Here is a 112,297-nt window from a genome sequence, read left to right as displayed (position 1 = left end):
CCCGCTCCTGACCTGGGAGCCGTTCGAGTCCTCCTGCGCCGGGGCCGTCTTCGTCGATCAGGCCCTCATCACCGCCTGCCTGCGAGGTCAGCGGCTGTGGGTGGTCGAGTTCGACTCCTCCGGCGCGGTCGCCGCCGACCCCCGACCGGCGCTCGAGGGCCAGTTCGGTCGGCTACGATCGGTCGCCATGGGTCCGGACGGCATGCTGTGGGTGACGACCTCGAATCGCGACGACCGCTGCGTGCCGGACCGCGGCTGCGTCGCCGACGACGCCGACGACCGAATCCTCCGTTTCGCCACCTCATACGCCGTCGAAGGAAGAGTTTGATGTCCGACCGCTCCGCCTCGGCACCGCAGTCCGTCGGGAACGCCCTGCGGCCGGTGGGCCGGTTCTTCAAGCGAGCCGGCCGCGTGGCACGCTCGGCGTGGAGGCGGACGCGGTCCTCGAGGGCCGCCCACCGTCTCGCCACCGCCTTGGCGGTCGTCGCGGTCGGCACCGCGACCGCCGCCGGCAGCCTCATGCTGGTCGGCGAGACCTCCGCCGACATCGGGCCGTTCAACGCGATCGTGGCGCTGCAGCCGGACGTCTACGGCGAGACCATCGTCAACATCCCGCCGCTCGGCAAGGTCGTCTTCGACAGCCACGACGGACCGCTGGGGCTCAACATGCGGCTCGACTCGGTCGACGCCGACCAGGCGCGGGCCATCCTCAACACGCCCGACGGCGTCACGACCGCCTCCCAGGGCCTGGCCGACGAGGTGTCGCAGGCGCTGGTGCGGGTGATCGTCCAGGCGCTGGCGATCGTGACCCTGTGCGGTCTGCTGGTCGGGGCGCTGATCTTCCGGAACGTGCGCCGGACGCTGTTCACCGCCCTGTCGTCGCTGGCGGTCACGTCGGCGATGATGGGCTACGCCGCCTCGACGCTGCAACCGGAGTCGATCGCGGAGCCGCGCTACGAGGGCCTGCTGTCGTACGCGCCGTCGGTGGTCGGCAACGCCGAGGACATCGCGGTGAACTACGAGGAGTACGTGGCGAACCTGCAGAAGTTCGTCACCAACATCTCCCAGTTCTACGCGCTGGCGACCGATCTGCCGCAGATCGGCGTCCAGGACGACACCATCCGGGTCCTCCACGTCTCCGACCTGCATCTCAACCCGTCGGCGTGGCATCTCATGGAGTCGGTGGTCGAACAGTTCGACATCGACGCGGTCGCCGACACCGGCGACATGAACGACTGGGGCTCGGAGCAGGAGGCGGAGATCTTCTCCCGAGGCGTGACCCAGATCGACGCGCCGTACCTGTTCGTCAAGGGCAACCACGACTCGGCCACCACCGTCGCGGCGCTGTCGTCGTACGACAACGTCATCATCCTCGACGGCGAGGTGCAGGAGGTCGCGGGCCTGGACTTCGCGGGCGTCTCGGACCCGCGCTTCACGCCGGAGAAGGGCGATCAGCCTTCCAGCGAGTACGCGCAGCAGATGCTGACGCAATCGGGCGAGCGGCTGCGCGAGGCGATCGACGAGGCCGGCGGCGCGGACGTCGCGATGGTGCACGAGCCGCCGATGGCGGAGCCGCTGACCGGTTCCGTGCCGCTGGTGCTGGCCGGTCACACCCACAAGCGCTCGGTCCAGGATCTCGGCGACGGCACGACGCTCATGGTCCAGGGCTCGACGGGAGCGGCGGGCCTGCGCACCTTCGAGAGCGACACGCCGATGAAGATGGAGATGGACGTCCTCTACTTCGACCCCGAGACGCGGGAGCTCCTGGCCTACGACTCGATCTCGGTGGGCGCGTTCGGCGAATCCGACATCACCTTGGACCGGACGGTCGTGCAGACCGTGGAGCCGGCCGGCGACGAGCCGGTCGAGAACGGCGATGTGACGCCGGTGCCGGGGCCGCCGGACGAGCCGACCACGACGCCTCCGGGCGAGGAGACCGCCACTCCCCCGGCCGGCGAACAGGACTGAGCGCCGCCCGGGGTCAGTTGAGCACCGCCGGGGTTCAGAGGAGCGGCCCGAGCACGACCGCGGCGATCGAGAAGTAGAGGACCAGGCCGGTCGCGTCGCACAGCGTCGAGACCATCGGCGCCGAGATCACCGCCGGGTCGATGCCGACTTTCTTGGCGATCAATGGCAGGGAGGCGCCGACGAACGTCGACCAGGTGCAGATCGCCAGGAGCGTCAGCGCGATGATCAGGCCGATGTCGGGTCCGTAGACCAAGCCGACGATCGGGCCGCCGACCAGCGCGAGAAGGGCCCCGAGCAGCACGCCGACGCGGCCTTCGCGCCAGATGATCCTGATCGTGTCGGAGAAGCGGACTTCGCCGACGGCCATGGCTCGGATGATGACGGCCGATGCCTGGGAGCCGGAGTTGCCGCCGACGCCGGTGAGCAGGGAGATGAACACGGCCAGGACGGTGGCCTGTTCGAGCGCGGCCTCGTAGTAGTCGAGGACCGAGACGGTGAGCGTCCCGGCGATGCCGAGCAGCAGCAGCCAGAAGGCGCGTTTGCGGGCGAGCATGAACACGCCGGCCGACAGGTAGGGCCGCTCCAGCGGTTCGGCCGCGCCGGCGCGGGCGGCGTCCTCGGTGTCCTCGGCTTCGAGGATCTCCATGGCGTCGTCGAAGGTGATGAGGCCGACGAGCCGGTCCTCGTGGTCGACGACCGGCAGCGCCGCGAGGTTGGCCTCTTGGACCAGGCGCGCGGCCTCCTCCTGGTCGGTGTCGGTGCGGACCTGGTGGTGGTCCTCGGCCATGAGGTCGGCGACGACGGTGTCGGGGTCGGCGGCGACGAGGTCGGGCAGTGCCACGGTGCCGATGACTTTGCGGCGCCCGTCGGTGACCGGCAGAATGTCGAGGTGGCGGGGGCGGGTGCGCAGATGCCGGATGCGCTCGATCGCGTCGGCGGCGATCATGGAGGCCCGCAGGGAGACGTAGTCGGGGGTCATGATGCGCCCGGCCGACTCCGGGTCGTAGCCCAGGAGCTGGGCGGTCGAGCGGCGCTCAGAAGGGCTGAGCTGCTCTTGGAGCCTGGTGGCGACCATCGCGGGCATCTCGTCGAAGAGCTTGGCGCGGTCGTCGGCCTCCATGGAGTCGAGGAGGTCGCGGACGGTCTCGGTTTTGAGGGCGTCGAGCAGTTCCTGCTGGTGGACGGTGTCGAGTTCCTCGAACACGGCCAGCGCGCGGTCCTTGGGGAGGAGGCGGAATCGGACCGCCTGATCGCCGAGGTCCATGCGGGGCAGCTCTTCGGCGAGTTCGACGACGGAGGATTCGGTCAGTTCGACTCGGAGCGCCGCCAGGGAGTCGACGGCCGCTGCGACGCTCTGGGAGCGCGGGGTCTTTCCGGTTTCCGGTTGGATGGTCTGATGCGACACCAGAGCCACCTCCTAGCACGAGAGAACGGCCGTGCTCCCGGTCCGTGGCTACGGCGGCGGACCGGCCTCGCGATGGCGCGGAGCACGGGAGAAGGAAGTTGAGAAGTGCACGCGTGTATCTCGACCAGGACTCGCGTCATCGCCCATTGCTCCCACCTCCTCCGATCCGTTCGGTTTCCGGCGGGCTCCAGCCTAGCAAGGGCGGTTGGACGCCGCCTTGATTCCGCGCACCGGGGAATCGCGGCTCACACCTTGGGAGGAGCCTCGATCCGCGCGACGGGTGATCACGGCTGTCGCCATCGGGGGAAACAGCAAGCGGCGCGGGCCCCTCGCCGGGGCCGCGCCGCTTTCCGTTCGCTCGAAGGTCAGGAGAGCTTCTCCAGGATGATCTTGCGGACCGCGCCGGCGTCGGCCTGGCCCTTGGTGGTCTTCATGACCGCGCCGATGAGCGCTCCGGCGGCGGCGTGCTTGCCGCCGCGGATCTTCTCGGCGACATCGGGGTTGGCGGCGATGGCCTCGTCGACGGCCGCTTCGAGCGCGCCGGTGTCGGAGACGACTTCGAGGCCGCGGGCGGCGGCGACGTCGGCCGGCTCGCCTTCGCCGGCGAGGACGCCGTCGATGACCTGGCGGGCGAGCTTGTCGTTGAGTCGGCCCTCGTCGACCATGGTCTGGAGCGCGGCGACCTGCTCGGGCGTGATGGCCAGCGCGCCGAGTTCGGTGCCGGTCTCGTTGGCGCGGCGGGAGAGTTCGCCGAGCCACCATTTGACGGCGCTGGAGGCGGCGGCGCCGGCGGCGATGGTGGCGGCGATGAGGTCGACGGCGTCGGCGTTGACGACCGACTGCATCTCCTTGTCGCCCAGGCCCCATTCGGCTTGGAGGCGCTCGCGCCGGCGGCGGGGCGGTTCGGGCAGGCTCGCGCGGAGCTTGTCGACCCATTCGCGGTCGGGTTCCATGACGGCCAGGTCGGGTTCGGGGAAGTACCGGTAGTCGGTGGCCTCCTCTTTGGAGCGGCCGGGGCTGGTCTCGCCGGTGGTCTCGTGGAAGTGGCGGGTCTCCTGGTGGATCTTGCCGCCTTCGTCGAGCAGGGCTGCCTGTCGGCGGATCTCGTAGCGGACGGCGCGGTCGACGCTGCGCAGCGAGTTGACGTTCTTGGTCTCGGTGCGGGTGCCCCAGGGCTCGCCGGGCTTGTTCAGCGAGAGGTTGACGTCGCAGCGCAGCGATCCCTGCTCCATGCGGACGTCGGAGACGCCGAGGGAGCGGACGATGTCGCGCAGTTCGGCGACGTAGGCGCGCGCGACCTCGGGGGCGAGCGCGCCGGCGCCGGGGACGGGCTTGGTGACGATCTCGACCAGGGGGATGCCGGCGCGGTTGTAGTCGACCAGGGACTCTGTCGCGCCGTGGATGCGGCCGGTGGCGCCGCCGACGTGGAGGGTCTTGCCGGTGTCCTCTTCGAGGTGGACGCGTTCGATCTCGACCCGGTACTCCTTGCCGTCGACGACGACGTCGACGTAGCCGTCCTCGCAGAGCGGCTCCTCGTACTGGGAGGTCTGGAAGTTCTTCGGCATGTCCGGGTAGAAGTAGTTCTTCCGGGCGAAGCGGGTCCATTCGGCGATGCGGCAGTTCAGGGCCAGGCCGATCTTCATGGTGGCTTCGACGGCGGCCCGGTTGGCGACCGGGAGCGCGCCGGGCAGGGCCAGGCAGACCGGGCAGACCTGGGTGTTCGGTTCGGCGCCGAAGGTGGTCGAGCAGCCGCAGAACATCTTGGTCTCGGTGTCGAGCTCGATGTGGGTCTCGAGGCCGAGGACGGGCTCGTAGGCCTCGACTGCCGCCTCGTAGGCGCTGAGTTTCGTCATGGTCGGCTACTTCCCCTCAATCTCGGGCGCGGTGTCGGCCAGCAGGGGCGCTTGGGTCGATTCGAGCGCCGCCGCGACGCGGTAGGTCACGTCGTCGCCCATGACCGGGCCCATGACCTGGAGTCCGACGGGCATGCCCTCGGAGAGGCCGACCGGCACCGATACGCCCGGGCCGCCGTAGAGGTTGGTCGGGATGGTGAACAGGTCGGCGAGGTACATCTGGTACGGGTCGCCGGTGCGCTCGCCGTATTTGAAGGCGATGAACGGCGTGGTGGGGCTGATGAGGGCGTCGACCTGCTCGAAGGCGGCCTCGAAGTCGCGTTTGATGAGGGTGCGGACCTTCTGGGCCTGGCCGTAGAACTGGTCGACGTAGCCGGCCGAGAGCGCGTAGGTGCCGAGGATGATGCGGCGCTTGACTTCGGGTCCGAAGCCGGCTTCGCGGGTGAGGCTCATGACTTCTTCGAGGCTCTTCTGTCCGTCGTCGCCGACGCGGAGGCCGTAGCGGACTCCGTCGTAGCGGGCGAGGTTGGAGCTGGCCTCGGAGGGCGCGATGAGGTAGTAGGTCGGCAGCGCGTAGGTGAACGACGGGCAGGAGACCTCGACGATCTCGGCGCCGAGTTTGACCAGCTGGTCGACGCCGGCCTGGTAGGCCTCGACGACGCCGGTCTCGGCGGCGCCGGCGCCTTCGGCGAACTGCTTGACGACGCCGAGCTTGACGCCGGTCAGGTCGCCGGTGGCGCCGGTGCGGGCGGCTTCGGCGACCGGTGGGACGGGCGCGTCGATGGAGGTCGAGTCGCGCGGGTCGTGGCCGGAGATGACCTCGTGCAGGAGCGCGGCGTCGAGCGCGTTGCGGGACACCGGCCCGGGGGTGTCCAGTGAGGACGAGAAGGCGATGAGGCCGTAGCGGGAGTTCGACCCGTAGGTGGGTTTGGCGCCGAAGGTGCCGGTGACGGCTCCGGGCTGCCGGATCGAGCCGCCGGTGTCGGTGCCGATGGCCAGGGGGGCCATCTTGGCGGCGACGGCCGCGGCCGAGCCGCCGCCCGAGCCGCCGGGGATGCGTCCGGTGTCCCACGGGTTCGCGGTCTGCTGGTAGGCCGAGTACTCGGTCGAGGAGCCCATGGCGAACTCGTCGAGGTTCGTCTTGCCGAGGATCGGCATCCTCGCGGCCCTGAGGCGCTCGACGATGGTGGCGTCGTAGGGCGGGATCCAGTCTTCGAGGATCTTGGAGGCGGCGGTGGTGGGCAGCCCCTTGGTGACCACGACGTCCTTGACGGCGATCGGGACGCCCGCGAGCGGTCCGAGCTCCTCGCCGGCCTCGCGGGCGGCGTCGACTTCGGCGGCGGTCGCGAGCGCGCCTTCGCGGTCGATGTGGAGGAAGGCCTTGATGCGGCCGTCGACGGCGTCGATGCGGTCGAGGAAGGCGGTCGTGACCTCGACGGCGGTGAGGTTCCCGTCGCGGATGTCGGCGGCGAGTTCGGCCGCCGTCTTGTCGATGATCGGTGCCATGCGCTAGGCCTCCTCGTCCAGGATGCGGGGGACGCGGAAGCGGCCTTCGGCGGTGTCGGGTCCGCCGGCGAGGGCGGCGTCGCGCGGCAGCGACCGCTGGGGCTGGTCTTCCCGGAACACGTTCACCAGCGGCACCGCGTGGGAGGTCGGTTCGACGCCTTCGGTGTCGACCTCGCCGAGGGCCTTCATCGATTCGAGGATGACGTCGAGCTGGCCGGCGAAGGCGTCGAGCTCGTCATCGGTGACTTCGAGGCGGGCCAGTCGCGCCAGGTGCGCGACTTCCTCGCGTGAAATCGTACTCACGACAGGTGTTTCCTAACGGTTTCTAGCTGCGGGAAGACTTATCGAGTCTAGGACGCGCAAGGCGGGGTCGGTCGGCGACCCTGTCCGAATCGCCGGTGGGGTCACTGGCGCCGAAATGACGTTGACAGCGATTCGTCGGCCCTGCGCACGGCGGCTCTAGCCACAGCCGATGTGACGTGATACTCTCTCGATACTGGTTCGGAACGGGTTTCCTGGTTTCCTTTCTGTTTCCTTGCTATGAACGAGTCGGTGGGTGTTCCGACTTGTGGTGGTGTTCCTGAGCCAGTACGGGCCCCGGGCGAAAGTCCGGGGCCCGATTTCTGTTCGAGGCCGCTTTCGGCTCACCGGCTCTCCATGCCGCACTCATTTATGGCTCGCGAGCTCGCCATGCCAGGCCCTCCACAGATCCGCGTAGTGGCCGTCGCGGGTGATGAGCTCGTCATGGCTGCCGAGCTCGGCGACCAGGCCGTCCTCGACCACCGCGATCCGGTCGGCGTCGTGGGCGGTGTGGAGCCGGTGGGCGATCGCGATCACGGTGCGGCCCTCCAAGACCGCGCCCAGAGCCCGCTCGGTGTCCCGGGCGGCCCGCGGATCGAGCATGGCGGTGGCCTCGTCGAGAATGACCACGTCCGGGTCGGCCAGGATGATGCGGGCCAGCGCGATCTGCTGCGCCGAGGCGGCGTCCAGTTCCCGCGAGGTGCCGCCCAGGCGCGTGTCGAGCCCTTCGGGGAGGTCGAAGGCCCAGTCGGCGCCGACCGACGCGAGCGCGGATTCGAGCTCGGCGTCGGCGGCTTCGGCCTTGGCGAGGATGAGGTTGTCGCGCAGGCTCGCGGTGAACACGTGGTGCTCCTGGGTGACCAGGGTGACGCGGCGGCGGCGTTCGTCCAGCGGCAGCGCGGCGACGTCGACGCCGCCGATGGTGACGGTGCCTGACCGGGGCACGTCCGCTCCCGACACGAGCCGGGCGAGGGTCGACTTGCCGGCTCCCGAGGGTCCGACGACGGCGAGGCGCTGCCCGGCCGGGACGGTCAGGCTCACTCCGTGCAGGACGTCGCCGCCGGTGGGGTAGGCGTAGCGGACCTCGCGCAGCTCCACCGTCCCGTCGACGGGCGTCTCTACGGTGGTGCGTTCCTCGGTGTCCTCGGCTTCGGCGACGCCTTCGATGCGGGCCATCGCGGCGAAGCCGCGCTGGATGCGTTCGACCCACATCAGGATGTGGTCGAGCGGGAACATGATCTGGCGGGTGAGGACTGCGCAGCTGGCGACCATGCCGAGGCTGACGGTGCCGTTGAAGTAGAGCGCGCCGCCGATGAGCAGGACCGCGGCGGTCGGCAGGGCGTAGGTGGCGTCGAGGAACGGGAAGAAGACGCTGCGCAGGAACAGGGTGTAGCGGGTGGCGCTCCAGTGTTCGGCGACGGTGTCGTCGCCGGCGCGGCGGCGCTGGTCCTGGATCCGGTAGGCCTCGGTGGTGCGGGCGCCGTCGGCCGAGGCGCCGAGCGTGTCGCCGATCTCGGATTCGGCTTCGCGTTCGCGCAGGTAGCCGGCGCGGGCGCGCTTGAGGTACCAGCGGGTGCCGACGGTGATCGGCGGGACGGCGACGAGCATGCACAGGCCCAGCAGCGGGCTGACCCACAGCATCGCGCCGAAGTACACCAGGACCTTCAGCAGCGAGATGGAGACCTGCGGGACGCCGTCGCGGAACAGGGCGCCGGCTTCGGGCACGTCGGCCGAGGAGCGGGTCATCAGGTCGCCGGAACCGGCCCGCTCGACCACCGGCATCGGCAGTCGCAGGGACCGGTCGACGAACTGCTCGCGCATGCGCGCCGACAGCAGCTCCCCCAGCCGGTGGGCGACGAAAGTGCCGGCCCAGGTGAAGACGATGACGGCGATCACGGCCGCGGCGATGCCGATGGCGAGCCGGTCGACCCCTTCGGCGGTGCCGTCGGCGGCGAGGTTGTCGATGATCTCGCCGAGCAGCAGCGGGGCGACGGCCGCGGCCAGCGCCGCGACGAAGTGGAGGGCGACGGCGAGCAGGGCGCGGCGCTTCTCGGACATCAGCAGCCGGGCGAAGGCGCGGCGCACCTGCGCGCGGTCGGCGACCGGGAGCTGGCCGCTCTCGGACGCGCCTTCGGGCCGGGCCGGGGACTGCTTCACGGTGGTCACTGTTCCTCCCGGGTGACGAGGGCGCGGTAGTCGGGCCGGTTCTCGGCCAGCTCGTGGTGCGTGCCGGTGGCGACGACCTTGCCGTCGCGCACGAAGGCGACCTGGTCGGCTCGGCCGAGCCACAGCGGCGAAGTGGTGGCCACGGCGGTGGTCTTCCCGTCGCGGGCGGCGGCGAGGCGGTCGACGATGCGGGCCTCGGTGTGCGAGTCGACCGCCGAGGTCGGTTCGCGCAGCAGCAGCGCCTCGGGGTCGGCGGCGAGCGCGCGGGCCAGGCGCAGGCGCTGGCGCTGGCCGCCGGAGAGGGTGCGGGCCTGGTTGTCGAGTCGGGAGTGGAGGCCTTCGGGGAGGGCTTCGACGACGTCGGCGGCGGAGGCGGCCTCGATGGCGGCCTGGACTCGCGGGGCGCCGTCGCGGGCGCCGATGATCTCGGCGAGCGTCCCGGCGAACAGGTAGGCGTCGTGCTCGGCGACCAGGATCCGGCCTCGCAGCTCGTCGCGGTCCATCTTGTCGACCGGGACGTGGCCGAAGCGGGCGTCGGAGTCGCCGTAGCCGCCGAGCCGGTCGAAGACGTCGGCGACCTGGTCCGAATCGGAGCAGGCCACGGCCAGCAGTCCGCCGCCTTCGACGGTGAGTCCCGAGTCGGGGTCGTGGAGCTCGGCGCCGGTCGGGGGCCCCGCCAGCGGGGACTCGACGGTTTCGCGCACCGGCACGCTCAGCAGGTCGCAGACTTTCCCGCAGGCGACGCGGCCTTCGATGATGCGGTAGGAGACGCCGATGAGCCAGTGGACCGGCAGCAGCAGGGCGCTGGTGTAGCCGAAGGCGGCGACCATCTGGCCGGGGCTGATGGCGCCGTCGGCGACCAGGCGTCCGGAGATCCAGACGACGACGCCGATGAGGATCGCCGGGGCGCCTTCGCCGAGGGCGTTGAGCCAGGCGATCGGACCGGCGACCTTGTAGCCGGACTTGCGCAGTTCGTCGGAGTCGCGGCGGTAGGAGGCGCTGAAGCGGTGCTCGCCGCCGATGCCGCGCAGGACTCGCAGTCCGGAGACGATGTCCGAGGCGCGGTCGGTGATGTCGCCGATGCGGTCGCGGTAGGTCTCCTGGCGGGCCTGGAGGCGGGTGAGGACGGGTCCGGTGATGATGCCGACGACGAAGACGCCGGCGAAGATGGTCAGGCCCAGTGAGACCGAGGTGTTGAACAGCAGGATGCCGACGGCGACCAGGCCGGTGACGCAGCCGACCAGCGGTGAGAGGGAGTCGACGGCCTCGGCGATGCGGCGCACGTCGGTGGCGCCGACGCTGACGACCTCGCCGGTGGTGACCTTGCGGCGCAGCTCGTCGCCGAGGCGGTTGACTTTGCGGCCGGCGAGCTGGAGCGCTCGATACGACGCGTCCATGCGCCAGTAGACGGTCAGCCGGTGGGAGTAGACGATCGCGGCGGCGGTGAGGAAGCCGGCGAACACCAGCGCGAGGCTCCAGGCGGTGAGGGCGCCCCAGTCGCGTTCGCGCAGACCGTGGTCGACCGCGCCGGTCAGGAAGTACGGCAGGACCGGGAGACCGCCGAGGGCGAGCGCCGAGGCGACCAGCGCGGAGGCGGCCAGCCCTTTGCGGCGGGTGGCCAGCCAGAACAGGAACGGCCACGGCTTGGTGGGCGGCGGGGTCGCGGAGGCCTCCGTCGAGCCGTCGGGTGAGACGGGGTCTTCGAGCGGGAGTTCGGGAGCATGGAGGAACCTCACTAGGCGACCGTAAAGTAGGCCTCCGACAAGAGGCAATCGATTAAGTCGCGGCAGTGGCGCCGGTCCCATTCGGTCCCGGCCGCCGTGCCCTCGGGCACGGCGGCGGGGGCGCCGGTCAGCGCAGCGCCCGGTACAGGGCGATCCACTGTTCCGGACTCACGTGGCCGACCGGGACACCGCGCGGGATGCCGGCCGCGGCGCGGGCGCGTTCGACGGTCCGGGAGGGGTAGGCCCGGCGCAGCGAAGCCGGCAGCGAGCCGCCGGCGCCGGTGAACCCGAGCTCCACCAGGCGCCGGTACTCCCCCGACTCCCGCGGCGAAAGCAGCGGCTCGGTCCGCCGGTTCAGGTGCAGGACGGCCGAATCGACCCTCGGCACCGGCCGGAACTTCTGGCGGCCGATGCGCTCGCCGAGCGCGATGTCCCAAGTCGGCCAGTGCGTTACGGCGAGTCTCGTCCACCTGCCGAAGTCGCCGCTGTGCTTCCGGGCGAATTCGAGCTGGGTGACCAGCGTCGCCGAGTGCAGCGACCGGGCGGCCAGGCACCAGCGGACGATGTCGGTGGTGATGCTGTACGGCACGTTGGACACGAGCGCGAACGGCTCCCGAGGAGGCCGGACGTCGCGGATGTCGGCGTGGAGGCAGCGCACCCGGTCGTCGCCGGCGAACCTGCGGCGGAGGCGGTCGACGTACCGGCCGTCCCTCTCGTACGCCAGGATTTCCCTGGCGGCGGTCAGGTGTCGGGTCAGCATCCCGTCTCCCGCGCCGACCTCGACCACGAGGTCGGCGCCGCCGATGCCGGAGGCCCGCACGATCCGGCGGGCCACGGCGGGATCGACGAGGAAGTTCTGGGACAGTCGTCTGCGATCCGAAGGTCGGCGGGCGTCGCGGGCATGCGAAGTGGAACGGCTGCGGGACATGGGGGTCCTCCGAGCTGGGCGGTCGAATCAGGACGGTTGATTCGCCTAGGCCCGTGACGGGACGCGGTGTGAGGAGAGGCGACGGCCGCGAGGCGCGGAGGGCCTCAGTGCGTGCTCGGCGTCTGGGGTCGAGCGGAGCGGTCGTCAGCGATCCCGGTCGGTTCCGGAGGATCGGTGCGTCGGCGGGGCCTAGGCCCGCGCGCGCAGCCGAATGTAGAAGGCGGCGGGCGCGCAGGCTCCGCCGATCATCAAAGTTCCCACGCCCCAGAGGCTAACCGGAGCCGCCGGTGGTGTCGAGCGCTTTGTCGCGCCGGGTCGGCTGCGCCGCCGGCTCGGTGCTGTAGCGGCCCGGGAGGTGGAGGCGCAGGACCGACTCGTCGGCCCATTCGGGCACCGCCGAGGGACGCGAGGCCAGGATCATCGCCGTGAACGCCAGCGGCACCGTCCAGATCGCCGGCTGCGACAGCAGGATCGTGGCCACGCCGCTCTCCGTTTCGAGGAACACCGAGGTCAGTGCCGCGCCGGTCGACGCCCCGGCGCCGACGAGCAGACCGACCGTCGCGCCGGTCGCGGTCAGGCCGCGCCACCAGATGCCCAGGGTCAGCAGCGGGCAGAACGTCGAGGCGGCGACGGCGAACGCCCACCCGACCAGGACGTTGATGTCGACGTCCGCGGCCGGCAGCGCCAGCGCCACCGCCAGCGCGGTGCCGGCGACCACGCCCGCGCGCAGGCGCGAGAGCGAGCCGCCGAACAGGTCGTGCGACAGCCCGCCGGCCAGGGCGAGCAGCAGTCCCGAGGAGGTCGACAGGAAGGCCGCGAAGGCGCCGGCGGCGACCAGGGCGGTCAGGACCGCGCCGACGGTTCCGGGGGCTATCTGGCCGGGGACCAGGACGGTGATCACGTCGGTCTCCTCGGGGTCGGGGGCCACGACGCGGCCGAGGAGCCCGTAGACGACCGGGAACAGGTAGAAGACGCCGAGCAGGACGATGACGCTCACCGCGACGCGGCGGGCGGCGCGGGCTCCGGCGACGGTGTGGAAGCGCATCACCACGTGCGGGAGCCCCATGGCGCCGAGTGTGGTGGCGACCAGGACGGAGACGGTGGCCAGGAGGGGCTGTCCGGCGCCGTCGAGGTCGAGCAGGGGGCGCATCCAGGCGGGGTCGACGTCGATGGGGTTGAGGGCGGCTTCGCGGCGTTCGGGGCCGGCCAGGGCGATGAGGAACAGGGCCGGGCCGGCGATGAAGGCGAGTTTGAGGAGGTAGTGGAAGGCCTGCACGTAGGTGGCCGAGCGCATGCCGCCGACGGCGATCGTGGAGGAGACGACCAGTCCGGCGCCGACCACGCCGATCCAGTACGGGATGCCGCTGACCAGTTCGAGGACCACGCCGGCGGCCTTGAACTGGGGAATGAGGTAGAGCAGCATGATGACCAGGACGACCAGGCCGCACATGCGACGGATGCGGGGCGAGCCGAGGCGGTATTCGGCGAAGTCGGGGACGGTGTAGGCGCCGCTGCGGCGCATGGGGCCGGCGACGAGCGCGGCGACCAGCACGTATCCGGCGGTGAAGCCGACGGCGTACCACATGGCGCCGACGCCGTTCTTGACCAGGAGTCCGGCGAGGCCGAGCACGGAGGCCGCCGAGACGTACTCGCCGGCGATGGCCATGGCGTTCCAGCCGGGGACGATGCGGCGGGAGGCCACGAGGAAGTCGGGGGTCGAACGCGCCGCGCGCACCCCCCAGACGCCGATGACGACGCTGGCGACGAGCACCAGACTGATGGCGGCCAGGCCGATCATCGGGAATCGGCCTCGATGCGTTCGGCGTGGCGAACGTGGTGGACCGCCAGGGCGAGCAGGAGCGGGTAGGGGGCGAAGAAGAGCACCGCCCAACCGAGTCGCCCCGAGAGGAGTGCGGCGGTGGTGAGGAGGACGGCGAGGACGGTGCCGAGGAGGAGGGCGGTGCGGGCGGCCAGGCGGCGCTGGCGGCGCAGGGCCCGTTCGGCGGCCTGCATGTCGATGGCCGTGGAGGCGATCGGTGGCAGGCCTTCGCGGTGGCTGCCGCGACGCATCGCGTCGGTTCGGCGGCGCAGCGCGAGGCGGGTCTGCGGGCTGATCACGCGGACTCGCTGGTTCATCGCCGGTCACTCCGTTCGGGGGTGTTCGGGGATGGCGGGCGGTGGGCGGGGCCGGTCATGGGCGGCTCCGGTCCTCGCTGCGGGCGGCTTGGAGGAGGCGTTCCCGCAGGAGCCGGGAGTGGCGGCGGCTGACGGGGACCTCGCCGGCGTCGGTGACGGCCACGAGGCCGGCGGTGGAGGTGACGCGCAGTTCGGTGACGGCGGCGAGGTTGACGAGGTAGGAGCGGTGGGCGCGCACGAAGCCGGCGCCGTCCCAGACCTGTTCGAGGTAGGTGAGGGACTGGCGCAGCAGGTGGGAGTTGTGTTCGCCCTGGCTCGGGATCGGCGGGCGCGGCGAGCCGGCGGGCGCGGGCGGGTCCTCGCCGAGGTGGAGGCGGACGTAGTCGCCGTGGGCTTCGACGTAGGCGATGTCGTCGCGGCGGATGAAGACGGTGCGTCCGGACAGTTCGACCTGCACGACGGCGAGGTCGTCGGCCTTCTCCCCCGCCGCGCCGGGGCCGCGCCGGTGGTGGTCGATGCGGGCGACCGCCTCGGCGAGGCGTTCGGGGCGGATGGGTTTGAGCAGGTAGTCGACGGCGCCGAGGCCGAAGGCCTCGACGGCGTGGTTGTCGTAGGCGGTGACGAAGGCGATCGCGGGCGGGTCGGAGAGGCGGGTGAGGATGCGGGCGACGTCCATGCCGTTGAGGCCGGGCATGGCGATGTCGAGGAAGACGGCGTCGAAGGTGCCGCTGCCGAGCAGGCGTACGGCTTCGTCGCCGCCGTCGGCGCATACGACGTCGCCGACCGCGGGCAGGTCGGCGAGTCTGCCGGCCAGTTCGGTCCGGGTGGACGGCTCGTCTTCGACGACGAGGACGCGCAGGCGCTTCATTGGGCGTGGACTCCTCGGGCGTATCGGGGTATGCGGATGGTGGCCTTTGTACCGGCTCCCGGGGCGGTGTCGAGCCAGAGGCCGTATTCGGGGCCGTAGACGGCGCGGAGGCGGCGGTCGACGTTGGCCAGGCCGATGCCGCCGGCGCCTTTGCGGCTGCCGGTGAGGACGGCTTTGGCGTGGTCGGGTTCCATGCCGGCGCCGTCGTCTTCGACTTCGATGATGCAGAGGGCGCCTTCGGAGAATCCGCGTACGGCGATGTGGCCGACGCCGGGGCGGGACTCGAAGCCGTGGCGGACGGCGTTCTCGACGATGGGCTGGACGACGAGGAACGGGATCGGCACCGGCAGTACTTCGGGCGCGAGCTGGACGGTGATGTCGAGGCGGTCGTCGAAGCGCGCCCGCTGGAGCTCGAGGTAGGTCTGGACGGCTTGGAGTTCGTCGGCGACGGTGGCGTAGTCGCCGGTGGCGGCGAAGGAGTAGCGCAGGTAGTCGGAGAAGTCCGAGAGCAGTTCGCGGGCCCGTTCGGGGTCGGTGCGGGTGCGGGCGCTGATGGCGGCCAGCGCGTTGTGCATGAAGTGGGGCGAGATCTGGGCTCGGAGGGTGCGCAGGTCGGCCTCGGCGATGCGCTCGCGGGCGCGGTCGAGCTCGGCGTGGTCGAGTGCGGTGGCGACGAGGCGGGCGGCCTCGGTGAGTTCGGCGTCGGTGACGTCGCCGGCGACGATGAGGCATCCGGCGAGGTCGCCGGAGACGACGAGCGGGGCGGCTCTGAGGGGCGGGTCGGTGACCGGCTCGAGGACTTCGAGGGTCTCGGCGAGGATCTGGGCGACGGCGGCGCTGTCGAGGCGGCCGGCGGTGGCGATGACGCGGTCGCAGTCGGCGAGGGCGACGGCGTCGGCGCCGAGGAGGCGGGCGAGGCGGCGGGCGGCGTCGGTGGTGCGTTTGCCGTCGAGCCCGTCGGCGAGGGCTTCGCCGACCTGGCGGGTGAGCCGCATGGCGGCCAGTGTCGCCGCACCGGCGGTGCGGCGACGGAGCTGCTGATGCGGGGATCGGGCGATCACCAGCCAACTGTAACCTGGCGCACATCCTCTGCTACGAGGCCGGTGCGCCAGGAGTTCGGGGGAATGCGGGGAGGGCCGAGGGTTAGGCCCTCCCCGCGGGAAGCGGCTCAGTGTCTGACGGCCCGCTCCGATCCGGCCCCGGTGAGTGCCCGCACTTGGAGAGTGGCGAACCGGTCCGGCTTCGATTCGGAGCTCATCAACGTACCGACCACGGCGCAGACGAGTCCGAGCGGGATCGACACCAAGCCGGGGTTCGACATCGGGAACCAAGCGATGTCGACCCCCTCGCCGAGCAGCGAATTGGGTGTGCTCGAGAAGACCGGCGAGGAGATCACCAGTCCGAGGGCGGCGATGAGGCCGCCGTAGATCCCCGCCAGCGCACCGGCCGTGTTGAACCGTTTCCAGAACAGGCTCAGCAGCAGGGTGGGGAAGTTCGCCGACGCCGCGACGGCGAAGGCGAGCGCCACCAGGAAGGCGACGTTGAGGTTCTGGGCGAAGATCGCCAGGATGATGGCGGCGACGCCCACGCCGATGGCCGCGAAGCGGGCGAAGACGACTTCTTGGCGGTCGGTGGCGGTGCCGCGGCGGATGACGCTGTTGTACAGGTCGTGCGCCAGCGACGAGGACGAGGCGATCACCAGGCCGGCGACGGTCGAGAGGATCGCCGCGAACGCCGCCGAGGCGATGATCGCGAGCATGATCGAGCCGACGGTGGATCCGCCGAAGTTGGATCCGGCCGCTTCGGCCAACTGGGGCGCGGCGGTGTTGCCGGCCGCGTTCTGCGCCGTGATCGCCTCCGCGCCGACCATGGCGGCCGCCCCGAAGCCGAGCACCAGGGTGAGCAGGTAGAACGAGCCGATCAGGCCGATGCCCCAGTTGACCGACTTGCGGGCCGACCTGGAGTCCGGGACGGTGTAGAACCGGATGAGGATGTGGGGCAGGCCCGCGGTGCCGAGCACCAGCGCCAGCGCGAGGCTGATGAAGTCGAGCTTGTTCCACATCGTCTGCGTCGCGTCCGCCACTTCGACGCCGAAGCGTTGTCCCGGTTCGAGGAACGAGGCCCCGACGCCTGAGGCTTCGGCGGCGTCGCCGAGGAGGCTGGAGATGTTGAAGTTGTACTCGACGAGCACCATGAGCGCCAGCAGCGCGGCGCCGCCGAGCAGTACGCACGCCTGGACGATCTGGACCCAGGTGGTGCCCTTCATGCCGCCGAGGGCGACGTAGAGGATCATCAGGAGTCCGACCAGGACGATGCCCGCGATCTTGGCGGTGTCGGCGTCCATGCCCAGGAAGGTCTGTCCTTCCTGGATTCCCAGCAGCAGCGCGATGAGCGCGCCGGCGCCGACCATCTGGGCGATCAGGTAGAACACCGAGACGCTCATCGTCGAGATGGCCGCGGCGGTGCGGACCGGGCGCTGCCTCATGCGGAAGGACAGCACGTCGGCCATGGTGAAACGGCCGGAGTTGCGCAGGAGCTCGGCGACGAGGAGCAGGGCGACGAGCCAGGCGACGAGGAATCCGATGGAGTAGAGGAATCCGTCGTAGCCGGAGAGCGCGATGGCGCCGGCGATGCCGAGGAAGGAGGCCGCCGACATGTAGTCGGAGGCGATGGCGAAGCCGTTCTGCCAGGGCTTGAAGCCGCGCCCGCCGGAGTGGAAGTCGGTCGCGTCGCGCGTGTGGCGCCGGGCCCAGACGGTGATGGCGATGGTGGCCGCCACCATCAGCAGGAACAGCGTGAACGTCAGGGTGCGGCTCTCGGAGGCGGTCTGTGCGAGGAGGTTCATCGGTTGTCGCCTCCGTAGTGGAGCTCGTCGTGGAGTTCCTGGGCTCGGGGGTCGTATTGGCGGGCGGCGTAGCGGGAGTAGGCCCAAGCGATGCCGAAGGTGGACACGAACTGCAGGAGGCCGAAGACGAGGGCGACGTTGATGTTGCCGAACAGCACGGTGCCCATGAAGTCGCGGGCGTAGGCGGACATGAGGACGTACAGGAAGTACCAGGCGAAGAAGCCGACCGTGGCGGGCACGATGAAGCGGAAGAGTCGGCGCCTCAGGTCGATGAAGCGGGGATCGTCGTGCATCGCGGCCAAGTCTTCTTCGGTCACGGCGGGCGGTGGGCCATCGCGCATGGGGGTTGTGGCCATCGGACCTTCCTCCTTGAAGGGGTTGCCGTGTCGGACTGATGTCTGGCGCGAGTCGACACGGTGACGTGCATTACCAAGGAACGTAAGGCCCTGCGTTGAGCTTGAGAAGTGTCGATCTGTTCCCGGTCGACGGGCGCGCGCTCTTTGCGCCGGGCCTTCGACGAGCGGTCGGCGAACGGTCGACGGGCGGTCGCGAGGATTTTTTCCGCCGCGAACGATGAGCCTCCGCGGGACGGGTCGTCGGTACTGGTGTAAGCGAAACCAGCAGAGAGGACGCCGATCATGGCCAGCAAGATGATCTTCGTGAATCTTCCGGTGGAGGACCTGGACCGCTCCAAGTCGTTCTACGAGTCGCTCGGGTGGTCGATCAACCCGGAGTTCACCGACGAGAACGCCTCATGTGTCGTCATCGACGACAACATCTGTCTGATGCTGCTCACCAAGGCCTACTACACGACCTTCTCGGAGCGCCCGATCGCGGACACCAAGAGCACCTCCGGCTCGGCGTACGCGCTGTCGCTGCCGAGCAGGGAGGCGGTGGACGAGCTCACCGAGAAGGCGATCAAGGCCGGCGGCTCGGAGGAGACGGCGAAGAGCGAGCGTCGCGAGCAGGAGGAGCAGGTCGGCATGCACGGCCGGACCTTCCTGGACCCGGACGGCCACCAGTGGGAGCCGTTCTGGATGGACTACCCCGGCGCGGCCTGAAGGCTCGGCACGGGCTCGACTCGGGCTTGGCTCAGGACGCCTACAGGACGAGAACGGCCGCCCCGATGCGGAGGGGCGGCCGTTTTCTCGTGCGCGTTCCGGCGGCGGTTCAGACGCCGCCTCCTCCGCCGGAGTCGGCGCTCGGCGCGGAGCCGCCGTCACCGTGGCCAGGCGCATCGCCCGCGTACGGGTGCGTGGGACCGCCGGGCGGCGGGTACACGGGAGGTTGCGTGGGACCGCCGGGCGGCGGGTACGTCTGCGGCGGATGACCGGGTGGGGCGGTACGGCGTTTCGACCGGATCGCCAGCCAGACGATCAGGCCGACGACGCCCGCGACCACCAGGAGGACGACCGGGAGCAGTATCAGCAGGTGCCAGGGTTTCAGGGCTCCCAAGGGGACACTCCGTTCAACGCTGTCGAAGGGACGAAGCTCCATGGTGGCATGGTTTCGCCCTCAGAGGGTTTCACGCCGGCTCGCGGCGGGGCCTCAGGCTTCGCGGTACTCGTTCGGCAGGCCGAAGATCGGGAACAGCCGGACGGTGTCCAGAAAGTAGTTGAGTCCGGCGATGCGGCCGTCGGCGATCTCCAGGACCGTGATCGACCAAGGGGTCCACAGGCCGGGCTCGTCGCTCGGCTTGTAGTGGCCGAAGGCCGGCAGCCCGTTGGCGGCGACCGGGACCAGGCGGGAGTCGCGGCAGGCCCGGCCGGGTCCGAGCATGAACTCGGTGACCGCTTCGGGACCGGAGAACCACATCGGGATCGGCGGCATCGACAGCGAGACCTCGTCGTGCAGGAGTGAGGTCAGGGCCTTCATGTCGTAGGCCTGGAACGCGGTGACGTAGCCGTCGACCAGGCGTTTGAGGTCGGCGTCGGTCTCGTCGTAGCGCTCGGCCGGTTCGGGCGCGACCTTCTCCATGGTGGCGCGGGCGCGCTGCAGGGCGCTGTTGACCGAGGCCGGGCTGAGCCCGAGTGCGTCGGCGGTCTCGGTGGCCGAGAAGCGCAGCACCTCGCGCATGAGCATGACCGCCCGCTGCTTGGCGGGCAGGTGCTGGACCGCGGCGACGAACGCGAGCCGGAGCGTGTCCTTGGCCGCGGCGGCCTCGGCCGGGTCCGCGCCGTAGGCCATGGCGTCGGGGATCGGCTCGATCCAGACGTAGTCCGGCTCGGGCGCGGGCAGGGGGGAGCCCCCCTCGGAGGCCGGGGCCAGGTCCATGGGGCGGGCGCGCCGCTGCGGTCCCTTGAGCATGTCGAGGCACACGTTGGTGGCGATCCGGTACAGCCAGGAGCGCAGGCTGGAGCGGCCTTCGAAGGAGTCGTAGGAGCTCCAGGCTCGGGTGAAGGTCTCCTGGACCGCGTCTTCGGCCTCGAAGGAGGAGCCCAGCATCCTGTAAGCGTGAGCGCACAGCTCGCGGCGGTGCGGCTCGAAGGACTGGAGGACGTCGTTCATATCGCCACCCTGCCACGGCGGTACGACGAAATCGATGCCACCTGACCGATCGGCACGGCTTTGAGCAGCGTCTTCACCGGTGTTTCAATGGCCCTTGCGGTGTCCGGCGAGCCAGCGGTCGAAGGCGTCGGCGCTCATCGGCTTGGCGAAGTGCCAGCCCTGCGCCGCGTGGCAGCCCCAGCTCTCCAGCTGCTTGCGGACCTTCTCGTCCTCGACCCCTTCGGCGACGACCGCCACGTCGAGCGCCCGGCCCAGGTCGATCGTCGAGGAGACGATCGCGGCGTTGTCGGCGCAGTCGCTCAGCGTGGTCACGAAGGTCTTGTCGATCTTGATCTCGGTGACCGGCAGCCTCCTGAGGTGCTGCATCGAGGAGAAGCCGGTGCCGAAGTCGTCCAGGCTGATGCCGAGGCCGAGGTCGGACAGGCGCTGGACGTTGTCGACCACGCGCCTGGGATCGGCCATCAGCGCGCTCTCGGTGATCTCCAGCTGCAGGCGGGTCGCGTCGACGCCGTAGGCCCGCATCCGCTCGGTCATGTAGTCGGTGAACTCGGGGCTCTGCAGGTCCCGGACGCTCACGTTCACCGCCATGCGCAGGTCGTAGCCGTAGTCGTTCCAGGCCCGCAGCTGCCGCAGCGCGATGTCGACGACCCGCTCGGTGAGCATCCGCATCACCGAGGAGTGCTCGGCGGTCTCGATGATCTCGGCGGGGTTCACCATGCCGCGCTCGGGATGGTTGTAGCGCAGCAGCGCCTCGGCTCCGACGACCTCACCGCTGCTCAGGCAGACCTGCGGCTGGTAGTAGAGGTTGATGCCCGGGGCGCTCGGCTGGTCCAGGGCCCGGCGCAGATCGCCGAGCAGAATCAGCCGCTCGGGTGAATGGTGGTCGAACTCCGGGGCGTAGCGGGTGAAGTTCGCTCCGCGCTTCTTCGACTCGTCCATGGCGATGTCGGCGTGACGGAAGAGGGTCTTGAAGTCGCAGCCGTCGTCGGGGAAGACCGCGATGCCGACCGATCCGTCGATCTCGATGCTGACGTCGTCGACCACGATCGCCTTGTCGAGCCGCGCGCGGATCTCGCGGGCGCATTCGAGCGGGTCGGTCATGCCGTCCAGCTCGCTCCAGACGAAGCCGAACTCGTCGCCGCCCAGGCGCGCGATGCCCTTGCCCGGGGGCTTGTCGTCCACGAAGCGGTTGGCGAGCTCGACCAGGAGCTTGTCCCCCACGTCGTGGCCCAGCGCCGAGTTGACGTCGGCGAAGCGGTCGAGGTCGAGGACCATGACGGTCACGGCGGTGCTCGTCTCGGAGGCGTCGATGACCTTGCCGGCGACGGCCTGCTCGAAGCCCTTGCGGTTGAGCAGGCCGGTCAGAGTGTCCCGGTCGGCCGCCTTCTCGCGTTCGGCGGCGGTCTGCAGGATCCGGTAGACGCTGAAGATCGGGATCGCCGAGGCGGCGACCAGCCACCAGGAGGTCGTCGCCGCGGTGGCCAGGATCGGGGCGATCGCCACCTGCGTGGTCCGCACCGCCCATTCGCTCTTCAGCCACTGGCCGGCGTAGGCCCGCCAACTGCCGCCGGTACGCACCCGCAGGGCGAGCGCGACGAGGCTGGAACTGGTGAGCGTCCAAGCCGCCCCGGCGGCGAACACGCCGACGATCTGGGCCGGCGCCGCGTTCCAGGAGCCGGCGCCGGCGATGGCGTTCCACACCAGCCAGGCCGCGCACAGGGCCAGGGACGTCTGAGAGACGTTGTAAACCGTGCGCCATGCCGAGGCCCGGATCTGCATCGACAGCAGCACCAGCGCCAAGGCCTGCGCGATCAGGGCCGGCACGAATCCCCAGGTCACCATGGTGCCCAGGACGTAGACCAGGAAGATCGAGGCGATCGGCGACATCCAGAACCCGCCCCAGCGGGTGGGGCGCAGTTCGGCGGCCAACGCGAGAGAGGCGGTCAGCCAGAACGCGAAGGGCACGTCGAGCCAGCCGCCCGGCGGCGTCTCGGCGAACGCCGAAACCGCGGTGGCGGACACGACCGCGCACACGGCGGCCGCGGCGATGAAACCGTAATACCGGCCCGGATGCTCTCTCGGCGCAGTATTGCGCATGAGCGTCGTGGCCATATTGCTCCTCCCACTGCCACTCCGTTCAAGGTGACGCGCCAGAATCACCGTTGAACAGCTGTGACCGACTCCTCTGTCATATCGCGATTTCGGCTCCCAGACAACGCTGGCGGCACATGCGGCACAGTTGTAACCGGGGGCTATATCCCCGTTACAGAAATCGCTATCCGCTCCCCGTCGCCGTCCCTCCGGGCGTTGCCCGCGCGCGACCGGAGTCCGCTCGAGGGAACCGAATTGACCTGGCTCGGCGATACGGGACGAATGCACGAGACGACTCTGCCTGGTTCTAACGAATCGACCCCCGCATCGGAATACGGATCGTTATGCATTTGTGATCATTCGGGTTCGCTCCCGACACCATATGGCCCGGGCCCGGGCGTCACTCGTCCGTCTCGATCCCTTCGGCGAGGAATCGTTCGAAATCGGCCGCATCGACGATCCGAAGGCCCAGTTCTACGGCTTTGTCGTACTTCGAGCCGGGCTTGTCGCCGGCGACCACGGCACCGGTCTTCTTCGAGACCGACGAGGTGACCTTGCCGCCGCGGGCCTTGACGGCCGCCGCGGCGCTCTCGCGCGTGTGGTCGGGGATCGCGCCGGTGATGACGACGCTGACTCCTTCGAGGGTCTTGGGGAGCGCCTCGGCGTCCGAGGGGGCCTCGTCCCTCATGCGGACGCCCGCGGAGCGCCAGCGCTCGATGATCTCGCGGTGCCAGTCGACGGCGAACCAGTCTTTGACCGCGGCGGCGATGGTCGGACCGACGCCGTCGATGTCGGCCAGCTCGGTCTCGTCGGCCTCGATGATGCGGTCGAGGTCGCCGAAGTGCTCGGCGAGGGCCTGGGCGGCGACGGGGCCGACGTGGCGGATCGACAGGGCGTTGATCACCCGCCACAGCGGCTGGGACTTGGCCTTCTCGAGGTTCTCGAGCATCTGGACGGCGGTCTTCTTCGGTTCGCCCTCCTTGTTGGCGAAGAGGGTGACGATCTTGTCCTCGCCGGTCTTCTCGTCGGTCTTGGGGAGCCCGGAGTCGGGGTCGCGGACGACGACCTTGATGGGCAGCAGCTCTTCCATGCGGAGGTCGAAGACGCCGCCTTCGTCCGTGAGGACCGGCTCGGCCGGCTCGAGCGGCTGGACCAGGGCGGTGCAGGCGATGTAGCCCATGCGGTCGACGTCGAAGCAGGACCGGCCGGAGAGGTAGGCCAGGCGCTCGCGAAGCTGCGCGGGGCAGGAGCGCGCGTTGGGGCAGCGCAGGTCGACGTCTCCTTCTGAGGCCGGCGCGAGGGTCGAACCGCATTCGGGACAGGTCTCGGGCATGACGAACTCGCGTTCGGAGCCGTCGCGGGCGGCGGCGACCGGTGCGACGATCTCGGGGATGACGTCGCCGGCCTTGCGGACGACCACGGTGTCGCCGATCCTGACGCCCTTGGCCTTGACCTGGTCGGCGTTGTGGAGGGTCGCGAACTCGACTTCCGAGCCGGCCACCCGGACGGGGTCGAGCACCGCGTACGGAGTGGCGCGGCCGGTGCGGCCGATCGAGACCTTGATGTCGAGCAGCCGCGTGTTGACCTCTTCGGGCGGGAACTTGTAGGCGACCGCCCAGCGCGGGGTGCGGGAGGTGGCGCCGAGCCGCCGCTGCGAGGCGATGTCGTCGAGCTTGACGACGACGCCGTCGATCTCGTGGACCAGTTCGTGCCGTTTGCCGCCGAACTCGTGGATGTAGTCGAAGACCTCGTCCATGGTTGCGACCACGCGCCAGTAGGGGCTGGTGGGCAGGCCCCAGGCGTCGAGCGCGGCGTAGGAGTGCGACTGGGACTCGGGCCGGAACCCGCGCAGCGCGCCCAGGCCGTGGGAGATGAAGCTCAGGGGCCGCTCGGCGGTCTTGGCGGGGTCCTTCTGGCGCAGCGACCCGGCGGCGGCGTTGCGGGGGTTGGCGAACGGCGCCTTCCCCGCGGCGACCTGGGACTCGTTGAGTTCGGTGAAGTCGGCGGTCGGGAAGTAGACCTCGCCGCGGACTTCGAGCAGCTCGGGGATGTCGAAGCCTTCGGCGTCCTTGAGGCGCCTGGGCACGGCGGCGATGGTGGCGACGTTCGCCGAGACGTCCTCGCCGGTGACGCCGTCGCCGCGGGTGGCGGCGCGGACGAGCCGACCGTTTTCGTATACCAGGTCGACGGCGAGGCCGTCGATCTTGAGCTCGCAGAGGTAACGGGCGTCGGGAGCCTCCTCGGAGACTCGCTCGGCCCAGGCCCGGACCTCCTCTTCACTGAAGACGTCCTGGAGGCTGAGCATCTTCTCCAGGTGGTTCACCGGCGTGAACGCCTCCGAGAAGGTGCCGACCTGCTGGGTCGGCGAGTCGGCGCCCTTCAGCTCCGGATACTTCGTCTCGATGTCGACCAGCTCGTGCATGAGCTCGTCGAACTGCGAGTCCGAGATCGTCGGCTCGTTGTCGGCGTAGTAGCGGCGGCGGTGCTCGGTGATCTCGGCGGCCAGTCGCTCGTGGCGCGCCCTGGCGGCGTCGAAATCGGCGTCTTCGGTGCTCACGGGACCTATTGTGGCAGCTTGATACGACATTCCGGTGCCGGTGAAGGCTTATGCAAGCGGACAACTTCCGTTCACTCGACGGCAGCCTGCTCATCCACTCCGGTCGGAAACATCTGTGCTGACAGTGACATATCAGGGCTCGAAGAAGGAGCATCAACTTGGCCAGCCAGACCAGCGGCTCGCAAGCTTCGCCGACGATCGACGCTTCCGGCTCTACCGATAACGACGGCACCAGCCGCCGCGGCTTCCTGCGCCGCGGCGCCACCGCGGCCGGCGGCGGCCTGTTCGCCGTCGCGGCCATGGAGGGCATGACCATCCGCGCGGCCTCCGCCAAGGAGGGCAACAAGGACCGGACCGCCGAGAACAACGGCGGCTACGGCGAGCTGCGCCCCCTGACCCGCACCGACCCCGAATCCGGCTTCGAGCAGACCCTCTGGCTGCCCGAGGAGTTCGACTTCAAGGTCTTCTCCACCGCCGGCAGCATGATGCCCGACGGCAACGTGGTCCCGCTCGGCCACGACGCCATGGCCTGCTTCGCCACCGGCGACCCGAACGTGTACCGGATCGTCCGCAACCACGAGGAGCGCACCGGCCCCGGCTCCGTGGCGCCCTCGGGCCGCGAGGAGCACCGCTACGACCCGATCGGCGGTGGCGGCACCACCACCATGCGGGTGCGCTGGGACCAGGACCAGCCGGTCTTCGAGCAGGCATGGATGTCGCTCTCTGGCACGATCGTCAACTGCGCCGGCGGCCCGACCCCGTGGGGCTCGTGGCTGTCGTGCGAGGAGACCGTCGCCGGGACCGGCTCCGGCTGGGGCGCCGACCACGGCTACGTGTACGAGGTCCCCGCCGACTCTCCGCACGAGGTGACCCCCGTGCCGCTGAAGGACATGGGCCGCTTCGTCCACGAGGCCGTCGCGGTCGACCCGGGCACCGGCATCGTCTACGAGACCGAGGACCAGGGCACCTCCGGGTTCTACCGCTTCCTGCCCAGTACCCCCGGCGTCCTGGCCGACGGCGGGCAGCTGCAGATGCTCAAGGTCAAGTCCGAGTGGAACTACGACACCCGCACCGGCCAGAAGCTGCGCAAGTCCATCCCGGTCGAGTGGGTCGACATCGACGACCCGGACCCGGCGGACGCCGAGGAGAACGCGCTGGCCGTGTTCAACCAGGGCTGGGAGCGCGGCGGTGCGGTCTTCGGCCGCCTCGAGGGCGCCTGGTGGGGCAACGGGGCGGTCTACATCGCCTCGACCTCCGGCGGCGACGAGGGCGAGGGCCAGATCTGGGAGTACATCCCGAGCGGACGCAGCGGGGGGCGCCTGCGGCTCGTGTTCGAATCGCCCGACCCCGAGGTGCTGTCGTTCCCGGACAACATCACCGTCTCCCCGAACGGGAACCTGGTCCTGTGCGAGGACACCAGCCGCGCGCTGCCGGCCGTGCGCGGTCTGACCCGCGAAGGCGAGATCTTCCCGTTCGTCTACCACGAGGGCAGCCGCGAATGGTGCGGTGCGACCTTCTCCCCCGACGGACGGGTCCTGTTCGTCAACATCCAGGGCTCCACCCGCGGCGAGCCGACCGACCCGGACCTCGAGCCGGGCCGCACGATCGCCATCTGGGGCCCCTGGGAGAAGGGCGTTCTCTAGACGCCTTCCCGACCGCCGGCCTCCCACAGGGCCGGCAGCGGAGAATCCGGTCGCGCGACCATCCCGCCCCGTTTCGCGCGGCCGGATTCTCGTCGTCTCAGACCTCGACCGGGAGCGCGCCGGAGGCCTCGACGCGTCCGGTGAGGACTCCGGCCAGCGCGCGCATCGCCCCGGTGGTCCCCGCGTAGGTGGCCATGGCGACCACCGCGTCGGGGAAGTGGGCGACGTCGTAGGGCTTGCCGGTCGAGACCGCGGCGGTGCGGGTGCCGGTGTCGGCGACCGAGCGGACGCGCCCCATCTGGTCGCCCCATTCGCCCGCGTCTTCGCAGAGCACCACGGCGAAGTCGGCGTCCCAGGCGCCGAGGGAGGACGAGGCGTCCGCGCCTTCGTCGGCGAGCGCCTGGACGAGTGCCTCCACCGGGCCCGAGCTGGGACCTTCGACGGCGACGGCGGCGCCGGGCGCGATCGGGAGGAGTTCGGCGCCGTCGGCGACGGTGACGGTCTGCTCGAACAGCGACGCGGCGGCGCTGCGGTGCTCTTCGGATCCCACGGTGGCTTCCGCGTGTCGGGCCGCTTCGTCGGGGCCCACCGGTTCGCCGTCGAATCCTCGGTGGTAGCGGACACGGAGCAGGCGGCGGACCGATGCGTCGATGCGGTCCTCGGTCAGGGTGCCGTCGGCGACCGCCTGGAGGACCGCGTCGTAGGCGGTCGGGAGGCTCTTGGGCATGAGCAGCAGGTCGACGCCGGCTTCGAGGGCGAGCACGGGGATCTCGGCGTCCGAGTGCTGGACGCGGACGCCTTCCATGTTGAGCGCGTCGGTGGTCACGGCGCCTTCGAAACCGAGTTCGTCGCGGAGCAGGCCGGTGAGGATCGGCTTGGAGAGGGTGGCCGGGGTGCCGGAGTCGTCGAGCGCGGGGAACCGGAGGTGGGCGGACATGATGAAGTCGGTCTCGGCCTCGATCGCCGACCGGAACGGCGGCAGGTCGATCGAGCGCCACTCGTCTTCGCTGTGGGTGATGACCGGCAGGCCCACGTGGGAGTCGACGTCGGTGTCGCCGTGGCCGGGGAAGTGCTTGGCGCAGGCGGCTATGCCGCCGCCGAGGTCTTGGAAGCCGGTCACTTGGGCGGCGACCATCTCGGCGGCCAGCGTCGGGTCCGATGAGAAGGAGCGGAGGCCGATGACGGGGTTGGCGGGGTTGACGTTGACGTCGGCCACGGGCGCGAAGTCGACGTTGACGCCCATGGCGCGCAGTTCGGCGCCGCAGACGCGGGCGGACTGCCCGGCGACGGCCGGGTCGTGGGAGGCGCCGAGGGCCATGGCGGCGGGCAGTTGGGTGGCGGGCTCGCCGATGCGGGTGATGGGCCCGTGTTCCTGGTCGACGCCGATGAGGGCCTGTACGCCGGTGTGCTCGACGGAGGCTCGGTGGATGCCGGCCGAGAGGCGGGCGATCTGCGCGGGGTCGGCGAGGTTGTCGGTCCAGTCGAAGTAGATGAGGCCGCCGACGCGGTACTGGGCGAGGAGGTCGGTGGCGTTGTCGACGCCGTGGAGGCCTTGGTTGGATCCGGCATGGGAACCGGAGTCGGCGCTGTCGCCGTAGATGTAGACCATGAACAGCTGGCCGACCTTGGTCTCCAGGTCCATGCCGGACATGGCCGCGTCGACCCAGGCTTCGCGGGCGGCGATGTCGAGCGTCGGTTCGGGGCTGGGAACGGCGGCCGTGGGTTCCTCAGTCGAGGGCCGCGGCTGCCGGGACTCTTCGGGGCCGCGCATGCGCCAGGCCGCGACGCCGGCGGCTCCGGCCGCGAGGCCCGCGGCGCCGCCGATGGAGAACAGCGCGCGCCGGGACACGGGTTCGGAACGCCCGTGCCGCCTCCGATAACGCTTGCTCACCGCGGTGTCTTCTCCCCCGAGTTCCTCAGACGACCCAAGGATCCTACACAACCTCGGCTGTCAGGGGCGCCCCAACGGCGCCATCCCGATCTCGGGCACGAGGACGGCGGCGTCGCGGGGGGCGCCCCTTTCGGCGGTGTCGCGGCTCAGGCGATGGCGAAGTAGACGTCGTCGCCCATCAGTTCGCCGATGACGACCATGGCTTCGGAGTGGTCGCCTTCCGGGATCTCGAGGGCGATGTTCCCCGAGGCGGTCTCGCCGCTCTCGATCTCGCCGACGATGGCGAGGTCCTCGGGGAGGAAGAGGCCGGGCTCATGGTCGATGACCTCGGCGCCGTCCCAGAGGCCCCACGTGAAGTCCGTGTAGGGATCGGCGGCGCCGTCGCCGTTGTAGGTGGCCCGCAACTCGATGAGGACGTACGTCTTGCCGTCGAACGGCTCGCGATTGATGTCGCTGAAGGCCACGAGCTCATCGGCGACGTCGAAGGCGACCTCGCCGATCGCGACGGTCCATTCGCCGATCTCGGCACTGCCGCCGGGTTCTACCGGGTCCTGCGGGCCCGTGCCGGGCTGCGAACCGCCGTCGGCTTCGGCCGCCGCCGCTGAGGCGGACGCGGAGGCCTCCTCCGAGCCGCCTTCCGTGCCGTCGGCTTCACCGCACGCGGTGAAGCCGAACGCGGCGAGCAATCCGATGCCTCCGGCCGCGACCCGTCGCCGGACTGAGACGGCCTTTTCCGCAAACCGCATCATTTGAGAACTCGAACCATCCGTTCTGGATTCCGTTGGGGACTGACCGGCTCAAACTACAGTGCGGCGAGGGACGGGCCGCGCACTGGTCACGCTTTCGCGGCATCGGAAGCACCGTCGCCGACCGGGCTCTCAGGAGGATCGCGCGACCGCGGCGCGGAAGGGCCCTAGAATAATTCACTGATCGATGAAATCGCGTGGTAGATTGAATTCATCGGACGATGAATTACTGGAGGCTCACATGCCACCCGCCACTCCCGAACGCGCCGCGGCCACGCCCGCGATCACTGTGGACGGCCTGGTCGTCGACCGCGGCGGCAGGCACGTCCTGCGCGACCTGAGCACCACCGTCCCGGCCGGGTCGGTCACCGGGCTCCTGGGCCCCTCGGGTTCGGGCAAGACCACGCTCATCCGTTCCATCGTCGGCACCCAGAAGATCAAGTCCGGCACCGTCACCGTGCTCGGCGAGCCGGCCGGCTCGAAGCCGCTGCGGAGCCGCCTCGCGTACGTCACCCAGGACGCCTCGATCTACCCCGACCTCAGCGTCAGGTCGAACGTGGCCTACTTCGCGGCCCTGTACGGCCGCAGCCGCGGCGACGCCATGGAGGCCATCGAGCGGGTCGGCATGGGCGAGTTCGCCGGCCGGCTGGCCGCGAACCTCTCCGGCGGCCAGAAGACCCGCACCTCGCTGGCCTGCGCGCTGGTGTGCGAGCCGGAGGTCCTGGTGCTCGACGAGCCGACCGTCGGGCTCGACCCGGTCATCCGCGACGATTTGTGGAACCGGTTCCGCGAGCTGGCGGCCGACGGCAAGACCCTGCTGGTCTCCAGCCACGTCATGGACGAGGCCGACCGCTGCGACCGCCTCCTGCTGCTCCGCGAGGGCATGTTCATCGCCGACGACACGCCCGGCGACCTGCGCGCCGCAACGGGGACCGACAATCTGGAGTCGGCCTTCCTGCAACTCGTCCGCGAACTCGAGAAGGCCCGCTGAGATGTCACCGAAGATCACCCTCATCACCGCCGCCCGCATCCTGCGGCAACTGCTCAACGACCGGCGCACCGTCGTGCTCATCCTGGCAGTCCCGGCGCTCATCATCTCCCTGATCAGCGCGATCATGGACCGAGCCCCGCAGGTGTTCGACCAGGTCGGCCTGATCCTGCTGGCGGCGTTCCCGTTCATGCTCATGTTCATGCTGACCTCGATCACGCTCCTTCGCGAACGCACCGGCGGCACCCTCGAACGGCTGATGACCACGCCCACGGCCAAGCTCGACCTCGTCGGCGGCTACGCCATGGCCTTCGGCCTCTGCGCCGCGGCCCAGGCCTCCATCGCCTCGCTCGTGGCCTACCAGTGGCTCGACCTCGAGACGGTCGGCTCGGCCTGGACCGTCGTCCTCATCGCGGTGGTCACCTCGCTGTTCGGCATGGCGCTGGGGCTGTTCGTCTCCGCGTTCGCCGCCACAGAGTTCCAGGCCATCCAGTTCATGCCCGTGCTCATCGTCCCGCAGCTGTTCCTGTGCGGACTGATCTGGCCGCGCGAGCAGATGGCGGGCTGGTTGCAGGGGGTCTCCAACGTGCTTCCGTTGACGTACGCGGTGAAGGCGCTCCAGCACGTGCAGACCTCGAGCGACCTGCCGGCGTCGATGTGGGCCGACCTCGGCGTGGTCGCCGGTGCGGTCGTCGTCGCAACCGTGCTCGGAGCCGCGACCCTGCGGCGGCGCACCGGATAGGCTCCGCCCGTGGCCAGAGTGAAGCGAAGCGGACGGCGGTCGGGCAAGCCCGACACGAGGGCCGAGATCCTGGCGGCAGCCCGCCGCCTGTTCGCCGAGGAAGCGTACGAGTCGGTCAGCCTGCGGCGCATCGCCGGCGAGGCCGGAGTGGACCCGGCGCTCATCCACCACTACTTCGGCTCCAAGGACGACCTGTTCCTCGCCGCGATCGAACTGCCGTTGGACCCCGGCCCGGAGATCGCCGCCGCGCTGAGGGCCGGCGGCGTCGAAGGCGCCGGAGGTCGGCTGATGCACGTCTTCGTCGCCATCTGGGACGGCCCCCACCACGACAAGCTCATCGCCGTCGTCCGGACCAGCCTGTCCAAGCCGTCGATGTCGTTCTTCTTCCGGCAGCTGTTCGAGCACCGCGTGGTCAAATCCATCAGCGACGTCATCGGCGATGAGGTCGACCACGTCCACCTCCGCGCGAACTTCGTGGCCTCGCAGATCTTCGGGCTGATCCTGGCCCGCTACATCCTCAAACTCGAGCCGATCGCCTCGCTGACCGCCGACGAGCTGGCCGAGACCATCGGCCCGACCATCGACCGCTACCTCACGATGCCGGTCGACAAGTTCGCCGACCGGCACTAGGCGGTCGCGACGCCGAAGAGACTGCCGACCCCGTAGGTGATCGCCATGGTCGCGGCGCCGACGGCCATCACCCGGATCGTCGCGCGCGCCGGCGAGGCGCCACCGAGTCTCGCCGAGACGAAGCCGGTCAGCGCCAGCGCGGCCAGGACCGCGACGGCGCAGCCGAAAATGCGAACGCCGGGAGGCAGCAGCCCGATCGTCAACAGTGGGAGCAGCGCGCCGATGGTGAAGGACACGAACGACGACAGCGCCGCCATCCAGGGATTGGTCAGCTCGCCGGGGTCGAGGCCGTATTCGATCTCGGCGTGCGTGCGGAGCGCGTCGCTTCCGGAGAGCTCGGCGGCCACCTGGCGGGCGGTGGCCTCCGACAGCCCGCGCAAGCGCAGGTTCCCGGCCAGTTCCTCCCGGGCCGTGGCGGGATCCTCGAGCAGTTCCCTCCGTTCGGCGTCGACCAGGCTCGACTCGGTGTCGCGCTGGGCCGAGACCGAGGCGTACTCGCCGCCGGCCATCGACAGGGCGCCGGCCACCAGGCCCGCGACCCCGGAGATCATGATCGTGGCGCGCTCGGTCGTCGCTCCGGCGACGCCGATGACGATGCCGGCGGTGGAGACGATGCCGTCGTTGGCGCCGAGAACCGCGGCACGCAGCCAGTTGAGTCGCCTGCCGAGCGCTGACGGCGTGTTCCCCTCCTCTGCCACCACAGTGCAAGTCAACCACAAGACGGGCCGGATTCCGCCGATCGACCGGTGGCGGCTCCGGGCCGAGTACAGCACTGTGGTCGGTGTTCACGCTCCTGAGTGGGGGTCGTCCGTCCCGATGACGGCCCGCCGGGCTCCGGAGCCCCGAAGAGAAGGCTTCCTATGAGCAACTCCCCCGAAGCGTCCCCGACCCCGGATCCGGAGCGGGACGAACCGGCCCCCGAGCCGCGCGAAACGGGGCCGTCCGCGGCGCAGCCGGCGATGCGGACCGCCGCTCCTCCCCCGCCTCAGCGGCCGGCACCCGGATACGCGGGCGCTCCGCGGCCGCCGTCCCGGCTTCCCGGCCGGATCGAGCTGTACTGGAACGTTCCTGAGAAGGGCGCCGGGCAGGCGCTCATCGCCTTGGTGGCGGGAACGGCGCTGTTCGCGGGCTGGGCGGTCTTCCACTCCGAAGGCGTCGGCATCGGCCTGGCGATCACCGGCGTCATGTCGGTGGCGATACCGGTCGCCTTCGCGGGGCCGGTGGGGCTGTGGACCCGGCTTCCGGGGGCGGCGCTGGTGGCTGCACTGTGGTCGGTCGCGGCCGTCCGCGACGCCGGCTGGGTGGTGGCGCTGTGCTCGGTCACCGCGCTGCTGCTGACACCGATCGCACTGTCGCCACCGCGCCGGTTCACCGGCATGCTCACCTCACTGTTCATGCATCTCGAAGGTCTGGGCGAGACGTTCGCGTGGTCGCGGCGCGGCGGGCGAAGCGCCGAGGAGGGCGGCGGCAACGGGATCCGGAACCTCAGGGTCGCGGCGATCACCGTGGCGCTGCTGCTGGTCTTCGGCGGACTGTTCGCCGCCGCAGACGCGAATTTCGCTCGAGCGCTGGGCGCCTTGTCGCCCGACATCCATCCGGTCACGCTGGTGCTCCGCCTGATGGTCGCGGGCGTCGCGTTCCCGATCTTCCTGTTGTGGGCCTTCATGGCGGTGGCGAGGCCGCGGTTCGACCCCGAGGAACGGCCGGGCCACCGGGAGGTCTCGCGCTTCGAGATCGCGGTGCCGCTGGGCGCGCTGAACCTGCTGTTCGGGGGCTTCATCGCCTCGCAGCTGCAGGTCTACTTCGGAGGCGAGGACTATGTGCTGGAGACCGCGGGCCTGACGTTCGCCGAGTACGCTCGCACCGGGTTCTGGCAGCTGAGCGTGGTCGCGGTGCTGTCGCTGTGCGTCATCGCCGTCGCCGGGTGGCTGGCGCCGAAACGCGCCCGCGCCGACCGCTGGGTCGTGCGCGTCCTGCTGGCGGGCCTGTGCTCGATGTCGCTGGTCGTGGTCGCCTCGGCGATGTTCCGGATGCGCGAGTACTTCGAGACGTTCGGTCTGACGCGGCTGCGGATGTGGGTGTTCACCGTCGAGATCTGGCTGGCGGTCCTGTTCGTACTGGTGCTGGTGTGCTGCTGGAAGCTCCGGGCGCTGTGGCTGCCGCGGGCGATCCTGGTCTCGGGGGTGCTGACGCTGCTCGGACTCGCGGCGGTCGATCCCGACGGGTTCATCGCCCGCTACAACATCGAGCGGTTCGAGCAGACCGGCAAACTGGACCTGGCCTACCTGGAGGACCTGTCGGCCGACGCGGTGCCGGAGCTCATGGCGCTGCCCGAAGAGCAGCGCCGGTGCGCGATGCACCGGGGCCGGCACGGCTCCGACGAGCGGCCCGCGCTGGCGTGGAACCTCGGCCATGCGCGCGCCGCCGAGCTGTGGAGCCGGCCCGGGGATCTCGCCTCCGGGCATTGCCCGGATCACATCGGCCCCGGTTACACCGACGAGCGGACCGAGGGCACGGCCGGGGCCTCGGAGGCGAGCGAGATCGCAGGGGAACCGGCGCCGGAGGAGCCGAAGTCCACTGAGCCGCCGCCGGACGCGGAGTTCTTCGGCCTCGGCTCGTGCACGGATCTGGAACTCGACGCGGCCGAGCGGATGTTCGGCCGCTCGGCCAAGGGAGACTACGGGGTCGAGCGCGACAACAGCGCGAGCGGCGGCACCGCCTCCAACGCCGAGTGGGTCGACCCGGGCGAGCCGTACGGGTTCGTCGACTGCGGATTCCACGGGCCGGGCACGCGCTACCTGCTGATCGAGGCGCGCGGCTGGCTCACCGAAGCCGAGGCCATGTCGTTCTTCGGGGCCGACCGGGAGCAGGCGGCGGCCGAGCCGTACGAGAGCGAACTGGTCGACGCCGGCTATATCGACGCGGACGCGTACAAGTACATGGTCGTCATCGACCACCTGACGTTCGAGGTCTCGGTCATGGACGCCGCCGGCTCCGAGATCACCGACGTCGCGATCGACCTGGTCGAGCACCAGTTGTGGAGCCGGTACCTCGAGTCGTCGTGAGCGTCAGCCGTGGAGCCGCCTGGCGGCTTCGCGGCACGCCTCCATCGCGGCGCGCGCGTAATCGGGGCTCGCCTCCGACAGGCCGCAGGTGGGGCTGACGGTGACCTGTTCGGGCAGCCGCCCCGGCTCGAATCCGAGCCGGTGCCACAGCTCGGTGATCCGCTCCTCGGCGCGGTCGACGAGCTCGGGCCCGGCTGTTCCGGTCGAGGGCACGGCGCCGGCTATCAGGCGGGAACCGCCGTCGAGATACTCGCCGATCTCGTCGAGCGCCCGGGCGTCGTCGAGTCCGATGAGCGTCAGGTCCAAGGACACCGCTGCGGCGCCGGCCTCGGCCAGCAGCTTCAGCGGGACGTCGGCGGCGCAGCAGTGGACGACCACCGGCACGCCGACGCCGTCGACGACCTGCCGCAGGCGGTCGCGGGCGACCTCGGCGGGAACGCGCCGATAGAAGTGCAGGCCGGACTCGGTGCTGATGCGAGCCGCCAGCGCGGCCGGCAGCAGCGGCTCGTCGAGCTGGATGGACAGGCGGGCCCTCGGGAGCCTGGCCCCGACGGCGGCGACGTACCCGCGCAGGCCTTCGGTGAGGGAGGCGGCGATGTCGGCGGCGGCGCCGTGGTCGGCGATCATCGCGCCGCCGGTGCGGCGCCACAGGCTCGCGGCGAGGGTCCACGGTCCGACGGCGGTGATCCGCACGGGGCCGTCGGTGGTGTCGGCGACGTCGTAGAGCGCGTCGAGGTCGCGTTCGAGGAAGTCGGCGGCGCGTTTGGCGTCGCGGCCGGGCAGGTCGGCGATCTGCCAGCCGGAGACCCACCGCTGCACCGGGATGCCTTCGAGGAGGGCGGCGCCGCGGCCGATCATGTCGGCGCCGGGGCCGCGGTCGGGCAGCTCGGGCAGGACGGGCCAGTCGGGCAGCTCGCCGAAGACGATGCGGACGGCCTCGCGGATGTCGGTGCCCGGCAGGGAGCCGACGCCGGTGGCCACGCCGGTGGGCAGGGCGGGTGCGTCGTCAGACACCGGCGGCCTCGACGGTCGAGGTGGCGTCGATGGTGCCGGAGGCCAGGACCGCGTCGCCGCGTTCGGCGTCGGGGTCGTAGACGACGAGGGCCTGGCCCGCGGCGACGCCGTAGGCGGGCTGGTGGAGCCGGGCGGTCAGGCCGTCCGCGTCGGCGGTGACGGTGGCCGGGTAGACCTGGCCGTGGGCGCGCAGCTGGACTTCGGCGTCGAACGGTCCGGTGCGCTCGTCGGCGAGCCAGACGGGCGCGGCGGTGCGGATGCGGTCGACGCGCAGCGCTTCGCGGGGCCCGACTTCGACGCGGTTGTCGACCGGCGTGATCGACAGGACGTAGCGGGGCTTGCCGTCGGCGGCCGGGCGCTTCAGGCCGAGTCCGTGGCGCTGGCCGACGGTGAACTGGTGGGCGCCGTCGTGGCTGCCGACGACGTCGCCGGTGGCGGCGTCGACGATCTCGCCGGTCTGGGAGCCGAGCCGGTTCTTGAGGAATCCGGAGGTGTCGCCGTCGGCGATGAAGCAGATGTCGTGGCTGTCGGGCTTGCGGGCCACGGCGAGGCCGCGTTCCTCGGCTTCGATCCGGACCTCGTCCTTCGGCGTGTCGCCGAGAGGGAACATCGAGTGGGCGAGCTGGGCGGGGGTGAGGACGGCCAGGACGTAGGACTGGTCCTTGCCGGGGTCGACCGCGCGGCGCAGCAGGCCGTCGTCGCCCTTGCGTGCGTAGTGGCCGGTGGCGACGGCGTCGAAGCCGAGGGCCATGGCGCGGTCGAGGACGGCGGCGAACTTGATCTTCTCGTTGCAGCGCAGGCACGGGTTGGGCGTGCGGCCGGCGGCGTACTCGGAGTAGAAGTCCTCGACGACGTCTTCGTGGAAGCGTTCGGCCATGTCCCAGACGTAGAAGGGGATGCCGATGACGTCGGCGGCGCGGCGGGCGTCGCGGGAGTCCTCGATGGTGCAGCAGCCGCGGGCGCCGGTCCGGTACGTCTGCGGGTTCTTGGACAGGGCGAGGTGGACGCCGGTGACGTCGTGCCCCGCCTCGGCGGCGCGCGCGGCGGCGACCGCGGAGTCGACTCCGCCGCTCATGGCGGCCAGTACTCGCAATTTCACGTGGTCAACCATAACTAAGACAGTCCGGCGGTTCGAGCGCGTTCGACCGCTTCGGGCAGGGCGGCGAGCAGGGCGTCCACGTCGGCCTCGGTGCTCGACCAGCCGAGGGTGAACCGCAGGGAGGAGCGGGCGTCGTCTTCGCCGGCGCCCATGGCGAGCAGGACGTGGGAGGGCTGGGCGATGCCGGCCGAGCAGGCGGAACCTGTGGCGCATTCGACACCGGCGGCGTCCAGGAGCATGAGCAGCGCGTCGCCTTCGCAGCCGGGGAAGGAGAAGTGGGCGTTGCCGGGGAGGCGGTGCTCCGCGTCGCCGTTGTAGATCGCTTCGGGGACGGCTTCGAGGACGCGGGAGGCCAGGTCGTCGCGGAGGGCCCGGAGTCGCCGGGCTTCGGCTTCGCGGGTGCGGGCGGCGTGGGCTACGGCGTCGGCGAGCGCGGCGATCCCGGGCACGTCGAGCGTCCCGGAGCGGATCTCGCGTTCTTGGCCGCCGCCGTGGAGCAGCGGGGTGCACTCGGTGTCGCGGCGCAGCAGCAGGGCGCCGGTGCCGGTGGGGCCGCCGAGCTTGTGGCCCGAGAGGGTCAGCGCGTCGGCGCCGCTGGCGGCGAAGTCGACCGGCGTGTGGCCGACGGCCTGGACGGCGTCGGTGTGGACGGGGATGCCGTGCGGCGCGGCGAGGGCGACGACCTCCTCGACCGGCTGGATGGTGCCGACCTCGTTGTTGGCCCACATGCAGGTGATGACCGTGATCTCGGCGGCGTGCCCGTCGAGCAGTTCGGCGACGGCGTCGGTGCGGACGCGTCCGAGCTTGTCGACCGGGATCTCGGTGAGCTCGGCGTGCTCGTGATCGGCCAGCCAGGCGACGGCGTCTGCGACGGCGTGGTGTTCGACGGCGGTGGTGACGACCCGGTTGCGTCCGGGGGTGCGCCTGGCCCAGTGCAGGCCCTTGACCGCGAGGTTGTCGGCCTCGGTGCCGGAGCCGGTGAAGACCACTTCGCTGGGTTTGGCGCCGAGAGCCTCGGCGATGCGTTCTCGGGCCTCTTCGACGGTGCGGCGGGCCGCACGGCCGGAGGCGTGGAGGGAAGAGGCGTTGCCGAGTTCGCGTGCCGTCCGGACGTAGGCGTCGAGTGCTCCGGGGAGCATCGGCGTGGTGGCGGCGTGATCGAGATAGGCCATGGCGATTCCAGTCTACGGCGCGGTTCCGGTCCGGCCACCTCGCAGATACCGCGGGTGAATTGTGAGACGCGGGGCTTGCAGTGGGGCCGACGGCGTGAAAGTCTCACAAAGTGGTCGTGCGTAGCCATAACCATGCATGGAGCGCCCGAGATAGAATCTGACGAATCTTCGTAACCTTCGCAGGTGGCGGAGAGTCGCAATCCCCAAGGCCGGGTCCTCCGCCGGACCGGGTCCTTTACCAGAGGTGTGCCGATGTCGCCCGAACTCGCCGAAGCACTTCGCGCTGGGCCGTTCCACACTGCCCTGCGCATCGCCATCCAGTCCAGCGGCCTCGGCCTCGACCGCATCCGTCACCGGCTCTCCACCCGCGGCATCACCGTCTCCACCACCAGCCTCAGCTACTGGCAGTCCGGCCGCTCCAGGCCCGAGCGCGCCGAATCCCTCGCCGCCGTCACCGCCCTCGAAGACCTCCTCGAACTGCCCGCCGGATCGCTGCGGGCGCTCTTGGGGCCCAAGCGGGCCCGCGGCCCCCGCTCGATCCGCGGACAGCTCCCCCGCCCCGACGCCGTGCTCGGCGGCGACGCGGTCAGGGAACTGTGCGACCAGGTCCCGGCCTCGCGCGAGCACACCCTCGACATCCTCGGCCAGCAGGTCATCGTCCACGTCGACTCGCAGTGGCAGGAATCGCTGTTCGAGCTGTCGATGCTGGTCCGCGCCAGAAGGGACGACGTCGACCGCTACATCCTGCTCTACCGCGGCGACGAGGGCTGCGACATCGACGACATCGAGTTCAAACCCATCCGCGACTGCACCGTGCCGAACGTGCTCCGGCACGACGAGGCGCCGGTCGCGCTGGCCGAGATCGTGTTCGACCAGCCGCTCCCCCAGGGCGCGACGCACCTGTTCGAAATCGTCGTGCAGGGCAACGGCGGCGTCTCCTCGGGGCACGGCAACGCCTTCCGGTACCCGGTCGACCACTACTCGCTGCAGATCCGCTTCGCGCCCGACGCGATCCCCAAACGGGTCTACCGCTTCGCGCAGTCCTCGCTGCAGCGCGACAAGCGCGAGACCGGGGACCTGCAGCTCGGCCCCGGCAGGACGGTCGCGCTGGCCGAACCGGTGCCGAGGCCGGGGGCCCTCGGCATCGGCTGGGAGCGGTAGGGACGACAAAAGGCGCCCGCGGTCTCGCAGGCGCCTGTGTCGTGCTCGGGTCCTCAGCGCTCGCTGGAGCGGAAGCGGTTCACGGCCCACCACGCGCCGGGCAGGAGCGCCGCGGCGGCGAGGAGCTTGACGGCGTCGCCGACCAGGAACGGCACGAGGCCCTTCTCGACGGCGGTGGCCGCGTCCATGCCGGTCGCGAACGCGAGGTAGGGCACGCCGAAGCCGTAGATGACGACGTTGCCGACGACCATGAGGCCGACCGTCTTCAGGACGGTGCGGTCGGCGCCGCGCCGGGCGAGCCAACCGACCGCGACGGCGGCGAACAGGAAGCCGGGGATGTAACCGAAGCTGGGCATCCCGTAGCCGGAGGCGCCGTCGGTGAACCACGGCATCCCGGCCACGCCGGCGGCCAGGTAGACCGCGAGGGTGAGCCCGGCGCGCAGCGGCCCGAAGGCGGCGCCGAGGAGCAGCACCGTGAAGGTCGTGAGCACGAACGGGACCGGCGTGATCTGCGGGATCGTGATCGCGACCTGCGCCGAGGCGCCGACCGCGGCGGCGCCGCCGAGGACGAGGACGGCGTCCCGGGCGATCGCACCGGCCCGGGTCGAGGCGGGGAGCAGGTCGGCGAGGACGCTTGGCGCGGGAAGCGCTGCTGCTGGGGCGGCCATTGCGGATTCCTCCAACATCATCTGTAGGTTTCTCATAAGGAGAGGCTGTGTCGAAGCCTAACCCACAGTTGTTTCCCCTCGATTACGACCTCGGCCGACCGTGCTCCGCTCGACTACTTGCGCTTCTCGACCTCTTCGAGGAACTGCGGCAGGACCTGGAACAGGTCGCCGACCACGCCGAAGTCCGACATGCCGAAGATCGGGGCGTCGGCGTCCTTGTTGACCGCGACGATGACCTTCGAGGTCTGCATGCCGGCCCGGTGCTGGATCGCCCCGGAGATGCCCGCGGCCACGTACAGCTGCGGGCTGACCGTGGTGCCGGTCTGCCCGACCTGGAACTTGTGCGGGTAGTACCCGGCGTCGGTGGCCGCGCGCGAGGCGCCGACCGCCGCGCCCATGGCGTCGGCGACGCGTTCGATGAGCGCGAAGTCCTCGGCCGAGCCGACCCCGCGGCCGCCGGAGACGACGATGTCGGCCTCGGCCAGGCCCGGCCGGTCGCCGGCCGGCTCGTCGACGCTCTCGACGATGCGCACGCGCTTGTCGTCTTCGGAGAGCGGGGCTTCGACGGACTCCACGGCCGGTTCGCTCGGCGCGGGCTCGGCGGCTTGAGCACCGGCCTTGACCGTGGCGAGGTTGAAGCCCTTGGTGATCTTCGAACTGGTGATCGTCGCGCCCGCGAAGATGTCCTGCGAGGCCGTGCCCTCGGCGTCCAGGCCGGTGATGTCGGTCAGCAGGCCGTTGTCGAGGGCGACCGCCACCCGGGCGGCCAGGGCCTTGCCTTCGTCGGTGCTCGGCAGGAGGAAGGCGTCCGGCTCGGTCTTGCGGGCCAGGTCGATGAGGACGGTGGCCTTGGGAGTGACGAAGTAGTCGTCGATTCCTTCGGCGCTGACGCGGTAGACCTTGGCGGCGCCGTATTCGCCGGCCAGGGAGGCCGAGCTCTCGTCGAAGGCGACGGCGGAGACGTCGCCGAGCGAGCGGGCGAGCGTGAGGACCTCGGCGGCGTGCTTGCCGGAGTCGGGTACGTAGACGAGGATGTCTGCCATGGCGGTCTCCTAGATGAACTTCTCGGCGGCGAGGAATCCGGCGAGCGCGCGACCGCCCTCGCCTTCGTCGGTGACGATCTGACCGGCGCCTCGCTCGGGCCGGTCGGCGGCGCTGAGCACCTCTGTGGCGGCGGCCGCGCCGCCGACTTCGGCGGCGTCGACCCCGAGGTCGGCGAGCGTGAGGGTCTCGACCGGCTTGCGCTTGGCGGCCATGATGCCCTTCAGCGACGGGTAGCGCGGCGTGTTGATGGTGTCCCACACCGAGACGATCGCGGGCGTCGGCGCGGTGAGGACATCGTAGCCGTTCTCGCGCTGGTGCTCCACTTTGATCGCGTCGCCGTCGAGTTCGATCTTGCGGGCGCCGGTCGCCGCGGCGGCGCCGGTGCGGGCGGCCAGCAGGTGCGGCATGACGCCCATGCCGGAGTCGGTGGACTCGGCGCCGGCGATGACCAGGTCCCATTCGAGGCGGCCGAGGGCGGCGGCCAGGATCTTCGAGGTGGCCAGCGCGTCCGAGCCTGCGACGGCCTCATCGCTGATGTGGACGGCCTTGTCGGCGCCCATGGCGAGGGTCTTGCGGACGGTCTCGGTCGCCTGGTCGGGCCCCAGGGTGAGGATGGTGACCTCGCCGCCGTGGGCCTCCTTGAGCTGGAGGGCGGCCTCGACGCCGTATTCGTCCAGCTCCCCCATGACGTTGTTGGCGCCGCTGCGGTCCACCCGCAGCTGGTCGTCCAGCCGTCTCGCCAGCCCCGAGTCGGGGACTTGCTTGACCAGAACCACGATGTTCATCGACAACCTCCGAGGTCGTTTTTGGCGACGCTTGCGAGCCGCAAGTCTGCCAGGTCCTTGGCGGCGCTTGCGTGCGATCAGTATGCCAAGCGCCTTGCCGTGAATCCTATCCTATGAAGTTACCAGCGAGTAACTCGCCGAGCCGCGCTTGGCCCTTTGCATCCGGACAAGGCATGATGGGGGGTATGGCCCGCGTCTTGGTTTTCGTGTTCCTCACCCACCTGGCGCTGCTCATCGCGGCGGTGGCCGACTGCCTCGGCGGCGAACAGACGCCGAGGCGGCTCTCGCGCGGCTGGTGGGTGGCGATCATCCTGCTGCTGCCGATCGCCGGGGCCGTGCTGTGGTTCCTGCTGGGACGCTCGAGACCGGAAGGCGGGCAGCGGGGACCGGGCAGGCCGGGAGGCGGCGCCGGCGGCGGGCCGAGGCGCCCGCGCGGCCCGGTGGCCCCCGACGACGACCCCGACTTCCTGCGGGACCTCGACAAGCAGCTGCGCGACGACGAGCGCAAGGAGGAATGAGCGGCATCGCCGTACCGGGCCGGTCGCGCCCGACCCGGCCGCCGGTCAGGCGGACTTCTCCCTGCGGGGGCGGACGCGGCGCGGGGTGGCCTTCGTTCTCGGGACGAGCGTGGGATTGACGTTGCGGCGCACCACGTCCGAGGTGATGCGGACCTTCGCGACCTCGTCGGCGCGACTGGGGATCTCGAACATGACCGGCTGCAAGACCTCCTCGAGGATCGCCCGCAGCCCGCGCGCGCCGGTGCCGCGCAGCATCGCCGACTCCACGATCGGCTCCAGCGCGTCGTCGGCGAACTCCAGCTCGACCCCGTCGAGTTCGAGCAGGCGCTGATACTGCTTGACCAGCGCGTTCTTCGGCTCGGTGAGGATCCGCAGCAGGGCCGCCTGGTCGAGGTGGTTCACAGTGGTCAGCACCGGCAGGCGGCCGACCATCTCCGGGATCATCCCGTATTTGAGCAGGTCCTCCGGCATGATCTGCGAGACGATCGCGTCACCGGAGTCGTCCTCGGCCGAGCGCAGCGGCGCGGTGAAGCCGACGGTGCGCTTGCCGACCCGGTTCTTGATGATCTCCTCGATCCCGGCGAAGGCGCCGCCGCAGACGAAGAGAATGTTGGTGGTGTCGATCTGGATGTGCTCTTGGTGCGGGTGCTTGCGCCCGCCCTGGGGCGGGACCGAGGCGACGGTGCCCTCGAGGATCTTCAGCAGGGCCTGCTGGACCCCTTCGCCCGAGACGTCGCGGGTGATCGAGGGGTTGTCGGCCTTGCGACCGGCCTTGTCGATCTCGTCGATGTAGATGATGCCGGTCTCGGCCCGTTTGACGTCGAAGTCGGCGGCCTGGATGAGCTTGAGAAGGATGTTCTCGACGTCTTCGCCGACGTATCCGGCCTCGGTGAGGGCGGTGGCGTCGGCGATCGCGAACGGAACGTCGAGCATCCGGGCGAGGGTCTGGGCCAGATGGGTCTTGCCCGAGCCGGTGGGGCCGACCAGGAGGATGTTGGACTTCTGCAGTTCGACGTGATCCGCGCCGCCCTTGTGCGCGCCGACCTCCACCAGCTGGATGCGCTTGTAGTGGTTGTAGACCGCTACGGCCAGGGACCGCTTGGCGTCGTCCTGCCCGATGACCCACTGGTCGAGGAACTCGACGATCTCCTTGGGCTTGGGAAGGTCCTCCCAGGCGACCTCGGCCTCTTCGGCGAACTCCTCTTCGATGATCTCGTTGCACAGGTCGATGCACTCATCGCAGATGTAGACGTTGTTCGGGCCCGCGATGAGCTTGCGGACCTGCCGCTGCGACTTCGAGCAGAACGAGCACTTCAAGATCTCGCTGTCTCCCAGGCGTGGCGCCATCGCAGTAGCTCCCTTCCTTGGCGAAGCTCGTTCGCGGTCCGCAGGTGCGCTCGGCGAGATCGGTGAGCCGTGGTGGGGCTCCGCCGAAGCGGCCTGCCGGCCGCGAGTTCGACTTGAGTGCTCGGTGGATTCAGGACGAACCGGTGTCTCGATACAGTATTTCGCATTTGTGTCCGAGGCGCCAGAGGCGCATCGACACCCGACAGTCCGTGGCAAGCGGTCCACAAGGTGCCAGCGCCACCGTACCCCGGGCCGCCGACAAAGGGAAGATGATCGTCCAGAGACGAGTCACCCTCCGTGACGGCGGCGGGCCGCTCGGGCGTAGGGGAGGCGCGGCGAACCGGCCGCTCCGCGGGTCGGCGGCCGTCCCGCCGCGCCTCCCTGCCCATGTGCGATCAGCTCTGCGCCGCGGCCTCGGCGGGCAGCGCGTTCTTCTTGCGGTAGACCAGGACGTTGTCGACCATGCCGTACTCGACCGCCTCCTCGGCGGTGAAGATCTTGTCGCGCTCGATGTCCTTGCGGACCTTGTCGAGCGGCTGGCCGGTGTGGCGGGCCAGGACCTTCTCGAGCTGGTCGCGCATGCGCATGATCTCGCGGGCCTGGATCTCCATGTCCGAGGCCTGGCCGAAAGTGCCCTCGGTGGCCGGCTGGTGGATGATCACGCGGGAGTTCGGCAGCGCGGTGCGCTTGCCGGGGGTCCCGGCCGCGAGCAGGACGGCGGCGGCCGAGGCGGCCTGGCCCATGCACACGGTCTGGATGTCCGGGCGGACGTACTGCATGGTGTCGTAGATGGCCATCAGGGCCGTCAGCGACCCGCCCGGGGAGTTGATGTACATGATGATGTCGCGTTCGGGGTCGTTGCCCTCGAGCACGATCAGCTGACTCATGATGTCGTTCGCCGAGGTGTCGTCGACCGGGGACCCCAGGAAGATGATCCGGTCTTCGAACATCTTGTTGTACGGGTTCATCTCCTTGACCCCGTACGAGGTCTTCTCGGTGAACGACGGGACGATGTACCGGGCCTGCGGGTGGTCGGCCGGGCCGGAGTGCGCGTTGAATTCCATGTGCTTTCGGTTTCCCCTCGTTGCCTACTGGGCCTCGGCCGGAACGTCGGTCACTCGCTGGACGACGTGGTCGATGAAGCCGTAGTCCTTGGCCTCCTCGGCGGTGAACCAGCGGTCGCGGTCGGAGTCGGTCTCGATCTCTTCGCGGGTGCGGCCGGTGTGGTGGGCGACGCGGTCCTGGAACATCTGCTTGGTGTAGAGCATCTGCTCGGCGAGGATCGCCACGTCGGAGGCCGTGCCGCCGATGCCGCCGGAAGGCTGGTGCATCATGATGCGGGCGTGCGGCAGCGCGTAGCGCTTGCCGCTGGTGCCGGCGCACAGCAGCAGCTGGCCCATGGAGGCGGCCATGCCCATGGCCACGGTGGCGACGTCGTTCTTGATGTACTGCATGGTGTCGTAGATGGCCATGCCGTCGTAGACCGAGCCGCCGGGCGAGTTGATGTAGAGCTTGATGTCGCGGTCCGGGTCCTCGGCCTCGAGCAGGATGAGCTGCGCGCACAGCCGGTTGGCGATCTCGGAGTTCACCTCGGAGCCGAGGAAGATCACCCGCTCCTGGAGCAGGCGGTCGAACACCATGTCGTCCAGACCCGGGGAGCTGGCTCCGCTACCGCGGCGAGCGGAGGGAAGGAAGACGTTCCTCTCCCGCTCCGAGGAGAATGGATTCGAATGCTCCATGTCTTGCACCTTCATTCTGTCTCGGCGATATGCACTCGGCTTTGCGTTACATCCCAGACCTTAGCCCGTCGAGACGACGATCGGATGCGGCCGGGCTCCGTGTTCGCTTTCGGCGGAGCCCGCTTTCACGCTCCGCCGCCATGCTCTCGGGTTCCTTGAACACCGGCCCGCACTCGCTGTGCGACATGGCCGCGAACCTCATATATATGGCGGCTGTCACATCAGTCAGCGATATTGATAGGTTTGGTTACCTCGCGGTAATGCGCGACTGCAGCGCCTCGATCGACCAAAATGGAGTCAACTGTGTCCGGTTCCCCCACCGCTCGCATGCGCCTGCTCGGCCTGGTCTTCTGGCTGGCCGGCGGCACCGTCATCACCTTCGGCTGGATGGGCATGGCCGAGATCGCCTACGTCGACGGCCAGCTGCCGTACCTGATCTCGGGCGGCGCGGCCGGCCTCGGACTGATCCTCGTCGGCTCCACGCTGGTCCTGTCGGCCGCCGTGGTCGACGCCGGCGAGCGCACGGCCCAGCGCACCGCCGAGCTGTTCAAGGCCGCTATCGAGGAGGTCGAGGAGTCCGAGCCGGAGCCGGCCGAGGCGGTTCAGGAGCCGAAGTAGGCCGCGCGCACCGCCTCGTCCTCGAGAGTCTGAGAGCCCGAGCCGGCGGCGGTGATGCGGCCCTGCTGCATCACGAAGGCGGTGTCGGCCTGCTCGAGGACACCGGCGTTCTGCTCGACCATCAGGACCGTCACGCCGCGGCCGTTGATGAGCTTGACCGCCTCGAAGACCTGCTCGGTGAGCTTCGGCGACAGGCCCAGCGATGCCTCGTCGACCAGGAGCAGGCGCGGGCTCGCCATCAGGCCGCGCCCGAGGGCGAGCATCTGCTGCTCGCCGCCGGAGAGCGTGCCGGCCTGCTGGTCGGCGCGCTCCTCCAGGCGCGGGAAGATCGAGTAGACCTCGCTGAGGCTGCGACGGACGCGGCGGGAGTCGCGCCGGACCGTCCAGGCGCCCAGGCGCAGGTTCTGCTTGACCGTCAGGGCGGGGAAGACGTGGCGGCCTTCGGGGACCAGGACGATGCCGGAGCGGACGCGGGAGGCCGGCGGGCCGGTCAAAGGCCTGCCGTCGTAGCGGACCTCGCCTCCGGTGATCGGCAGGAGCCCGGCGAGGGCGAGGAGCGTCGTGGTCTTGCCGGCGCCGTTGAGCCCCAGCAGGACGGCGTTGGAGCCCTCCTCGACGCTCATGTCCACGCCGTGGAGGACCGGGACCGAGCCGTAGCCGGCCCGCAGGTTCGCGACCTCAAGCAGCGCCATGCTCTGCTCCTCCTGGTGCCGAGCCGCCGAGATAGGCGGCGATCACTTCGGGGTGCTTCTGGATCCGGTCGGGTTCGCCTTCGGTGAGGAGCCGCCCGAAGTTGAGGACGTAGACGTAGTCGCAGACCTCGGCCACCAGCGGCACGTGGTGCTCGATCATCAGGATCGTGAGTTTGAGGCGGTCGCGCAGCTCGCCGAGGGTCTTGCCGAGTGCGAGGGCCTCCTCGGGGCTCAGGCCGGAGGCGGGCTCGTCGAGCAGCAGCATCTTCGGGTCCGATGCCAGCGCCATGGCCATGTCGCAGGTCTTGCGGACCCCGTATGGCAGCTCGCCGGCACGTTCTCCGGCGACGTCGGACAGTCCGAAGTAGTCGATGATCTCGGCGGCGTCGCGGCGCAGTTCGCGTTCGCGGTGCCAGGTGCCGGTGAAGCCGAGCAGGCCGGCGACCGCGGAGTAACCGGTGCGCTGGTGCTGGGCGAGCATGACGTTCTCGGCGACGGTGAGCGAGTCGATGACGCCGAGGTTCTGCCAGGTGCGGGCCATGCCGAGGCGGGCGCGCCGGTGGGTGGGCAGGCGCGAGACGTCGCGGCCGTCGAAGTAGACGCGCCCGCCTTCGGGCCGGTAGATGCCGGTCAGGCAGTTGAAGCAGGAGGTCTTGCCGGCGCCGTTGGGGCCGATGAGGCCGACGATCCGGCCGGCGCCGACGGACAGGGACAGGTCGTCGAGGACCTGCAGGCCGCCGAACCGCAGCCGCAGGCCCGCCACTTTGAGCATCTGGTGTCGTGGTCGCTTCACCGTTTCGCCTCCTTTCCGGTTCCGGCGATCCAGCGGGTGACCGGCGCCAGGAGCTGCCCGAGGCCGCCGGGGAAGAACCTGAGGACCACCAGGAGCAGCACGACGACGATGAAGGGCGGCAGGACGTGGTAGACCGCCTCGTTGAGGAACGGCGGCTGCCAGGGCAGGCCGGACAGAAAGTTCGGCAGCGTCAGCGGCAGCAGCGCGAAGAACGCGGAGGCGATCACCACGCCGAGGCGGGAGCGGAGGCCGCCGACCACGGTCATCAGGACCCACAGCAGCGCGACCTGGAATTCGAAGTCCAGGGCCTGGACCACTTGGTTCCAGTGCGCGAACAGTCCTCCGGCGAGGCCGGCGACCAGGCCCGAGTAGCAGAACGCGGCGAGCTTGTAGCCGGTGACGTTGACGCCGAGGGTGGAGGCGATCTGCTCGTCGTTGCGGACCGCGGTCAGGGCCCGCCCGGCCTTGGTCGAGACCATGCGCCAGTCGGCGTACAGGACCACCGCCAGGACCCCGAGGCACAAGAGTGCGTAGGCGACGTCGGTCTGGAGCGGTGCCGGCCTCGGCGCGAAGGCGCCGGCTCCTCCCCCGGTGAACTCGCGCCAGTTGAAGATCGTCGTCTCGGCGGTCAGCCCGAACGCGAGGGTCACCAGCGCGAGGTAGAGGCCTTTGACGCGCAAGGCGACCATGCCGACGATGGCGGCGGTGACCGCGCCGGCGAGCGCGGCCGCGGCCAGCCCGAATCCGAAGGGGGCGCCGAGCCGGGAGGCCATGAAGGCCGCCGAGAACGCGCCGATGCCGACGAAGGCCTGGTGTCCCAGGGAGATCTGGCCGGCGTGGCCGGTGAGGGTGTTGATCGACAGGCCGATGACGGCGTAGATGGCGGCGCGGCTGATGCGCTGGGCCCAGACGTCGCCGCCGAAGACCAGCGGATAGGCCGCGAGCGCGAGGACGGCGAGGACGAGCGCGATGCGCAAGGCCAGGACGAAGTGGTTCCTGACGCGGACCCTGGTGAGGACGAGGGTGGTCGAGGCCATGTCATGCCTCCTTGCCGAGCAGGCCTTGGGGGCGGATGAGCAGGACCAGCATGAGCAGCGCGAAGACGCACAGTTCCGCGGCGCCGGGGACGGCGAGCCGCTGGCCGAGCAGGTAGATGCCGACGTTCTGGACGACGCCGATGCCGACCCCGCCGATGAAGGCGCCCGGCAGACTGGTCATGCCGCCGAGGACGGCGGCGGCGAAGGCAGGCACGAGCATCGTCATGGTCATGAACCCGGGGGTGAAGATGCCGACCGGGGCGTACAGGAGGCCGGCGACGCCGCCGAGGAGGGCGGCCAGGCTCCAGACGAGCCGGGAGACGCCGGTGGGGCTGATGCCGACCACGCGCGCGGCGAGGGTGTCCTGTGAGGAGGCCAGGACTGCCAGGCCGAAGTCGGTCTTGAAGAACCAGGCCATGGCCGCGGCCAGCACCGCGAGGACGGTGAGGATGATGAGCTGCTGCGGTTGGATGCCGGCGCCGAGGACGTTGACGCCCGGGCCGTCGATGAGCGGCGGCATCACTCTGGGGATGGGCTGGGCGACCAGGACGGTGACGGCGATGGCGAACAGGGCGACGCCGACGAGGGCGACGAGCATGATGGTGCGCGAGGAGGATTCGAGCGGGCGGACGATGAGTCGTTCGACGCCCAGTCCCATGGCGACGGCGGCCGCGAGTCCGGCGATCGCGCCGAGCCAGTAGGGCAGGCCCTGGGCGACCACGAGGAAGTAGGCGACGAAGGCGGCGATGCCGCCGAACTCGCCTTGGGCGAAGTTGAACACGCCTTTGGCCTTGTAGACCAGGACGATGCCGACGGCCAGGAGGCCGTAGACCGCGCCTTGGAACAGGCCCAGTGCGACGAAGGCGCCCATTCAGAACCCGCTCACGAACGCGTAGTCGGTCACGTAGCGGCCGCCGCCGTCGCAGACGTTGCGCAGCACGCTCACTTGGGTGCCTCCGAACCGGGTGTCGCCGTAGTCGAGGTCGGGGAACACTCCGGTGGTGAAACTGGAGCCGGAGACGGCGTTGACGAACGCGCCTCGGTCGAGGTTCTCGCCGGACTGCTCGAGCATCCGGTGCAGGACCTTGGACTGGCCCCACATCATCCAGACCACGTCGTCGGCCTGGATGCCGGCGGCACTGGCGGCCTGCAGGAACTCGGGGTCGTAGTCGCCGGCGTCGGCGAACGCGGGCGTGGGGTTGAAGAAGCGGGCCCCTTCGGTGCCGCCGGTGCTGCATCCGGTGGAGGCGACCTGGTCGAGGCCCATGCTGACGCCGACGCCGACGTACTGGGGGCGGCAGGCGGCGGCCGCGGCCATCTCGAGGTAGAAGGTCGGGGAGGTCAGGACGAACACCGCGTCGTAGTTCTTGGCGGTGCCGGTGCACAGGTTGCCGGCCGAGGAGGAGCCGCGCTCGTTCTTGTCGGGCCGGAAGACGTCGACGCCGGGAAAGGCGTCGGTGAACCCGGCGACGGCGTCGTCGAAGTTCGGGGTGTTGGTGACGATCGCGGCGACGCGGCCGGCGTCGGTGACGCCGAGTTCGCCGCGGATGTAGTCGGCGAGCATCGGGACCTGCTGCGGGTAGGTCATGGTGGCGGCGAAGTAGGTGTCGAGGCCGCCCATGCCGGTCTCGGTGACGCCGGTGGAGATGTAGGGGACGCCTTCGCTCGCGGCGTACTGGGCGCAGGCCTGGATCTGGTCGGTGCCGCCGGCGCCGATGAGGGCGAATGCCTCCTGTTCTTCGGCCATGGTCTGGCAGACCTGGCGGGCGGTGGAGGGCCGGTACTGGTCGTCGGCGAAGACGGTCTCGACGGTGCGGCCGTGGATCTCGACCGGTTCGCCGCCGTTGCCGTACTGCCAGTAGAGGTCCTTGCCGGTCTCGAAGGAGTCCTGGCGGAGCGGGGCCGCTCCGGTGAGCGGGGCGTGGATGCCGACGGTGATGGTGTCGTCGGTGACGCCGGTGGTGTCGCCGTTGCCGGCCGGGCCGCCGCCGTTGCCGTCGCCTCCTCCCCCGCCGCCCGAGCCGCCGCTTGAGCCGCCTCCGCCGCCGGAGGTGCCGCCGCTGCCGGCGCCGCTGGAGCCGCCGGTACTGGCGCCGCCGGCGGTGTCGGTGGCGCCGCCGTCGACGCCGGGGTTGGAGCCGCCTTCGGCGACGAACTGGTCGTGGACGCCTTCGTACTGGCCGCAGGCGGTCAGTGCGAGCGCCGCGCAGGCGGCGAAGGCGAGGGGCCCGCGGGATCGGCGGAGGGTCATCGGCTCCCCGTCTCTGAGGACCTGCCGGTCAGGCGCTGCCACAGACCGGCGGGGACCGGCAGGGCCCAGCCTCGCCTGGCGAGGTTGTAGGAGCGGATGCGGTCGATCGCGCCGCTGCCGGCGGCGGCGGTCTGGGTGCCGCTCATGACGTGGTGGAGGACGAACGCGCCGACCAGCCCGGCGGGGATGAGGGTCCAGACGTACCAGGGCATGCGCGGTTCTACCGGCTCGAACGCGGCCGGCTCGACCTCGTCGGCGGCCGCTTCGGCGGCCCCGGCGTCCGGTTCCGCGGCGGGTGAGCCGCCTCCGCCGCCGGAGGTGCCGCCTCCGGTGGTACCGCCGCCGGAGGAGCCGCCGCCGGAGGCCGGAGGTGAGTCCTCAGTGGATGGTTCTTCGGCCGGCGGGGTGTACGACATCGACGCCGAGAGTCGGTCGGCGGTCGCTTCGAACTCGTCGACGGGAGTCTGCGGATCGTCTCGGATCGGCAGCTTCAGATTGACCTGCCATATGTCGACCGGTGTCGCCTCGTCCATTACGGGCATGAACATGACGCCGTAATTGGCGAAATGGTCGAGCGCCCATTCGGCGGCCAATTCGGAGAGGTCGAAGGTCCATGTCGGCAGCGGCAGTTCGAAATCCTCGGCCTCCTCGGCCGCGGCCAACTGCTCGGGGTCGGGTTCGGATCTGACTCCTTCGACGCAGTCGTCGCCGACCGGCGGCCGGACGTCCCACATCTCGGCCTCGCCCGGACTCCAGGCCTCGGTGATCGGGCAGGCCTGGATGAGGTGCCGGAGAGGGTTGAACGTCGGCGAGTCGCCCGCGTCGTCGCCCTCGGCGACGGTGAGCGTGAACTCGGTGATCGCCGCGCCCTCGGGAACGCCGCGCTCGGCCAGGTTGAACTGCAGCGCCGCGACCTTGGCGGGCTCGCCGAGCTCGACCGAGATCGGCATGGTGGTCGCGGCCTGGGGGTTGGGGAACTCGAGGGGCTGGACGACCTCGCCGAGTTCGAGGGTCTCGTCGACCTGGCGGCTCCAGTACCAGGAGACGCCGTCGACGCCGTAACGGAATTGGAGCTCCTCGCTTCCGGCGGTGTCCTGGGCCGCAGTGCCGGTGGGCCAGGCGATCACCGAAAGTGCGAGTGCGCAGGCGGCTAGCCTGGCGGATTGCTTTCCACGCGGGCGGAGGGGACGCGGGATCATATCGGCACTCCCGTGCGGTCATCTGCTTCATCGAAGACGTTAATTGCCGACTATAGATGATCGTAAATTCGTACGCTACCCGCCGGTAGTGGAAATTCCTCCAACGCATCCGACAAGAAAGGGCCCACCGCATTCGCGGTGGGCCCTAGATGACTCAATGGGAGCGCGCTACTCCGTCTCGGTCTGCTCCTCGGCTTCGGCCTCGGCCTGCGCGCGGCCGGGGAACAGGTCGTCCTCGGTCAGCCGGTTGCCCTTGCCGTCGACGACGGTCGCCTCCTTGACGACCTCCTCGAGGGCCAGCTGCTGACGCAGCTGCGCGGCGATCTGCTGCAGGCCGCCGTTGATCCGCAGCTCGTCGACGAACTGCTGGAACTGGTCCTGCGGGATGCCGCGCTGCTGGGCCTGGCGGACGACCTCGGAGGTCATGAGCTCACCGCTCACCTCGAGCTTGCGCTCGCGGGCGATCCGGCCGAGCACGATCGACTGGCGCAGGTTCGACTCGACGTCCTTGCGGAGATCGGCGTCGAACTCCTCGGCGGTCTTGTCGATCGCCTCGAGGTAGCCCTCGAAGCTGCCGGCCATCTGCACGACCTGCTCTTCGAGATGGTTGCGGGTGTGGCTGATCTCGTCCTCGACCGTCTTGTCCGGCAGCGGCAGGTCGATGGCCTCGAGCAGGGCGTCGAGGGTCTTGGCGCGGGCGTCGGAGGCCTTGCCGGACTTCGCCTGCTCCTCCAGGCGCTCGCGGGTGGCCGTCCGCAGCTCCTCGAGGGTGTCGTACGGGCTCGACATCTCGGCGAACTCGTCGTCGAGCTCGGGGAGCTCGCGCTCCTTGACCTGCTCCACGCGGATCTCGACGTCGGCGGTCTGGCCCTCCTGCTCGCCGGACAGGTTCGACTCGATGGTCTTCTCGTCGCCGGCGCTCATGCCCACCAGGGCCTCGTCGAGCCCGTCGAGCAGCTGGCCGGAGCCGACCTCGTGGCTCATGCCGGTCACCGAGCCGCCCTCGACCTCTTCACCGTTCTGGGTGGCCTTGAGGTCGATGACGACGAAGTCGCCGTTGGCGGCGGGGCGCTCGACGGTCTTGAGCGAGGAGAAGCGCATCCGCTGCGACTCGAGGTCGGCGTCGATGTCCTCCTCGGAGACGTCGTCGGCCTCGACGGTGACCTTCAGCTCCGAGAACTCGGGCATCTCGAACCCGGGAGTGACGTCGGTCTCCACGACGAACTCGAAGGGCTTGCCCTCCTCGATCGGGTTGACCTCGGTCAGGTCGGGGCGTCCGAGGACGTCGACCTCGTTCTCCGAGACGGCCTTGTTGAGGTTGGACTGCACGGCCGGGTCCATCGCCTGCGCGTAGACGGCCTCGCGGCCGACCCGCTGGTCGATGACCGGGCGCGGGGCCTTGCCCGGCCGGAACCCGGGGACGCGAATCTGCTGCCCGACCGTCTTGTACGCCTCGTTGATGAACGGCGCCAGCTCCTCGAACGGCACCTCGACCGACAGCCGCACCCTGGTCGGGCTCAGGGTCTCGACAGTGCTCTTCACAGGCGTACTCCTAAAGATTTCAAACAGTTGCTCATTGCGTCGACGCGGCGGTTCGCAGCGCGCGGGACACGCAGAATCCACCCCCGCTCCGACCGAGTCTAGGTCGTCGCGGGCGCACCGCCACCTCGGGTGTGCTCGATATCGCGAGCGATCACTGTAGCCCGGCGTTGCGGCCTGGGCGTCGAGGACCGCGTCGATATCGCCTAGACTACGCCGAGAAATCGTTGTCCAAGAGGGCCCGCGCCGGTCACTACGACTCTCCCCCACACGGAGTAACCACTGATGCCAACTCCCGCCGTCCTGTTGTTCACCAAGACCACCGGATTCCGGCACGACTCGATCCCCGCGGGAGTGGAGGCGTTCAAGGGCATCGCGGCCGACCTGGGGCTGCACTGCGAGCACACCGAGGACGACGCGGTCCACACGCCCGAGCGGCTGGCGGAGTTCCAAGCGGTGGTGTGGCTCTCGACCTCCGGCGACGTCCTGGACGAGCTGGGCCGCGCGGCGCTGGCCGACTACGTGACCGGCGGCGGAGGCTGGTGCGGGGTCCACGCCGCCACCACCGCCGAGCGCTCCTGGCCGTACTACCGGGAGCTGGCGGGCGCCCGCTTCATCGGCCACCCGCCGGGATGCACCGAGGGCCGGATCGACGTGGTCGACGACACCCACCCCTCGACCGGCCACCTGCCGAAGACGTGGACCTGGACCGACGAGTGGTACAGCTTCGACGAGCGTCCCACCGACGTGGAAGTGCTCCTCGAGGTGGACGAGAGCAGCTACGACACCGCGGACCTGGCGATGGGACACCCCCACCCGCTGGCCTGGCACCGCCGCCTGGAGAACGGGCGCTGCTTCTACACCGCGCTGGGCCACGACTCGAGCGCCTACGCCGACCCGGTGTTCCTTCAGCACATCGCCGGGGGCCTCATGAGCGTCCTGCCGCCGCGGTGAGCGTTTGCGGGTTAGGCTCGTAGGCCAAGGCGATCCGATTCCGACGAGGTGGTTATTTTGGCCGACGGCATCCGCGTCATCGTGTCCGACATCGGCTCCGTCCTCTTCAAGTTCGATCCCGAGCACCGCTTCGACCTGCTCGCCGAGCGGACCGGACTCCAGCGCGGCGACCTGGAGATCCGGCTGTTCGACTCGGGCTTCGAGACCCGCTGCGAGTCCGGGGAGTTCACCGCCGACCAGATCCGCGACCAGGTCGCCGAGATGACCGGCTTCGACGGCGACACCGACGAGCTCAGCCGCCTGTGGACCTCGGCGTTCACGCTCGACGACGAGGTCTTCTCGACCCTGACCCGCGCCGACATGCCGCTGGCGATCTTCTCCAACAACGGGCCGCTGTTCGCCGACTACTTCGACACCTACTACCCGGAGGCGGCGAAGTGGTTCCGACACCGCTATTTCGCCTGCCGCCTGAAGGCCCGCAAACCGGAGCCGGCGGCGTTCGAGGCGGTCGAGGAGGACCTGCACCGGCACCTCGACGCGGCCCCGCACCAGTTGCTCTTGATCGACGACAACCGCCAGAACACCGCCGCCGCGGCCGAGCGGGGCTGGCAGGTCCACACCTTCACGACCGCCGATGCCCTCCCGCACATCATCGCCGCCACCGGCTGAGAACATGCCCGAGGGTCTCGTTGCATCGCCTGAGCGCCCGCGCTAAGATCGTTCCCGGTTCGCCGCAAGGCGGCCGTGCGGGCGTAGCTTAATGGTAAAGCCTTGGTCTTCCAAACCAATGACGCGAGTTCGATTCTCGTCGCCCGCTCCACTATTGCCTGCGAAAACCCCACATTTCCATCGGTTCAGCGGCCCCTCGGAGGGCGCTAGAGTCGCCGGCACACCGAGTCCTTGATCGTCAGCACCCCGAAAGGCCCGTCTTGGCCGCCACCGCCGGAACGGAATCGGCTGAGCACACCGGCGGGCCGTGGCCGTGAAGAACCTCCTGGCCGGCCTCGTCACAGAACGGTGCCGGCGTGCGCCAAGTCGTCCCGCGGTCCGGTTCGGCGGAGCCACGACCACGTACCGCGAGATCGACGCTTGGTCGGAGGCGGTCGTTTCGTCATTGAAGGGGTCGGGAGTCGCGCCGGGGGACCTCGTGGCGGTGGCGGTCGAGCGCGGACCGGCCCTGGTCGCGGCGCTGCTGGGGGTCCTCAAAGCCGGAGCCGCCTACGTGCCGCTGGACATGGGCCACCCGCGCCGACGTACCGACGGCGTCCTCACGCACGCCGCTCCGCGCGCCGTGCTCGCGAGCGCCGAGCACGAGGAGGGTCTGCGCCGCTGGAGGATCGTGCGCATGCCGTGCCGCCCGGTCGAACTCTCGGACGCTCGCATGGACGACCGATCGATGTCGCGGTCGGGCCGATTCGACGGGAGGGCGTATGTCGCGTACACCTCCGGGTCGACCGGCGAGCCGAAAGGGGTCGTCTGCACCCATGAGGGGGTCACGACGTATCTCTCGGCCATGATCGAGGAGTTCTCGCTCGGCGAGGACGACCGGGTCCTGTCGATGATGTCGGTGGCCTTCGACCCCTCGGTACGCGACGTCTTCGGAACCCTCATCGCCGGCGCCACGATCGTGATGGCCTCCTCCCGGGAGATATTCGATCCGGCGGCCCTGGCGGACCTGATCGTGCGCGAACGAGTCACCTCCTGCCTGAGCATCGTTCCGCGGGCGCTCGAAACGCTCGTCGAGGAACTCGAGGCCCGCCCGCGCCGCATGGAAGTGCGACAAGTCGTCTCGTGCGGAGACGTCCTCACCGGGCCCATCGCCCGCCGCACCCAGGACGCCTTCGGCTGCGAGGTGATCAACCAGTACGGGCCGACCGAGTGCACCATGGCGGCCACCTTTCATCGGGTGGCGGCCCCGGACCTGGCGGCCTCGTGCGTGCCGATCGGCAGGGAGATCGGGGACGCGATCGTGCACGTGGTGGACCGGCGACGGAGACAGGTGCCCTTCGGCGCGGTCGGCGAGCTCGCGATCGGCGGCGCGGGACTGGCGCAGGGGTATCTGGGGCGGCCCGATCTGACCGCTGAGCGGTTCGTTCCGGACCCGTGGAATGAGGGCGGCCGTATGTACCTGACCGGCGACCTGGGGCGGCGACGCGACGACGGCCTGCTGGAGTTCGTCGGGCGGATCGACGACCAAGCGCCGCGGTCGCGAATCGATCCCCGCGCAGTGGCGGCGGCCCTGCGAGCGGATGCGGCGGTGAAGGACGTCGAGGTAGCGCCGCTTCCCGATGAGGCCGGCGGTTTCCGGTTGGTGGCGTTCGTGGTGCCGTTCGGGAGGGTCGATCCGGTGGAGCGGAACAGGATTCAAGACGCGCTGCGAGCGTTCACGGTCCCTTCGCAGATGCTGATGATCGAGCGGATGCCGTTGACGCCGAACGGGAAAGTCGACCGCCGGGCCCTGCTGGAACTGCACCGGACTTCACTGCGGGAACCTCGGTGAACATCCGGCACCACGCTTCCGGCACACACCCGCCGCAGTGAAGGCTTACCGCTCTATCAGATCGTCAACCGCCTGCTCTCTGGCCGGAAGATAGGAATCTCGGATCCAGGAGACGAGCGTTGAGGGCAGCACCACGCATCCTTCCTCCTCGCAGGAGTTCGCACGTGGTATGGGGTAGTAGAAGTCCGCGTATACAACTATATTGGCGATACGTACGGCCACCTCGGTATCCGCTATAGACACAGAGTCGGATGCGCTCCAGATGAAACCGTCCTCCCACGGATCCGGAACACTCTCAACTCGTCCATCGTAGTTATTGCGGAATTCGATCGCCGTCATGAGCAACTTTTCCGGCTGGTCGATGGACTGTTGCGCTTTGGCGACAGAGTCATAGACAACCAGATCGAAGTAAAGAGTCGCTTCCTTCTCGTCCCCGCCGTCGGACACGGCCCAGACCATCTCGATCTTGCAATAGGGGTATTCACCGTCGACTTCCTCATTCGTGACCTCGATGTCGTTGTCAGCGAAGAATTTGACCAGCTCCTGGTGTCCGGCCGCCTCACAGGCTTCGTTGTCAACTACCTCCAAGTCGAAGGCTCCGTCAGACTTCGTCGGAACGACATCGTCGGGCCCCCCGCCAACACATCCGATTGCCGTCATCGTGAGAACGAGCGCCACGGCCGACGCCACCCGATGCTTCAGTCTCCGGTCAGCCATCGAGATACCCCGGGATGAGGTCGCCGACGATCCCGTTGGACCATTTGTTGTTCCACTCGTCGGCGACGTCGTCTAGAACGTCGTTCAAATAGGCCCTACGGGCATCTTGGAGTATCTCCACGCAGTCCGCCAGGTTCTCCTCCAGCGCCGTGACTATCTCATAACAGGACTCACCATCTGGAACATCTTTTCCAGTCAATTTGTCCACAAGCTTGCTGATCGTATCCGAGACTGGAGATTGCACCTCCCCGCTGGTGGCCATCTCAACGATGAAGTCACTTGTGGCCACACCGTCACTGAGGAAGGGGACTCGGTTGACAGTGACGGCGCCAAGATACTTCGATACCGCCTGTTCTTGGGGAGTAGATGAGTTCAACTTCTCGTGAATCATCTCCCAGGCCTGCGCCACATAGTTGTGAGCGGCGAACAAGGAAGCTGCCTGTGCGGTCGCCTCAGCTGACGCGGCGTACATGAGGATTCCGATGCCGGTCTTATGGGAGTCGAGCGCACCACGGATCCTGCCGCCGAACTCCTCGACCGCCGCCTCGGCATCGCTGCCGTCCCACTCGTTCCAGAGCTCCAGGATCTCCTGGCACTCGTGCTCATAATGTACTTCATGTATTCCTTCCACCGCCCGGCCGATTTCATTCAGCAGCGGCAGCGCCTCTCGGACGGCCGCGATGTCGCACTGGTCGAGCAGGTCGTCGTAGGCAGAGTTGACAAGCCGCATGGCCGAGTCGGTGATGTTTTGCGCGGCGGAGTCGATCTCCGCGTCGTCGGCCTCCGTGGTGCCGGTCCATGAGGCTTGCTTCTGCTCCCCGTTGGGGTAATCGTCGGCTACCGAGTCCGGTATCGCGGCGGGCATGTAGAAGCCCAGTGTTTCCGACATCCGGTAGAAGCCGTCGAGGGATCTGAAGTCCTTCTGGCCTGATGCCTCGGCATACCCGCCTCCGGTGGAGATGAGTTCCAACGAGCCCACGTGCTGGAGCGAGATCCCGCCGTGGCGATCGTAGGCCTCCTGGCGACGGTAGCCTTCCAGAAAGAACGGCCGCAGCGTCTCCACGGCCTCTCGGACATCGGATTCGGTCGGTGCCGATCCGAGGTCACCCGCCTCCACCGACGTCACAGGGGCGTCGAAGTCGTCCCCGGTCAGCCAGTCCGTGAAATCGTCCCACCAGCCCATGGCCGTCCTCCCTTCGGTTTCTGGTTCTCACTCTTCGGTCGTCTCGGAGTGTCCGGTATAGACGTCCTCCAGGTCGCTCAGTGCCTCCTGGAGGTCCAGTTCGGTCTGGGCCTCGTCCTCGTCGTAGCGATCGGCGATGTCAACGAAGGTGCGTCCCATGGCGTCGAGCGTCTCCGGTGTCTCCTCCGCCACGGTGAGGAAGCGGCCCCACAGGGTGTTGAACTGCTCAGCGGCCTCCGCGGGGCGGACGGATGCGCTCCCGAATATGCCTTCGACGGCGGACTTGGCACCGGTCACCAGGGACTTGAGTTCGTCGTAGCTCGATTCGACCGCCGGAATGGTCGTATCGCCGATGCGGCGGATGTCCTCGGGGGTGAACTTTCGTGACAAGGCATGACCTCGTATTTCCGAATCTGGCTCTGCGGCCTCGCAGCGGCGGAGCGCGTCCGGCCGGAGTGCCACTTGGGGTGTCGGGGTGGTGACTGAAGCACAAAGTACCACGGCGGCGCAAACTCCGCTTCATGCGCGAATCCGGCGACTCTCTTGCGGCGTTCTCGACTGAGACCGGGTCCGGTATGGGGTTGTCGGCGATTATGGCCGTGATACCGACCGCGAGCCAGGCCGCCCGAGCGAGAGGCGGGCGGGGCAAGACGAGTCGGCGTCCGGTTATTCGAGCGCCTTGTGGACGGCCGCGGTGACGGTTCCGTAGGCCAGATGCGGTATGACGTCCGCCAGCCAGTCCGCGCGGCTCCACTTGGCCGGTTCGGTCACGCCGAGCGCGGTGGCGGGGGCGTCACTGCCGACCATGGCGGCGACGCCGAGGACGGGCGCGGCGACCCACGGCGGCAGTCGCCGAACGCGACGCGCCGCTAGCGAGTACACGACCGCGACACCCAGACCGGTGGCGTAGCCGAACAGGGCTCCCACGGCTTGCTGGCGGTTGCCTGCCGCGTCGTCGCCGCCGAGCTCGACCCCGGCGCGGTCGGCGAGGGTCTCGGCGACCTCAGCCGGGACCGGGCTGGCGGGCCGGCCCCGTAGCAGCATGTCCGCATAGGTGACGGCGTTCAGTGCGACGGTGCCCACCGCGCCCGCCAAGACACCTCGAATCAACGCATGCATCTCGATCTCCTCTGGTTGCACTTGGCCGCCGAGCGGTCAGGCGGGGCGGAGCGGCCCACGGTCGGGTGCGGCTGCCACCGCACCGCGAGATGCCCCGAACGGGGAAGGGTTACACCTCTCGCCGGTGAAATCGGCGGAACCGGGCAACGAAATGTGCATAAGGCGCATGATGATCCTCATCGTCGCCGCCATCATGGCATGGGCGGATTCGCCGCCTTGGTTCCAAGTCCACAGAAGCCCGTATTCGCTTCGGTGAGGCGGCGCTCAGCAGTGGCTCGGGCCGGCGGTCTCTTGCCGGTCGAAGTAGTCGGCGAAGGCGTCGACGACCTCGGCGCTGTCGGCGATGGGGACGGTGAATCCGTCCGGGTGGGCCTGGGTCCAGGGCCGGGCCGCCTCGGGCGAGGCGAAGAAGTGGCCGACCGCGCAGACGTCGGTGCGGATCCGCGAGGTGTCCTCCGGAGTCAGCTGCGAGACTACGGCCCCGGCCGGGTCGACTCGGGTCACTCCGGTCGGAGTCGCCGTGACTCGGATCGTCGCCCCGGTGGCTGGACAGGTCGACTCGACGTGGACCGTGCGGTCCAGGATGGACGGGAATAGGAGGGTGTCCATCGCGCAGAACGCGTAGAGCACTGTGTCCTCATCCTCGATCATGAACCGGTGCGCTGTGGGACGCAGCGTAAGGCCGAAGCCCACGAGGTCGCCGTCGTCATCGCGTTCGAGGCTGGGCAGTTCGTCCAGAATCGCGCGCACCGCCTCGAGCGGGCGCCCGACGTGCTCGGCGAGTTGGCGTTCGGTCACGGGCTCACCTTCGGCCAGCAGTCGCATCAGTGCCGTCAGCAGCCACCAGTTGCGGCCGGCCTCGCCTTGTTCGACCGCGCCTTCGAGCCATTCAGTGACCTGTCTGCTCCTTGTGTCCATCAGTCCTCCAATCGAGAGCGGTTTCGTCAGACACTCAGGCGGCGCAGCACGAGAGCCTGGCGACGTCGGTGGCGTAGGCCTGGGCGGCGAGCCTGAGCGCCTCGGCCTCGGTCAGATAGGGATCCCACTCACCTGCGAGGTCGTCGACAGTCATGCCCGCTCGGAGCGCGTAGACCCCGGCGAGGATGATCTCCCCGGCGGCTTCGGCGGCGATGTGGACCCCCAGCAGCCGGCCGGACGCGCGGTCGGCGACGAGTTTGACCGCTCCGGTGGTGTCGCGGTCGACTATCGCGCGCGGCACGATCGACATCGAGACAGTGCGGCAATCGCACTCGTATCCCGCCGCGACGGCCTGGGCGTCGGTGAGCCCCACCGAGGCGATGGCCGGCGAGGTGAAGGTGACCCGCGGCAGCCGTGAGTAGTCGACCTCCTGTCCGGCTTCGTCGAAGGCGTTCTCGACGACCATCGAGCCGTTCCGGGCGGCGCTGTAGACGAACTGCGGGCCACCGGTCACGTCCCCGGCCGCCCACACGCGGGGATTGCCGGTCTGCAATCGCCCGTCGACGGTGACCGCGCCGAGATCGCCCACGGCGACGCCGACTCTGTCCAGATCCAGGCCCTCGGTGTTCGGGCGACGGCCGGTCGCCACCAACAATCGCTCGGCGCTGACCGTCCGCTCGGTCCCGTCGGCGCCGCGGAAACCCACGGCGGCGGCCTCGCCTTCGCGTGTCACGCGAGTGACGACCGCGCCGGTGTGGACGGCGATGCCCTCTGCGGCGAACGCCTCGGACAAGACTTCGGACAGTTCGGGCTCCTCGAACGGGGCGATGCGGTCGAGCGCCTCGACGACGGTGACGGCGACGCCGAGCCGGGCGAACATCTGCGCCTGTTCGAGGCCGACGGCGCTGCCGCCGATGACGATCATCGACGCCGGAAGCCTCTCGAGATCCATAGCGGTCGTCGAGGTCAAGTAGTCGCTCTCGGCCAGGCCCGGGATCGGCGGCGCCCAGGTTGAGGAGCCGGTGGCGACCAGGTAGTGCGCGGCCTCGACCACGGGAGCGCCGCCGCCGTGCGGCTCGACGGCGACGGCGGGACTCTCAGGGGTGCCGGTGAAGCGAGCGATCCCGGCCAGAATCGGCCAGTCGTATTCGGCGGCCAGGCCGGTGTACTTGTCCGCTCTCATCGCCTCGACCAAATCGTCTTTCGCCTTGCGCACGGCGTCCCAGTCGACCGCCGCCGCGCCGGTCTGCGCGCCGGGAAACCGTGAATCGACGGCCCGCTGACGGGCGGCTGCCGCAGCGAGTAGTGCCTTCGAAGGCACGCAGCCGACGTTGATGCAGGTGCCTCCGACAGCACCGGCCTCGACCATCACCACGGCCAGCCCGCGTTTGCGGGCCGCGATCGCCGCGGCGAACCCCGCCGAGCCCGAACCGAGTATCGCCAGATCGGCATGGATCGTGTCGATCAAGATCACTGCGCTCCTCGTCTGCACGGCCGATAGGAGAGTCGAACACTTGTTATTCGCCTACACGAATACTTCGGTGCTAGCGTACTATACGCAGAAGCGAATAGCATCCTCTTGGAGTCACCATGCCCGCGGCTACTCACGACACCGACCCCCGCACCGACCAGAGCCCCTGCGAGCACCTGGACACCGTGGCGAGATTCTTCCGCGCCCTCGGCGACCCGACTCGGCTTCGCCTGCTCGAGTTCGTCCTGCGCGCAGAGCGCACCGTCGCCGAATGCGTCGCATACGCCGGGATCTCACAGCCAAGGGTGTCGGTCCACCTGGCCTGCCTGGCCGACTGCGGCTACGTGACCGCCCGACGCGAGGGCCGCCGGTTCCACTACCGGGTCACCGACCCGCGTGTAGCCGACCTGGTGGTGGCGGCCCACGCTTTGGCCGCCGACAATGCCGACGCCCTGGACTCATGCCCGAGCATCGACACCATCCGAACCGAACAAGACAAGGCGGCATGAGCGGCACCGATCAGCACCGCGACGGTGGCTCGGGAGCGGGCTTGCACACACGTGGGAGGACTAGCCCTAATAGACCCTACGGTCCTGCGGTCGGTCGCGATGTCCGGCCGGGACCGGGCCCGGGCGTCGCGGCCGGGCCCGAGTCCGGTCGTACGGTCATGCGTCGGTGAGCTGGCGGCCGAGCAGTCCCTCGGCACGCCGACGGTCAGATCGGTGTACTCGACATCGGTCTTGCCCAGATGCCGCGTCTGGGCGCGCCAGTCGGCCGCGGCCCAGGGGGTGGTGCCTTGGGCGAGGTCGCCGAGGACGGTCAGGGGACCTCCGGTGCGATCCGCGGCTCGATCCACGACACCGCCGCCGCCCGGATCTGGAAGTTCGCCGGCGGCGCGATGGCAGCTGGGCTTCTGGCCTGGTCCAGGTGCGCCTCCGAGATGCCGGGGATGGCCTCCGCAGTCCTGTACTGCGTCACTGGCGCCTGATCGATATAATGGTGAGGTTTCATGACCTTTTGGTTTTTGCAGTGAGGTCTGCCCGTGTTTGGTGAGCAGCTACTCGGCGAACCGGGCGGCTGAGTCTCGACCGCTCCCCCACCGCCTGTCAGAGGAGACCCCCGCCCCATGGGTATGCAATTGCCATCGGCGCCGGCCAGCCTGCTGATGACCGACCATCTCACCGGCTCGGTCGAGCAGTTCATCGGACACGCCGTCGAGGCGGTGCTCAATGGCTAGGGTCCGCAGGCGCGCCACGAGGAAGACCACCGCCAAGGGCGCGAGAATCGTCTCGAGGATGCTCGATGACGCCAAGGTGTTCCGCACCGGCAAAGGCGGCGGCAGCCGAGGCGGCGGAGGCGGAGGCGGCACCCCCGGCTCCACCGGTCGCCCAAGGCCACGCAAGACCGATGACGAACTTCGCACCGACGCCAAGACGATCCACGACACCGTCAAGGCCGACCGGCGTCGTCACAATGGAACGACCGTCGCCACCGCTCAGGACGCGGACGGGAAGCTCTACTACTCCGTCAGCGGGAACCGGACCGCGCCGGCCATGGAGGCGAAGGCACGAGAACTCGGCTACGAGCGGGTCTTCGGTAAGAAGTACACCCGCACCGACCCGCCGCAGACGCATGCCGAACAGGTCATGCTCAATGCGACTGAGCAGGGCCGACTCACGCCGCCGGTCAGGTTGTCGCCGTCGCGGCAGCCGTGCGACCGCAGTAATTCGAAGCCCGAATCGAAACAGTATTGTGAAGACCGCACCAACGGGTTCGACGGCGCGGACCTAGTCGGCTGGTAACAAAGGGAAGCGCAGGCGAATGTTCTACTGGAACGATGAGATGGACCGGTACGAGTCGGTAATCGGCGCGATCAGCCCGATGGGCCGACTCAGACTCGCGATCGAGGCCGTCAGCTGGACCTCGGCGACCATGTCACCGCCGATCCAGGACGCGGACGCCCAGCAGTTCATCGCTTCCGCGCTCGACCTGGCCAGAGAAGGCGCACAGCGCGGCGAGGTGTACCCGCAGATGCCGCCCGAGCTCGAAACGGCCTTCGACCGGCTCCTGGATGCGCCCGAGCCCGGCGCAGGAAGCCTCGTGATGGCGGCGGGCTCGCTCTTCACCGCCGGCGACGACGAGATGCCCCCGCAAGTCGCGTTCAACATCCTGTGGTCCTGCTACGAAGCCGTCATCCTTCGCGAATTCGATGAACCGACACCCGAACTCGAAGCCCAGAGCGGTCGCTGCCTCGAAGTCATCGAGCACGAGAAGTCGCTCATCGACCAAGCTGCCTAGGGCCTGTTCAGAGGTCGAACACGCCGTGCAGAGCGGGGGCGGCACAGGTCAAGACATGCTCGACCCGTCGGGCGATGCTGCCCAAGGGAAGCCCGACCGGGAAGACGACCATCCCGGATCGCTATCATACCGAGCAATGCTCCGATGTAGCGCAGAGGCCGTCGCGCCTCCATGGCATGGAGGAAGACGCCGGTTCGAATCCGGCCACCGGAGCAGGACCCGTGGCCTGTAGCGCAGAGGCCGTCGCGCCGATACCGCATATCGGAGGACGTCGGTTCGAATCCGACCAGGTCACGGCATTCGGGAGTACGGGACGGGTTGCATGGACGAGCCGACAGACGCTGAGTTGAAAGCGTTCGACATGGTGGTCGCCAAGTTGCGCTCGTTGCCGGCCGATGACCAGATCCGACTTCGCGCCGAACAGGTCGCCGCCTCATTCGTACGAGACGGCCGACGACGGCGCAGGAAGTCGCGTGAGCAGCAGGATGCAGCGACGGACGCCGATATCCTCGCCGCCACCGCCACCGGGAGTCTGGAGCGACGGCCTGACGTTCCCCTGGCCGCGCCGGGGCGTCCTGGAACGCTGGCGCGGCCACGCCGATGTTACGTCTGCAAGCGCACCTACCGCCGAGTCGACGGTTTCTACCACCAGCTCTGTCCCTCCTGCGCGTCCGAGAACTCGATACGCTGGCAGGCGAGTACCGACCTGACCGGGCGCCGCGTCCTGCTGACCGGCGGGCGCGTCAAGATCGGCTTCGAGCTGGCGCTGATGATGCTTCGCGACGGTGCTGAAGTGATCGTCACGACCAGGTTTCCAAACGATGCGGTTCGCCGGTTCCATAACGTCGAGGGCAGCGAGGAGTGGTCGGATCGTCTCGAGATCGTCGGGATCGACCTGCGTGATCCTCGCCAGGTCCTGGGCCTTTGCGACCGCCTGCTGACCCGGGGCCCGTCGCTGGACATATTGGTGAACAACGCCGCACAGACCCTGCGGCGCCCGGTCGAGTCCTACCGGGCACTGATCGAGAACGAGATCGCAGCGCTCCCCATGCGCAACGTGTGGAGCGCGCCTGGTTACAGGGTCCCGGAAGTCAGCGTCCTACCCTCCGCAGCGCTCGATCTGGTCGCATCCGACGTGGACGCCGCGGGACTGCTGCCCGACAGCTCGGCGGCGAACTCCTGGTCTGCGCAGCTCGGTGCACTCGATCCGGCTGAAATCCTCGAAACCTACCTCGTCAACGCGTTCACTCCCGCGCTGCTGTGCGACAGGCTGCTGCCGCTGTTGACCGCGTCTTCCCACTCCCAGCGCTACATCGTCAACGTCACAGCCGTCGAAGGCCGGTTCGCGGCGCGCAACAAGACCGCGCGCCACCCGCAGACGAACATGCCCAAGGCGGCGCTCAACATGCTCACCCGCACCAGCGGGCCCAGTCTCGTCGAACAAGGCGTTTACATGTGCGCGGTCGACACCGGATGGATCACCGACGAGAATCCGGCTCCGAAGAGAGAGCGGCTAGCGGCAAGCGACTCCGCACCCCGCTCGACGTCGTCGACGGGGCGGCTCGCGTCTACGACCCCATCGTGCGAGGCGAGGCGGGCTCTCCTGTGGCGGGTGTGCTCCTCAAGGACTATAGGGAGGTCGACTGGTGACGGATGCACCCATGGAAGCGTTCGCCGGAGTCGACCCTGTCACTCCCCGCGCGGCATTCGAACTCGGTGACTTGATCCGATGGCTCGAAACTGGCGCTCCCGCTGCGGGTCGACTGGATTTCACCGCCGGCACCGCAATGCCGGACGGCCGCCTCGACCTGTGCAAACAAGCGCTCGGACCCCACGGGGCGACCCTTGTCACGGAGGCGCTTCGGCCGGGGCAGATACGGCACCTGCTGCTCGGCACGGACGGACTGGGCGATGCCGGCGCCGACACCGTCTCGCAGCGGGCGTCGTCCGCAGAACTCGAGACGCTCTATCTGGGTTGCAACGGCATCACGGCGACGGGAGCCTGCCGCCTTGCGGACAACCTTCTGGCCTCACCGCAGGTGCTGTCCGGGTTGTGGGTCAAACGGAACCCGCTCGGGCCGGCCGGTGCCGAAGCCGTAACCGGCCTGGTGTCCGGCCTTGAGACCCTTCGGACGCTCGATCTCGTGCAAACCGGAATCGACGCTGGGGCCACGGATGCGCTCGTACGAGCGCTGCTTGCCGCTTCGGATCGAGGGAAGGGCGTTGAGCGCCTGTACATCGGCGGAAATCGGCTCGGGCCCAGTGGCGGCGCCGCCCTGGCCCCCCTGATCGCGAGCGGAGCTGTATCGGAGCTCTACGCCTCCGCCTCATGGCTGGGCGATCGCGGCGCGGAAGCATTGACGCATGCGCTCAAGGCGGCTCCGTACGGCAGGCTCAAGAGGCTCTCCCTTGCCAGCAACGGCATCGGCCCTCAGGCGAGCGCACGAGTTGTCGCGGCGGCAGTCGCCACTGGAGTCGAAGTCTTCGACCTCGGTCGAGTCAAGGCGGCCAATGCGCTCGCCGCCCCCGACAACCGCATCGACGGGGCGGCCGCCGCATCGATCGGCAGGGCGCTCTCCAATGCGCCCCATCGCCTGACTCACCTCGTCTTGGCGAACACCGGTATGCGCAGCCGCGAGGCGCAACGTCTCCTGGACTTCGCCGTGCACGCCCCAACGCCTACGCGCTACTTGCTCGGCAAAGGCATCGCGGCAAGTATTCGCGCCCGGCTCAACTCGCTCTGCGAACGGGTGCCGCACCGGCCTGCCGCGAATGCCGACATCAAGGCCGTCACCAGCCTCCACCGCAGCCGCCGTGCAAGGTAGTCAGGTGATGCTGCGAGCCTGTCTATCTGGACAGGCGGGCCCGCCCCACGGCGTGTTCGGCCGCGGTCAGACGTTCGCCTTAGGGTCGATCACGTCGACACGCGCGCCGGTCGCGCGGAGGGCGGCGACCTCGTCGACGGGGGCGGCGTCGTCGGTGATGACGGTCCTGAACGCACTGGTGGTGCCGTGCAGGTAGGTGGCGGTCTTGCCGAACTTCGTGTGGTCCACCAGCAGAACGGCTTCGGCCGCCGAGCCGAGCATGGCCTCCTTGATCTCGGCGATCTCGCGCATCGGATGGTAGAGCTGCCCCTGCAGCACGGCGGTGGCTGACATCACGAGCACGTCGGCGCGGGTGCGGGCGAGGGTCCTGGTGACTTCGGGGCCGGTGCAGGAGTCGAACTCCGCGTGGTACCTCCCGCCGAGGAGCGTGACGTCGATGCGCGGCGCCGCTCGCGCCATGCGGTGGGCCACGCCGATCGAGTTGGTCACCACGGTGAGCGTTTCGACGCCGGCGCGCGTCAGTTCTCCCGCGAGCGGGTAGACGGTGCTCGAATCGTCGACGAGGACCGTGCCGCCCGGCCTGATGTACTTGACCGCCGCGGCGCACAGCGCGGTCTTCTCAGCCGTGTTGACGCCCTCGCGGAACCTGGTGGCGGTCTCCATGGTGAGCATCGGGTAGGCCACCGCCCAGCCTCGCTCCTTGCGGAGCATGTGCCGTTCGACAAGGCTGTCCAGATCTCGGTGCATGGTCATCAGGCTCACTTCGAACCGCTCGGCGAGATCGGCGATGCGCGCCTCTCCGGCCTCGGCCACGTGGCGCAGCACGGCCTGGCGGCGCCGCTCGACGGCGGCCTGTGAGAGCCGGGCCTTGACCGACATCGCATTGCCTACTTCCATTGAGCTGGTTCCGGGCGTTAACCTACCGCACCCGGCGCCGCGCGGCGGCTCCGCGCGGCGCCACCGGGCGTCGACTAGTGGATCCCAGGCTGTATCTGGAGTTTGCGGCCGGCACCGGCGCGGAAGGCGTCGATCGCGGTCGCGTATCGGTCGAGCCCGAAGCGGTCGCTGATCATCACTTCGGGGTCGATGACCCGCTTCGCCATGAGTTCCACGGCACGGCCGAAACTGTGGAGCACGGCCATGGAGCCGACGATGTGGATCTCGTCCTTGTATACCCGGAACGGGGAGAACGATGCCGCGGCGGTCTCCGGGGCGACCCCGAAGACCTGGAACGTGCCGCCTTTGCGCACTCTGCCGAGGGCGTCTTCAATGGCGGATACGGCGCCGGTGCAGTCGACGACGACTTCCCAGCCTTCCGGCCGGTCGAACTCGTCGGCGCCGGCGGCGGTCCGGTCGGCGCCGAGCCGCCCGGCGACCTCCAGCCGCGCGGTGTTGATGTCGACCACCGAGACGCTGGCCGCGCCCGCGAAGCGGGCGAGCTGGGCCATCATCAGGCCCATGGTGCCGGCCCCGTAGATCAGGTAGTGCTCGCCGATGCGCCCCGGCAACAGGTCGAAACCGTGGACGGCGCACGAGAGCGGCTCGATCAACGGCGCGTGCTCCAACGCCACCTGGTCGGGAAGTCGGTAGCAGTTGCCGACCGGCGCGGCGCAGTACTCCGCGGTCGCGCCGGGGCTGGCGATCACTCCGATGGCGTCGTAGCGATCGCAGAGGTTCCCGTGTCCGATCTTGCAGTAGTGGCACTGGCCGCATGGCAGGTTGGGGTCGACCGCGACCCGGTCGCCTTCGGCGAACTCGGTGACGGCGCCTCCGACGGCCACGACCGTCCCGGCGAACTCGTGGCCGGGCACGATCGGGTAGACCGTGCCCTCCAGGTCGCCGTCGAGGACGTGGATGTCGGTGCCGCAGATGCCGGCTCCCGACACCGCGATGACGACTTCGCGCGGGCCCGGGGCGGGATCGGCGACCGTGGTGGTCGTGATCGTGCCGGGCTGTTCGATGATGACGGATCGCATTACTTGACGGCTCCCATGGTCAGGCCGCGGACCAGCCACTTCTGCGCGATCCACCCGGCGAGGATCACCGGGAGCGCGGCCATGGTGGCGGCGGCGGACAGGCGGGCGAGGAACAGGCCCTCGGACGTGATGAAACCGGTCAGGAACACCGGCACGGTCGCCGCCCGCGTCGAAGTCAGCGAGACGGCGAAGAAGAACTCGTTCCAGGCGAAGATGAAGCAGATCAGCGCCGTGGCGGCCAGGCCCGGAGCGATCATCGGCAGGATGATCCTGCGCAGCTCGGTGACGAACCCGGCTCCGTCCACCTTCGCCGCCTCCAGCACCGCCGGCGGGATCTCCAGGAGGAACGAGCGGATCATCCACACCGCGATCGGCAGGTTCATCGCCGTGTAGACCAGCGACAGCATGGTCGCGTTGTCGAGCACGCCGACGTTGTTGGCGATGATGTACAGCGGCAGGATGATCGCCGCAGGCGGCATGAACCGGGTGGAGATGAAGAAGAACAGCGAGTCCTTCCACAGCCGGATCGGCGCCAGCGACAGCGCATAGGCCGCCGGCGTCGCCAGCGCGATCACCAGGACCGTAGACCCGATCGAGGCCATGAGCGAGTTGAGCAGGAACGGCGTGAAGTCCCGGCCGAGGATCGCTTCGAACTGGTCGAGGGTCGGAGTGAAGAAGAACGTCGGCGGGTCGGTCGAGGCCTGGGCCTCCTGTTTGAACCCGGAGACGAACATCCACGCCACCGGGAAGAAGAACACCAGTGCGGCCGCCCAGGCCAGCAGCGCGACACCGGCCGACTTCAGGGCCGGACGGCGGCGGCGGCGCGGCGGTGGCTGAGGATGCCGGTCGATCGGAGTCGACTCGTTCCGCCTCGTACTGTCGTGCAACGTGTCCACGGCGTTACTTCTCCTCTCGGAACATGGTCGCGAACAGTCGCAGCGCGAACGTGGCGATGATGATCGTGGCGATCACGACCACCACCCCCGCCGCGGCCGCTTCGCCGACCTCGAACGCGCGGAACGTCCGCTGGTAGATGAAGTAAGGCAGGTTCGTCGTCGCCTGACCGGGGCCGCCCTGCGTGACCAGGTAGATCGGGTCGAAGGTCTGGACGATGAAGATCGACCCCAGCAGGATCGCCAACTCGATGAACCGCCGCAGCTGCGGGAAGGTGATGCGCCAGAAGACCGTGAACGGCCCGGCGCCGTCCATCTTGGCCGCCTCCAGGATCTCGGTGTCCTGGCTCTGGAGGCCGGCCAGGACTATGAGCATCATGAACGGCGTCCACTGCCACACCAGCATGAGGATCAGCGAGAGCATCGGGTGCTCCGAGACCCAGTCGACCCGTTCGACGCCGAACGGCGAGAGCACCCAGTTGAGCATCCCGAACAGCGGGTTGAACATCGCGTGCTTCCAGATCAGCGCCGCCGCGGCGGGCATGACCAGGAACGGTGTGATCAGCAGGGTCCTGACCACGTTGCGTCCGGGGAAACGCTGGTCCAGCAGCACCGCCAGTCCGATCGCCAGGATCATCGAGAACACGACGACCGAGGCGGTCAGGAACACGGTGTTGAACACCGCGCCGCGGAAATGGGAGTCGCCGAGCACCGCGGCGTAGTTGCCGAAGCCGGCGAATCCCGCCTCGTCGGGCCGCAGCAGATTGCGGTCCTGGAAGCTGTAGTAGATCGTCGCCAGGAACGGCAACTGGGTCAGCACGACCACCAGCAGCAGCGCCGGCAGGAGGGGTCCGCGCCGTTTCCAGCGCTCGCCCGGCGGCAGTTTCGCGGGTTTCTGCGGGGCCCGGGGCCCGCGGCGCTCGCGCGCCGCGGGCCGGGCTGTCGATGCGGTCATCTGATACCACTCAGTCCTTGTAGCCGCCCTGGACGGCGACCTCTTCGGCGTAGCCCTGCGCCTTCTCCAGGGCCTCGTCGACGGTCTGGTTTCCGGCGATCGCCGCGGAGATCTCCTGGGCGACCCTGGTGCCGAGGTCCTGGAACTCGGGGATGGCGATGTACTGCACCCCGGTCCAGTTCTGCTCGTACAGTCCGGGCGCGGTCACATCGACGTTCTCGATCGCCTCCAGGGTCTGCGGGGCGAACGAGGCCGCGGCCTCCTGGTATTCGGGGATCTGGTAGGTCGAGGTGCGGCTGCCCGGCGGGACGCGGGTCCAGCCCAGTTCCTCACCGACGAGGCGCATGTAGTCCTTGCCGGTGGCCCAGGCCATGAACTCCCAGGCGGCGTCCTTGGACTGCGAGGACTCCGGGATCGCCAGCGACCAGGCCCACAGCCAGCCCGAGGAGTCGGTCTCGACCACGGGGGCGGGCACGTAGGCCATCTTCCCGGCCGCGTCCGAGGATTCGCCGTCCTCCAGGACGCTGGCGGCCACGGTCGCGTCGACCCACATCGCCGCGTTGCCCTGGCTGGTGGCGGTCAGGCATTCGCTGAACCCGGCGTTGGCCGCGCCCGGCTCGCCGTACTCGCGCACCAGGTCCACGTAGAACTGCACGGCCTCTCTGGTCTCGGGGCTGGTCAGCTGCGCGTTCCAGTCCTCGTCGTACCAGCGGCCGCCGAAGGTGTTGATCACCGTGTTCAGCGGGGCCAGGACCTCGCCCCAGCCGGCCAGGCCGCGCAGGCAGATTCCGGCCACGTCGTTGTCCGGGTCGTGCAGCTCGGCCGCCAGGTCGGCGACCTCCTGCCAGGTCGGGTTCGCCGGCATCTCCAGGCCGGCGGCCTCGAACAGGTCGGTGCGGTACATCAGGAACGACGACTCCCCGTAGAACGGCACCGCGTACAGGCCGTCCTCGTAGCTCAGCGCTTCGCGCACCGGCGGCAGCAGGTCGTCGACGTCGTAGTCGGGGTCGGAGGCGTAGTCGTCGAGCGGCACCAACCAGTCGTTGGCCGCCCAGATCGGTGTCTCGTACGTGCCGATGGTGACGATGTCGTACTGGCCGGAGCCGGTCGCGATGTCCTGCGTGACCTTGTCGCGCAGCTCGTTCTCCGGCAGCACCACGAACTGGACGTCGATGCCGGTCTCCTCCTCGAAGACCGAGGAGAGCTGCTCGATGTCCTGCATCTGCGGATTGGCCACAGTGGCGATGGTGATCGACTCGCCCTCGCCGTCACCGCCGCCGGCTCCGGAACAGCCACCGGCGACCATGATCGCCGCCAGCGACACCGCCACGGCGACTTGCGGTTTGTAAGGGGTTTTCATCAGGACCTCCTCGTCCTTGACGCGCCCGAGGCAGACGACTCCTCTGCGATCGGGCAGTTGTTCGGCGGCGGGTGCCGGCGCGCCTTTCGTACAGAGATCGGCTACGGCGGCATTCGGGGCTGCCGCCGAGCGTACTCAAGGATAATATCATAAAATATTGAGCCCTTAACACATAGTCTGTTAACTAGTTTGACCCAGCTCACCCGTGGTACGCGGCCTCCGCCGCTTGACCGTTGACTCCGCTACGAAGGCCGCCGCCACTTGATCCGCCGAGGAGCACCATCAAGCGGTTACGGTGCCGGTCGGGGGGATGTGTGCCACCGCACCCAGAGGTGTCGGAGTTCGACCTCCAGCGGGTGCTGGAGGCTCTGGTCGACCCGGTCCGCCGCACCATCCTCGTCCAGCTCGAAGCCGCCGACCGCGACGTCAACTGCGGGGACTTCGACATTCCGGTCAGCAAGTCCACCGCCACCCACCACTTCAACCTGCTGCGCGAAGCCGGCCTGATCCGCCAGTACTATGCGGGGACGTCCCGAATGAACACTCTGCGCCGCACCGACATGGACCGGGCGTTCCCAGGCCTGATCGACGCACTCGTCACAGGTCCCGCAGGGCATCAGCGATCCACGAACGGCATCGGCTGATACAGGCGGCCAGTACCAGGCTCGAGGTCGAGATGGCCTCAATGAAATCCATGGTGCGCTTCACCGTGGCTTTGTCAGGCGGACCGACCCGACTCCGTCCATCACCCTTCCCCGTCAAGCGGCTACAACTTGCAATGAGGTCCGATGCGCAGTCGCTGCCGAAGGGGCTGGTTCCGCAGGTGCGCATACTGCGACCGGTGCTCGTCGAGGCGGCTCGTTCTGATACCGGCTCTCCTCAGAGTGCTACAGCAGTTCGTGAGAATGATGGCTGCACCGTCCGCATCCGTCCGGCTCAATCCCCGATGGTGAGAACGATCTTCCCGGTGGCGTGGCCGCTCTCCATGGCGCGATGTGCGGCGGCCGCCTCCTCCAGAGGGAAGGTCTGGGAGACGTGGACATTGAGCTGCCCGGTGTCGACCAGGCGCGACAGGGACCGCAGTCCGCCCAGGTCGGGCTCGACGAGCATGAAGCGGGTCGTGATGCCGCGGGCGACCGCTTCGGGGAACGTCGCGTCGGCATTGGACAGATGCAGCTCGGCGAGCACGCCGCCGTCCTTCAGCACAGCGATCGAGCGCTCGGCATAGTCGCCGGGAATCGTGTTCAGGACGACGTCGAGCCCCGAGACCGCTTTCGCGAAGTCGACCGCGGCATAATCGATCATCTCGTCGGCCCCGAGCCCGCGCACGAAGTCGTGCTTCTCAGCGCTGGCCGTACCGATGACATGGGCGCCCAGGGACTTGGCGATCTGAACCGCGAGGTGCCCGATGCCGCCGGCCGCCGCGTGAATGAGCACCGATTGACCCGCCCGAAGGCCGGCGTGATCGTTCAGCGCCTGCCAGGCGGTCAGACCCGTCAAGGGGACGGCCGCCGCCTCCGTGTGCGTGATGCCGGCGGGTTTGTGGTCGAAATGCCTGCTGGGGGCGGTCACGTATTCCGCGTGGGTCCCGGCGCGGTGAGGGAACCGGGGCATGCCGTATACCGCGTCCCCGGGCTGGAACCGCGTTACGCCGGTGCCGACCTGCTCGACCACCCCTGACACGTCCCAGCCGAGCGTGAACGGCGGCTCTCCGATGTAAAGCCCGCGTTCCCGGGCGGCGGGGTCGACCGGATTCAGGCCCGCGGCGTGAACCCGCACCAGAACTTCACCGTAGTACGGCTCGGGACGGGCCGTTTCGACCAGCCGGAGCACCTCCGGGCCCCCGAAGACGTTCTGTGTAATGGCGCGCATCTGCTCAGGCACGAAGAATTCCTTGGTTACGAAGGTCGTCAGGCGGACTTGCACGATAGCCCCCAGAGACCCGGTACGGCCATCGGCGTCGCACGGCTCGGCACCGCGGTGATCGCCGCGGCACGAGGCTGACACCGCCCGTCGCGCACTTCCGGACTTGCAGTCGGTACCCGGGTACAGGTTTACGATCAGGCGGCCCTTTGCCGACGAACACTGATCGTGCCCGGCGGACCGTATGCGGGTCGCACGATCGAAGAACGGAGACCCATCATGACGCCCCGACGCGCATCTGCCCGCTCGACAGTGCTCGGCCGCATCGCGGCCTGGTCCCCGGTGCCGATCATCGCGGTCGCGGTGGCGGGCGCACTGGCTATCAATTTGGCGATCTGGCTGGCAGGAGCGGCCTTCGGTGGGTCCTTCACCTACGTTGAGCCCGACGGAGCACTCCATACCACCACCGCTCCGCGAGGCGTCATCGTCATGACGGTGATTCCCATGGCCCTCGGCCTGGCTGTCGCAGTGCTCCTGGCCATGAAGTGGCGCGGCGTCGTCCGTCTCGCGCAGGTCATCGGTGCGGGCGCGGCCCTGGCCACCACGACGACGACCTTCACCGCGGGCTTTGACACCGTGAGCACGATCGCCCTGTCCTGCATGCACCTCGTCATCGCCGTAGCCGTAGTGTTCGCCCTCGAGGCGATCGATCGCCGCGCTCCTCAACCGAGCTGACCGGGTTCCGGACCCGGATCTCTGCGGCGCCTCGACGAAGTGGTCGAGCCGGTGCAGTGCCGCCCGCGGCCGGTCACCGGGCTCCCGGTCGATGCGACTGGGCGGACGAATAGGCTTGCCGGACTCGGTTGATTGGAATGACGGCGTGGATTTCGGATTGCTGGCGAGCCTCGCGGGACTGGCCGTTCTGGATTCGTTGAACACCTCCACCATGCTGGCGGTGGTCGTGATCGTCCTGATCGCTCGGCGGCCGACGGCGACCACCTGGACCTACCTGACCGGAGCGGTGCTGGCCTTCTTCCTGGTGGCGGCGGCATTGCTGTTCGGCGCCTCGGCGGCCGAGGACGCGCTTGCCGACTTCTCGACGTGGGCCCGCCGAGCGATCTTCGCGGCTCTGGCCGTGTTCCTCGCCCGGCTCGGATGGCGTCGCCTGCGAACCCGTCGGAAGCGGCCGGTGGTGCGGCTGCCACCTTGGGTGAACCCGTGGAGCGCGGTGGGCCTGGGGGCCTTGACGACCGCGTCAGATCTTCCGAGCGCCTTCCCGCTGTTCCTGGCCGTGAGCCGACTGGTCGACGCCCCGATCAGCACCGCACAGGGCCTCGCGCTTCTAGCCGGCTACACCGTCGTGTACGCACTGCCCACGCTCGGTGTGCTCGTGGTCGGGCTCAGATTCAAGGATCGGATGCGGGACCGCCTCGAGCAACTCGCGAACGGCTACGGCAAGGGCGAAGTGCCGGCGAGTCGGCCGATCGCCGTGCTCTACTTCGCGGCGGCGGCGGTCAGCGCGGCGATCGCCGTGTTCGTCATCGGCTGACCGCATCTCCAGCCGTAGCCCGACCGGTGGCGCTGGCTTATGCGAACAACGGTGGCGTACGATCGCCGAATGCCTCTGAGAACGCTTGCCGAGCGATCGGCGCCGCTCGACGGCTCCCGTCCCGCGCGTTCGGTGTTCCGCCTGATCATGCGCCGCCCCTGGCGCATGCTGCTGGCCGTGACCGCGTTCACCCTCAAAGAGATTCCGCTGTGGTTCCTGCCGGTGGTGGCGGCCGCGATCATCGACCTGGTCGCGGCCGACGGCTCCGTGACGGCGGTCCTGGGATGGTTCGCCGTCGCGGCGGTCCTGCTGGTGCAGAACTACCCCAACCACATCATCTACACGCGCAACTTCATGACCGTGGTGCGGGACACCGGCGCCGACCTCCGCAACGCCCTGGCCGACCGGCTGCAGAGCCTGTCGATCGGCTACCACACGCGGGTGAGCTCCTCGATCGTGCAGACCAAGCTGGTGCGCGACGTGGAGAACGTCGAGCTGATGCTCCAGCAGATCACTCATCCACTGCTGTCGGCGACCATGGTGCTGATCGGCGCGCTCACCATGACCGCGATCGCCGTACCCCAGTTCCTGCCCGTGTACGCCCTCGCCGTGCCGATCGCGATCGGGCTGCGCGCCGGCCTTCGCCGCCGCTCCCGGACCCGCAACGAGAAGTTCCGGCGCGAGATGGAAGCTCTGGCGGCGAGGGCCGGTGAGATGGCCTCGCTCATCCCGGTCACCCGGGCGCACGGCCTGGAGCAGACGGCGGTATCCCGGGTGGCCAGCAGCGCGGAGAACGTGCGGCGCGCGGGCCTGCATCTGGACATGCTCAACGGCCACGTGGCCTCCATCTCGTGGGTCACGATGCAGCTGCTGGGCGCCAGTTGCCTCATGCTCGCGGCGACGTTCTCCCTCACCGGGATGCTGCCGATCACACCCGGCGAAGTGGTGCTGTTGTCGACCTACTTCACGCTGCTCACCCAGGGGCTCACGCAGCTGATGATGCTGATCCCGGTCGGCGCGCGCGGGCTGGAGTCGGTGCGCTCGATCTCCGAGGTCCTCGAAGAGCCCGACATCGAGCAGAACGCCGGCAAAGACGACGTGGGCGCCGTGGAGGGCCACCTCACCCTCGAGGACGTCTGGCACCGCTATCCGGAAGCCGAAACCGATGCGGTGCAGGAGGTGTCACTCGACATCGAGCCGGGAGCGACAGTCGCGTTCGTCGGACCGTCGGGCTCGGGAAAGTCGACGCTGCTCAACCTCGTGCTGGGGTTCGTGCGTCCCACCTCGGGCCGCATCCTGCTCGACGGCGTCGACATGCAGCGGCTCGACCTGCGCACCGCGCGCCGGTTCATCTCCGTGGTGCCGCAGGAATCGGTCCTGTTCGAAGGCACCATCCGGGAGAACGTGGCCTACGGCTTGCGCAACGCCGAGGAGGAGCGGATCGTCCATGCACTGCGCGACGCCAACGCCTGGCGGTTCGTGCAGGAACTCCCCGACGGACTCGACACGGTGGTCGGCGAGCGCGGGGCGCGCCTGTCCGGCGGGCAGCGTCAGCGGCTCGCGATCGCGCGAGCACTCGTCCGCGACCCGCGCATCCTCCTGCTCGACGAGGCGACCTCAGCGCTCGACCCGGAGGCCGAGGAACTGGTCAAAGAGGCGCTCGACCGCCTCATGCGGGGCCGTACCACCCTCGTGGTCGCGCACCGCCTGTCCACCATCCGCAAGGCCGACCGCATCGTCGTGCTCGACAACGGACGGGTCGTCGAGCAGGGCTCTCACGACGAACTGCTGGAGGCATCGGGCCGCTACGCGCAAATGCACCTGACCCAGACCGGCACGCGAATCGACGACACGAGGTCACGATAGAGGGCCTCGACGAGGACGTTCTGGCGCTGCCGGGACTGGGCGGCGAGCCGGACTAGCACTCCGGGGCGAGGCGCGGATTTCACAGCAGGTCGCCTCGCCGGGGGCGGCGTCGTCCGCGCCGGGGCCGATGCATCTCGTCCCGCTCTGCGGCTCGGCCCGGCGAATTGACCTAATATTGATGTATGTATATACTTCATAACGTCTTGCTTTCGGGAGGTCATTCGAGCATTGCGGGCGGCCCCCGGATGGTGATCGATAACAACCACCCCCCTCACCCTCCCGAAAGGACTTCCTGCGCGCCCGACGAGCCTTGATCGGCAATGCGAATCCCACAAAGCGATCGAGTCGTAGGGATCGCACGGCCCAGCCGCCTGCGCTCTATCGACCGAACCGGATCACGCACCCCCGAATCGAGAACCGCGGTCGCTCCGCTCCTCCGAAAAGTACGCGAACTCCCCCAACGCGAAAGGAATGAACGACCATGACGCCACATCGAAACGAGTCCCCGTCCACCGCGGCGAAGTCGCTCAGCCGGAGGACTTTCCTGGCGATGAGCGCCCTCCCGGTACTCGCGGTCGCCACGCCCGCGACGGCGCAGTCAGGCGTGACCGTGAACCCCTCAGCGGTCCGACAGACGATCCAGGGCTTCGGCGGCATGAACCACGCCGTCTGGATCGACGACCTCACCGCCGCCCAACGCGACACCGCGTTCGGCAACGGCCAAGGGCAGCTGGGATTCTCGATCCTGCGGATCCCCGTCCACGAGGACCAGGCGAACTGGAGCCGCGAGGTCGCCACCGCCCAGCGCGCCATCGAACACGGCGCGAAGGTCATCGCGTCGCCGTGGAATCCCCCCTCCCACATGGTCGAGAGCACCGCCGACGGACAGCGGCTCCGGTACGACATGTACGGCGCCTATGCGCAGCACCTCAACGACTTCACCGAGTACATGAGCAACAACGGCGTGAACCTCTACGCCATCTCGGTGCAGAACGAGCCCGACTACGCGCACGAATGGACCTGGTGGACCCCGCAGGAGATCACCCGGTTCATGCGCGAGAACGCCGGTTCGCTCGCCACCAGGGTCATCGCACCGGAGTCCTTCCAGTACCGCAAGAACCTCTCGGACCCGATCCTCAACGACCCCGAAGCGCTCGCCAACCTCGACATCCTCGGCGCCCACCTCTACGGCACGCAGTTCGGCGACTTCGACTACCCGCTCTTCGAGCAGCGGGGCGCGGGCAAGGAACTGTGGATGACCGAGGTCTACCACCCCAACAGCAGCGATTCGGCGGACAACTGGCCGCAGGCGCTCGACGTGGGCGAACACATCCACCGCGCCCTGGTCGACGGCCAGTTCCAGGCGTACGTGTGGTGGTACATCCGCCGCTACTACGGCCCCATGCTCGACAACGGGCAGATCAGCAAGCGCGGCGCCAACATGGCGCACTTCTCGAAGTTCGTCCGCCCCGGGTACACGCGGATCGACGCGACCGCCAACCCGCAGTCGAACGTCTACACCTCGGCGTACCAGGGCGACGGCGAGATCGTGATCGTCGCCGTCAACAAGGGATCGTCGTCGGCGAACGTGCCCTTCTCGCTGCTGGACTCCACCGCCTCCAGCGTGTCGTCCTGGGTGACCGACGCGAGCCGGAATCTCCAGCCTCAGAGCGCGATCAGCGTTTCGAACGGCTCCTTCACCGCCACGCTGCCCGCTCAGAGCATCACGACTTTCGTGACCGGGAGCGGGAACGACAACGGAGACGACGGGGACGATGACGACGACGGAGGCAATGGCACCGGCGAGTGCCGGGGACGCATAGCGGTGGTCAACGACTGGGGGTCGGGCTGGCAGGGCAGCGTCACGATCACGGCCGGCAGCCAGGCCGTCGACGGCTGGAACGTCAGCTGGACCTGGCCCGGCGGCCAGCAGGTGAGCAGCGCCTGGAACGCCGACTGGTCGCAGTCGGGTTCAACGGTGACCGCCTCGGACGCGGGTTGGAACGGCCGCATCGAGGCCGGCCAGAGCCGCGAGGTCTTCGGCTTCATCGCCTCCGGTCCGGCGGTCGACCTCGACTTCGACTGCTGACGAACGCGGACCGAGCGCGTCGGTCCGGCCCGGATCTTCCGTGCACTTCCCGAGGAGCGGGCCGGACCGCCTCTGGCGTGAGGGCTTCGGCCGGTCCTTTCAGTCCCGGTAGAGCGGGTTGGCTCCCGGCGGCCGCTCCTCGTCCGACACCGGACCGGGGGCGGTGCCGCTGCCGAACGGTGTCCCTCCCAGTCGCTCGCGGCCGTGGTCGGTGAGCCAGTTGTCGAGGCCGGGTCCCACCGGCACGATCCGGGTCGGGTTGATGTCCTCGTGCACCACGTAGTAGTGGCGCTTGATCTGGTCGAAGTCCGCGGTGTCGCCGAAGCCGGGCGTCTGGAACAGGTCGCGCGCGTATCCCCACAGGTTCGGCATCTCGGTGAGCTTGTTGCGGTTGCACTTGAAGTGCCCGTGGTAGACCGCGTCGAACCGCAGCAGCGTGGTGAACAGCCGGACGTCGGCCTCGGTGATGGTCTCGCCCATCAGGTACCGGCGGTCGGCCAGGCGCTCCTCCAGCCAGTCGAGCGCGTCGAAGAGTCGCTGGTAGGCGCGGTCGTAGGCTCGCTGCGATCCGGCGAAGCCCGCCCGGTACACGCCGTTGTTGACTTCGAAGAAGATCCGTTCGATCACCGGGAGCATGTCGTCGATCTGGTCGGCGGGGAGCAGGTCGGGCGCCCCGTCGCGGTGGTAGGCGGCCCATTGGGTCGAGAAGTCGAAGGTCAGCTGCGGGTAGTTGTTGGTGACGACCCCTCCGGAGGGGATGTCGACCAGGGCGGGCACGGTGATGCCGCGCGGGTAGTCGGGGAAGCGCTTGAAGTAGTTCTCCTGCAGCCGTTCGGTGCCGAGCACGGGGTCGCGGCCGTCGTCGGTCAGGTCGAAGGTCCAGGAGCGCACGTCGTGGACCGGGCCCGGGGTGGCCAGCGAGATCACGTGCTCGAGGCCGAGCAGGCGGCGGATGATGATCGAGCGGTGCGCCCACGGGCACGCCCGGGCGGCGACGAGCCGGTAGCGGTCGGGCTCGACCGGCCAGGCTTCTGCGCCTTCGGTGAGTCCGGTCATCCGCGGGTCGCCGATCTTGGAGGACGCCTCGGTCGGGGCGGCCTGGGCGGCCTGCACATCGGACACGACGCGGTCCTCGATGTAGTTGGTGTCCCTGGTGAACTCCTCACCGGTGACGTAAGCGCCCTTGGTGGAGTACTCGGTGCCGTCCGATTCGCCGTTCTGCTGTGCCATGGCCACAGCCTACGCATTCTCGCCCCGGCGGCGCTGGCAAGCGGGCGCGACGCCATGCGATCGTTGGAGCCGCGAACGCCGAACGACGAACGGGATGATCACATGAACGAGGAACTCGAGCTGCTCGGCGAGGCAGACCGGCGCGCCCGGGAGTTCACCGCCGGCATCGGCACTCGACCGGTCTTTCCCGACGCCGATGCCCTCGAGGCGCTCTCGCGCTTCGACGAGTCGCTGCCCGAGCGGGGCCGGGACGCGGCCGACACGCTGGAGCTGCTCGACGCGGTCGGTTCGGCCGCGACCACGGCCTCGAACGACCCGCGCTACTTCGGTTTCGTCATCGGCTCGACTCTGCCGGTCGCGGCCGCCGCCGACCGGCTCGCGCTCGCGTGGGACCAGTGCGCCTCCTCCTACGACAACTCCCCCGCGGCCGCGACGCTGGAGCGGATCGCGGGGCGCTGGCTGACCGAGATCCTCGACCTGCCGCGCGACAGCGCCGTCGGCTTCACCACCAGCGCCACCGCGGGCACGCTCACCGCGATCGCGACGGCCCGCCGCACGATGCTGGCCCGGCTGGGCTGGGACGTCGACCGCCGGGGCCTGGCCGGGGCTCCCGAGATCCGGGTGGTCGTGTCCGATCTGGCGCACATCACCGTCCGGAAGGCCCTGCGCGTTCTCGGGTTCGGGCTCGACAACCTCGTCGTCGCCCCCACCGACGGGCACGGCCGCGTCGATCCCGACCGGCTCCCGGATCTCGACGGGCGGACCGTTCTCATCCTCCAGGCCGGCGAGGTCAACACCGGTGAGTTCGACCCGTTCGCCGACTTGATCCCTCTCGCCCGCCGGGCCGGCGCGTGGGTGCACGTCGACGGGGCGTTCGGGCTGTGGGCGCGCGCCTCGCGGCACCGGGGCCTGACCGACGGCGTCGAGGGAGCCGACAGCTGGACCACCGACGCGCACAAGTGGCTCAACACCCCGTACGACGGCGCGATGGTGATCTGCCGCGACGCCGAAGCGCTGGCGCGGGCCATGAACGCCGACGCGGACTACGCCTCCGCCTCGGCCGACGCCCAGAAGAACCTGACGCTCGAGTTCTCGCGCCGCGCCCGCGGCGTCCCGGTGTGGGCGGCCCTGCGCACGCTCGGCCGCGACGGTGTCGCCGACCTCGTCGAGCGCACCGTCGAGCTGGCCGGGATCGCCGGTGCGCGGCTGCGCGAGACCGGGTTCACGGTGCTCAACCGGGTGGTTTTGAACCAGGTGCTCGTGCGCGCCGACACTCCTGAAGAGACTGTCAGGATCCGCGAGGCCGCTCAGCGCTCGGGCCGGACGTGGTTCGGGCCGGCCGTCTGGGACGGCGAGCCCGCGTTCAGGATCTCGGTGTCGTCGTGGCGGACCCGCGCCGAGCACATCGACGATCTGGTCGATCTGCTGGTCGAGCTGCGAGGCCGGTGAGCGCCGCGGTGCCGGTCGACGGTGTCACCGAGCTGTCCCACCGGCTGCTGCTCCGGCCGATCTGGGTTTCGCCGATCAGGCGCATCTGACGCGCGCGTTCCGGGCCACGCTCGGCACCACGCCGGCCCGGGTGCGGGGATCGTTCCACGGGCGAGGCCGATCCCCGGTGCGCCGCTCGTCCGCGTTAGTGAGCGGCCGCCGGAGCTCGAGCGTGCACTCGAGCGCCGGCGGGTCGAGGGCGGGTCAGGACTGGCGGCGTGCTTCGCCTCTGACCTGCTCGGAAGCGCGACGCGATTCGTCCTTGACGTGCTCGCCCGACGACTTCGCCTCGCCCTTGACGTGCTCGGCCGATTCCTTCGCCCGGTCCTGCAGGTGCTGCGCCGACTGCTTGGCGCTGTCGCCGACGTTCTCGCCGACCGCCTTGGCTTCGGCTTTCGCCCGGTCGGCTACGGGCCCGGCCCGGTCGGCCAGCGCCTGCGCCGCTTCGCGGGAGGTCTTGTCCCCCGGCAGCAGCGAGGCCACGAGCGCTCCGGCGCCGAAGGCGATGAGGCCGGCGGCCAGCGGGTTCCCCTTGACCTGGTCTCCCACCTGCTGCGAGTCGACGTCGGTGCTGCCCATGACCTTCTCTCGGGCGTTGCGGACGCGTCCGCGCATCCGCTCCTTGCCTCGCCTGGCGATCCGGCGCGGGCTCGTCCGGTCGGTGAACTCGTCGATCGTCTCGCCGAGGTCTTCCCGGGTGCGCTCGATGTCGTGCCTTATCTCGTCTGCTCGCGTGCCCATTCGGCATCCTCCTTCAGGGTCTCCATGGTCTGCCTGGGCTTGGGTGACACTTCTCGGAACTGCTTGCGGCCGGCGATGAACAGCACGGTCGCGATGATCGCGTAGACGACCGCGACGATCAGGAACGCCCAGCCGGCGCTCATGACCTCGGCCAGGCCCCATGCCGTGGCGAACGAGGCCAGCAGCAGCGCGAGGTAGCCGATGACGCTCGCGGCGCCGAGTTTCGCGCCGGCCTTCGAGGTCTTCTTCGCCTCCTCGCGCAGCTCGACCTTGGCCAGCTCGAGTTCCTTGCGCAGGAGCTCGCTGACGTCGCGGGCGGCCTCGCTCATGAGCTGGCCGATCGACTGGTCGTCGCGCGAGTGCGGACGTGCGGTCATGGTGTCGGTGTCGGCGGTCCGCTGTTGCTGGTCGGTCATAGGCCCGTGCCCCCCAGGTCGGTCGGCGTGTCGCCGCCGGGCGGGTAGGTCTCGGCGCCGGCCCGGGATTCTTGTCCGGTCGCGCTCGAGTCCTGGCGTTCCTTGCGTGCCTCGGTTCCGCCGCGGAGCATCCTGCCGATCGAGAAGCCCGCGACGGCGGCGACGCAGAGGAACGCTGCGGGCCGTTTGCGGGCGAAACTCTTGGTGTCCTCGAGGATTCCTTCGAATCCGCGCTCGTTCACTCGGCCGGCGGCATGGCGGATCTCCTCGGCCGCGGACTGCGCGTATTCGGCGAGGGGACCGGCGTCCTGCGGTCGTCCCTCGGCGAGGGCGCCGACCTGTTCGCCGAGCCGACGCAGGGAGTCGCCGGCCTTGTCGGCCTGCGCGGACACTTCGTCGCGCAGTTGCGTCCGGGCGTCGTCGGCGACGTGTCGGACCTCCGTCTTGGCCTGTTGGGCCAAGTGCTGTCCTTCTTCGCGGGCGGAGTGGGCGACGTCCTTGGCTTCTCCCGCCGCCTTGTTCGCCACTTCCGATCCTTCGCGCCGTGCGGTGCCGGCGGTCGCCTGTGCGGCGCCGGCGCCTCCGGGTCCGTCTGCGGGCCTCATACTCGCCTTCCCTTCCCGTCACCAGGACGAGTCGTCGATGAGTGGCGCGGGTGCGCCCCGCTCTTATGTACCCGGTCGGAGGCGAGCCATTCATATTCTTCGCCGTCAGCTGCGGCCGCACGGTCTCGATCAGGGGTTCCACCCGGCCGAGAACACCGCCAGCGACCCGATCGCGAGCAGCAGATAGCCGGCGGGGAAGGCGAGGTTGTAGAGCACACGGGAGCGAACGTGGGCGGCGACGGCACCGATGTAGAAAGCACCAGGCCGACCGCCGCCGCGAACCCGAGGGCGGTGAGGCCGAGCATTCCGGCCAGGAGCCCGGCCGCGCCGAACACTTTGAGTGCGGCGAGCGCGGGCAGTGCGGATTAGGGAACGCCGACTTGCGCTGAGTTGGCGATCACGAACTCGGCGCGCGCCAGGTCGCCGCCCGCGTCCGCGGCGGCAGGATCGGGCGCCTGTGGGTCATGCGCAACCCCGACAAGATCACCACCTGGCGCTAAGCGTCGGAGGACGACCGGCCGGTCAAGGGCGATGCTCCGCTCGAGGCGTTCCCGCTTCGGTTCGCAGGCCGCTGAGGAGGCGTTCCAGTGCCTCCTCGGCTTGGGTGAGCGCTTGTGGGTGTTCTGACCTGGCGATCCACAGCGCGGACTCGTTCATCGCGCCTGACAGCAACCTCGCCAGCGGCTCCACCGGCTGGTTGTCGATGACGCGCGCCGCCACCAGCGACTCCAGTGCCTCGGCGAGGTGGCGGGCCGAGGAGTCCTCGTCCATCGCGCGCCACTCGTCCCATCCGAGCACGGCAGGGGCGTCTATCAGCAGGATCCGCCGGACGGTCGGGTCGGAGCCCGCGGCGAGGAAGGCCCGGCAGCCGGCCCGCAGCTGGTCCCATGGGTCGTCGCAGGTGTCGGCGGCGGCCGCGACGCGCTCGCCGAGCTCGTGCTGGACGTCGGCGACCACGGCGCGGAAGAGTCCGGACTTGCTCTTGAAGTGGTGGTAGGCCGCTCCCTTGGTGACGCCGACCGCGCTCGCCACTTCGGCGAGCGCCACGGCGTGGTACCCGTCTTCGGTGAAGCGTCGGCGGCCCTGTTCCACCAGGGCTCGTCGTGTGGCCTCTCGCTGCTCGGCCCGTGTGGCGGCCATCCCGGCTCCGTTCCTCATTCACATACGCGAGGTATGTTAACATCGGTTTCACATACCCACGGTATGTTAAATTCGACCACGGACGGAGCCCCCGACATGGAAACCGCCTTGCAGAGCTTCTACCCGGTGATCGCCACCGGCGACCTCGCCGCCTCGCATCGCTTCTACACCCGGCACTTCGGGTTCGAGACCACCTTCGAAGCCGACTGGTACGTGAGCCTGCGCCGGCCCGACGCCCCGCAGTACGAACTCGCGCTGCTCGACCACGCGCATCCGACCGTCCCCGACGGGCACCGCACCGCCATGCGGGGCGGCCTGCTGCTCAACTTCGAAGTCGACGACGTCGACGCCGAGCACCGACGACTCGTCGATCAAGCCGGGATTCCCGAGCTGCTCTCACTGCGCACCGAGGATTTCGGGCAGCGCCACTTCATTCTCGGCGCTCCCGACGACGTCATGATCGACGTCATCACCGTCGTCCCTCCCACCGGCGAGTTCGCCGAGCAGTACGCCCCCGGCGCGGCACCGACCGTCTAGCCCGCGGAGTGTCGTCACCGCTCGCGTCGCGGACCGGACGAGCCGCCGGTCGCCAGGCGCATCAGGTCGCTGCTCAAGTCGATGTCGAGCTCGGTGCCTCCGGCGCTGCCGTACTGGTGCTGGTAGTGCTTCCAGGACTCGCTTCGGATCTTGTCGGCGAACCCGCTCTCCATCAGCAGCAGCAGCTCGATCGCGGCGCGTTCGATGCGCTGGCCCAGGTCGTTGTCACTCCAGTCCTCACTGGAGGCGAAGACCGAGGTCGGGGCGGTCATCGTGCGCAGGTAGGCGAAGAGCGACCGCATCTGCTCGTCGACCACCAGCGCGTGGCGCGCGGTGCCCGCGGTCGCGGCCAGCACCACCGGCTTGGCGATCAACAGGTCGTTGTCGAGCACGTGGAAGAACGAGCTGAACAGTCCGCTCGGCGCGGCCTTGTAGACCGGCGCGCTGGCGACGACGCCGTCGGCACGGCCGAGCAGCTCGATCGCGCGCGTCATCTTCGGCCCCATGAGCTGGGATACCAGCGCGGTCGAGATCTCGGAGGCCAGCTCGCGCAGGTCGATCGCGCTGACGGTGACCTTCTCGTCGCGGTCGGCGGCCAGGCCCCCGACGCGGTCGGCGATGCGGTCGGCCAGCATCCGGGTGGAGGACGGGTCGCTGGTGCCGCCGCTGACCACCACGAGCTGGAACGGCTCGGTGCGCTCGGTGTCGGCGGGCTGGTTCGGGATGTCGTTCATACCGTGGCCTCCTCGTTCCTGTCGATGGCGACCGGTCCGGTCGCGGGCCGGTCCTGGCCGGCCAGTTTGCGGCAGAGGGTCTCGAGCTGCCGCATCTCCTCGTCGGTGAGTTCGGCGGTCACCGCGCGGGCGACGCCGACGGCGTGCCGGCCGCCGACCCGCCGCTGCCGTTCGCGTCCGGCCTCGGTCAGCGAGAGCCGGACGCCGCGGCCGTCGGCCGGGTCGGCGGTGCGTTCGATGAGCCCGCGCTCGGCCAGCCGGTCGACCATGCGGGACATCGCCGGCTGACTGAGCAGGACGTTGCGGTTGAGCTCGCCGAGCCGGACCGGTCCGTCGCATTTCGACAGCGTGTAGAGCACGTCGTACTCGCGCATCGTCACGTCGTTCCAGATCTTCTCGGCGGCCAGTCGCTTCATCAGGACCGCGTGCGCGGTGAGCAGGGACTCCCACGCGTCGTTGGCCAGTCTGCTGCTGCTTCGGGTCATGTGCTCTCCCATCAGCCGAGGCTCGGGTACTCGGCCTCGACGTCGCTGTCCTGGTAGGGCGAGGCGCCGGTGACGTTGTCGCCGCGGTTGGCGTTCGGGCGCGGCTGGCGGGCCGGCTCGTCGCCGTACTTCGCCTTGACGCGGTCCCGGTGCGTCGGCGCGGGGGCCGATTCGGGGTCGCGCCGGGACTCCAGTTCCTTGCGCAGTACCGGGATGACCTCCTCGCCGAGCAGGTCGAGCTGGTTCAGGACGGTCTTCAGCGGCAGGCCGGCGTGGTCCATCAGGAACAGCTGGCGCTGGTAGTCGCCGAACGCGTCGTGGAATGTCAGGGTCTTCTCGATCACTTCCTGGGGGCTGCCGACCGACAGCGGCGTCATGGTGCTGAAGTCCTCCAGCGACGGGCCGTGGCCGTAGACCGGGGCCTCGTCGAAGTAGGGCCGGAATTCCCGGTAGGCGTCCTGCGAACGCTTGGCGATGTAGGCCTGGCCGCCGAGCCCGACGATGGCCTGCTTCTTGGTGCCGTGGCCGTAGTGCTCGAACCGCCGGCGGTAGAAGTCGATCAGCCGCAGCGAGTGCGCGGTGGGCCAGAAGATGTGGTTGGCGAAGAAGCCGTTGCCGTAGAAGGCGGCCTGCTCGGCGATCTCCGGGGTCCGGATCGAGCCGTGCCACACGAACGGCGGCACGTCGTCGAGCGGCCGGGGCACCGAGGTGAAGCCCTGCAGGGGCGTGCGGAACTGGCCTTCCCAGTCCACGACGTCCTCGCGCCACAGCCGGTGCAGGAGGTTGTAGTTCTCCAGCGCCAGCGGCAGGCCCTTGCGGATGTCCTGGCCGAACCACGGGTAGACCGGCGCGGTGTTGCCGCGGCCGAGCATGAGGTCCATCCGGCCCTTCGACAGGTGCTGGAGCATCGCGTACTCCTCGGCGATGCGCACCGGGTCGTTGGTGGTGATCAGCGTGGTCGCGGTGGTGAGGATGAGCCGCTCGGTGATCGCGGCGATGTGGGCCAGCAGCGTGGTCGGCGAGGAGGAGAAGAACGGCGGGTTGTGGTGCTCGCCGATGGCGAAGACGTCCATCCCGACCTCGTCGGCCTTGCGCGCGATCTGGACGATCGCGTCGATCCGTTCCGCCTCGCTCGGCGTCTCGCCCGACACGGGGTCGCGCGTGATGTCGCTGACCGAGAAGATTCCGAATTGCATCGTTGCTCCTGTTCGCCCGCCGGAGCGGATCGAGGTTCATGCGTTTGCATTTACCTCAACCATCCGTCTCGCTCCGCTATTCCCCCGGCCGCAGGAACCCGAACGCCCCCGGCCCTGTGATCCGGGGCCGGGGGCGTCCGCCGTCACCGAGGACTACAGGCCGGAGCCTCCGGTGGCGTCGACCGTGGTGCCGGTGGTCCAGCGGCCGGCTTCGGAGGCGAGGAACAGCACCGGGCCGGCGATGTCCTCGGGGACGCCGACGCGGCCGAGGGCGGCCCAGGACGAGACCTCGGCCTCGACCTCGGGGTTGCCGCGCAGCCAGGAGGCGTTCATGTCGGTGCCGACCACGCCCGGGGCGACGCTGTTGACGGTGATGCCGCGGGGACCGAGGTGCTTGGCGAGCGCGAGGGTGAGCGTCTCGACCGCGCCCTTGGACATCGCGTAGGCGGTGTCCTGCGGGAAGGCGATCCTGGTCGCCCCTGAGCTGATGTTGACGATGCGGCCTCCGTCGGCGAGGAGCGGCAGGGCTCCTTGCGTGAGGAAGAACAGGGCCTTGGTGTTGATCGCGAAGACGCGGTCGTAGTCCTCCGGCGAGTACGCCTCGAAGTCGGTGGGCGCCACGACGCCCGCGTTGTTGACGAGGATGTCGAGCTCGTTGGCCTCGAAGCGCGCCAGTTCCGCCCGGAGGGCGGCGATGAGGCGGGCGGGGCCGTCGGGCTCGGCCAGGTCGGCCCGGAGGGCGAAGGCCCGGCCGCCGGCGGCGGTGATCTCGTCGACCGTCTTCTCGGCGGAGGCGGCGTCGTTGCCGTAGTGCACCGCGGTGAGTGCGCCGGCGGCGGCGAGTTCGAGGGCGATGGCGCGGCCGATGCCGCGGCCGCCTCCGGTCACGAGCGCGGTCTTTCCAGTGAGGTCGTACATCGAAGTCCCCATTTCTTGAATGATCGATCAATAAAATGACGTGGATGACGGTACCACGTTTTTGAGCGATCGCTATACAATGGTGGGGTGACACGGGGACGGCCAAGGACATTCGACCGCGATCAGGCGCTGGAGCAGGCACTCCAGGTCTTCTGGAGGCTCGGCTACGAGCCGGCCTCCATCGCGGAGCTGACGCGCGCCATGGGCATCAGGCCGGCGAGCCTCTACGCCGCCTTCGGCGACAAGCGGCGGCTGTTCCGCGAGGCGGTCGACCTGTACGTGGCCAAGCACGGCGCCTTCAGAGGAGCGGCGCTGGCCGAGGAGCCGACCGCGCGAGAGGCCATCGAGCGGATAATGCTGGAGTCGGCGAGGCAGCACACGGATCCGGCGAACCCGCCCGGGTGCCTGATCATCTCGGCGACCGTCGACTGCGGACCGGAGTCCGAAGACGTCGCCGCCGAACTGCGCCAGATGCGCCTGGCCGCCGAGGCGCAGATGGAGCGGCGCATCCGAGAGGGCATCGACGCCGGGGAGCTGCCGCCGGGCACCGACGCTCGGCGACTGGCGAAGTTCTTCGCGACCACGATCCACGGCATGTCGCGCCAGGCCCAGGACGGCGCCACGACCGAGGAGTTGACGGCCGTCGCCGAACTGGCCCTGGCGGCCTGGCCGGCGAAGGAGTGAGGCGGTCCGCCCACGTCGCGTTCGAACGAGCGCGAGATCACTCGCCGCTGGGCCGCATCGTGATCGAAACCTCGTAGACTCCCGCCTCGGTGCGGCCGGGGCTCAGCATCAGACCGACGGGCCCGAACACTTCGCTGGCCGATGCCGCGTGCTCCATGTCGACGAGCGTCGGCATCCGTTCGGCGAGCCAGTCGGATGCGGCCGCCGGGTCGAACCCTTCGGCCTCGAGGCTCGCGACGCAGATGTCGACCGATCGCAGGGCGGCCTTCAGCGACGAGGCCTTGCCGGCGAAGCAGTTGATCTCGGTGAGCATGCCGTCGTCGTTGGCCCACGCCGTGGCGCTCGTGCCGGATACGTGGTGGCCGAACCAGGCGGCGTCGCCGGCCGGTGTGGACCGCGGCACGAAGCCGTGCCGTTCCATCAGGCCGGCCCACTCGTCGACGGCGACGTCCGAGAGGGGGATCTCGGTATTGGTGCCGCCGAGGACCCAGGGGTCCACCTCCACGACTCCCTCCTCCCCTGATGCGGCGCCGCCCGGTGCCGATTCGGTCGGTGCGCCGCCGCAGCCGGCACCTGCGAAGACGAAGGCCACGACGGCGAGCATGATGGTCGGGCTCCGGCGGTTGCGTCGAGAGATATCGAGGGTGGGCACCACGGGAGCATATCCGCTCCGTCTCATGCGGAACGGACGGCGACCTCGAACCTGGTGCAGCGGAGCGGGAGGAACCATCCGGTTCGGAACCGGTCGCGGCCGACCAGCTCGAGGCGCTCGGGACTGGCCAGGTCGTCCCATGCGGCCCACCGGAAGTCGTAGACGAGCATCGTGCCGCCCGGGCGCGTCACCCGAGCGATCTCGGCCGCTCCGGCGGCCGGGTCGTCCCAGTGGTGCGAGCTCAGGCTCGAGACGACCAGGTCGAAGGTGTCGTCGCCGAACGGCAGCGACTCGACGTCGGCGGTGTGCAGCGCGGCCTGCTCGCCGAGGTTCCGCTTCGCGGCGTCGATCATGTCGGCCGAGATGTCGGCGCCGGTGAGGGCCAGGTCGGGGCGGATTCGGCCGAGCTCGGCCAGCAGCACCCCCGGTCCGGTCCCGACGTCGAGCACCGATGCCCCTTGGCCGGCCGACTTCGCGATGTCGGCGGCGACGCGCCGGTAGAAGCCGCGCATGAAGCGGCGCGCCATCGTGTCGTAGGTCCTGCTGGCGCGCCCCTCCATGGCGCCGCCGGCGTGGTGGTGGTGCCTTCGCCTTCGGTCGTTCACGGGTCTCCTCCAATAGTTGCAGATTACAACTCTTACGCCACTCTACGATATACAGTTGATCGCCACAACTCACTGTCCGGGGAGAGACCGTTGCATTCCGGTTCGCACGAACTGCACCACCTGCTCATGGACCTGGTGCGCACCGCCGGCCTGGCGCTGATGGAACGAGTGGCGCCCGACCACGCGGTGTCGCTCTCACAGGTCTTCGCCCTCCACGAGCTCGACCACGACGACGGCCTGTCCCAGCGCGAACTCGCCCAGCGGCTCGGCCTGGAGAAGAGCACCGTCAGCCGCCTGGTCAGCGACCTGGAGGCCGACGGCCTGCTCGTCCGCGACCGCGACCCGGACAACCGGCGCCTGTACCGGCTCCAGATCACCGACCCGGGGCGCCGCCTCCACCGCCAGATCGCCGCTTCGCTCCATGAGCGCTACCTCGAATGGGAAGCGGCGATGACCCCGGCCGAACGCGAAGGACTGGCGGCCGGCCTGCCGGCGCTGCTGCGCGCCATGCACTGCGACCGCGAGCGCGACTGACGATCGGCCCGCGCCGCAGCGCGGGCCGATGGAGTGCGATCAGGCCGCGCGGGCGACGGCGATGTTCGTCGACGCGCGCTGACCGGCCTCATAGAACATGTAGAGGCGGCCGTTCTCCTCGGCGAAGGACGGAGCGGCGGCGCGGCCGTTGTCCGGCGCGCCCGACATCGAGTCGTACAGGACCCCGAGGTGATTCTCGCGGTCGAAGCTCGTCCCCACGTCGGCGACGTGGACATTGCCCGCGCCGCTGTGGTACACGACGTGGCCGCCGCCGTTGCGCGACCAGTAGTGTGCCCCCGAGAGCTGGCCGCCCTCGCCGGAGCGCGGGCTGATCAGCGGGTCGGGTTTGAACCTCCAGCCCGAGGACAGCCGGTGCGACCAGCCGATGAAGATCTTGCGGGTCCCGGCCTGGTTGCCCATGAACAGCATGACGTGGATGCCCGACTGGACCGGGTGCGGGAAGACCCGCGCGTACGAGGCCTCGCTGACGTCCGAGGGCAGCATGTCGGTGTGGAGGACCGTCCCGCCGTACGCGAAGTTCCTCCCATCGCTCGAGGTCGCGACCCTGGTGGTCGTGTTCTCGCCGTGGAAGTACAGGTAGATCCGGCCGTCCGCGTCGTTCCAGAGCGCGTGCGGGCTGGAGACGTGGCTGACCGAGTAGTGCGGCGACCAGGTCCGCGGGATGATCGGGTTGGCCGAGTACTCCGTCCACGGGCCGTCGAGCGAGTCGGCGTAGGCCAGGCAGATGCCGCCGGGCGCGTCGTGCGGGGCGTAGTACATGTACCAGGCGCCCAGCGGGTTCTGGACGCGGCCGGCGACGTATCGGATCGAGGGGAAGATCAGCTCGTCGGTCGGGTTGTAGTCGAGTGAGCCCTTGTTCAGCGCCACGCCGAGGTGGTTGAACGTCGGGAAGCCGGGCACGGCCGCGCTCGCGGGCGCGGCGGCCCCGAAGGCCGCCGCCGAGCCGGCCGCCGCGGCGCCGAGCAGCAGCCGCCTCCGGTTCAGGGTGGGTCTGCGATCGGATTCCATGGTGTGAACTCCCATCCGGCCCGCGCGGCCGTCGCCGCGCCCCAATGCGCGGCGGCACGGAATCACCGCAGCGGGCCTGTGGGGATCGAGTCTCAGGGTGGCGATGATCGGCCGTCAAGATGATAATACGAATTATCATCTTGACGGCCCCGATACGGCGATGCAACATGACTACCTACAGCGTTGCTGATACGCATTATCAGCCGACGAGAAAGGCCCCGAAGTGACCGGAACCCGCCGCCGCGTGACGCAGCGCGACATAGCGCGCATCAGCGGCGTCAGCCAGGCCACGGTGTCCCTGGTGCTCAACAACCGCCTCGACGCCGGCGTGCGCATCGCCGAGGAGACCCGGGAGCGGGTCCTGCGGGCGATCCGCGAGACCGGCTACGTCGCCGACCCCGTCGCCCGACGCCTGGGCGACCACAACAACCGCATCATCGGCGTGTTCACTTACGAGCCGGTCTTCCCCTCCGGCACCCGCGACTTCTACCACCCGTTCCTGGTCGGCATCGAGGAGACGGCCGAACGCTACGGCTGCGACCTGCTGCTGCTGACCAGCGCACCGGTCGAGAACGGCCGCCGCCGCGTCTTCGCCGACGGCAGCCGCATCCGCCTGGCCGACGGCTGCGTCGTCCTCGGCCGCGACATCGACCGCGACGAGCTCACCCGCCTGGTCGCCGAGGACATCCCCTTCGTCTCGGTCGGCAGGCGCGACGACGCCGGCGGCCCGGTGCCCTACGTCGGCGCCGACTACCCCGCGGCCGTCAGGGAGATGGTGGCGCGCGCCGCCGCCCTCGGCCACCGGAAACTGGCCTACCTCGGCCGCGGCGAGGGACCGGAGTCGTTCGCCGACCGCCACCGGGGCTTTCGCGCCGGAGCGCACGACACCGGGGTGCGATCGCACCGGCTCCCGCGATTCGACGCGGCCGCACTCGACGACCTCGTCGCCGACGAGGTCACCGCCGTGTTCCTCGAAGAGCCCGCCGACGCCCCCGCCGTGAGCGCCTGGGCGCGAGGGCGCGGGCTCGACGTGCCGGGCGACCTGTCCATCGTGGCCCTGGGCGATCCGACCCGCCCGGTCTCCTTCGACCTGGACGTCACCGGATTCACCATCCCCCGCCGCGACATGGGCCGCCAAGTCGTCGAAGTGCTCGGCGCGCTCCTCGAAGGCGTCGAGACCGACCGCCAGCGCCTGCTGGCCTGCGAGATCCACCAGGGCGCGACCCTCGCCCCGCCTCCAATCGGAAGGAACCCCCGTTGAACGAACTGCGAACCGAGATCCTGGTCGTCGGCGGCGGCATGGGCGGCGTGGCCGCCGCCCTGGCCGCGCTGAGGGCCGGACGCCGCGTCGTCCTCACCGAGGAGTTCGACTGGCTCGGCGGCCAGCTCACCAGCCAGGCCGTGCCGCCCGACGAGCATTCGTGGGTCGAGCAGTTCGGCGTCACCGCCTCGTACCGGGCGCTGCGCGACGGCATCCGCGATTACTACCGGCGCCACTATCCGCTCACGGCGGCCGCGCGGGCGAAGCCGGACCTGAACCCGGGAGGCGGGCACGTCAGCCGGTTGTGCCATGAGCCTCGCGTGGCCGTGGCGGTCATCGACGCGATGCTGGCCCCGCACCTCGGCTCTGGCAGGCTGCGCCTGCTGCGGCCGTACCGCCCGGTGGCGGCCGATGTCGACGGGGACCGGGTCGAGGCGGTCACGCTGGCGCACCGGGAGACCGGTGAGCGAGTCGTCGTCAGCGCGCCGTACGTGCTGGACGCGACCGAGTCCGGAGAGCTGCTGCCGCTGACCGGCACGGAGTACGTGACCGGCTTCGAGTCGCGGCACGACACGGGCGAACCGAGCGCCCCCGACGAGGCGCAGCCGATGAACATGCAGGCGGTGTCGGTGTGCTTCGCGATCGACTGCGTCGACGGCGACCACGTCATCGACCGGCCCGCCGACTACGCCTTCTGGCGGGACCACCGTCCCGACTTCTGGGGCGGGAACCTGCTCGGCTGGCGCGCCCCGAACCCGCGCACGCTCGCGACGTCCGAACGGGCGTTCACCCCGAACCCGGACGACGATCCGCTGGCGGTCGTGGCCGACCAGCGGCGCAGCGGCGGCGACGCGAACCTGTGGACGTTCCGGCGCATCGCCGCGCGGCGCACGTTCGCGCCGGGTGCCTACGACAGCGACATCACGCTGGTGAACTGGCCGATGATCGACTACTTCATCGCACCGGTCATCGACGTGCCCGACGCCGAGGAGCACTTGCGCGCGGCCCGGGGCCTGTCCTACAGCGTCCTGTACTGGCTGCAGACCGAGGCGCCGCGTCCCGACGGCGGGACCGGTTGGCCGGGGCTGCGGCTGCGCGGCGACGTCACCGGCTCGCCCGACGGGCTGGCGCAGGCGCCCTATTACCGGGAGTCGCGGCGCATCAAGGCCGAGTACACCGTCGTCGAGCAGGACCTGTCGGCGTCGGTGCGCGGCGACAAGGGCGCGGTGTCCTATCACGACAGCGTCGGGATCGGCATGTACCGCATCGACCTGCACCCCTCGACCGGCGGCGACAACTACATCGACGTGCCGTCGAGCCCGTTCGAGATACCGCTGGGGGCGCTGCTGCCGCAGCGGATGGACAACCTGCTGCCGGCCTCGAAGAACCTCGGCACCACTCATATCACCAACGGCTGCTACCGGCTGCACCCGGTCGAATGGAACATCGGCGAGGCCGCCGGTGCGCTGGCGGCCTTCAGCCTCGAACGCGGCCTCGCCCCCAGGGCCGTGCGCGCCGAACCGGCGCTGCTCGCCGAATTCCAGGACCGGCTCGAAGCCGGCGGTGTCGAGCTGCGCTGGCCCGACATCGCCGCCTACTGAAAAGGAGAACCCCTTATGAAACTGTCACGCACGCTCATGGCGGCAGCGGCGGCCGCGCCGCTCGCGTTGGCCGCCTGCGGCGGCGACTCGGGCGACGAGGGCCCGGTCACGCTGCGCATGACCATCTGGTCGGCCAATGAAGACCACCTCGCGCTGTTCAACGAGATAGCCGACGCCTACACCGCCGACCACCCCGAGGTGGCGGCGATCGAGTTCGACCCGCTGCCGTTCGAGAATTACACCAGCACCCTCACCACCCAGATCGCCGGCGACAACGCCCCCGACCTGGCCTGGATCCTGGAGAGCTCGGCGCCCGACTTCGTCACCACCGGCGCGCTCATGCCGCTGAGCGACACGCTCGCCGAGACCGACGGCTACGAGTACGACGACCTCGTGCCCGCCGCCACCGAGCTGTGGCGGCACGACGACGAGCTCTACGCCTACCCGTTCTCGACCTCGCCGTTCGCGATGTTCGTCAACACCGACCTGCTCGCCGAAGCCGGGCAGCCGGCCCCGGCCGAGCTCATCGCCGACGGGCAGTGGACCTGGGACCGGGTCATCGAGGCCGGAGCGGCCGTCCGCGCGCAGACCGGCACCCACGGCGTGGTCATCCGCGACTTCGACTACACCGGCTGGGACAACCTCTCGACACTGTGGACCGGCTGGGGCGCGAGCGCCTGGAGCGCCGACGGCACCGAATGCGGCTTCGACGACCCCGAGATGGTCGACGCGATGACGTTCATGCACGACGCCGTGTTCGAGCGGGAGGCCATGCCCGGCCCCGGGACGTCGGCGGACTTCTTCGCCGGCGAGGCGGCCATGACCGTCACCCAGATCTCCCGCGCCGGCCTCCTCGCCGAAGCGCCCTTCGACTGGGACCTGGTGCCGCTGCCCGACGGCCCCGCCGGCGAGTACTCCGTGATCGGGCAGGCCGGTCTCGGCGTGCTCTCCGTCGCCCCGCACCCCGAGGAGGCCGCCGACTTCCTCGCCTACATGACCAGCCCGGAGAACTCGGCCGAGCTCGCCCGGTTCTTCCCGCCGCCGCGCCAGTCGCAGCTGACCGCCGAAGTCCTCGGCCAGGCCAACCCGCTGCTGACGCCCGAACAGCTCCAGGCGACCGTGATCGACCGGATCGACGCCGGCGTCACCAAGCCCAGCCACACCGGGCAGGCGCAGCTCGACCAGTCCGTCCGCGCCGCGCTCGACCCGCTGTGGACCGAGAACGCCGACGTGGCGGGGGTGCTCTCCGAGGTCTGCGCCGCCATCGACCCGATGCTGAGCCGGTGACGCCGGTGAGCGCCGACACCGACGCCCCGCCCGGCCGGGAGGTCTCCCGGCCGGGCGGCCCCGGGCCGCGCCGACGCGGTTTCTGGACCGCCAAGCGCCGCGACGGCCTGGCCGGATACCTGTTCGTCGCCCCGCAGCTGGCCGGCACCGCCCTGTTCGTGCTGGTGCCGCTGGCGCTGGTGTTCTGGTACAGCTTCCACGAGTGGAACGTCCTCATCGGCAGCTTCGAGTTCACCGGCGCCGAGAACTACGAGCGGCTCGCGCGGGACCCGGCGCTGCCGGGCGTGCTGGGCGCGACCGCGGCGTTCTCGGTCGGCCTGGTCGTGCTCAACCTGAGCCTGGCGCTGGCGCTGGCGATCCTGCTGAACCAGAAGCTGCGCGGCACGGTGTTCTTCCGGACCCTGTTCTTCTCGCCGGTGGCCGTCACGCTGGTGGCCTGGACGATCGTGTGGCGGTTCCTGCTCCAGGACGACGGCGGCGTCAACGGCCTGCTGTCGGTGGTCGGGGTCGAGGGCCCGAACTGGTTGCGCGGCGAGGTCACGGCGATGGCCGCGGTGATCGTCGTGCAGGTGCTCAAGAACGTCGGACTCAACATGGTCCTGTTCCTGGCGGCGCTGCAAGGCGTCCCGCACGAGCTCTACGAGGCGGCCAGGATCGACGGCGCCGGACGCTGGATGCGCTTCCGCCGCATCACGGTGCCGATGATCAGTCCCACGATCCTGCTGACCTCGATCATCACCGTCGTCGGCTCGCTCCAGGTGTTCGCGCAGATCGACGTGCTCACCAGCGGCGGACCGGGCATGTCGACGACCGTGCTCGTCTACTACCTGTACCAGAACGCCTTCCAGTTCCACGACTTCGGCTACGGGGCGACGCTCTCGGTGCTCCTGTTCGTCATCGTCCTGGTGCTGACCGTGGTCCAGTGGCAGCTGCGCAGAAAGTGGGTCGTCCATGAAGACTGAGCGATCGCGACGGCTCACCGTCGCGCTGTACGGGCTGCTGTGCCTGCTCGCCGTTCCGTTCGTGTTCCCCACCTGGTGGATGGTGACCTCCTCGCTCAAACCGGCCGGAGAGATATTCGCGTTCCCGCCGACGCTGCTGCCGTCCGATCCGAGCCTGGACGCCTACGCCCGCGTGTTCGAGTTCGCCCCGTTCGCGACCCAGTACTTCAACTCGATGTACATAGCGACGCTGGCCACGGTCGGAACGCTGGCGGTGTCCTCACTGGCCGGGTACGCGTTCGCGCGCATCCGCTTCCCCGGCCACAACCTGCTGTTCCTGCTCGTCCTGGTAGGACTGCTCATCCCCAGTGAAGTGACGATCGTGCCGCTGTTCCAGCTGTTCAACCGGTTCGGCATGATCGACACGCACTGGCCGCTGATCCTGGTGCCGATCTTCGGCGCCCCCAGCGTGCTCGCGACGCTCATCATGCGGCAGTTCTTCATCGCCCTGCCGAGTGAGATCGAGGAGGCCGGACGCATGGACGGTCTCGGACGCTTCGCGCTCTACTGGCGCATCGCCCTGCCGTTGTCGCGCCCGGCCCTCGGCGCGGTCGCGATCTTCTCGTTCCTCTACAGCTGGAACCTCTACCTCGAGCCGGTGGTGTTCCTCTCCACGCCGGAGAGGTTCACCCTGCCGCAGGCGCTGACCCAGTTCGTCGACGCCTACGGCGGTCCGATGTGGGACGTCCAGTTGTCGGCCGCGACCATGACCGCGCTGCCGGTGCTCGTCGTGTTCGTCCTCGCCCAGCGGCAGTTCGTGGAAGGGCTCGCCCACACGGGCCTCAAAGGCTGAGGTTCCCCCGGAGAAAGGAGGAGATTCGCGCATCCGGGCCCTTGGTCCCTTCCGCGAGGCCAGCATAGGGAGCAGGCTGGTATCAGCAGCACCGACAGAGGAGGAACTGACATGGCGCTCCAAGGACAAGGCCAACGCCGGATCGTCGTCGGCGTCGACGGCTCGCCGTCGTCGATCCAAGCGCTCAAATGGGCGCTCACCCAAGCCGAGGCGACCGACTCCACGGTCGAAGCGGTGCGAACCTGGGAGATCCCCACCGACTACGGCATGGCCGCGATCATGTTCCCCGGGGAGGGCTTCGCCGAGGCGGCCCAGGAGGCGCTCGCCGAAGCCGTCGAGAAGGCCACTGGGGGGCAACCGAACCCGCGCCTGGAGCAGAAGGTCGTCGAAGGGCACGCGGCCGACGCACTCCTCAAACAGGCCGAGCTCGCCGACCTCCTGGTGGTCGGCAGCCGCGGCCACGGCGGCTTCGTGGGCGCGCTGCTCGGCTCGGTCAGCCAGTACTGCATTCAGCACGCCAAGTGCCCGGTGGTCGTCGTCCGCGCCGAGTAGTGAACTCAGTGCCGCTCGGCCTCGGGATTCTTGGTGGCCGGATGGGAACCGCTCAGATGGCGGGCGGAGTTGACCAGGCCGACGTGGCTGTAGGCCTGCGGGAAGTTGCCCAGCAGGCGCTGGGCGTGGTGGTCGTACTCCTCGGCGAGAAGTCCGAGGTCGTTGCGCACGCCCAGCAGTTTCTCGAACAGCTCGACGGCCTGGTCTCCGCGGCCGATGCCGTGGAGGGCGTCGACGAGCCAGAACGTGCAGGCCAGGAATGAGCCCTCGTGGCCGGGCAGGCCGTCGACGCCGCCGTCGGCGACCGGGTCGTATCGCAGGGCGAAGCCGTCGCGGCACAGTTCGCGCTGGATGGCCTCGACGGTGCCGACCACGCGCTCGTCACTCCACGGCAGGAAGCCGACCTGCGGGATGAGCAGCAGGGAGGCGTCCAGGCCCTGTGAGCCGTAGAACTGGGTGAAGGTGCCGCGATCGGGATCGAACCCCCGGTCGCAGATCTCGCGGTGGATCTCCTCGCGGATGGCCTTCCACCGCTCGACCGGGCCTTCGAGCCCGAACTTCTCGACGGCCCTGACGGCGCAGTTGAATCCGGCCCAGGCCATGACCTTGGAGTGGACGAAGTGGCGCCGCTCGGCCCGGACCTCCCAGAGGCTCTGGTCAGGCGAAGTCCAGTGTCCTTCGAGGTACTCCAGCAGCGCCCGCTGCAGGTCCCAGGCGGACTCGTCGATCCCGAGCCCGGCCTCCCGGGCCAGGTGGAGGCCGTCGAGGACCTCGCCCCAGACGTCGAGCTGGAACTGGTGCGAGGCGAGGTTGCCGACCCGCACCGGCGAGGAGCCCTCGTAGCCGGAGAGCCATTCGACGGTGTACTCCGGGATCCGGCGGGTCCCGTCGAGTCCGTAAAGGATCTGGAGTTCGGCCGGGTCGCCGGCGACGGCGCGCAGCAGCCACTCGCGCCACTCGCGGGCCTCTTCGATGTAGCCGGTGCCCAGGAGCGCCTGGAGCGTGAAGGTCGCGTCGCGCAGCCAGCAGAACCGGTAGTCCCAGTTGCGGACGCCGCCGAGCTGCTCGGGCAGCGAGGTCGTGGGGGCCGCGACGATGCCGCCGGTCGGGGCGTAGGTGAGCGCCTTCAGCGTCAGCAGCGAACGACGGACCGGCCCTTTCCACTGGCCCTCATAGTCGAAGCGCGAGATCCAACTGTGCCAGTACTCCTCGGTGTCGTCGAGGCCCTTCGCGGCGCCGAGCGGTTCGGGCCGCGGCAGATGCGAGGCCACGTGGGTGAGCACGAACGAGACCTGCTCCCCCGCCGAGACGGCGAAGTCCGCGTACGCGGTCGCGTCCTCGACTTCGAGCCTCACTTCGGTCGACAGCCAGGCCGCGTCGGGACCGGCGACGGCACCGAACTGGCCGTCGTCGCAGCGGATCCAGGGCTCGTAGCGTCCGTATCCGAATCGCAGCCGCATCGACGTCCGCATCGGCACCCGGCCTTCGAGGCCCTCGACGACGCGTACGACGTCGGCCGATCCGCTGCGCGGCGTCATCGCGTCGGTGACGCGGACGCGGCCCTCGGGGGTGGTCCACTCGGATTCGAGGATGAGCGTGTCGTCCCGGTAGCGCCGCTCCCGGCAGGTGCCGCCGGCGGCCGGGGCGAGCCGCCAGAACCCGTTCCTCTCGTCGCCGAGGAGCGCCGCGAAACACGCCGGCGAGTCGAACCGCGGCAGGCACAGCCAGTCGATCGACCCGTCGCGGCCTACCAGCGCCGCGGTGTGGAGGTCGCCGATCATGCCGTAGTCCTCGAGGGGCAAAGCCATGAACACACCCTCCCATATCAGTCGAAACTCCACGCTTGACTCGCGCGAAGCACGGAATGGGTGAATGCCCTTACCAAGCCCGCGGCAAACGCCCCCGAGAGGGCATGGCAGAGCCGGGTCAGCGCTGACCACGAGGCGGAGAGACGGCGTCATGGCCAACCGGCGGTCTAGGACGAGCGAGCCGACACGTGGCGGAAAATCGTTGGACGCGCTGGGTGAGACCGTATTTGATCACGGGATGTCTATCTTGTTGAGCACGCCGGACGCCGGGGACCTGGACGAGGTCGTGCGCGCGCTGGCGGAGTGGCGGCGCGAAGGAGCCCCGATGCAGCTGCACTCGGGGGACGTCGGGTACTACTGGCAGTTCGGCCCGGAGGCGACCGCCGCCGCGTTGCGAACGTGGAGCGGTGAGGGCCGGATCCTCGGGGTCGGTCTGGTCGACGGCCCCGAACTGGTGAGGCTGGCCATCGCGCCGGAAGCGCGAGACGACGAAGCACTCGCCCGGCAGATGGCCGACGACGTGACGCGACCCGAACGCGGCGTACTGGCGGCGGACAAGGCCTATGTCGAAGCGCTCTGGGAGGGCAGGTTCCGTGAGTTGCTGCAAGAGAACGGCTGGGAACCGGATGCACCATGGATCCCAATGGTGCGTGGCCTGAGCGAACCCGTGGCGGACGGCGGCCTCCGAATCGAGGTGGTCGGCCCCGACCGGGTCGAGGACCGAGTCGCGGTTCACCGCGGGGCGTTCGCAGGGTCGAAGTTCAGCGCGGAGCGATGGCAGGCCATGGCCGCCGGGAGCCCGTACGCCGATGCCCGATGCCTTGTCGGCTACAACGACCGGGGAGAGGCGGTCGCGGCCACGACCGTCTGGTCGGCGGGTCCCGGGAGACCCGGCCTGCTCGAACCCCTCGGCGTGCACCGCGATCATCAAGGACACGGTTACGGCAAGGCGATCGCGGTCGCAGCCGCCGCGGCCTTGCGTGAGATGGGTTCCTCGAGCGCGACCGTGTGCGCCGAAGGCGCCAACGCCGCAGCCGTCGCCACCTATCGCTCTGCCGGATACCAGCCGCAAGCCGAGGTGCGGGACCTGCGACGGATCGGCTCGTACTCCGGTTGAAGGCTCGGAGCTAGTGCGGCGAGGGCCCGGCGCCGCTCGTGCTGACTGACGCCTCCACGTCCCGGTAGTGCTCTACCGCGAATTCGAGGAGTCGGGGGCGGGCCCCGGGGGTGCCGGCCCAGGACTGCTGTTGCGGGTTGACGAGTAGCACCGGTCTGGCGAAGTCCTCGCCGATGGTGACCACGACGCCTACATCGCGCGGCTCGGGAATGTCCAGTTGGATGACGACCCTGGCGTGGCGCAGGTCCGCCCAGGCGCGGACGGTGCGGCCGGCGACGCTGGTCCTCCCCCACCGGTACCGGCCTTCGGTCTTGACCGGAGACGGAGTCGTGCGGTGCGACATCAGCGGACCTCCGGGCGGGCGGCGACCGGGGCCGAGGCCAGTGAGCGCCTGATCCAGAGCGCGGCGACTTGCTCGAGGATGATCATCCGTCCTTCGAGGTCGACCAGGGAGGCGTGGCACGGTTCGACGTGGAGCCGGGGGTCGCGGTCGAGTCCGGCGACTATGCCGTAGCGCGACCGCAGGTCCGGGAAGTCGATGGCGACTCCGTCTCCGAATCCGGGCCAGGTGACGACGGCGCAGTGGTCGTCGATGTCGATCTGTCCGAGCCGGATGATCGCGGATGCGGCCTGTGGTCTCGTTTGCGGCATGGATTGTGACTCCGTTCCCCGGTTTGATCAGAACCGGCGGAAGGAAGCCCCACCAACGGCAGCGCCGAGCCGCTTCCCTCCGCCGGGTCGGCGAGCCCCACCGCGCGCCGACATATTGACCATAGGAGAGCCGAGCGGCAACTCCAAGACTTTGAACTGGGGTTTAATTCGACATCAGGGAACGCTGTGTGCAGAGAGGACGGACTCAGCGGTGATGCAGAGAAGCGTCGATGGTCGACAGTCGAATCGAGGCCGACTCGCGGATGCGGAGGGCCGGAGACGACGACCGGGGCCTGCCTTCGCAGGCCCCGGTTCGGGATAGGTTGATGCGGTTGAGTTGATCGGCGCTTTCGGCTCGTGCCGTCGGTTGCCTGCTGCTGGTTGCCTGGCCCGCGCGCAACCGCTCGGGTTGTCGGCACCGGGAGGTGTGGGGGCCGAGGGTTCAGCGCTTCGCGTTCTCCAGCAGGGCGACGAAGTCGCCTTGCGCGAGTCCGAAGACCGGGGAGTCCTCGGATAGCTTGGAGTCGCGGACCTGGAACCCTGCTCCGGCGGCGCGGGCCTCAACGCAGTCGCTGCCAGCCTGGCCGTTGCCGGAACGGCTCGACTTGCGCCACTTCGTTGTGCTGCTCATAACAGTTCGAATTCCTTCATCGGTATGGCCTTCTTGACGGACTCGTCGAAGGCGTTCTGGAAGGAGGCGACCGTCTCCGGTACCTCGCAATAACGAGCCCCTTCGAACGATTCTAGGTAAACCGTCTTCGGGAACTCACCACCCTCGAACTCGAAGATTCGGTACGAACTCCCTAGCGAACGGTACGCCCCCGCAGCGTAAGGCACCACCAGGAACCTGAACAGCGAGAAATCCCGGTCGAGCTCCTTGAGGTGCTGCAGCTGTTCCGCCATGACCTCCGAGCCCCCGATCTCGTGGCGAAGCGCCGCTTCCGAAGTCAGGTAGACGACCTCGGGCAGCCAGTCCCGCTCCATGAAGCTAGTCTGTCGGTCGAGTCGGAAGCCAGCCGCTCCGGCCGGTCCCTTCCGATCGGGCGCATCGTCATCGGTGATGGCATCCATGTACGCCTCGGTCTGGAACAGTCCGGTGATGAGTTCGGACTCGCAGATCATGATCTTGGAGGCTGTCAGCTCCATCTGGAGAAAGGTGAAGAAGACCGACGGAATCTTGAAGGAGTGGAAGAGGTCCGGGGTCTCAGAGGACTCGGCCAGCCGGACGAGGTTCTCCGTCTCCTCGGGACTCAACTTGTAGACGCGCGCGAAGGCCAGCATGTCGGCCCACTTGACCTGCGGAGACCGAGCATGTTCGAGGTCACGGATCTTCGAGACGCTCATCTGGATCTTGTCCGCGACCGCTTTGTGGGTCAGCTTGGCACGCTTCCGGTACTGAACCAGGAGCCGTGCGATTTGGATGATGGTGAGGAAAGCTTTCGCGCTCATGGCACGAATAGTGACAGCATCACTACACCGGACACAACCGCACCCGCGGCGTTTCCGACACAAGAACGTTCGTAATCAGCCCACGTAACACGGTTTCTGTCGCCAACTCGACAGTCGCGGCTACTCGATCGGCCCGAGGTAGAGCCAGGCGCGGTTGTGGCGGAGGAATCTGCTGTGCTCGGTCTGCGTGCCGGGGCCCTCGGTGTCGCGGTAGTGGGCGCGGAAGGCGACGGTGCCTTCGGTGTGGAATTGGGAGCCGCCGGTGGTTTCGAGGATTTCGAGGCCGGTCCATCGCCGGTCGTCGGCGAGGTCGAGTTCCGGCGGCCGGGTGTCGGGGTGCCAGGTCTTGAGCAGGTAGGCCGCGTCGCCCACGGCGAAGGCACTGTAGCGCGAGCGCATCAGGGCTTCGGGGGTGTCGGCGGTGGCGGTGCCGGCGTGGAGGGGACCGCAGCATTGGCGGTAGGCGAGGCCGCTGCCGCAGGGGCAGGGCCGGTCGGCGGCCGGGCGGGACTGCGGTCGGCGTGAGCGTCGAGGCATGCGGCGATTGTGCCTTGAAGGGTGCCGGCCCTGGAGGGCAGGATTTGGCAAGCGTTGGCCTAGGATCGGGGTGATCCGACTACGGCGAAGGAGACGGCCTTGACACGCAGGTTCACGCAGCATGAGCGGCGTCCGGTCACGGACTTGAGCGGGGCGTGGGACTTCGCGTTCCTCGGGGACGTCGATCCGGACGGCGTCGATCCGGGCTCGGTCCGGTTCGACGATGTCATGACGGTGCCGGGGTGCTTCGACGCCACGCCCGCATACGCCGGTCGGCGAGGGCTGGTCGCGTATCGGACGCGGGTGCGCGTCGCGCAGGCCGGGCGGCACCGGCTGGTCTTCGACGGGGTGCACCACTGGTGTCGGGTGTTCTGGGACGGCGAGCCGATCCGGGAGCACTCCGGGGGCTTCACGCAGTTCTACGCCGACATCGAGTCTGCGGATGCCGGGGTCGCCGAGGTGGTCGTCCTGGTGGACAACCGGTTCGATGACGAGCGTTCACCGCTGCACCTGGAGTACTTCGACTGGTACCACTACGGGGGCATCGCGCGCGGCGCCGAGCTGCACCGCCTCGGCGACCAGTGGATCGAAGGGCTCCAGGTCGTCACTGTGGACGTCGACGCCCGCCGGGTGTCCCTGTCGGTCGACTACCGCGCTGTCGACCCGACCCGGGAGGCTCGGCTCGAAGTGGAGTGCGGCGGCTCCACTGTCGTCGCCGAGACCGTCGAGCTCGCGAAGCTGGGGCGCATCGAGCGGACCTTCGAGCTTCCCGGCGCGGAGTCGTGGTCGCCGTCGAATCCGGTGCTGCACCGGTTGTCGGTGCGCCTGGGCGAGGACGACCTGTGCGAGCGGATCGGACTGCGCCAGGTCGGCGTCGAAGGGGCCCGGGTCACCGTCAACGGCGAACCGTTGACGCTCCTGGGCGTCAACCGCCACGAGGCGCACCCGCAGTTCGGTCACGCTCAGCCGCCCGAACTGGTGGTGGCCGACGTGCAGCGGCTGCGGGACTTGGGCTGCAACTTCGTGCGCGGCAGCCACTACCCGATGGACCCGCTGTTCCTGGACCTGTGCGACGAGTTCGGCATCTGCGTGTGGAGCGAGTCGATCGGCTGGCAGTACCCGGTGGAGCGGCTGACCGACCGGACCTTCGTCCTGGCGCAGCTGGCGCACATCGACGAGATGGTCGCCGCCGCCGTCAACCATCCCTCGATCATCATGTGGGGCGTACTGAACGAGAGTCCGAGCCACGAGCCCGCGGCCCGAGGCGCCTACGAGCGACTCCTCGGCGAGCTTCGGGAGATCGACGCCTCACGGCCGGTCACCTACGCCTCCAACCACATCTACGACGACCGCTGCCTCGACCTGGTCGACGTCGTGGCCGTGAACTGCTACCCGGGCTGGTACGAGGGCGGCATCGCCGCGATCCCGGCCGAGCTCGACCGGATCGCCTCGCACGTCGACCGTGAAGGCCACGCCGGCAAGCCGCTCATCATCTCCGAGATCGGCGCCGGAGCCGTCCCCGGCTGGCGCGACCAGCACCACGGCATGTGGTCCGAGGAGTACCAGGCCGAACTGCTGGAGACGGTCATCGGGCACCTCCTCGACGGACAGGACCGCATCTCGGGCCTCGGCATCTGGGTGTTCGGCGACTTCCGGAGCACCGCCGACAAGGAGATGCTGCTCAAGCGGCCGCGCGGCTTCAACAACAAGGGCATCGTCGACGAGTACCGGCGCCCCAAACAGGCCTACCGGGACGTCAAGCGGCTGTTCGGCCATGCATGACCGGGACCTCGTCCGCGGCCTGCAGGAGCGGGCGGCGCGCGGACTGCCGGCCGAGCGCGTCGAGCACGCCGACGGCTGGTGGCTGCGGTACGCCCCGCACTGCTCCTGGTGGGTCGGCACGGTGCTGCCGCACGACGACTCGGGCGACCTGGAGCGGCGCGTCGACGCCGCCGAAGCGTTCTACGAGTCCCACGGTTTGACCACGCGGTTCCAGATCAGCCCCGGGGCCTGTCCCGAGCGGCTCGATACGATGCTGGATCGTCGCGGTTACCGCTCGGAGAGCCCGATGTCGCTCCAGACGGCCCCGACCGCGACGGTGCGCCGGAGCATGGCGGGCGGACCCGCACGTGTCGACGACCGTCCGGGCCGGGACTGGTTCGACGCCTGGTACGCCGTGCTCGGCCACGGCGATCCGCGAGCCGAACTGGACCTGCTGGAGCGCGTCCAAGGAGCGAGCGGATACGCGTCGGTTCGGCTCGGCGACGAGATCGCCGCGGTCGGCCGCGTGGTCGTCGACGACGGCTGGGCCGGGGTCTTCGGACTGGCGACCCTGCCGCACGCCAGAGGCAGAGGCGCGGCCCGCTCGGTCATGGTCGCCATGGCCGCATGGGCCGCCGCTCGCGGCGCCGACGGCATGTACCTCCAAGTCGAGCGGGACAACCCGCCCGCGCTGCGGCTCTACGAGCGTGCCGGTTTCACCGAAGCCTGCGCCTACCACTACCGCACCGCGTGAGCGCGGTCCTTCGAGGACACGACAGGGTGCGGGCGGTTGGTACCTTGGAACTTCGATTGCCTTTCGACGCTTCGGAGATGCTCATGCGCCAAGTGGTCCCGGTAAAAGTCGGCGAAGCCGAGTTCCTGGTGGAGACCGTGGCGGAGACGCCCGACGAAGGCTCGCTCACGCCCATCGGCGCCCTCGACTTCACCTCCGAGGAACCCGAATCGCTCGACCGCATCAGGGACATGATCAGCGCCGTCAGCGGTGAGCTCGTCTCGGCCTGGGAGAAGGCCCAGCCGCAGGAAGCCACCGTCGAATTCGGCGTCGCCGTCGACGTCAAGGCCGGCAAGCTCACCGGGCTGCTCGTCGGCGGCGGCGGAGCCGCCTCGCTCAAGGTCACGCTCAAGTGGACCGCCTCGCCCGACGGCGTGTGATCGGAGGACCCGATGTCACCGATCGCCATCGACGACGAGCGCCTGTTCCGCTTCGTCGTCAAGGTCCAGACCGAGGAGGCCGCGTCGTTCCGGGGCTCGGGATTCCTCGCCGCACCCGGATTCGCACTCACCTGCGCGCACGTCGTCGCCGGACTCCCCGACGGCGCGACCGTCCGCCTCGCGCGGACCGGAGACTTCGACGACCTGCGCGGCGTCATCCGCGCCCGCACACCCGACTCCCCCGGCTCCGACGGGCTGTGGGCCTGGCCCGACCTGGCGATCATCGAACTGGTCGACCAGTACGGACCCTTCACCGACCATCCGAGCCCGCGTCTCGACCTCGCCTCACCGCCGCCGTCCGAGCCGAGCCGGCGGCGCGCCGTCGTCGCCGTCAGGCCCGACCCGACCAACCCCGCCTCCGCGCCTCGCGTGCGCGGCGTCGACTTCACCTGGGAGAGCGTCGACGACCACGGCTTCTGGTGGCTCACCGGCGGGCACGCGCTGCGCGGCATGTCCGGCGGGATGCTCCTCGACGCCGAACGCGGCGCGATCGTCGGCGTGGTCAACAACAGCCGCGGCGCGAGCGGCGCCGTCGCCACCCCCTTGAGCGCCCTCGCCGACCCGTCACCGCCCCAAGCGTTCACCGAAGCGGCCCACCGGCTCACCGCGGCCGGTCACGCCTCGATCGACTGGGACGGCGCCTTCACACGCCGACTCGGCTTCGAATGGCGCGACTACTGGGCGCCCGACTCCAGCGGCGCCCACTTCGTCGGCCGCGAAGCCGAACTGGAGAAACTCCAGGCGAACCTCGACGAGTCCAGCGGCCTCGCCGTCGTCCAGTCCATCGGCGGCTTCGGCGGCGTCGGCAAGACCGCCCTGGCCGTCGCCTTCGGCAACCGGTTCCGCAACCGCTTCCCCGGCGGCCGGGTCTTCCACGACTTCCACTCCTACCGCGGCAGCCGCTCCGACACCGCCGCCGACGCCCTCGGCTCGGTCCTCAAAGCCGTCGGCGCCGCCACCACCGACGAACTCGCCCGGCTCGGCCACCGCGAGCGCGCCGACCTGTGGCAGTCGGTCGCCGCCGGACGCCGCCTCCTCATGGTGTGGGACAACGTCGACGGCCTCGAACAGCTCGACGGCCTCATCGTGCGCGGCGACGGCTGCGCCACGATCGTCACCAGCCGCGACATCGTCCGAGTCGAGCCGAACGTCAGGCCGCTGCGCCTCGACGTGCTCGAGGAGGCCGACGCCATCGCCATGTTCACCGCCATCGCCGGCGACCACCACCCCGGAGGTCTCGTCGCCGAACTGGTCCGCCGCGACCTGTACGTCCCGGTCCTCATCAGCACCCACGCCGAGGAGGTCGCGGGCGAAGAGATCGCCCTCGAGGAGATCATCGACGACCTCCCCGATCCGGCCACCGCCCGGCGCGCCTCCCACCCCGACCACCAGAAGGACCTCTTCGACCGCCTCGAAGGTTCCTATCTGCGCCTCGATCCCGAAGCGCGCTACGCGTTCCGCGCCCTCGGCGCCCACCCCGGCTACAGCGCCACCGCCGGAAGCCTGGCGGCCATCATGGGCTGCGAACTGACAGAAGCCGAGCGGCGGATGCGCCGCCTGGTCAAGACCGGCCTGGCCGAACGCGACCTCGCCGACGGCGGGCGGCGCGACCGCAGGCTCCGCGCATACAAGGCCCACGACCTCATCCGGGCCTACGGCGCGCACCTGGCCGAACTGGAATCCGGCGACGAACTCGACCGGTCGCGGCGAACCCTCATCGACCACTTCCAGGAGCAGCTGACCGGCAGCACCTTCACCAACCAGAAGGACTGGTTCGGCATCGAGGCCGACAGCATCCGCGACCTCGCGCTGAGCGGCACGAGCGACGCCCACGCCCGACTGGCCCGGTACACCGGCTACCGGGCGCTGGTCTTCAACCGCTACGACTCGGCCGACGTCGCCTTCCAACACGCGCTGGCCCTCGCCGAGCGGACCGGCGACATCCAGCGCGTCGCCCACATGCGCTGGGGTCTCGGGGAAGTCGCACGGCTGACGGGCGAACTCGACACCGCCGAGGACCGCTACCGCAGCGCCCTCGAGGCGTCCCGGACCGCCGACGACCTCGGCGGCATCGGCAACGCCGAACGCGGGCTCGGCGAGATCGCGCAACTGCAGGGTCGGGCCGACGACGCCGAAGCCCACTATTCGACCGCCATGGACGCCTACCTGTCGATCCCCGATCCGCGCCGCGCCGCCTACACCCAGCGGGGCCTCGCGCGCGTCGCCGAGCTGGGGGGCGACTTCGCGCTGGCCGAGGAGCGGTTCAACGCGGCGCTGGAGACCTCGCGCGGCCAGGACGACCAGGTCGGCGTGGCCTACGCCCAGCGCGGCGTGGCCGACGTCGTGCTCGCGGCCGGGGAGGCCGACCGGGCGGGCGAGCATTACCGCGCGGCGCAGGCGACCTTCGAGGCGATCGGTCATCCCGTCGGGGTGGCGACCACTTGGCACGGCCTCGGCAATGTCGCCTCCGCGCGCGGTGACCTCGACGAGGCCCGGACGTTGTTCGAGCGGGCCGCCGAGGTCTACAGGAGCCACGACGAGGCGCTCTGGAGCGAGCGGGTCACCGCGGACCTCGCACGCCTCGACGGCGCCTGTTGAGCGGGCGGAGCCGGTTCAGGCCAGTTCGATCGCCAGGTTCGCCTCGCCGGCCTCCTCGAGCGAGAACGTCGCTTCGGCGCCGTCGCAGGAGATCCGGTAGTCGCCGAGGAAGCCGTTGAAGCGCAGGCGCCCGTCGGCGTCGGTGACGGCCTTGGTCGGCGGGGTCCCCCATTCGTTGTTGACGAGGTGGTGGAGCCGGTCGTAGGACGGTTTCGGGGTGCCGTCGGCGCGGACGAGGCCGCCAGGGGCGCCGAGCCACATGTCGGCGTCGTTCATGCCCCAGTAGGTCATCGCCTCGACCGACGGGTGGGACAGCAGGGTCTTGTAGTGCCGTTCGATCTCGTCGGCCTGGCGCGCTTCGCCTTCGGGGGTGCTCGGCCAGGAGTCGACCTGGTGGTCGTTGAGGTCGACGATCTCGGGGGGCATGATCTCACCGGAGACGATCGTGGTCTCGGTGAAGTGGATCGGCAGGCCGTAGCGGGAGAACCGCTCCAGGATGCCGAGGGTCTTCTCCTCGCCCCAGTAGCCCTGGTGCATGTGGCTCTGGAGGCCGAGCACGTCGATCTGGATGCCGGCCTCGAGCACGCCCTCGATGAGGCATTCGTACGCCGAGGACATGTCGAAGTCGTTGAGCAGCAGCGTGGCCCCGGGGTTGGCTTCGCGGGCGGCGTCGAAGACCATGCGGACCATCGGGATCCGGCCGATGTCGCGGCACAGCCGGGTGATGCCGTTGTCGTACTTGTCGAAGATCGGCATGATGACGACCTCGTTGATGACGTCCCACATGTCGATGACGCCGGCGAAGTCGCTCACCTCGCGTTTGATGCGCTCGACCTGGACGCGGGCGATCTCCTCGTTGTCGAGATCGAGCAGCCAGTCGGCGGTCACGGTGTGCCAAGCCAGCGGGTGGCCTTTGACCGGGTGTCCGCGGTCGGCGAACCAGCGCGCCGTGTTGAGCAGCCGAGTCGTGTCGGGCTTGCCGCGTTCGGGTTCGAAGCGGCCCCAGTAGAACGGCAGGGTGGCGAAGTTGAACAGGCCCTCCCACAGCTCGGCGTTGCGGGCGTCGGCCTCGGGGTCCTCGGAGGTGCCGTTGGCGTGGTCGATGAGATCGAAGCCGATGCAGCCGAAGAGGAACTTGTGGCGCGTCTGCTCGAACTCGACCTCGCGGCCGGCGAGGGGCTGCCCGTCGACGGTGAGCGTGACCGCGGCGTCCGCGGCCCGGTGCCGCCTGATCTGGGAGTCGATGGAAGTTTCGGCCATTCGAGGTTCGCTTTCCATGGAAGTTTCGATACGTCTCGTATTCCAGCAGTCCGCGGACCGCCGGTCAAGTGGCGGAGTGCGGCTACCGTGGCGGGGTGCGTGTGGTTGGAGTGGTATTGGCGCTGGCCTTGGCGCTGTCGGCTTGCTCGGGCGAGCCCGACGAGGAGAACACGGTGTCGTTCGACGCCGGGACGGCGACGGTGTCCGCCGGTGAGCGGCTGTGGGTGGACTTCGGTTGGGTGAACTTCTCGGTCGGCGACAATTGGTCCCTGGTCGGTGAGCCGGATGCCGGGGTGCTCGCCGAGTTCGACCGCTATTCGCAGACCCATCCGGACTGCGAGGACGGCATGGCCGGCTGCGAGAGCCGCCTGTACTGGGTCTTCGACGCCGTCGCGGAGGGCGAGACGACGCTGGTGTTCCAGTACTGCTTCCGCACCGGCCCCGAGGACTGCGTCGGCGACGCCGGTGACTCCGACCCGCCCGAACCGGTCGAGCTGACGGTCGAAGTCACCGGCTGAGCCTCAGCGCACGCCGTAGAGGTGTTCGAGGGCGAGCTGGTCGAGCCGCTCGAAGCCCATCCCCTTCGCCGCCAGAGCCTCCACATCCACCTCCACGTTCTTCA

Annotated in this window: 107 protein-coding genes, 3 tRNA genes and 2 pseudogenes (1 of these 112 cut by a window edge); 44 read left to right on the top strand and 68 right to left on the bottom strand. The window is 69.5% G+C overall.

Annotated features, from left to right (window positions below):
• Positions 1-328: the end of a PQQ-dependent sugar dehydrogenase gene (locus ACYVL2_RS07675; protein WP_460541855.1), read on the top strand. 830 nt of this gene lie to the left of the window's left edge; 328 of the gene's 1,158 nt are visible here — the last part of the coding sequence; its start codon lies off the left edge, out of view; it ends in the stop codon at positions 326-328.
• Positions 328-1,968, top strand: a complete 1,641-nt coding sequence (locus tag ACYVL2_RS07670; RefSeq protein WP_460541853.1) for a metallophosphoesterase family protein — start codon at positions 328-330, stop codon at positions 1,966-1,968. Before ACYVL2_RS07675 ends, ACYVL2_RS07670 begins: the two co-directional genes overlap by 1 nt.
• Before the next feature lie 34 nt (positions 1,969-2,002).
• Here the strand turns inward: ACYVL2_RS07670 and mgtE are convergent, their stop codons facing one another.
• The 13 genes from mgtE to ACYVL2_RS07605 form a co-directional block, all read right to left on the bottom strand.
• Positions 2,003-3,373 (bottom strand): magnesium transporter, encoded by a 1,371-nt coding sequence (mgtE, locus tag ACYVL2_RS07665; RefSeq protein WP_460541851.1) that lies wholly within the window; start codon positions 3,371-3,373, stop codon positions 2,003-2,005.
• A gap of 365 nt (positions 3,374-3,738) precedes the next feature.
• The gene (gene gatB, locus ACYVL2_RS07660; RefSeq protein ID WP_460541849.1) at positions 3,739-5,226 is read right to left on the bottom strand and encodes an Asp-tRNA(Asn)/Glu-tRNA(Gln) amidotransferase subunit GatB; all 1,488 of its coding nucleotides are present in this window, start codon (positions 5,224-5,226) and stop codon (positions 3,739-3,741) included.
• 6 nt (positions 5,227-5,232) lie between these two features.
• Positions 5,233-6,732: an amidase gene (gatA, locus tag ACYVL2_RS07655; protein ID WP_460541847.1), complete on the bottom strand. Its 1,500-nt coding sequence runs from the start codon at positions 6,730-6,732 to the stop codon at positions 5,233-5,235.
• 3 nt (positions 6,733-6,735) lie between these two features.
• Positions 6,736-7,035: an Asp-tRNA(Asn)/Glu-tRNA(Gln) amidotransferase subunit GatC gene (gene gatC, locus ACYVL2_RS07650; RefSeq protein ID WP_460541845.1), complete on the bottom strand. Its 300-nt coding sequence runs from the start codon at positions 7,033-7,035 to the stop codon at positions 6,736-6,738.
• Between the two features lie 363 nt (positions 7,036-7,398).
• Positions 7,399-9,198, bottom strand: a complete 1,800-nt coding sequence (locus ACYVL2_RS07645; RefSeq protein ID WP_460541843.1) for an ABC transporter ATP-binding protein — start codon at positions 9,196-9,198, stop codon at positions 7,399-7,401.
• Positions 9,195-10,934, bottom strand: a complete 1,740-nt coding sequence (locus ACYVL2_RS07640; protein WP_460541841.1) for an ABC transporter ATP-binding protein — start codon at positions 10,932-10,934, stop codon at positions 9,195-9,197. The genes ACYVL2_RS07645 and ACYVL2_RS07640 overlap by 4 nt, the downstream gene beginning before the upstream one ends.
• A gap of 115 nt (positions 10,935-11,049) precedes the next feature.
• Positions 11,050-11,850, bottom strand: a complete 801-nt coding sequence (gene erm / locus ACYVL2_RS07635) for a ribosomal RNA small subunit methyltransferase A (RefSeq protein WP_460541839.1) — start codon at positions 11,848-11,850, stop codon at positions 11,050-11,052.
• A 271-nt stretch (positions 11,851-12,121) separates the two neighbouring features.
• A complete protein-coding gene (locus ACYVL2_RS07630) occupies positions 12,122-13,648 on the bottom strand; it encodes a sodium/solute symporter (RefSeq protein WP_460541837.1) in 1,527 nt (508 codons plus the stop codon).
• Positions 13,645-13,986, bottom strand: coding sequence for a hypothetical protein (locus ACYVL2_RS07625; protein WP_460541835.1), 342 nt, complete (start codon positions 13,984-13,986; stop codon positions 13,645-13,647). The genes ACYVL2_RS07630 and ACYVL2_RS07625 overlap by 4 nt, the downstream gene beginning before the upstream one ends.
• 55 nt (positions 13,987-14,041) lie before the next feature.
• Positions 14,042-14,854, bottom strand: a complete 813-nt coding sequence (locus ACYVL2_RS07620; RefSeq protein WP_460541833.1) for a LytR/AlgR family response regulator transcription factor — start codon at positions 14,852-14,854, stop codon at positions 14,042-14,044.
• The gene (locus ACYVL2_RS07615) at positions 14,851-15,849 is read right to left on the bottom strand and encodes a sensor histidine kinase (protein ID WP_460542007.1); all 999 of its coding nucleotides are present in this window, start codon (positions 15,847-15,849) and stop codon (positions 14,851-14,853) included. Before ACYVL2_RS07615 ends, ACYVL2_RS07620 begins: the two co-directional genes overlap by 4 nt.
• Positions 15,850-16,022: 173 nt before the next feature.
• Complete coding sequence (locus ACYVL2_RS07610) at positions 16,023-17,699, bottom strand: solute symporter family protein (RefSeq protein WP_460541831.1); 1,677 nt, start codon at positions 17,697-17,699, stop codon at positions 16,023-16,025.
• Positions 17,696-18,055 (bottom strand): DUF485 domain-containing protein, encoded by a 360-nt coding sequence (locus ACYVL2_RS07605; RefSeq protein WP_460541829.1) that lies wholly within the window; start codon positions 18,053-18,055, stop codon positions 17,696-17,698. Before ACYVL2_RS07605 ends, ACYVL2_RS07610 begins: the two co-directional genes overlap by 4 nt.
• 282 nt (positions 18,056-18,337) lie before the next feature.
• Between ACYVL2_RS07605 and ACYVL2_RS07600 the strand changes: the two genes are divergently transcribed.
• The gene (locus tag ACYVL2_RS07600) at positions 18,338-18,760 is read left to right on the top strand and encodes a VOC family protein (protein ID WP_460541828.1); all 423 of its coding nucleotides are present in this window, start codon (positions 18,338-18,340) and stop codon (positions 18,758-18,760) included.
• A 109-nt stretch (positions 18,761-18,869) separates the two neighbouring features.
• On the opposite strand, the gene ACYVL2_RS07595 is transcribed toward ACYVL2_RS07600, so the two are convergent.
• The 4 genes from ACYVL2_RS07595 to ligA form a co-directional block, all read right to left on the bottom strand.
• Positions 18,870-19,154: a hypothetical protein gene (locus ACYVL2_RS07595; protein WP_460541826.1), complete on the bottom strand. Its 285-nt coding sequence runs from the start codon at positions 19,152-19,154 to the stop codon at positions 18,870-18,872.
• A 93-nt stretch (positions 19,155-19,247) separates the two neighbouring features.
• Positions 19,248-20,207 (bottom strand): sigma-70 family RNA polymerase sigma factor, encoded by a 960-nt coding sequence (locus ACYVL2_RS07590; RefSeq protein WP_460541824.1) that lies wholly within the window; start codon positions 20,205-20,207, stop codon positions 19,248-19,250.
• 84 nt (positions 20,208-20,291) lie between these two features.
• Positions 20,292-22,319, bottom strand: coding sequence for a putative bifunctional diguanylate cyclase/phosphodiesterase (locus ACYVL2_RS07585; protein ID WP_460541822.1), 2,028 nt, complete (start codon positions 22,317-22,319; stop codon positions 20,292-20,294).
• A gap of 379 nt (positions 22,320-22,698) precedes the next feature.
• On the bottom strand, positions 22,699-24,885 hold the full coding sequence (ligA, locus tag ACYVL2_RS07580) for an NAD-dependent DNA ligase LigA (RefSeq protein WP_460541820.1): 2,187 nt from the start codon (positions 24,883-24,885) through the stop codon (positions 22,699-22,701).
• A gap of 128 nt (positions 24,886-25,013) precedes the next feature.
• Here ligA and ACYVL2_RS07575 point away from each other — a divergent pair, with 128 nt between their 5' ends.
• Complete coding sequence (locus ACYVL2_RS07575) at positions 25,014-26,498, top strand: PhoX family protein (protein ID WP_460541818.1); 1,485 nt, start codon at positions 25,014-25,016, stop codon at positions 26,496-26,498.
• A 97-nt stretch (positions 26,499-26,595) separates the two neighbouring features.
• Here ACYVL2_RS07575 and ACYVL2_RS07570 read toward each other — a convergent pair whose 3' ends face one another.
• Both ACYVL2_RS07570 and ACYVL2_RS07565 read right to left on the bottom strand, forming a co-directional pair.
• Positions 26,596-28,389, bottom strand: a complete 1,794-nt coding sequence (locus tag ACYVL2_RS07570) for a glycoside hydrolase family 3 protein (protein WP_460541816.1) — start codon at positions 28,387-28,389, stop codon at positions 26,596-26,598.
• A 146-nt stretch (positions 28,390-28,535) separates the two neighbouring features.
• The gene (locus tag ACYVL2_RS07565) at positions 28,536-29,138 is read right to left on the bottom strand and encodes a DUF4352 domain-containing protein (RefSeq protein ID WP_460541814.1); all 603 of its coding nucleotides are present in this window, start codon (positions 29,136-29,138) and stop codon (positions 28,536-28,538) included.
• A 238-nt stretch (positions 29,139-29,376) separates the two neighbouring features.
• On the opposite strand from ACYVL2_RS07565, the gene ACYVL2_RS07560 reads away from it, so the two are divergent.
• From ACYVL2_RS07560 to ACYVL2_RS07550, 3 genes are read left to right on the top strand one after another with little or no spacing between them, the layout of a single operon-like run.
• A complete protein-coding gene (locus ACYVL2_RS07560) occupies positions 29,377-30,126 on the top strand; it encodes an ABC transporter ATP-binding protein (RefSeq protein WP_460541812.1) in 750 nt (249 codons plus the stop codon).
• A 1-nt stretch (position 30,127) separates the two neighbouring features.
• Entirely contained in the window at positions 30,128-30,865 is a 738-nt protein-coding gene (locus ACYVL2_RS07555) for an ABC transporter permease (RefSeq protein ID WP_460541810.1), read from the top strand.
• A gap of 9 nt (positions 30,866-30,874) precedes the next feature.
• A complete protein-coding gene (locus tag ACYVL2_RS07550; protein WP_460541808.1) occupies positions 30,875-31,495 on the top strand; it encodes a TetR/AcrR family transcriptional regulator in 621 nt (206 codons plus the stop codon).
• Here the strand turns inward: ACYVL2_RS07550 and ACYVL2_RS07545 are convergent.
• Positions 31,492-32,193 carry a VIT1/CCC1 transporter family protein gene (locus ACYVL2_RS07545; RefSeq protein WP_460542005.1) on the bottom strand — a complete coding sequence of 234 codons (702 nt, stop codon included), beginning with the start codon at positions 32,191-32,193 and terminating at the stop codon, positions 31,492-31,494. The two genes, ACYVL2_RS07550 and ACYVL2_RS07545, sit on opposite strands and share 4 nt — an antisense overlap.
• A 162-nt stretch (positions 32,194-32,355) precedes the next feature.
• Here ACYVL2_RS07545 and ACYVL2_RS07540 point away from each other — a divergent pair, with 162 nt between their 5' ends.
• Entirely contained in the window at positions 32,356-34,560 is a 2,205-nt protein-coding gene (locus tag ACYVL2_RS07540; RefSeq protein ID WP_460541806.1) for a DUF4153 domain-containing protein, read from the top strand.
• Positions 34,561-34,563: 3 nt separating this feature from the next.
• Here ACYVL2_RS07540 and ACYVL2_RS07535 read toward each other — a convergent pair whose 3' ends face one another.
• Genes ACYVL2_RS07535 through ACYVL2_RS07525 form a run of 3 tightly spaced genes read right to left on the bottom strand, consistent with a single transcriptional unit; the run spans position 34,564 to position 37,845 of the window.
• Entirely contained in the window at positions 34,564-35,574 is a 1,011-nt protein-coding gene (locus tag ACYVL2_RS07535) for a uroporphyrinogen decarboxylase/cobalamine-independent methonine synthase family protein (RefSeq protein WP_460541804.1), read from the bottom strand.
• Positions 35,567-36,667, bottom strand: a complete 1,101-nt coding sequence (gene mnmA / locus ACYVL2_RS07530; protein ID WP_460542002.1) for a tRNA 2-thiouridine(34) synthase MnmA — start codon at positions 36,665-36,667, stop codon at positions 35,567-35,569. Before mnmA ends, ACYVL2_RS07535 begins: the two co-directional genes overlap by 8 nt.
• Before the next feature lie 20 nt (positions 36,668-36,687).
• Entirely contained in the window at positions 36,688-37,845 is a 1,158-nt protein-coding gene (locus tag ACYVL2_RS07525; RefSeq protein WP_460541802.1) for a cysteine desulfurase family protein, read from the bottom strand.
• Positions 37,846-38,097: 252 nt separating this feature from the next.
• Here ACYVL2_RS07525 and ACYVL2_RS07520 point away from each other — a divergent pair, with 252 nt between their 5' ends.
• Positions 38,098-39,006, top strand: a complete 909-nt coding sequence (locus ACYVL2_RS07520) for a hypothetical protein (protein WP_460541800.1) — start codon at positions 38,098-38,100, stop codon at positions 39,004-39,006.
• Between the two features lie 53 nt (positions 39,007-39,059).
• Here the strand turns inward: ACYVL2_RS07520 and ACYVL2_RS07515 are convergent, their stop codons facing one another.
• From ACYVL2_RS07515 to ACYVL2_RS07505, 3 genes are all read right to left on the bottom strand, one after another.
• Entirely contained in the window at positions 39,060-39,674 is a 615-nt protein-coding gene (locus ACYVL2_RS07515; RefSeq protein WP_460541798.1) for a biotin transporter BioY, read from the bottom strand.
• 113 nt (positions 39,675-39,787) lie between these two features.
• Positions 39,788-40,717, bottom strand: coding sequence for an electron transfer flavoprotein subunit alpha/FixB family protein (locus ACYVL2_RS07510; protein ID WP_460541796.1), 930 nt, complete (start codon positions 40,715-40,717; stop codon positions 39,788-39,790).
• A gap of 9 nt (positions 40,718-40,726) precedes the next feature.
• Complete coding sequence (locus ACYVL2_RS07505) at positions 40,727-41,503, bottom strand: electron transfer flavoprotein subunit beta/FixA family protein (RefSeq protein ID WP_460541794.1); 777 nt, start codon at positions 41,501-41,503, stop codon at positions 40,727-40,729.
• 185 nt (positions 41,504-41,688) lie between these two features.
• On the opposite strand from ACYVL2_RS07505, the gene ACYVL2_RS07500 reads away from it, so the two are divergent.
• Complete coding sequence (locus ACYVL2_RS07500; RefSeq protein ID WP_460541792.1) at positions 41,689-42,021, top strand: PLD nuclease N-terminal domain-containing protein; 333 nt, start codon at positions 41,689-41,691, stop codon at positions 42,019-42,021.
• A gap of 45 nt (positions 42,022-42,066) precedes the next feature.
• On the opposite strand, the gene clpX is transcribed toward ACYVL2_RS07500, so the two are convergent.
• The 3 genes from clpX to ACYVL2_RS07485 form a co-directional block, all read right to left on the bottom strand.
• A complete protein-coding gene (gene clpX, locus ACYVL2_RS07495; RefSeq protein WP_460541790.1) occupies positions 42,067-43,368 on the bottom strand; it encodes an ATP-dependent Clp protease ATP-binding subunit ClpX in 1,302 nt (433 codons plus the stop codon).
• 395 nt (positions 43,369-43,763) lie between these two features.
• Complete coding sequence (locus ACYVL2_RS07490) at positions 43,764-44,432, bottom strand: ATP-dependent Clp protease proteolytic subunit (RefSeq protein WP_460541788.1); 669 nt, start codon at positions 44,430-44,432, stop codon at positions 43,764-43,766.
• Positions 44,433-44,456: 24 nt separating this feature from the next.
• Entirely contained in the window at positions 44,457-45,107 is a 651-nt protein-coding gene (locus ACYVL2_RS07485; protein WP_460541786.1) for an ATP-dependent Clp protease proteolytic subunit, read from the bottom strand.
• Positions 45,108-45,410: 303 nt separating this feature from the next.
• Between ACYVL2_RS07485 and ACYVL2_RS07480 the strand changes: the two genes are divergently transcribed.
• A complete protein-coding gene (locus tag ACYVL2_RS07480; protein WP_460541784.1) occupies positions 45,411-45,725 on the top strand; it encodes a hypothetical protein in 315 nt (104 codons plus the stop codon).
• On the opposite strand, the gene ACYVL2_RS07475 is transcribed toward ACYVL2_RS07480, so the two are convergent.
• The 7 genes from ACYVL2_RS07475 to tig all read right to left on the bottom strand — a co-directional run bounded on the left by ACYVL2_RS07475 (position 45,710) and on the right by tig (position 53,239).
• A complete protein-coding gene (locus ACYVL2_RS07475; protein WP_460541782.1) occupies positions 45,710-46,417 on the bottom strand; it encodes an ABC transporter ATP-binding protein in 708 nt (235 codons plus the stop codon). The genes ACYVL2_RS07480 and ACYVL2_RS07475 overlap by 16 nt on opposite strands.
• The gene (locus ACYVL2_RS07470; protein WP_460541781.1) at positions 46,404-47,210 is read right to left on the bottom strand and encodes an ABC transporter ATP-binding protein; all 807 of its coding nucleotides are present in this window, start codon (positions 47,208-47,210) and stop codon (positions 46,404-46,406) included. Before ACYVL2_RS07470 ends, ACYVL2_RS07475 begins: the two co-directional genes overlap by 14 nt.
• A complete protein-coding gene (locus ACYVL2_RS07465) occupies positions 47,207-48,247 on the bottom strand; it encodes a branched-chain amino acid ABC transporter permease (RefSeq protein WP_460541779.1) in 1,041 nt (346 codons plus the stop codon). Before ACYVL2_RS07465 ends, ACYVL2_RS07470 begins: the two co-directional genes overlap by 4 nt.
• A 1-nt stretch (position 48,248) precedes the next feature.
• Positions 48,249-49,118, bottom strand: coding sequence for a branched-chain amino acid ABC transporter permease (locus tag ACYVL2_RS07460; RefSeq protein WP_460541777.1), 870 nt, complete (start codon positions 49,116-49,118; stop codon positions 48,249-48,251).
• The gene (locus ACYVL2_RS07455; RefSeq protein WP_460541775.1) at positions 49,119-50,498 is read right to left on the bottom strand and encodes a type 1 periplasmic-binding domain-containing protein; all 1,380 of its coding nucleotides are present in this window, start codon (positions 50,496-50,498) and stop codon (positions 49,119-49,121) included. It abuts the gene before it with no gap.
• Positions 50,495-51,625, bottom strand: coding sequence for a hypothetical protein (locus tag ACYVL2_RS07450; RefSeq protein ID WP_460541773.1), 1,131 nt, complete (start codon positions 51,623-51,625; stop codon positions 50,495-50,497). The genes ACYVL2_RS07455 and ACYVL2_RS07450 overlap by 4 nt, the downstream gene beginning before the upstream one ends.
• 240 nt (positions 51,626-51,865) lie before the next feature.
• Entirely contained in the window at positions 51,866-53,239 is a 1,374-nt protein-coding gene (tig, locus tag ACYVL2_RS07445; protein ID WP_460541771.1) for a trigger factor, read from the bottom strand.
• A gap of 282 nt (positions 53,240-53,521) precedes the next feature.
• Between tig and ACYVL2_RS07440 the strand changes: the two genes are divergently transcribed.
• The 4 genes from ACYVL2_RS07440 (at position 53,522) to ACYVL2_RS07425 (ending at position 56,690) form a co-directional block, all read left to right on the top strand.
• Positions 53,522-54,190 (top strand): ThuA domain-containing protein, encoded by a 669-nt coding sequence (locus ACYVL2_RS07440; protein ID WP_460541769.1) that lies wholly within the window; start codon positions 53,522-53,524, stop codon positions 54,188-54,190.
• Positions 54,191-54,247: 57 nt separating this feature from the next.
• Positions 54,248-54,859 carry an HAD family hydrolase gene (locus tag ACYVL2_RS07435; RefSeq protein ID WP_460541767.1) on the top strand — a complete coding sequence of 204 codons (612 nt, stop codon included), beginning with the start codon at positions 54,248-54,250 and terminating at the stop codon, positions 54,857-54,859.
• A gap of 77 nt (positions 54,860-54,936) precedes the next feature.
• Positions 54,937-55,010, top strand: a tRNA-Gly gene (locus ACYVL2_RS07430).
• A 156-nt stretch (positions 55,011-55,166) separates the two neighbouring features.
• The gene (locus ACYVL2_RS07425; RefSeq protein WP_460541765.1) at positions 55,167-56,690 is read left to right on the top strand and encodes an amino acid adenylation domain-containing protein; all 1,524 of its coding nucleotides are present in this window, start codon (positions 55,167-55,169) and stop codon (positions 56,688-56,690) included.
• Positions 56,691-56,735: 45 nt separating this feature from the next.
• On the opposite strand, the gene ACYVL2_RS07420 is transcribed toward ACYVL2_RS07425, so the two are convergent.
• From ACYVL2_RS07420 to merA, 6 genes are all read right to left on the bottom strand, one after another.
• Positions 56,736-57,368, bottom strand: coding sequence for a hypothetical protein (locus ACYVL2_RS07420; RefSeq protein ID WP_460541763.1), 633 nt, complete (start codon positions 57,366-57,368; stop codon positions 56,736-56,738).
• Between the two features lie 31 nt (positions 57,369-57,399).
• Positions 57,400-58,590 (bottom strand): hypothetical protein, encoded by a 1,191-nt coding sequence (locus ACYVL2_RS07415; RefSeq protein WP_460541761.1) that lies wholly within the window; start codon positions 58,588-58,590, stop codon positions 57,400-57,402.
• Between the two features lie 27 nt (positions 58,591-58,617).
• Positions 58,618-58,980: a hypothetical protein gene (locus ACYVL2_RS07410; RefSeq protein ID WP_460541759.1), complete on the bottom strand. Its 363-nt coding sequence runs from the start codon at positions 58,978-58,980 to the stop codon at positions 58,618-58,620.
• A 276-nt stretch (positions 58,981-59,256) separates the two neighbouring features.
• The gene (locus ACYVL2_RS07405) at positions 59,257-59,709 is read right to left on the bottom strand and encodes a hypothetical protein (protein WP_460541757.1); all 453 of its coding nucleotides are present in this window, start codon (positions 59,707-59,709) and stop codon (positions 59,257-59,259) included.
• Positions 59,710-59,973: 264 nt separating this feature from the next.
• Positions 59,974-60,627 (bottom strand): organomercurial lyase MerB, encoded by a 654-nt coding sequence (merB, locus tag ACYVL2_RS07400; protein WP_460541755.1) that lies wholly within the window; start codon positions 60,625-60,627, stop codon positions 59,974-59,976.
• A gap of 34 nt (positions 60,628-60,661) precedes the next feature.
• Complete coding sequence (merA, locus tag ACYVL2_RS07395; RefSeq protein WP_460541999.1) at positions 60,662-62,095, bottom strand: NAD(P)/FAD-dependent oxidoreductase; 1,434 nt, start codon at positions 62,093-62,095, stop codon at positions 60,662-60,664.
• 122 nt (positions 62,096-62,217) lie between these two features.
• Here merA and ACYVL2_RS07390 point away from each other — a divergent pair, with 122 nt between their 5' ends.
• The 8 genes and pseudogenes from ACYVL2_RS07390 to ACYVL2_RS07355 all read left to right on the top strand — a co-directional run bounded on the left by ACYVL2_RS07390 (position 62,218) and on the right by ACYVL2_RS07355 (position 67,221).
• Complete coding sequence (locus ACYVL2_RS07390) at positions 62,218-62,607, top strand: ArsR/SmtB family transcription factor (RefSeq protein WP_460541753.1); 390 nt, start codon at positions 62,218-62,220, stop codon at positions 62,605-62,607.
• A 287-nt stretch (positions 62,608-62,894) separates the two neighbouring features.
• Positions 62,895-63,086: a hypothetical protein gene (locus ACYVL2_RS07385; RefSeq protein ID WP_460541751.1), complete on the top strand. Its 192-nt coding sequence runs from the start codon at positions 62,895-62,897 to the stop codon at positions 63,084-63,086.
• Positions 63,087-63,327: 241 nt separating this feature from the next.
• The gene (locus ACYVL2_RS07380) at positions 63,328-63,900 is read left to right on the top strand and encodes a hypothetical protein (RefSeq protein ID WP_460541749.1); all 573 of its coding nucleotides are present in this window, start codon (positions 63,328-63,330) and stop codon (positions 63,898-63,900) included.
• Between the two features lie 19 nt (positions 63,901-63,919).
• Positions 63,920-64,396: a hypothetical protein gene (locus tag ACYVL2_RS07375; RefSeq protein WP_460541747.1), complete on the top strand. Its 477-nt coding sequence runs from the start codon at positions 63,920-63,922 to the stop codon at positions 64,394-64,396.
• Between the two features lie 140 nt (positions 64,397-64,536).
• Positions 64,537-64,609 (top strand) — tRNA-Ala (locus tag ACYVL2_RS07370).
• 9 nt (positions 64,610-64,618) lie between these two features.
• A tRNA-Ala gene (locus ACYVL2_RS07365) sits at positions 64,619-64,691 on the top strand.
• Between the two features lie 27 nt (positions 64,692-64,718).
• A pseudogene (locus ACYVL2_RS07360) lies at positions 64,719-66,046 on the top strand (SDR family NAD(P)-dependent oxidoreductase).
• 11 nt (positions 66,047-66,057) lie between these two features.
• Positions 66,058-67,221 carry a leucine-rich repeat domain-containing protein gene (locus tag ACYVL2_RS07355; protein ID WP_460541745.1) on the top strand — a complete coding sequence of 388 codons (1,164 nt, stop codon included), beginning with the start codon at positions 66,058-66,060 and terminating at the stop codon, positions 67,219-67,221.
• 66 nt (positions 67,222-67,287) lie between these two features.
• Here ACYVL2_RS07355 and ACYVL2_RS07350 read toward each other — a convergent pair whose 3' ends face one another.
• The 5 genes from ACYVL2_RS07350 to ACYVL2_RS07330 all read right to left on the bottom strand — a co-directional run bounded on the left by ACYVL2_RS07350 (position 67,288) and on the right by ACYVL2_RS07330 (position 72,405).
• The gene (locus ACYVL2_RS07350) at positions 67,288-68,118 is read right to left on the bottom strand and encodes a DeoR/GlpR family DNA-binding transcription regulator (protein WP_460541743.1); all 831 of its coding nucleotides are present in this window, start codon (positions 68,116-68,118) and stop codon (positions 67,288-67,290) included.
• A gap of 74 nt (positions 68,119-68,192) precedes the next feature.
• Complete coding sequence (locus tag ACYVL2_RS07345) at positions 68,193-69,197, bottom strand: zinc-dependent alcohol dehydrogenase family protein (protein WP_460541741.1); 1,005 nt, start codon at positions 69,195-69,197, stop codon at positions 68,193-68,195.
• Positions 69,197-70,093, bottom strand: a complete 897-nt coding sequence (locus tag ACYVL2_RS07340) for a carbohydrate ABC transporter permease (protein WP_460541739.1) — start codon at positions 70,091-70,093, stop codon at positions 69,197-69,199. The genes ACYVL2_RS07345 and ACYVL2_RS07340 overlap by 1 nt, the downstream gene beginning before the upstream one ends.
• Positions 70,094-70,097: 4 nt before the next feature.
• Positions 70,098-71,045 carry a carbohydrate ABC transporter permease gene (locus ACYVL2_RS07335; RefSeq protein ID WP_460541737.1) on the bottom strand — a complete coding sequence of 316 codons (948 nt, stop codon included), beginning with the start codon at positions 71,043-71,045 and terminating at the stop codon, positions 70,098-70,100.
• A gap of 10 nt (positions 71,046-71,055) precedes the next feature.
• The gene (locus ACYVL2_RS07330; protein ID WP_460541735.1) at positions 71,056-72,405 is read right to left on the bottom strand and encodes an ABC transporter substrate-binding protein; all 1,350 of its coding nucleotides are present in this window, start codon (positions 72,403-72,405) and stop codon (positions 71,056-71,058) included.
• 314 nt (positions 72,406-72,719) lie between these two features.
• Here ACYVL2_RS07330 and ACYVL2_RS07325 point away from each other — a divergent pair, with 314 nt between their 5' ends.
• Positions 72,720-73,049, top strand: a complete 330-nt coding sequence (locus ACYVL2_RS07325) for an ArsR/SmtB family transcription factor (RefSeq protein WP_460541733.1) — start codon at positions 72,720-72,722, stop codon at positions 73,047-73,049.
• A gap of 292 nt (positions 73,050-73,341) precedes the next feature.
• Here the strand turns inward: ACYVL2_RS07325 and ACYVL2_RS07320 are convergent, their stop codons facing one another.
• Positions 73,342-74,331 carry an NADP-dependent oxidoreductase gene (locus ACYVL2_RS07320; protein ID WP_460541732.1) on the bottom strand — a complete coding sequence of 330 codons (990 nt, stop codon included), beginning with the start codon at positions 74,329-74,331 and terminating at the stop codon, positions 73,342-73,344.
• Positions 74,332-74,547: 216 nt separating this feature from the next.
• Here ACYVL2_RS07320 and ACYVL2_RS07315 point away from each other — a divergent pair, with 216 nt between their 5' ends.
• From ACYVL2_RS07315 to xynC, 4 genes are all read left to right on the top strand, one after another.
• The gene (locus ACYVL2_RS07315; RefSeq protein WP_460541730.1) at positions 74,548-75,003 is read left to right on the top strand and encodes a DUF6069 family protein; all 456 of its coding nucleotides are present in this window, start codon (positions 74,548-74,550) and stop codon (positions 75,001-75,003) included.
• Positions 75,004-75,148: 145 nt separating this feature from the next.
• A complete protein-coding gene (locus tag ACYVL2_RS07310) occupies positions 75,149-75,817 on the top strand; it encodes a sulfite exporter TauE/SafE family protein (RefSeq protein ID WP_460541728.1) in 669 nt (222 codons plus the stop codon).
• 69 nt (positions 75,818-75,886) lie between these two features.
• A complete protein-coding gene (locus ACYVL2_RS07305; RefSeq protein ID WP_460541726.1) occupies positions 75,887-77,683 on the top strand; it encodes an ABC transporter ATP-binding protein in 1,797 nt (598 codons plus the stop codon).
• Between the two features lie 481 nt (positions 77,684-78,164).
• A complete protein-coding gene (xynC, locus tag ACYVL2_RS07300) occupies positions 78,165-79,772 on the top strand; it encodes a glucuronoarabinoxylan endo-1,4-beta-xylanase XynC (RefSeq protein WP_460541724.1) in 1,608 nt (535 codons plus the stop codon).
• A 99-nt stretch (positions 79,773-79,871) separates the two neighbouring features.
• On the opposite strand, the gene ACYVL2_RS07295 is transcribed toward xynC, so the two are convergent.
• The gene (locus ACYVL2_RS07295; RefSeq protein ID WP_460541722.1) at positions 79,872-81,002 is read right to left on the bottom strand and encodes a glutathione S-transferase family protein; all 1,131 of its coding nucleotides are present in this window, start codon (positions 81,000-81,002) and stop codon (positions 79,872-79,874) included.
• A 102-nt stretch (positions 81,003-81,104) separates the two neighbouring features.
• On the opposite strand from ACYVL2_RS07295, the gene ACYVL2_RS07290 reads away from it, so the two are divergent.
• On the top strand, positions 81,105-82,451 hold the full coding sequence (locus ACYVL2_RS07290; protein ID WP_460541720.1) for a pyridoxal phosphate-dependent decarboxylase family protein: 1,347 nt from the start codon (positions 81,105-81,107) through the stop codon (positions 82,449-82,451).
• Between the two features lie 243 nt (positions 82,452-82,694).
• Here ACYVL2_RS07290 and ACYVL2_RS07285 read toward each other — a convergent pair whose 3' ends face one another.
• From ACYVL2_RS07285 to ACYVL2_RS07265, 5 genes and pseudogenes are all read right to left on the bottom strand, one after another.
• Positions 82,695-83,231 carry a DUF3618 domain-containing protein gene (locus ACYVL2_RS07285; protein WP_460541718.1) on the bottom strand — a complete coding sequence of 179 codons (537 nt, stop codon included), beginning with the start codon at positions 83,229-83,231 and terminating at the stop codon, positions 82,695-82,697.
• Positions 83,207-83,647, bottom strand: coding sequence for a phage holin family protein (locus ACYVL2_RS07280; protein WP_460541716.1), 441 nt, complete (start codon positions 83,645-83,647; stop codon positions 83,207-83,209). The genes ACYVL2_RS07285 and ACYVL2_RS07280 overlap by 25 nt, the downstream gene beginning before the upstream one ends.
• The gene (locus tag ACYVL2_RS07275) at positions 83,644-84,252 is read right to left on the bottom strand and encodes a hypothetical protein (RefSeq protein WP_460541714.1); all 609 of its coding nucleotides are present in this window, start codon (positions 84,250-84,252) and stop codon (positions 83,644-83,646) included. The genes ACYVL2_RS07280 and ACYVL2_RS07275 overlap by 4 nt, the downstream gene beginning before the upstream one ends.
• A 129-nt stretch (positions 84,253-84,381) precedes the next feature.
• Positions 84,382-84,671 (bottom strand): annotated as a pseudogene (locus ACYVL2_RS07270) (DoxX family protein).
• Between the two features lie 103 nt (positions 84,672-84,774).
• Positions 84,775-85,392, bottom strand: a complete 618-nt coding sequence (locus ACYVL2_RS07265; protein ID WP_460541712.1) for a TetR/AcrR family transcriptional regulator — start codon at positions 85,390-85,392, stop codon at positions 84,775-84,777.
• 96 nt (positions 85,393-85,488) lie between these two features.
• Between ACYVL2_RS07265 and ACYVL2_RS07260 the strand changes: the two genes are divergently transcribed.
• Positions 85,489-85,929 (top strand): VOC family protein, encoded by a 441-nt coding sequence (locus ACYVL2_RS07260; protein ID WP_460541711.1) that lies wholly within the window; start codon positions 85,489-85,491, stop codon positions 85,927-85,929.
• 14 nt (positions 85,930-85,943) lie between these two features.
• Here the strand turns inward: ACYVL2_RS07260 and ACYVL2_RS07255 are convergent, their stop codons facing one another.
• The 4 genes from ACYVL2_RS07255 to ACYVL2_RS07240 form a co-directional block, all read right to left on the bottom strand.
• Entirely contained in the window at positions 85,944-86,663 is a 720-nt protein-coding gene (locus tag ACYVL2_RS07255) for an NADPH-dependent FMN reductase family protein (RefSeq protein WP_460541710.1), read from the bottom strand.
• A complete protein-coding gene (locus ACYVL2_RS07250; RefSeq protein WP_460541708.1) occupies positions 86,660-87,148 on the bottom strand; it encodes a MarR family winged helix-turn-helix transcriptional regulator in 489 nt (162 codons plus the stop codon). The genes ACYVL2_RS07255 and ACYVL2_RS07250 overlap by 4 nt, the downstream gene beginning before the upstream one ends.
• An 11-nt stretch (positions 87,149-87,159) precedes the next feature.
• Positions 87,160-88,344 (bottom strand): LLM class flavin-dependent oxidoreductase, encoded by a 1,185-nt coding sequence (locus tag ACYVL2_RS07245; protein ID WP_460541706.1) that lies wholly within the window; start codon positions 88,342-88,344, stop codon positions 87,160-87,162.
• A 153-nt stretch (positions 88,345-88,497) separates the two neighbouring features.
• A complete protein-coding gene (locus ACYVL2_RS07240) occupies positions 88,498-89,274 on the bottom strand; it encodes an SDR family NAD(P)-dependent oxidoreductase (protein WP_460541704.1) in 777 nt (258 codons plus the stop codon).
• Between the two features lie 75 nt (positions 89,275-89,349).
• Here ACYVL2_RS07240 and ACYVL2_RS07235 point away from each other — a divergent pair, with 75 nt between their 5' ends.
• The gene (locus tag ACYVL2_RS07235) at positions 89,350-89,946 is read left to right on the top strand and encodes a TetR/AcrR family transcriptional regulator (protein ID WP_460541702.1); all 597 of its coding nucleotides are present in this window, start codon (positions 89,350-89,352) and stop codon (positions 89,944-89,946) included.
• A 37-nt stretch (positions 89,947-89,983) separates the two neighbouring features.
• Here the strand turns inward: ACYVL2_RS07235 and ACYVL2_RS07230 are convergent, their stop codons facing one another.
• Together ACYVL2_RS07230 and ACYVL2_RS07225 are read right to left on the bottom strand one after the other, a co-directional pair.
• Positions 89,984-90,598, bottom strand: a complete 615-nt coding sequence (locus ACYVL2_RS07230) for a hypothetical protein (protein WP_460541701.1) — start codon at positions 90,596-90,598, stop codon at positions 89,984-89,986.
• 23 nt (positions 90,599-90,621) lie between these two features.
• The gene (locus ACYVL2_RS07225; protein WP_460541699.1) at positions 90,622-91,203 is read right to left on the bottom strand and encodes a class I SAM-dependent methyltransferase; all 582 of its coding nucleotides are present in this window, start codon (positions 91,201-91,203) and stop codon (positions 90,622-90,624) included.
• A gap of 90 nt (positions 91,204-91,293) precedes the next feature.
• On the opposite strand from ACYVL2_RS07225, the gene ACYVL2_RS07220 reads away from it, so the two are divergent.
• Positions 91,294-91,737, top strand: a complete 444-nt coding sequence (locus ACYVL2_RS07220; protein WP_460541697.1) for a MarR family winged helix-turn-helix transcriptional regulator — start codon at positions 91,294-91,296, stop codon at positions 91,735-91,737.
• A gap of 39 nt (positions 91,738-91,776) precedes the next feature.
• Here ACYVL2_RS07220 and ACYVL2_RS07215 read toward each other — a convergent pair whose 3' ends face one another.
• On the bottom strand, positions 91,777-92,766 hold the full coding sequence (locus ACYVL2_RS07215; protein ID WP_460541695.1) for a glycoside hydrolase family protein: 990 nt from the start codon (positions 92,764-92,766) through the stop codon (positions 91,777-91,779).
• A 223-nt stretch (positions 92,767-92,989) separates the two neighbouring features.
• On the opposite strand from ACYVL2_RS07215, the gene ACYVL2_RS07210 reads away from it, so the two are divergent.
• From ACYVL2_RS07210 to ACYVL2_RS07185, 6 genes are all read left to right on the top strand, one after another.
• Positions 92,990-94,027, top strand: coding sequence for a LacI family DNA-binding transcriptional regulator (locus ACYVL2_RS07210; RefSeq protein WP_460541693.1), 1,038 nt, complete (start codon positions 92,990-92,992; stop codon positions 94,025-94,027).
• Between the two features lie 5 nt (positions 94,028-94,032).
• The gene (locus tag ACYVL2_RS07205; RefSeq protein WP_460541996.1) at positions 94,033-95,628 is read left to right on the top strand and encodes an FAD-dependent oxidoreductase; all 1,596 of its coding nucleotides are present in this window, start codon (positions 94,033-94,035) and stop codon (positions 95,626-95,628) included.
• A gap of 15 nt (positions 95,629-95,643) precedes the next feature.
• Positions 95,644-96,915, top strand: coding sequence for an ABC transporter substrate-binding protein (locus tag ACYVL2_RS07200; protein ID WP_460541691.1), 1,272 nt, complete (start codon positions 95,644-95,646; stop codon positions 96,913-96,915).
• A gap of 5 nt (positions 96,916-96,920) precedes the next feature.
• Entirely contained in the window at positions 96,921-97,877 is a 957-nt protein-coding gene (locus tag ACYVL2_RS07195) for a carbohydrate ABC transporter permease (protein WP_460541994.1), read from the top strand.
• Positions 97,867-98,709, top strand: a complete 843-nt coding sequence (locus ACYVL2_RS07190; RefSeq protein WP_460541689.1) for a carbohydrate ABC transporter permease — start codon at positions 97,867-97,869, stop codon at positions 98,707-98,709. The genes ACYVL2_RS07195 and ACYVL2_RS07190 overlap by 11 nt, the downstream gene beginning before the upstream one ends.
• Positions 98,710-98,820: 111 nt before the next feature.
• Entirely contained in the window at positions 98,821-99,261 is a 441-nt protein-coding gene (locus tag ACYVL2_RS07185) for a universal stress protein (RefSeq protein ID WP_460541688.1), read from the top strand.
• Between the two features lie 5 nt (positions 99,262-99,266).
• Here ACYVL2_RS07185 and ACYVL2_RS07180 read toward each other — a convergent pair whose 3' ends face one another.
• Entirely contained in the window at positions 99,267-101,069 is a 1,803-nt protein-coding gene (locus tag ACYVL2_RS07180; protein ID WP_460541686.1) for a glycoside hydrolase family 15 protein, read from the bottom strand.
• Between the two features lie 238 nt (positions 101,070-101,307).
• Here ACYVL2_RS07180 and ACYVL2_RS07175 point away from each other — a divergent pair, with 238 nt between their 5' ends.
• Positions 101,308-102,186 (top strand): GNAT family N-acetyltransferase, encoded by an 879-nt coding sequence (locus ACYVL2_RS07175; protein WP_460541684.1) that lies wholly within the window; start codon positions 101,308-101,310, stop codon positions 102,184-102,186.
• 10 nt (positions 102,187-102,196) lie between these two features.
• Here ACYVL2_RS07175 and ACYVL2_RS07170 read toward each other — a convergent pair whose 3' ends face one another.
• The 5 genes from ACYVL2_RS07170 to ACYVL2_RS07150 form a co-directional block, all read right to left on the bottom strand.
• Positions 102,197-102,529, bottom strand: a complete 333-nt coding sequence (locus tag ACYVL2_RS07170; protein ID WP_460541682.1) for a hypothetical protein — start codon at positions 102,527-102,529, stop codon at positions 102,197-102,199.
• The gene (locus tag ACYVL2_RS07165) at positions 102,529-102,837 is read right to left on the bottom strand and encodes a hypothetical protein (protein WP_460541680.1); all 309 of its coding nucleotides are present in this window, start codon (positions 102,835-102,837) and stop codon (positions 102,529-102,531) included. Before ACYVL2_RS07165 ends, ACYVL2_RS07170 begins: the two co-directional genes overlap by 1 nt.
• Before the next feature lie 442 nt (positions 102,838-103,279).
• On the bottom strand, positions 103,280-103,468 hold the full coding sequence (locus ACYVL2_RS07160; protein WP_460541678.1) for a DUF397 domain-containing protein: 189 nt from the start codon (positions 103,466-103,468) through the stop codon (positions 103,280-103,282).
• The gene (locus ACYVL2_RS07155) at positions 103,465-104,286 is read right to left on the bottom strand and encodes a helix-turn-helix domain-containing protein (RefSeq protein ID WP_460541676.1); all 822 of its coding nucleotides are present in this window, start codon (positions 104,284-104,286) and stop codon (positions 103,465-103,467) included. The genes ACYVL2_RS07160 and ACYVL2_RS07155 overlap by 4 nt, the downstream gene beginning before the upstream one ends.
• A gap of 120 nt (positions 104,287-104,406) precedes the next feature.
• A complete protein-coding gene (locus tag ACYVL2_RS07150) occupies positions 104,407-104,823 on the bottom strand; it encodes a YchJ family protein (RefSeq protein WP_460541674.1) in 417 nt (138 codons plus the stop codon).
• Positions 104,824-104,922: 99 nt separating this feature from the next.
• Between ACYVL2_RS07150 and ACYVL2_RS07145 the strand changes: the two genes are divergently transcribed.
• The 4 genes from ACYVL2_RS07145 to ACYVL2_RS07130 are packed head-to-tail and all read left to right on the top strand — an operon-like array spanning position 104,923 to position 110,415.
• Positions 104,923-106,605 carry a glycoside hydrolase family 2 protein gene (locus ACYVL2_RS07145; protein ID WP_460541672.1) on the top strand — a complete coding sequence of 561 codons (1,683 nt, stop codon included), beginning with the start codon at positions 104,923-104,925 and terminating at the stop codon, positions 106,603-106,605.
• Complete coding sequence (locus tag ACYVL2_RS07140; protein WP_460541670.1) at positions 106,598-107,338, top strand: GNAT family N-acetyltransferase; 741 nt, start codon at positions 106,598-106,600, stop codon at positions 107,336-107,338. Before ACYVL2_RS07145 ends, ACYVL2_RS07140 begins: the two co-directional genes overlap by 8 nt.
• A 56-nt stretch (positions 107,339-107,394) precedes the next feature.
• Positions 107,395-107,757 (top strand): CU044_2847 family protein, encoded by a 363-nt coding sequence (locus tag ACYVL2_RS07135; RefSeq protein WP_460541668.1) that lies wholly within the window; start codon positions 107,395-107,397, stop codon positions 107,755-107,757.
• Positions 107,758-107,769: 12 nt separating this feature from the next.
• A complete protein-coding gene (locus tag ACYVL2_RS07130; RefSeq protein ID WP_460541666.1) occupies positions 107,770-110,415 on the top strand; it encodes a tetratricopeptide repeat protein in 2,646 nt (881 codons plus the stop codon).
• Between the two features lie 15 nt (positions 110,416-110,430).
• Here the strand turns inward: ACYVL2_RS07130 and ACYVL2_RS07125 are convergent, their stop codons facing one another.
• Complete coding sequence (locus ACYVL2_RS07125; protein WP_460541664.1) at positions 110,431-111,675, bottom strand: endo-1,4-beta-xylanase; 1,245 nt, start codon at positions 111,673-111,675, stop codon at positions 110,431-110,433.
• A gap of 95 nt (positions 111,676-111,770) precedes the next feature.
• Here ACYVL2_RS07125 and ACYVL2_RS07120 point away from each other — a divergent pair, with 95 nt between their 5' ends.
• Positions 111,771-112,193 (top strand): protease inhibitor I42 family protein, encoded by a 423-nt coding sequence (locus ACYVL2_RS07120; protein ID WP_460541662.1) that lies wholly within the window; start codon positions 111,771-111,773, stop codon positions 112,191-112,193.
• The last annotated feature ends 104 nt before the right edge of the window (positions 112,194-112,297 follow it).

The sequence above is a fragment of the Glycomyces halotolerans genome, from assembly GCF_054779575.1.
Note: the sequence above shows the minus strand (reverse complement) of the source record. Positions and strands in the feature narration are given on the sequence as shown.

Coding starts and splice junctions, on each gene's coding strand:
- ACYVL2_RS07465 (WP_460541779.1), bottom strand. CDS start 48,247: ATGGCCTCGACCACCCTCGTCCTCACCAGGGTCCGCGTCAGGAACCAC.
- ACYVL2_RS07160 (WP_460541678.1), bottom strand. CDS start 103,468: ATGAGCAGCACAACGAAGTGGCGCAAGTCGAGCCGTTCCGGCAACGGC.
- ACYVL2_RS07240 (WP_460541704.1), bottom strand. CDS start 89,274: ATGGGGACTTCGATGTACGACCTCACTGGAAAGACCGCGCTCGTGACC.
- merB (WP_460541755.1), bottom strand. CDS start 60,627: ATGGACACAAGGAGCAGACAGGTCACTGAATGGCTCGAAGGCGCGGTC.
- ACYVL2_RS07475 (WP_460541782.1), bottom strand. CDS start 46,417: ATGGCGCTGCTTGAGGTCGCGAACCTGCGGGCCGGCTACGGCTCGGTC.
- ACYVL2_RS07190 (WP_460541689.1), top strand. CDS start 97,867: ATGAAGACTGAGCGATCGCGACGGCTCACCGTCGCGCTGTACGGGCTG.
- ACYVL2_RS07265 (WP_460541712.1), bottom strand. CDS start 85,392: ATGGCCGCCACACGGGCCGAGCAGCGAGAGGCCACACGACGAGCCCTG.
- ACYVL2_RS07345 (WP_460541741.1), bottom strand. CDS start 69,197: ATGCGATCCGTCATCATCGAACAGCCCGGCACGATCACGACCACCACG.
- ACYVL2_RS07510 (WP_460541796.1), bottom strand. CDS start 40,717: ATGGCAGACATCCTCGTCTACGTACCCGACTCCGGCAAGCACGCCGCC.
- gatB (WP_460541849.1), bottom strand. CDS start 5,226: ATGACGAAACTCAGCGCCTACGAGGCGGCAGTCGAGGCCTACGAGCCC.
- ACYVL2_RS07155 (WP_460541676.1), bottom strand. CDS start 104,286: ATGAGCGCGAAAGCTTTCCTCACCATCATCCAAATCGCACGGCTCCTG.
- ACYVL2_RS07615 (WP_460542007.1), bottom strand. CDS start 15,849: ATGCGGCTCACCCGCCAGGTCGGCGAAGCCCTCGCCGACGGGCTCGAC.
- ACYVL2_RS07170 (WP_460541682.1), bottom strand. CDS start 102,529: ATGTCGCACCGCACGACTCCGTCTCCGGTCAAGACCGAAGGCCGGTAC.
- ACYVL2_RS07250 (WP_460541708.1), bottom strand. CDS start 87,148: ATGACCCGAAGCAGCAGCAGACTGGCCAACGACGCGTGGGAGTCCCTG.
- ACYVL2_RS07330 (WP_460541735.1), bottom strand. CDS start 72,405: ATGAAAACCCCTTACAAACCGCAAGTCGCCGTGGCGGTGTCGCTGGCG.
- ACYVL2_RS07165 (WP_460541680.1), bottom strand. CDS start 102,837: ATGCCGCAAACGAGACCACAGGCCGCATCCGCGATCATCCGGCTCGGA.
- ACYVL2_RS07305 (WP_460541726.1), top strand. CDS start 75,887: ATGCCTCTGAGAACGCTTGCCGAGCGATCGGCGCCGCTCGACGGCTCC.
- ACYVL2_RS07215 (WP_460541695.1), bottom strand. CDS start 92,766: ATGGAATCCGATCGCAGACCCACCCTGAACCGGAGGCGGCTGCTGCTC.
- ACYVL2_RS07540 (WP_460541806.1), top strand. CDS start 32,356: ATGAGCAACTCCCCCGAAGCGTCCCCGACCCCGGATCCGGAGCGGGAC.
- ACYVL2_RS07380 (WP_460541749.1), top strand. CDS start 63,328: ATGGCTAGGGTCCGCAGGCGCGCCACGAGGAAGACCACCGCCAAGGGC.
- ACYVL2_RS07295 (WP_460541722.1), bottom strand. CDS start 81,002: ATGGCACAGCAGAACGGCGAATCGGACGGCACCGAGTACTCCACCAAG.
- ACYVL2_RS07405 (WP_460541757.1), bottom strand. CDS start 59,709: ATGCATGCGTTGATTCGAGGTGTCTTGGCGGGCGCGGTGGGCACCGTC.
- ACYVL2_RS07185 (WP_460541688.1), top strand. CDS start 98,821: ATGGCGCTCCAAGGACAAGGCCAACGCCGGATCGTCGTCGGCGTCGAC.
- ACYVL2_RS07285 (WP_460541718.1), bottom strand. CDS start 83,231: ATGGGCACGCGAGCAGACGAGATAAGGCACGACATCGAGCGCACCCGG.
- ACYVL2_RS07600 (WP_460541828.1), top strand. CDS start 18,338: ATGGCCAGCAAGATGATCTTCGTGAATCTTCCGGTGGAGGACCTGGAC.
- ACYVL2_RS07125 (WP_460541664.1), bottom strand. CDS start 111,675: ATGGCCGAAACTTCCATCGACTCCCAGATCAGGCGGCACCGGGCCGCG.
- ACYVL2_RS07335 (WP_460541737.1), bottom strand. CDS start 71,045: ATGACCGCATCGACAGCCCGGCCCGCGGCGCGCGAGCGCCGCGGGCCC.
- ACYVL2_RS07260 (WP_460541711.1), top strand. CDS start 85,489: ATGGAAACCGCCTTGCAGAGCTTCTACCCGGTGATCGCCACCGGCGAC.
- ACYVL2_RS07375 (WP_460541747.1), top strand. CDS start 63,920: ATGTTCTACTGGAACGATGAGATGGACCGGTACGAGTCGGTAATCGGC.
- ACYVL2_RS07610 (WP_460541831.1), bottom strand. CDS start 17,699: ATGAACCTCCTCGCACAGACCGCCTCCGAGAGCCGCACCCTGACGTTC.
- ACYVL2_RS07500 (WP_460541792.1), top strand. CDS start 41,689: ATGGCCCGCGTCTTGGTTTTCGTGTTCCTCACCCACCTGGCGCTGCTC.
- ACYVL2_RS07350 (WP_460541743.1), bottom strand. CDS start 68,118: ATGGAAGTAGGCAATGCGATGTCGGTCAAGGCCCGGCTCTCACAGGCC.
- ACYVL2_RS07355 (WP_460541745.1), top strand. CDS start 66,058: ATGGAAGCGTTCGCCGGAGTCGACCCTGTCACTCCCCGCGCGGCATTC.
- ACYVL2_RS07670 (WP_460541853.1), top strand. CDS start 328: ATGTCCGACCGCTCCGCCTCGGCACCGCAGTCCGTCGGGAACGCCCTG.
- ACYVL2_RS07150 (WP_460541674.1), bottom strand. CDS start 104,823: ATGCCTCGACGCTCACGCCGACCGCAGTCCCGCCCGGCCGCCGACCGG.
- ACYVL2_RS07630 (WP_460541837.1), bottom strand. CDS start 13,648: ATGATCGGCCTGGCCGCCATCAGTCTGGTGCTCGTCGCCAGCGTCGTC.
- ACYVL2_RS07625 (WP_460541835.1), bottom strand. CDS start 13,986: ATGAACCAGCGAGTCCGCGTGATCAGCCCGCAGACCCGCCTCGCGCTG.
- gatA (WP_460541847.1), bottom strand. CDS start 6,732: ATGGCACCGATCATCGACAAGACGGCGGCCGAACTCGCCGCCGACATC.
- ACYVL2_RS07515 (WP_460541798.1), bottom strand. CDS start 39,674: ATGGCCGCCCCAGCAGCAGCGCTTCCCGCGCCAAGCGTCCTCGCCGAC.
- ACYVL2_RS07520 (WP_460541800.1), top strand. CDS start 38,098: ATGTCGCCCGAACTCGCCGAAGCACTTCGCGCTGGGCCGTTCCACACT.
- erm (WP_460541839.1), bottom strand. CDS start 11,850: ATGTCCCGCAGCCGTTCCACTTCGCATGCCCGCGACGCCCGCCGACCT.
- ACYVL2_RS07555 (WP_460541810.1), top strand. CDS start 30,128: ATGTCACCGAAGATCACCCTCATCACCGCCGCCCGCATCCTGCGGCAA.
- ACYVL2_RS07390 (WP_460541753.1), top strand. CDS start 62,218: ATGCCCGCGGCTACTCACGACACCGACCCCCGCACCGACCAGAGCCCC.
- ACYVL2_RS07485 (WP_460541786.1), bottom strand. CDS start 45,107: ATGGAGCATTCGAATCCATTCTCCTCGGAGCGGGAGAGGAACGTCTTC.
- ACYVL2_RS07140 (WP_460541670.1), top strand. CDS start 106,598: ATGCATGACCGGGACCTCGTCCGCGGCCTGCAGGAGCGGGCGGCGCGC.
- ACYVL2_RS07440 (WP_460541769.1), top strand. CDS start 53,522: ATGCCAACTCCCGCCGTCCTGTTGTTCACCAAGACCACCGGATTCCGG.
- ACYVL2_RS07415 (WP_460541761.1), bottom strand. CDS start 58,590: ATGGGCTGGTGGGACGATTTCACGGACTGGCTGACCGGGGACGACTTC.
- ligA (WP_460541820.1), bottom strand. CDS start 24,885: ATGTCGTATCAAGCTGCCACAATAGGTCCCGTGAGCACCGAAGACGCC.
- ACYVL2_RS07565 (WP_460541814.1), bottom strand. CDS start 29,138: ATGATGCGGTTTGCGGAAAAGGCCGTCTCAGTCCGGCGACGGGTCGCG.
- clpX (WP_460541790.1), bottom strand. CDS start 43,368: ATGGCGCCACGCCTGGGAGACAGCGAGATCTTGAAGTGCTCGTTCTGC.
- ACYVL2_RS07315 (WP_460541730.1), top strand. CDS start 74,548: ATGACGCCCCGACGCGCATCTGCCCGCTCGACAGTGCTCGGCCGCATC.
- ACYVL2_RS07280 (WP_460541716.1), bottom strand. CDS start 83,647: ATGACCGACCAGCAACAGCGGACCGCCGACACCGACACCATGACCGCA.
- ACYVL2_RS07245 (WP_460541706.1), bottom strand. CDS start 88,344: ATGCAATTCGGAATCTTCTCGGTCAGCGACATCACGCGCGACCCCGTG.
- ACYVL2_RS07585 (WP_460541822.1), bottom strand. CDS start 22,319: ATGGCCACGACGCTCATGCGCAATACTGCGCCGAGAGAGCATCCGGGC.
- ACYVL2_RS07175 (WP_460541684.1), top strand. CDS start 101,308: ATGTCTATCTTGTTGAGCACGCCGGACGCCGGGGACCTGGACGAGGTC.
- ACYVL2_RS07275 (WP_460541714.1), bottom strand. CDS start 84,252: ATGAGGCCCGCAGACGGACCCGGAGGCGCCGGCGCCGCACAGGCGACC.
- ACYVL2_RS07605 (WP_460541829.1), bottom strand. CDS start 18,055: ATGGCCACAACCCCCATGCGCGATGGCCCACCGCCCGCCGTGACCGAA.
- ACYVL2_RS07505 (WP_460541794.1), bottom strand. CDS start 41,503: ATGAACATCGTGGTTCTGGTCAAGCAAGTCCCCGACTCGGGGCTGGCG.
- ACYVL2_RS07255 (WP_460541710.1), bottom strand. CDS start 86,663: ATGAACGACATCCCGAACCAGCCCGCCGACACCGAGCGCACCGAGCCG.
- ACYVL2_RS07455 (WP_460541775.1), bottom strand. CDS start 50,498: ATGACCCTCCGCCGATCCCGCGGGCCCCTCGCCTTCGCCGCCTGCGCG.
- ACYVL2_RS07525 (WP_460541802.1), bottom strand. CDS start 37,845: ATGGCCTATCTCGATCACGCCGCCACCACGCCGATGCTCCCCGGAGCA.
- ACYVL2_RS07200 (WP_460541691.1), top strand. CDS start 95,644: ATGAAACTGTCACGCACGCTCATGGCGGCAGCGGCGGCCGCGCCGCTC.
- ACYVL2_RS07490 (WP_460541788.1), bottom strand. CDS start 44,432: ATGGAATTCAACGCGCACTCCGGCCCGGCCGACCACCCGCAGGCCCGG.
- ACYVL2_RS07560 (WP_460541812.1), top strand. CDS start 29,377: ATGCCACCCGCCACTCCCGAACGCGCCGCGGCCACGCCCGCGATCACT.
- ACYVL2_RS07180 (WP_460541686.1), bottom strand. CDS start 101,069: ATGGCTTTGCCCCTCGAGGACTACGGCATGATCGGCGACCTCCACACC.
- xynC (WP_460541724.1), top strand. CDS start 78,165: ATGACGCCACATCGAAACGAGTCCCCGTCCACCGCGGCGAAGTCGCTC.
- ACYVL2_RS07130 (WP_460541666.1), top strand. CDS start 107,770: ATGTCACCGATCGCCATCGACGACGAGCGCCTGTTCCGCTTCGTCGTC.
- ACYVL2_RS07590 (WP_460541824.1), bottom strand. CDS start 20,207: ATGAACGACGTCCTCCAGTCCTTCGAGCCGCACCGCCGCGAGCTGTGC.
- ACYVL2_RS07620 (WP_460541833.1), bottom strand. CDS start 14,854: ATGAAGCGCCTGCGCGTCCTCGTCGTCGAAGACGAGCCGTCCACCCGG.
- ACYVL2_RS07290 (WP_460541720.1), top strand. CDS start 81,105: ATGAACGAGGAACTCGAGCTGCTCGGCGAGGCAGACCGGCGCGCCCGG.
- ACYVL2_RS07460 (WP_460541777.1), bottom strand. CDS start 49,118: ATGGGCGCCTTCGTCGCACTGGGCCTGTTCCAAGGCGCGGTCTACGGC.